Raw genomic sequence first — 108,991 nt, forward strand, 5'->3', positions numbered from 1 at the left:
AGAAACAGTGCTTGCCGTGGTGGCTGAACCGAGATCGGTCCAGTTGAGCAGATTGGCGCCGTAGGGGTCGTCTGCATTGCTCCCATTGGGGGTCATGGTGGCTAGGTATTGCTCGACGCCGAGCATGGCCTGACCATAAGTACCACTGGTATCTGTCGCGTTGTTCCCGGGCACTGCATTGGAAAGATCGCTGACTCCAGTGATGCGAAGCTGCGCGGCGATGTTGCTCAGATTATCCAGGTAAGTGGTCATCGTGAAACCAGCAATCGGATTGGAGCGCGCAACCGCGAACGTCGTCAGCGGGGTCACATTGGTCGAAACAGTACCACCTCCACCGACGTTGACTGCGGCTTGCAACGTGGTGTTGGTAGCAATGAAGTAGTTACTGGCATTGGCCGGCATGGCGAGGTTGGCGGAAGTCAGCGGCAACAGTGTGCGAGAGGTTCCGCCGAACATATAGGAGCCATTCGTTGCCTGGAGCAGCACTGGGCCGAAGACGCCATTGAGTAAGTTGAACGAGAAATTGCCTTGAGCGTCCGTGGTGGCGCAAGGTGCAACCGGAGTGTTGCTATAGATATATGCTGACGCCGTGGCTGGATCGATAGAGTAAGCAGACTCTCCCTTGACAAAGGCATAGGCGCAGACCGTGGCTCCCGCTACAGGCCCGCCAGAAGTGTCTGACGCGCTTTGCGGCCCCATGAGGACACGGCCGGTGACGATGGAACCTTCATATTGCGCGGTCGAACCGCCGCCGCAACCGGCGAGGGCGAGACTGGCCAGCAGGGCGGCGCCCAGGCTGATGCGGATGGGGGAAACTGGCATCGGAAATCTTTCAGGGAGGGGTTAGGCGAGTCGCGGCCGAAGCCTAGCGGCAGTTAGCTCAATGCACCACGCGGTCTTCGGCTTCGACGAACAGCTCGTCGAGAATCAGGGCATCGGGCTCTTCGTCCAGACGCCAGAAAATCAACAGCACGATGGTTTTGAGATGCTCCAGCGGTAGCGGCTGCATGCCGGTGGCCAGCGCGCGCTCGATGGTGAGTTCGCGCAGATGCGGCTTGAGCACCCCGGCGCTCTCGAGAAAGTTGAGATAGCCGATGGCTTCCAGCCCCAGGCAGTCGAGCTCTTGCTGCGCGTAAAGACGAATGGCGTGTGCGCTCTGCTCGTGCTGGGTCTTGAGGCCGCCTACGGCGCTGTCGAGCCCGCGAAGCCAGTCGATGGCTTCGTGGATTTCGTCGCTCTCGAACCCGGCCGCGCTGAGTTTGCGCGTGAGCTGCCCGAACTCGGGGCAGGCTTCCGGATGCCAGTAGGACTCGTAGAGATACATGAGAATATCGAACATGAGGCCATTCTATGCATGACGCGATGACGGATTGTTTCGCGGTTTTCTCCCGGCATCAGGCCGGGTCAGGAGCACGCGAAGGGTGGCCGGATTTCAGGCGCGGGCGATGCGCTGAAAGCGGCCGCCGGGCAGGCGCGCGACCTGGCCCTGCAGCTCAAGTTCGAGCAGGCGAGCGCCCAGCCGGTCGGCAGGCCAGCCGGTGCGCGCGCTGAGATCGTCGAAGCTGCGGATGTCGTAGCCGAGGGCGCGCAGGATGTCGCATTCGAGCGGGGCTTCCGTGGCGGGTGATGCGTCTTTCGTCGTGGTTTTCGCGGCGGGGCGCGCGTCCCAGGCAAATTCCTCCAGCACGTCTTGCGCGGTTTCGACGAGCTTGGCGCCCTCGCGGATGAGACGGTGGCAGCCATGCGCCAGGGGGTTGTGGATCGAGCCGGGCATGGCAAAGACTTCGCGCCCCTGCTCGCCAGCCAGCCGCGCGGTGATGAGCGAACCGGAGTGCGTGGCGGCCTCGACCACCAGCACCCCGCGAGACAGGCCGCTAATGAGACGGTTGCGGCGCGGAAAATTGCCCTTGGCGGGAGCGGTGCCCAGCGCAAACTCGGACAGCAGCAGCCCGCGAACGGCCACGAGATGCGCCAGTTCCTTGTGGCGTGGCGGATAGACGCGGTCGCAGCCGGTGCCGAGCACGGCGATGGTCGAACCGGCGTGCTCGCCCGTCGCGGACAGGGCGCCGCGATGCGCGGCAGCGTCGATGCCCAGGGCAAATCCCGACACGATGGTGACCCCGGCTTCGCTGAATGCCTGCGCAAACGCCTGGGCATCGCGCTCGCCCTGCGCGGTGGGGGTGCGTGCGCCCACCATGGCCAGCCGCCGTGGGGCGCCCAGCAGGGCGGTGTCGCCCAAGGCGTAAAGCAAGGGCGGCGGGTCGGTGATGTCGAGCAGGCTTTGCGGATAAGCCGGATCGTCCAGGGTGATGCAGGCCTGCCCCGGCTGGGCGGCCCATTGCAGGGTGCGGGCGATGAGGTCTTGGGTTTCGCGGTCGGGGTCGGCCAGCAGCGCCGAGGCGACGGCGGCGCTGACCACCCGAGTCAGCGCGGCGTGCGAGGTCTGGAAAATCAGCGATGGCGGCCCGAAGGCGCTGAGCAGTTGGCGCGCGGTGAGGGCGCCAACGCCCGGAGTCTGCATCAGCCGCAGCCAGTCGGCGAGGTCTTCAGGCGGCGTCATGCTCGACCGTGCCGAAGGCCGCTGCGGCGATCAGGGCTGGGTGAAGCGGTCGGCGACTTCAACCGGTTCGTCGGCCGACAGGATGAGCGCATAGGCCACATGCTTGAAGGTGCGAAACACCATCATCACGCCCACGCGGCGGTCGGGCAGTTCGATCTCGGGTTTGCCGGGCGCCGTCGAGTCTTTGACCATGCGGCTGTTGTGCCACAGCGCCAGCACGTCGCCGCGCTCCAGCCCGTCGTCGGCCCCGCGGTTGAGCGCGACCACGCTGTTCTTGGCCGCCATGCTCAGATCGCCGTAGATCGAAACAATGTCGCCGCTGATCGGCTTGGCCGGGGCGTGCGGGGTGTAGTTGAGGAATTCACGCGGCGGCGCGATGACCAGCCGGTCGCCCACGCCGACTTCACGCTCGATGCCATCGACCCGGAACACCGACACCGCATCCGGCCCGGAGGGCGGCTCAACCAAATTGGTCGTGCCGAGATATTCGGCCTGGTAGGCGATGATTTTTTTCGTGGCCGGGTCGACCAGCGGCTTGGCCGGACGATAGATCTGATAGCGCGTGGCTTTGCTCACATCACCGCGCACATAGACCTGCGTGCCGGGCGACGCCATGGTGTGCCCCTTGGGCAAGGCCACGATGCGCGGCGAGGCTTCGAGGGTGTCGGGCTCGACGATCAGCGGCTGGGTGAGGAAGGGGGCGATGAGTTCCGGCGAGATGGTGGGTATACCTTCAGGCGGCAGCGGGCTGGATTCGACCTGCGGATTGAGCTTCACCGTGGGAATGCCCTGGCTGTCACTGCCCATGCTGAGGCGGGCACGGCCGTTGGAAATGTCGAGAAACAGCACTTGTCCTGGAAAAATCCAGTGCGGGTTGCGGATCTGCTGCAGATTCATGCCCCACAGCTTGGGCCAGTCCCAGGGCTTGCGCAGGTACATGCCGGAAATTGCCCACAAGGTGTCACCGCGTTTGACGGTGTAGCGCGAGGGCGCGTTGGCCGCCAGCTCGGAAACCGGCACGCCGGTCTGCGCGGTGAGTTCAGCCTGGGCGCGCTGCGCCGGAGCCACCGGATAGTTGGGCAGACCATGCAGCGCGGGCGCGGCGGCCGATGGATTGGCGGCGCAAGCCCAGGGCGCCGCAGCGGCCAGCGCCAGCGCGGCAGCCAGAGCGCGGTAGCTCATACGAGGTGAAAAGAGGTTGAAAGGGTGGTGGAAAGCCTGTCTCAGCATGGCGCAAAGTCCCCAGATCGAAACGGTGGCCACATCCGGCGCGGTGTGGTCTTTTGTGAATCTGCCCCCCGTGGAAATTTGCGATTCCAGGGCCCATATCTCAAAATTGTTGAGCACATTGTGCACGCAACACCTTGATGCGGCAATCAAATCACCGTTTGGTCGGCGTTTGGACGGGGCGGCAGTTGCAAGAATGTTGCGGGCGCGCCCGACCGACGGCGCGTGCAGAGTCGGCCACCCCCGTTTTTGCAATGGATAAAGCCTTTTCCATCGCAAATAACTAAAATGCGAGCCATGGAACAACTGACCATTCTTCAATATCCCGATCCGCGTCTTTACACCGTGGCCAAGCCGGTTGCGGCGGTCGATGAGCGGGTGCGCGCCCTGGTGGCGGCGATGTTCGAGACCATGTACGCCTCCAATGGCGTCGGCCTGGCCGCGACGCAGGTCGATGTGCACGAGCGCATCATCGTCATGGACACCTCGGAAGAGCGCAATCAACCGCTGGCGCTCATCAACCCGGAAATCGTGCGGCACAGCGCGGAAGATAAGGAATGGGAAGAGGGATGCCTGTCCGTCCCTGGCATCTACGACAAAGTAACGCGGCCGGCCACGGTGCGGGTGCGCGCGCTGGACGCGCAGGGCCAGCCCTTCGAGATGGACGCCGACGGGCTGACCGCGGTGTGCATTCAGCATGAAATGGATCATCTGATGGGCAAGGTTTTTGTCGATTACCTCTCGCCGCTCAAACGCAACCGGATCAAGACCAAAATGCTCAAACGGCAGAGGCAGGCCGCTTGAGCCAGGCCATGCCCGCCTCCCCTTCGGCGCGCCGTTTGCGCGTGGCGTTTGCCGGCACGCCGGAGTTCGCTGTGGGGGCGTTGCGCGCCATTCTGAGCGCGGGCTACGCCGTGCCTCTGGTGCTGACCCAGCCCGACCGCCCCGCGGGCCGCGGCATGAAACTGCAATCCAGCCCGGTCAAGCAAGTTGCTTCGGCGGCGCAAATCGAGGTCATTCAACCCCAAGGTCTGCGACTGGACGGGCGCTATGCCGAACAGGCCGCGCAGGCACACGCGGCGTTGCGCGGCGCCCAGGCGGACGTGCTGGTCGTGGCGGCCTACGGGCTGATTCTGCCGACGTCGGTGCTGACGCTGCCGCGATTGGGCTGCTTGAACATTCACGGCTCGCTGCTGCCGAGGTGGCGTGGAGCGGCCCCGATCCAGCGGGCGATCGAGGCAGGCGATGCGCAAACGGGCATCACCCTGATGCAGATGGACGCGGGGCTCGACACGGGGAACATGCTGCTGGAGCAGGCCCTGCCGATTGACTCCACTGACACCGCGTCCACCCTGCACGACAAACTCGCCGCCTTGGGCGCGGCCCTGGTGGTTCAGGGACTGGATGCGCTGGAACGCGGCGAGCTGCGCCCGCGTCCGCAGCCCGAAGCCGGGGTGACGTACGCCGCGAAAATCAGCAAGGACGAATCGCTGTTGCAGTGGGATTTGTCGGCAGAACTGCTCGCCCGGAGGGTGCGGGCGTTCACGCCCTGGCCGGGGACGCAATTCACCTTGCCGGACGGCGGTGTCGTCAAGGTGGGTGCGGCCGAGGCATTGACGGCGCCGCTGCATGTCGGCCCGCCCGGCTTGGTGCGGCAGATGACGGCCGAAGGGCTGGATGTGGTTTGCGGCAGCGGCGTGCTGCGCATCACACGATTGCAAAAACCCGGCGGCACAATGCAGAGCGTGGCGCAATGGCTGCAGGGCGGGGCCGACCTCACGGGCTTGACGCTAAGTTAAGCCCCTTTGCGGCCTTGAACTTTTGATTCGCTGCACAATCTAGCGCTGTTGTATCCAAACGTATCGGAGCGAAGCATGTTCAATATCCTGAAAACCGCCATCCTGATGGCTGCGATCACCGCGTTGTTCGTGGTCATCGGCTCCATGCTGGGCGGACAGAAAGGCATGATTCTGGCGCTGCTGTTCGCGTTGGGCATGAACTTCTTCAGCTACTGGTTCAGCGACAAGATGGTGCTGAAGATGTACAACGCGCAGGAGGTCGACGCCAGCAGCGCGCCCCAGTTCTACGCCATGGTGCAGGAGCTTGCGCAGCGCGCCGGGCTGCCCATGCCGCGGGTCTATCTCATCCAGGAAGACGCGCCCAACGCCTTCGCCACCGGCCGCAACCCGGAGCACGCGGCGGTGGCGGCCACCACGGGCATCCTGCGGGTACTCAGCGCGCGTGAGTTGCGCGGGGTGATGGCGCATGAACTGGCGCATGTGAAGCACCGCGACATTCTGATTTCCACCATTTCCGCCACGATGGCCGGGGCCATTTCGGCGCTGGCGAACTTCGCGATGTTCTTCGGTGGACGAGACTCCGAAGGTCGGCCGGTGAATCCCATCGCCAGCATTGCCGTGGCCATTCTGGCCCCGCTGGCTGCGAGCCTGATCCAGATGGCGATTTCCCGCGCTCGCGAGTTCGAGGCCGATCGTGGCGGCGCCGAAATCTCGGGCGATCCGGCCGCGCTGGCCTCTGCTTTGCAGAAAATCGAGGCTTACGCGCGCGGCGTGCCGTTCCAGGCCGCCGAGGAGCATCCGGCCACGGCGCAGATGATGATTCTCAACCCCCTGCACGGCGGCGGCATCGCCAAGTTGTTCAGCACCCACCCGGCCACCGAAGAGCGCGTGGCCCGGCTGATGCAGATGGCGCAGGCCGGCACGGCTCAGGCCTGGCAAGGCTGAGCTGCGGCGTAGGTTAAAACAAAGCCCGGCTGGCCCCATGAGGCCAGCCGTGTCGATGATGACCCCGGCGATGCTGTAGAGAATCGACCCGAGCAGCGCCGCGCCGAAGCTGCGCACATGAAAGCCGTCGATCACGCCGGACGCAGCATAGAACATGGCGGCGTTGAGCACAAAGAAAAACAGCCCGAGGGTCAGAACGGTGATCGGCAGGGTGAGAATGAACAGAATAGGCCGCACCAGCGCATTGAGCAGACCGATGAACAGCGCCGCCCACATCGCCGCGCCAAAACCCGAGACCTGCACGCCGCTGTAGAGGTAGGCCACAGCCAGCAGGGCGCAGGCGGAAAGCAGCCACTTGAGCAAGAGTTTGAGCATGGTGGGTCTCCCGGGGTTCAGCGGCCTGCGGCCAGACGCTTGGCTAGTTCGGCTGCCAGTCCGGTGTAGCTGGCCGGTGTCATGGCGAGCAAGCGTTGGCGGTCGTCTTCGGGCAGGTTCAGCCCTTTGATGAATTCCCGCATGGAGTCTGCCGTGATGGCCTTGCCGCGGGTCAGTTCCTTGAGCTGCTCGTAAGGACTGGGCAGGCCGTGGCGGCGCATGACGGTCTGTACCGGTTCGGCCAGCACTTCCCACGCGTTGTCGAGATCTTCATTGAGGCGTTGAGGATGAACCAGCAGCTTGTCGAGCCCGCGCAGCAACGAGTCCCAGGCCAGCACGCTGTGGCCCAGCGCCACGCCCATATTGCGCAGCACGGTGGAATCGGTGAGGTCGCGCTGGAAGCGCGAGATCGGCAGCTTGTCGCTCAGGTGTCGCAGCAGCGCGTTGGCGATGCCCAGATTGCCCTCGGCGTTTTCGAAGTCGATGGGGTTGACTTTGTGCGGCATGGTGGACGAACCGATTTCGCCCGCCTTGGTCTTCTGCTTGAAGTAGCCCCAGGAGATATAGCCCCAGATGTCGCGGCTGAGGTCGATCAACAGGGTGTTGGCGCGGGCGACTGCGTCGAACAGTTCGGCCATCGCGTCGTGCGGCTCGATCTGGATGGTGTAGGGGTTGAAACTCAGCCCCAGCGACTCGACCACGCGGCGCGCAAAGGCCTCCCAGTCCACCTCGGGGTAGGCCGCCAGATGCGCGTTGTAGTTGCCCACCGCGCCGTTCATCTTGGCAGTCAGCGCGACCGACTCGATGGCCGCCATGGCGCGCTGCAGGCGGTGGGCGACGTTGGCAAATTCCTTGCCCAGGGTGGTGGGGCTGGCCGTCTGGCCGTGGGTGCGCGACAGCATGGGCTGTTCGGCCAGCTCGGCGGTGAGATCGAGCAGTCGCCGCAGCACGCGTTGCAGCAGCGGCATGACGACTTCACGCCGCGCGCCTGCCAGCATCAGCCCATGCGCGGTGTTGTTGATGTCTTCCGAGGTGCAGGCAAAGTGGAAGAACTCGGCGTGTCGGTGCACATCGGCCATCCCGGCCGTTTGCGCCTTGAGCCAGTACTCCACCGCCTTGACGTCGTGGTTGGTGGTGCGTTCGATGGCTTTGATTTCAGCCGCCTGCGCGCTGCCGAAGCGGGCAACCAAGTCGCCCAGCGCGTCGCGAGCCGCTTGCGGTAGGGCAGGAAACTCTGCAAGGCCCAGATCGGACAGACCGATGAACCAGGCCACTTCGACCTGCACGCGGCTGCGCATCAGTCCGGCCTCGGACAGATGCGCGCGCAGGGCGTCGACCTTGGCGGCATAGCGCCCGTCCAAGGGCGAGAGCGCGTCCAGTGTGGACAGCGCGGCGGATTGCGGTGTGGGGTTCGTGCTCATGCGGGCATTGTAGGAATTGCGGGCTGCAGCGGGCGGCGCCTGCGGCAGGGCGGGATCGAGGTCGGTTGATATACTCAATCGCCCATTGATTGCAGTGCCAAAACATGAAACTCATCGGCTCCCTGACTAGTCCTTACGTGCGCAAGGTGCGCATCATGCTGGCCGAAAAAAAAATCGAGGCCAAGTGGGAAGAAGAGAACGTCTGGTCGGACGCGACCCAGATCGGTCGCTCCAACCCGCTGGGCAAGGTGCCGTGCCTGGTGCTCGACGACGGCGAAGCGATTTTCGACTCGCGGGTGATCGTCGAATATCTCGATACCCTGACCCCCGTGGGCAAACTCATTCCTGCTGGCGGGCGCGAGCGCGCCGAAGTCCGTACTTGGGAGGCTCTGGCCGATGGGGTGATGGACGCCGCGGCCACGGCCAGGCTGGAACAGACTTGGCCCGGCCGCACCGAGGCGCAGCGCAGCCCGGCGTGGATTGCGCGGCAGATGGGCAAGGTCGATTCCGGCGTCAAGGCCATGTCGCACGGCCTGGGCGACAAGCCGTTTTGCAGCGGCAACCATCTCAGTCTGGCCGATATTGCCGTGGGGGCCGCTCTAGGCTACGTGGTGTTTCGCTTTCCTGAACTCGGCTGGCAGCAGCAGTACCCCAACCTCGCCAAGCTCTACGACAAGTTGATGCAACGTCCGTCGTTTCGCGATACGGCCCCGCCGCAGGGCTGACGCGGCGCGCGCCTATGACGGCTGCGCCGCCTGCAGCAGCCAGCGCAGTGCAAACTCTGCAGCCTGCAGACGCACGCTGTCCCGGTCGCCCTTGAACAGGGCGTGACGGGTTTCGCTTTGCACTGCGTCACCTTCTTTCCAGGCCAGCCCAAACCACACCGTGCCCACCGGTTTTTCTGCCGTGCCACCGCCTGGCCCGGCGATGCCGGTGATCGCCACGGCGATCTCCACCCCCGCGCGTTGCCGCGCGCCCAGCGCCATCGCGCTGGCGACCTCCGGGCTCACCGCACCGACTTGCGCAAACAGTTCGGGGTTCACGCCGAGCAGATCGGATTTGGCGGTATTGCTGTAGGTGACAAAACCCCGGTCGAACCAGTCGCTCGACCCGGCCACGCTGGTGACGGCCGCCGAGACCAGCCCGCCGGTGCAGGATTCGGCCGTGGCCAGCCGCCAGCCGCGCGCGCGACAGGCCGCGCCGACATCGGCTGCAAGGCGGCAAAGTGCGTCGAAGTCGGGCCGGGTCATGGACTCAAACCAGGGCGTAAAGCCGGATGCCCAGCGCCATGACCAGCAGCGTGAAAGCGGCGGCGATCAGGTCGTCGAGCATGATGCCCAAGCCGCCTTTCACATTTCGGTCGGCCCAGCCTACGGCCAGCCATTTACCGGCGTCGAAAGCGCGAAACAATAGAAAAGCGGCCAGTTGCTCAGCCCAGCCCGCCGGGGTGACGAGCAGCAGAATCAGCCAGAAGGCGATGATCTCGTCCCACACCACGGGCGAGGCGTCTTCCAGGCCCAGCGCACGCGAGGTATGGCCGCAGGCCCAGATGCCGACGACGGCGCCCACGCCGATGACCACAGCCCAGCTCAGCGGGCTCAGCCAGAGCGAAAGCAGTTCGTAGCTGGCCCAAGCGAACAGCGTGCCCGCAGTGCCCGGTGCGATGGGCGACAGGCCGCTGCCGAAACCCAGTGCGAGCACATGCAGGGGGTTGCGCCACATGAAGCGCCAGGAAGCGCCTTGTGCGGCGGCGGGAATGGGGGTGGTCATATCTGAGGAGTGCAAGCGTGCGTCAAGGCGTGCGGAAATGGTCGAAGCCCGCGTAGACATTGTCCAACACCTGTCCGCTCGCGTCGATCAGGCGCAGGCCCGGCTCGGCGTCGATGCGGCCGATGCGGGTGACGGCTGTGGCGGCTTGCGCCGCGGCGGCGGCAACGGCATTGCGCGCTGCGGGTGGAGCGGTGAACAGGAGTTCGTAATCGTCGCCGCCTGCGCGTTGGCACAGGCGGCGGCGCTGCAGGGGTTGGGCGGCAAGCGCTGCGCTGGCCGGGCAGGCGTCGGCATCGACGGTGGCGCCCACCCTGCTTGCGCGCAGGAGGTGGCCGAGGTCGGCAAGCAGGCCATCGGAAATATCGAGCGCGGCCTGCGCCACGCCCCGCAGCGCCAGACCGAGGGCAACGCGGGGTTCGGGGCGATCCATGCGCGCAAAAGTCGCGGCTTGCGTCTGCGCATCCAGCGTCCATTCGCCCAGGCGATGGCCCAGCGCCAGCCGGGCGTCGCCCACGGTGCCCGAGACCCAAAGATCGTCGCCTGGCCGCGCGCCACTGCGCAGCAGCGCCTGGCCGCGGGGCACGAGTCCGAGCACGGTGATGCAGAGGTTGCGGGGGCCGCGGGTGGTGTCGCCGCCGACCAGCTCGATGTCGTGGGCTTCGGCCAAGGCGAATAGGCCGCGCGCAAAGCCTTCGAGCCAGCGTGGATCGGCCTTGGGCAAGGCCAGCGCCAGGGTGAAGGCGTGCGGCCTTGCGCCCACGGCGGCCAGATCGGACAGGTTGACCGCCAGCGCCTTGTGTCCCAAAGCGGCTGGATCGGCCCCGGGTAGGAAATGCCGACCTTCCACCAGCATGTCGCTGGAAATGGCGATTTGTTCATTTGCGGCGGGCGCGGCGAGCAAGGCGCAATCGTCGCCCACACCTAGAACGGCGCGGCGCACGGGCCGGGTGAAGTAGCGGGCGATGAGATCGAACTCGCCGAGCGGTGCAGTCATGGAAAGGCTATGCGATCAGAGGTGGTATGCACGCCATGTTCGCATATCGGTGCGCGGGCAGGCTCCTACAATGCCTGCTTCCCGTGCGGCGACAAGATGCGAAACGTTCACGACGGCCGCGTGAGGAGGAGACTTCATGTCCAGCCCAGAAGACACCAAGGCCAAGCTGCGCCAAGCCGCGCTCGAATATCACGAATTTCCCCGCCCCGGCAAACTCGCCGTCGTCGCCACCAAGCAGTTGTCCAATCAGCGCGATCTGGCGCTGGCCTATTCGCCGGGTGTGGCGTCGGCCTGCGAAGAAATCCAGTCCAAGCCCGATGATGCGTTTCGCTACACCGGGCGTGGCAACTTGGTTGCGGTGATCACCAACGGCACCGCGGTGCTGGGGCTGGGCGACATCGGCCCGCTGGCAGCCAAGCCGGTGATGGAAGGCAAGGCGGTGCTGTTCAAGAAGTTCGCGGGCATCGATGTGTTCGACATCGAGGTGAACGAAAAAGACCCGGCTAAGCTGGTCGAAATCATCGCCGCGCTGGAGCCTACCTTCGGCGGCATCAACCTCGAAGACATCAAGGCCCCGGAGTGTTTCGAGGTCGAGCGCAAGCTGCGCACGCGCATGAACATTCCGGTGTTCCACGACGACCAGCACGGCACGGCCATCATCGTCGGCGCGGCCATTCTCAATGGCCTGAAGGTGGTGGGCAAGGACATCGCCCAGGTCAAGCTGGTGTGCTCCGGCGCGGGCGCTGCGGCGCTGGCCTGCCTGAGCCTGCTGGTCGATCTGGGGCTGCCGCGCAAAAACATCTGGGTCAGCGATCTGGCCGGCGTGGTGTACGCGGGCCGCACCGAGCTGATGGACGAGGACAAACGCCGCTTCGCGCAGGACACCCCGGCGCGCACCCTGGCCGAGATCATCGACGGTGCGGACGTGTTTCTCGGCCTGTCCGCAGGCGGCGTGCTCAAGCCCGAATACACCCTGCGGATGGCGGACAGGCCCATCATCCTGGCGCTGGCCAACCCCACGCCCGAAATCCTGCCGGAAGAGGCGCGCGCGGCGCGGCCTGATGCCATCATCGCCACGGGCCGGTCGGACTATCCGAACCAGGTCAACAACGTGCTGTGCTTCCCCTACATTTTCCGCGGTGCGCTCGACAGTGGCGCCACCACCATCACCGCCGAGATGGAAGTGGCCGCGGTGCGTGCCATCGCCGAGCTGGCGCAGGCTGAACAGAGCGACGTGGTGGCGGCCACTTATGTGGGTGAGCCGCTGCGTTTTGGCCCCGACTACCTGATTCCCAAACCCTTCGATCCGCGCCTGATGATCAAGATCGCCCCGGCAGTGGCCGAGGCGGCGGCGAAGAGTGGCGTGGCGCGCCGCCCCATCGCCGATCTGGACGCCTATCGCGACAGCCTGCAGCAGTTCGTCTATCAGTCCGGCGCGCTGATGCGCCCGATGTTCAGCATCGCCAAGAAGGCGGCGAAAAAGCGCATCGTCTATGCCGAGGGCGAGGACGAGCGCGTGCTGCGCGCCGTGCGCGTGGTGGTCGATGAGCACCTGGCCCGGCCCATTCTGGTGGGGCGTCCGGCGGTCATTGCCCAGCGCATCGAGCGTTTCGGTCTGCGGCTGGAACAAGAGCGCGATTACGACGTGGTCAACACCGACCACGACGAGCGCTACCGCGATTTCTGGCAGAGCTACCACCAACTTGCGGGCCGCAAGGGCGTGACCCCGGCGATGGCCAAGATCGAAATGCGTCGGCGCCTGACCCTCATCAGCTCCATGATGCTGCACAAGGGCGAGGCCGACGGCATGCTCTGCGGCACCTGGGGCAATACCCACATCCACCTGCACTACATCGACCAGGTCATCGGTCGTCGTCCCGGCGCCAAGGTGTATGCGGCGATGAACGTGCTGGTGCTGCCCGGTCGGCAGGTGGCGCTGGTCGATACCCATGTCAACATCGACCCCAGCGCCGATGAAATTGCCGAAATCACCTGCATGGCGGCGCAGGAATTGCGCCGCTTCGGTATCGTTCCCAAGGTGGCCTTGCTGTCGCATTCCAATTTTGGCTCCTCTCCTGCGCCCAGCGCGCTGAAAATGCGCGAGGCGCTTGCCCTGCTGCGCGAGCGCGAACCCGATCTGGAAGTCGATGGCGAAATGCAGGGCGACACTGCGGTCGACCCGGTCTTGCGCGCCAGCCTGATGGTCGATTCCGCCCTCAGTGGCGAAGCCAATCTGCTGGTGTTCCCCAATCTGGACGCGGCCAATATCTCCTACAACCTGCTCAAGGCCACCGCAGGCAACAACATCGCCATCGGACCCGTTTTGCTGGGGGCGGCCAAGCCGGTGCACATCCTCACCGCGTCCAGCACCGTGCGTCGCATCGTCAACATGACGGCGCTCACCGTCGCCGAGGCCAATCTTTGAGCGCCCCCAGGGCCGGGCACTCCCCACCCCAACCCTCCCCACAAGTGGGGAGGGAGTGATCTCGCCTCCCCCGCACCTCTTTGACCGTAAAACCTGCCTAAAAATTGGGCGAATCCTTGTGTTTCCGTGGCGATTTCGCTACGATTGCGCCTTAGCTGGTGTGCAGGGCCGAAGAATTTCATTATGGCCCAATACGCGAAACCGAACAGCATCAGCCAGTAATTTTCACGCAATTGCGTCCAATTTTCTCTAACGGTGCGGCTTTTGCCGCCGCAGCATGAATCGCCGGTGCATTCGTTCTACGCTGCAATCCCTGTTTTTTGCGGGGCTGCTGATTGCCACTTTGTCGCTTATGGCATCAGGCGGAACCAGCGTGTGGCCTGCAGCCCAGGCGCGCGAAACGTCGCAATCGTCGCAAACCTCGGCACTGCAGGACATTCCAGTCATTTCCGTGGCCGACCTGCCGGTGAAGGCGCGAGACATGTTGAGGCGCATTGAACAAGGCGGCCCGTTCGAGGGATACAAGGACGGCGTCATTTTTGGAAACTATGAGCGGCTTTTGCCCTCAAAACGTCGTGGTTATTACCGCGAATACACCGTCCCGACTCCAGGCGCCCGCAACCGAGGGGCGCGCCGCATTGTGTGCGGAGGGGCCAAGCACCATCCCGATGTTTGTTACTACACCCATGATCACTATGCCAGTTTCCGACGCATCGCCCAATGATGCCGATCCCGCCGTGCTGCTCAAATCGGTACGGCCGAATATCGTGCAGTCGATCCGGGCTTACCGTGTTGCGCAGTTGCAAGACGCAGCCGAGACGACCGGCCAGCATTTTCTCTATGCCAACCTCGCCGAGGCGACCACCAAACAGGAAGTGCTGGAGACGATTGCGCGCTCTTTCCTGTTTCCCAAGCATTTCGGCAAAAACCTCGATGCCCTGCACGATTGCCTGACCGACGTGGTGCACGGCGGCGGGCCGCAGCCCGGTTTCGTGGTCGTGCTCGAACAGCTACCGGCCACGCAGCGATTCGACAAGGAAGCGCGCGAAACGCTGCTCGACGTGTTCCGCGACGCGGCCGACTTCTGGGCGGAGCGTGGCATAGCCTTCAGGGTCTTCTATTCTTTTCTGTAACCCGCACTCCTGGCCGGGAGGAGATGCGGGGCGAAGCGGTACCGGAACCCAGAGTCAAGGCCGTCAAGGTCTGCACGCCGTGGGAAGGGGCTTGGGCGCAGCTTGTGGTTTGAGCCCTGCCTGATCTTTTCCTGCGGTGCTGGAGGTGGCGCAAGACACGTTTTGTCTTGCGCCATTTTTTATGGCGACGATGGAAGCGACTGAGCCAGCGCGATGTATTCGGCCGTGCTCACTTCCTCGGCGCGGCGCTGCAGATCGAAGTCGCCGGCATAGCCTTGGGTGTCGAGCCAGGGGCCCAGGCTGTGTCGCATCAATTTGCGGCGCTGGGAGAACGCGGCGGTCACCAGGGCGGAAAGCAGTTTGCGGTCGAGCCGCGGCAATTCTTGCACAGGCAGCGGGGTCATGCGAACCACCGCGGAATCGACCTTGGGCGGCGGATCGAAGGCTTCGGGCGGCACGTCGAGCAGATTGACCATGCGATAGCGCCACTGCAGCATGACCGAGAGTCGGCCGAAATCGCGACCACCCGGGGCGGCCACCATGCGGTCGATCACCTCTTTTTGCAGCATGAAGTGCTGATCGCGAACCTGCTCGGCCACATCCATGAGATGAAACAGCAGCGGCGTGGAAATGTTGTACGGCAGATTGCCAACCAGGCGCAGATCGGTGCCTAGGCTGGCGAAGTTGAAGTCGAGCGCGTCGGCCTCGATCAGTTCCACCTTGTCGGGCGCTTGCTTGCGCCAGCGCGCGGCGAGGTCGCGGTCGATTTCGACGGCGGCCAGGCGGGGAATGCGCTGCAAGAGCGCGAGCGTCAAGGCGCCCAGACCGGGGCCGATTTCCACCAAGCGCTCGCCAGCCTGCGGGTTGATGCAGTCGACGATGCCCTGGATGATCTGTTGGTCGATGAGGAAATGCTGGCCGAAGCGCTTGCGCGCCACATGCGTGGTCTGCGCCGCCCCGCGCGGCCGGGCGGGCGGGTGCTTCATGCTGCCGACCCGCCCCCCGTGGGGGTCAAGGAAACTTGGGGCGGCCCGGCGTTTTCTTGAGAGCCCAGGCCAACGCGCCGATCAGTCATTTTCCGGAATGTGCACATAGGTGCGGGCGCGCACGTCGCGCACCAGCTCATCAAAGTCTTCTGCGGCCTTTTGGCGTTGCAGCACTTCGCGCGCCAGCGCTCGCTTTTGCGACGCTTCGAGCGGTCGCACCGCGCGGTCAACCAGTTGCAGCAGCACGACCTTGTTGCCCATGACGATGGGCGCAGACACGTCGCCCGGATTAAGGCGCTGCAACGCGGCGTCGAGCACGGGGTCGAGCTGCCCGGGCAAGACCCAGCCCAGCGCGCCGCCCTTGGCCGCCGTCGCGGGGTCTTGCGAAAGTTCGCGGGCCTTTTCGCTGAACTGCACCTTGCCGTTTTGCACCGCCTGCGCGATGGAGTCCAGCTCGGCCTTGGCGCGAATGCGCTGCGCATCGGTGCCGGCGCTCAGCACGATTTCGCGCACCTCGCTTTGCATGGCCGTGGTGGGCGCGGCCGTCTCGCCGCTGACCTGCAGCAGCTTCAGGATGTGAAACCCGGCCGCGCTGCGGATGACGGGGCTGATCTGCCCGGGCTGCAGGTTGCGCACGGTGTCGACGAATAGCGTGGGCAGACGGTTGGCCGGGCGCATGCCCAGATCGCCGCCGCGTTTGGCGCCTTCGCCCTGAGAGTCTTGGGTGGCGAGCTGGGCGAAGTCGGCGCCCGCTTTCAGCTTGGCGTCGATGGCGTCGATTTTCTGCTTGACGGCGGCGACTTGCGCCTCGGTGGCGTTTTGCGCCACCGGCAAAAAGATCTGCGCGATGTCATAGGCGGCCTGCGGGCTGGCGGCGGCAGCGTCTTGTTTGGATAGGAACTCGTCGATTTCACTTTCGGAAACCGTCGGGAGTTGCGCCATGCTGCGCTCGCGCAATCGGCTGATGAGAATTTCGCGCTTGAGCTGATCGCGGTAAGTGGTCCAGCCCATGCCCTCTTTCTCGATGGCGCTGCGCAGTTCGGGCACGGTCAGCTTGTTGTTGCTCGCCACCTGGGCGATGGCGCGGTCGAGCGTGTCCTGGTTGACGCCCATGCCGATTTGCTCGGCATATTGCGCCAGCGCCACTTCGTCGATCATCTGGTTGAGCACCTGGCTGCGCAACTGCGCTGCAGACGGCAGTGTGGCGCCAGCGGCCTGCGCCTGCTGGCGCGTGGCTTCGACTCGCAGTTGCAGGTCGTAATCGGTGATCACCTGGTTGCCCACGATGGCAGCAATGCCATCGCTGGTGCGCGCACTGCTGAAGGTGGAGGGCAGCGCGGGCGGCGCTGCCATCGGTGGGACGGTGGCCGCAGCCGGTGCTGGCACCGACAGACCGCCCGCAGCGCCGGGAGGCAGCCGCAAACCCTGCGCCTGCGCACAGACGGCCAGAGAGGCCAGCATCATTGCCAGCAGGGCGCGTGGCGGAAGAGTCTTATTCATAGTTGGCAAAACGGCTCGGGGGCACGTTGGATTGCTTGAGGATCTGATAGCCGGGGATATTCTGCTTGAGCGCCGACAGCGGATTGTTGCCCAGCCGGGAAAAGCCGACGAGTTCGAGCTGGAAAAGGATGCGGGTATAAGCCGTGGCCTGGGTGAGCGAGTTGCGTTGCAGCACGATGCGGCCGATCCAGCAGCCGCCGTCGTATTCGAACCCCAGCAGGCCGTCGTTGAAGCGCTTGTCGAGAATGCTGTAGTTGGCCTGTCCCACCGAATACCAGCGCGGGCTGAGCTGCCATTGCCACGCCGTGTTGATGTAGCGCAGCGGAATCTGGCCCGATGCGGCGCTTTGGTACAGGTAGCTGGTGCTGATGGTTTTATACGGCCCGGGTGACCAGCGCGCGCCCGCGGAGATCTGCTGGCTTTGCTTGAGCCGCATGTTGTATTGCAGTGCGGCCTCCGCACTCCAGTGTGTGCTGAGGTTGGCGCTGGCCAGCGCGAAGGTGTCGTTCAGCCCGGCAGGAATGGTATTGCCGCTGAGCACGACACGCTGCGGCGCGAACAACACCCGTTGCGCCAGGGTGAGTCGCCCGAGTTCGACGCCGGTCTGCGGGTCGAGAAGACGCGAGGTGACGCCGCCGGTGAGGTTGTTGGCGTCGGCGATGCGATCAACGCCAGAAAACACGTTGTCGGTGTAGATGGTCGACAGGTTCAGGTCGAGGTCGGCGCTGTCGAAGTTCGGCAGGTTCTGCTGGTTGCGATAAGGCGTATAGACGTAGTAGAGCCTCGGCTCCAGGGTCTGCGTGAGCGCGTGTCCGAACAGCGAGGTGGGGCGCTCGAATACCAGGCCGCTGTCGAGGCTGAAGGTCGGCACCGAGCGGTCGGCGGTGGTGGCGCCTCCGGTCATGGCGGTGTCGGTGACGTAGCGGGTGAAGTTGAACGACAGCTTGGGCGTGATAAAGCCGCCGGGACGCACCACCGGATAGCTGATCTGCGGGTTGAGGTAGAACCGGTCGCCCGAAATCGCGGTGGGGTTGGTAAAGCGGGTCAGCGCCGAGTCGAACTGCCAGCTCAGGCCGCTGTAGTTCGCGCTTTGCAGATGGGTGTAGAGCTGGGGCTGCTGGTTGTAGGGCACGCCGATCGGAGCCGCGGTGTTTTGCAGCGTCTGCCAGCGGTTGACGCTGAGCTGCAGATAGCCCAGCGGCAGACCGTAGGTGAGGCTGCCTTGTTGCGGCAGGGTGCGATTGGAGCCGATGACCGGGTTGACGCCGCCGAAGTCTTGCCACCAGTTGTCGTCGGACACCTGCTGGTAGTTCACCGCGTAGCTCAGGCCGTGGCCGAGGCCGCCGTTCTGCTGCACATAACCGGCCCAGCGACTGTTGCCGCTGTCGCTGCTGTCGGAAGGCAGCAGGTCGAACTGGCTGCGGCCCGAAAACGTCGGCTCCAGCCAGCGCGTGGCCAAGCTGCCCATGAAGCCGCGACGCAGAATGACCCGCGGCGTGAGCGTGGCGTCGTAATTGGGCGCGATGTTCCAGTAGTAGGGCACGGCGAGGTCGACGCCATTGCGGCTGTCCACGCCCAGCGTGGGCGGCAGCCAGCCCGACTTGCGCGCATCGCTCAGTGGAAAGCTGGCGTAGGGCAGCGGCAGGATGGTGGCGCCCTTGAACACCACGCGGGCGTCGCGCGCCACGCCGGTGTTGTCGGCCAGGTTCAGGTCGAGATGCGTGGCCTGCACGAACCAGTCCACCGGGCTGGCGGTGCAGGTGGTGTAGGTGGCGTTGTCGGCTTTGAGGTGGTCGCGACCGAGAAAGTCGATGTTGTCGGCGTGGCCGTGCCCCTGGGTGACGCGAAAGTAATAGTCGGCGTCGGGCATCTGGCCGCGATAGGTGTCGAGCTGCATGCGCAGCGCCGGGCCGGTGAACAAATTGCCGTCGCGCAGCACCCGCACGTTGCCGTTGGCCACGGCCTCGTTCTCGACAAAGTAGTAGCGCAGGCGGTCGGTCTTGATCACGATGCTGTGCTTGCGCAGTTGCACGTCGCCGGTGGCGTGGACATAGATATTGTTCTGTCCGGTAATTTTGTCAGCGATGACGAACAGCGGCTCGAAGGCCTCGGCCTGCGCAGGCAGGCGCTGCAGCAAATCCAGGCTGGGCGTGAGCTGCAGCGGGGCGGAGGCAGGTGTTGCCTCCTGCGCCTGCGCCGTGACATCCCAGCCCAGTGCGAGCGCCAGCATCAGCAGAGTGAGGCGCGGAAGGCGGCGGGACGGCGGGGGAAAAGGCACGGGGATCAGGTGGGAGGCGGGCTTATATCGGCGAACCGCGGCGGATCGCCCGGCCAGTCGATCGATTCGGGCCGCGCAACGGTGCCTAAAATGCCAGCGGATTATAGGGAGTGCCCCCAGACCTGCCGCGTTCGCGTCAGCCCCCGAGGGGAATGAGAAAACTTGGGGCGCCCCTGCGTTTTCTCATGAGGCCATTCTCCCTGTCTTGTCTGTCCCATTCCATGCCCGCCACCGACCCCGACACCCGCGCCCAGGCCCTGCAACATTGGTTGCAGGACATCGCCCCGGCGCACCAGTTAGAGCTTGAGAGTCTGCAGCCCGCTTCCAGCGACGCCAGCTTCCGCCGCTACTTCCGTGTTCAGGCGGCGGGCGGTTCGCGGATCGTGATGGACGCACCGCCGCCGATGGAAAACGTGCGGCCCTTCGTGCGCATCGCCCAACTGCTGGCCGAAGGCGGCGTGCAGGCGCCGCAGGTGCTGGAGCAAGACGTGGCGCAGGGTTTTTTGTTGCTCACCGATCTGGGGCAGACCACCTATCTGCAGGCTATCAATGCCCAGCCTGATCGCGCCGACGGCCTGATGCGCGACGCGCTCGGCGCGCTGGTCTCGCTGCAGCGCATCGACGGCGCGGGCGTCGTGCCGGTTTACGACGCCGCCCTGCTGCAGCGCGAGCTCGATCTGTTCCCGCAGTGGTTCGTGCAGCGTCACCACGGCCATGCGCTCAGCGACGCGCAACGCGCTGCGCTGCAGGGCCTATTCGCCGCACTGATCGCCAACAACCTGGCGCAACCGCAGGTGTTGGTGCACCGGGACTGGCACAGCCGCAATCTGATGGTCACGCCCGAGCGCAACCCCGGCGTGCTCGACTTTCAGGATGCAGTGATCGGCCCCATCACCTACGACCTGGTCTCGCTGCTGCGCGACGCCTATATCGCCTGGCCCGAAGAGCAGCAGCTCGACTGGGCCATCCGTTACTGGGAGCGCGCTCGCAAAGCGGGGCTGCCGGTGGCGGCCGACGCCGCCGACTTCTACCGCGACCTCGACTGGATGGGCCTGCAGCGCGCGCTCAAGGTACTGGGCATCTTCGCCCGGCTGTATCACCGCGACGGCAAGGCGCAGTATCTCGGCGACCTGCCGGTAGTGCTGAAACACACCCGGCTGGTGGCGGCGCGCTACGGCGCCTTCAAGCCGCTGCTGCAGTTGCTCGACCAGATCGAGCGGCGCAGCCCACTGGTGGGCTACACCTTCTGAACGTGAACAGTCTGCCCAAGCGCGCCATGATTCTTGCTGCCGGACGCGGGCAGCGCATGCGGCCCCTCACCGACGCTTATCCCAAGCCCCTGCTGGCTGTGGGGGGCAAGCCGCTGATCGTCTGGCAGATCGAACGATTGGCCGCGGGCGGCTGGCGCGACCTCGTCATCAACACCGGCTGGCTGGGGGCGCAGATTCCCGCTGCGCTGGGCGACGGCAGCGCCTGGGGCGTGCGCCTGCGCTACTCGCCCGAGCCCGCGCAGGCTTATGAGACCGGCGGCGGCATCGCCACCGCCCTGCCCCTGCTCGGCGCCGCGCCCTTCCTCGTGGTCAGCGCCGACATCTACACCCCATTCGATTACGCGAGTCTGCACGCGGCGGCCGAAACCCTCGCAGCCGATCCGCAGCGCACCGCGGCGCATCTCGTTCTCACCCCCAACCCCGAGCACAACCGCAGCGGCGACATGGCGCTGGACGCGCAGGGCCGCATCCGGCGCGAGGGCGCGCGGCTGAACTACGGCAATATCGGCGTGTTTCATCCCGCGCTGTTCGCGGGGCAGCCCCGGGCGCAGTCCTGGAAGCTGTTTCCCTGGCTCTATGGCGCAGCCGATGCCGGGCGGGTGAGCGGCGAAGTGTTCAGCGGCCCCTGGCACAACGTCGGCACGCCCGAACAATTGGCCGCGCTGGATGCGCAATTGCGCGGCGCAGGCTAGGCTTGCATCCATTGCCTTTTTCGAACACGCTCATGCCCGATTCCAATCTGCTCGTCCGCTGCGCCACCCGCCGCGCTGAAGTGGTGCGCCAGCTCGCCGCCGCTGGCGGCGGCGTGGCCCTGCTGCCCACCGCACCCGAGGCGATGCGCAACCGCGACGCCGACTATCCCTACCGGCACGACAGCTATTTCTACTACCTCACCGGCTTCACCGAACCGCACAGCCTGCTGGCGCTGCAGGTGACCGCTTCGGGCAGCAGCCGCAGCGTGCTGTTCTGCCGCGACAAAGACGTGGAGCGCGAAATCTGGGACGGCTTCCGTTGGGGCCCGGAAGCCGCGCGCGAGGCCTTCGGCTTCGACGCGGCCCTGTCCATCAACAGCCTTGAGACCGAGCTGCCCAAGCTGCTCGCCGACCAGCCCGCGGTGTGGTGGCCCTTCGCCGTGCACGCGGGGCTGGAGACCCAGGTGGAACGCTGGCTGGCGGCCGTGCGCGCCCAGGCCCGTGCCGGGGTGACCGCGCCGCGCACCCAGCACGATCTGTGCGCCATCCTCGACGACATGCGGCTGTTCAAAGATCCGTATGAACTGGACGTGATCCGCCGCGCCTCAACCATCTCCGCGCAAGGTCACATTCGCGCCATGCAGGCCAGCCGTCGCGGCCTGCTGCAACCGCCGTCGCAAGGGCTGCGCGAATATCACCTCGAAGCCGAACTGCTCCACACCTTTCGTCAGGGCGGATCGCAAGCCCCGGCCTATGGCTCCATCGTCGCCGCGGGCGCCAATGCCTGCGTGCTGCACTACCGCGCCAGCGACGCTCCGGTGCGCGCGGGCGACCTGGTGCTGATCGACGCCGCCTGCGAGCTCGACGGCTACGCCAGCGACATCACCCGCACCTTCCCCGCCGACGGCCGCTTCACCGGCCCGCAGCGCGCGCTGTACGACGTGGTGCTCGCCGCGCAATCGGCCGCGATTGAGGCCAGCGTCGAAGGCGCCCGCTTCACCGACCCGCACGACGCCGCCTTGCGCATTCTGGCGCAGGGTCTGCTCGATCATGGCCTGATTGCGCGCAACGCCGCGCCCGATGTGGACGCCGTCATCGCCACCGGCGCTTACAAGCGCTTCTACATGCACCGCACCAGCCACTGGATGGGCATGGACGTGCACGACTGCGGCGACTACGCCGAGCCGGGGCAAGCGATCGAAATCCAGCCCGACGGCAGCCGCAAACGCCCCGCGCGCATCCTGCGCGAAGCCATGGTGCTCACCATCGAGCCGGGTCTATACGTGCGCGCGGCCGACGACCTGCCCGCCGAATTCCACGGCATCGGCATCCGCATCGAAGACGATATCGCCGTGCGCGCTGACGGCCAGCCCTGCGAGGTGCTCACCGCCGCCGCCCCTAAAACCGTGGCCGACATCGAGGCCGTGATGCGGGGTTGAGCGCCCGGGCAAGCGGCCTGTGATGCGTTCGAGAGGTCTCGGCGGCGCTGCAGCAGAATCCACATGGCCATCTTGGCCACGCGCAACCGCTCGCGGCGCATCGACAACAAATCCAGGGCGTGAACGGCGGGTTTCGCCTCGCGGATTATTGAGCTATCCGCAGCGCTTGGGCATCACCCAAATCACACCACCCGATGCCCCAGCGCGGGCAGGCTTTCGCGGTGTCTGGCGATGCGGTCGTGATCCAGGGTGGCGGTGACCACGGCCTCGCCTTCAGCCTGCATCGCCAGCACGTCGCCCCAAGGGTCGATGACCATGCTGTGGCCCCAGGTGCGGCGGCCGTTTTCATGCGCGCCGCCCTGCGCGCTGCCCACGACGTAAGCGAGGTTTTCGATGGCGCGGGCGCGCAGCAGCACTTCCCAATGCTTTTCGCCGGTGGTGTGGGTGAATGCGGCGGGCAGCAGGTAGGCATCGCACGCGGACGGCTGCGACAGCGCCCGAAACAGCTCGGGAAAGCGCAGGTCGTAGCAGATGGTCAGACCCATGCGCCAGCCTTCGCAGTCGAACGCCACGGGTTGGGCGCCGGGGGTGATGCTGTCGGCTTCGGCGTAGCGCTCAGTGCCGCGCTGGAAGGCGAACAGGTGCATTTTGTCGTAGCGCGCGGCCAGTTCGCCCGCGGGGTTGAACACCAGGGTGGAGTTGAGTACGCGGTTGGGGTCGGGGCTTTCCAGCGGCAGGGTGCCGCCGACGACCCACAGGCCGAGGCGGCGGGCGGTGCTGGCAAGAAAGTCTTGAATCGGGCCGCTGCCGGGTTTTTCGCGCACGCGCACTTTGTCGGCGTCGGTCTGGCCCATGAGGCAGAAATATTCGGGCAGCACGGCCAGCCGCGCGCCTTGGGCCGCGGCCTGTTCGAGCAGGCTTTGGGCGCGTTGCAGATTGGCGGCAACGGAGGTGCCGGAAACCATTTGAAGGGCGGCGATTTTCATGGCGGCATGCAGTGAATCGGTGGATGGCCCCAGCTTACGTCAGGGCGTGGCGGGCGTGGCGTCTGCGGGTTTGGGGGCGTTCAGCGAGGCTTCGGTGACGATGGGGGTGAGCCAGGTGCCGGTGATGTCGTACACATGGGTGAAGGCGCGCGCCAGGGGTTCGCGGGCGATGTATTGCGCCAGGAAAGTGCCCAGACCGATGACGGGGTTGATCAGGGCATAGGCCAGCGAGGCCGCGCCAGCGTTGATGTTGGGCACGACGACCACGCGTAGATTCTGCGTTTCGGCGGCCAGGTTGGTGCTGCCTTCGATGCGCACCGAAGCGGCCACACCGCTCATGCGGAAGTCGCGGGTGGTGGCGATGCCGCTGGCCACGTTCACGTCGGCGTCGACCTTGTCGAAGGCGAAGCCGGACGAGAACAGGTCGCGGAAATCGAGGGTGAAGCGGCGCGGCAGGCTTTGCAGGCTGAGCACGCCCAGCAGCTTGGCGATGCCGGGGTCGGCCTTGAGAAATTGGCCCTGCCCGAGCTGCAGATTGAACTGCCCGTCCAGGCTGGGAAAGTCCAGACTCAGCGGCGAGCCCAGCCAGGCCAGGTTACCGCTGATGTCGCCCTTGCCGCCTTTGAGCAGGCCCGGTTTGCCCAGGGTGGCGAGCAGGCTGCCGGCGTCAAGGATGTCGAGCTTGAACTGCATGGTCGTGCGCCGCGCGGGCGAGGCGGAATCGGCGCTGCCGGGCACAGTGAGTTGCGAGCCCACGGTGGCCCAGGCGCCGCTGCCGGTGAGCACGCCGCCGGGCGCGGAGAGCTGGAAGTGGGTGAGCTGCCACACCTTGCTGTCATCGACCCGGCCGCGGTTGACGGCCTGTACTTCGAGACGGGTGAAGTGATGGCCGTGCAGATCGACGTTGTCGGCCACGATGTCCAGCGCGGGAATGCTCTTGGGTTGTTCGTCGAGCAGGTTTTCCACGTCGGAGTCGCTCGACTTGGGGAGTTCCAGCCGCGCCAGCCGGGCGCTCAGGGTGCCGGGGTTGTTGCCGCTGCCGATCTGCCAGCCGATATAGCCCGACATCTGGCGCGAATTCACATTGGCCTGCAGCAGATCGCCGCTGCGGTTGCCGCCGACCACGACCTGATTGATCACGCGGTGCATCAGCGTGAGGCGGCCGATGTCCAGCGCCGCGGTGGTGGGCAGCAGCCCGATCAGCCCGCGGTCACTGTTGCCGCGAAACACCACGGGCGTCTGCGCCGAGGTGTCGGGCAGCAGGGGTTTGATTGCGGCTTCCCAGGCATCGAGATCGAGCAGCGGCAGTTGCACATTGGCCTGCACGCCGGAGCTGGGTTGCGGCAACGCGGCCTGCGGGCCGATGGCCAGTGCGCCGCTGAGCACGCGAAAATCTTCTGCCGACGCGCTGGAGCCCGCTGCCGCGGGCAGCGGATCTTCCAGCGCGTAGCGGGCGCGGGCGATGCCGCCCAGGTCGATCTGCACCGTATTGCGGCGGGCGCCATTAGTGGCGGCGGGCAGCGGGGTGCGGGTGTAAAGCAGCGACTCGGGCGCGTCCGCAGGCTTGCCCAGCGGCGGCGGCAGGTTGATGGCGACGCCCACCAGATTGCTGCGCAGTTCCAGCGTGGGTTCCGGTGAGGTGCCGGGCTGCGCGGCTCCGGGCGGACTGGCGCTGCGACGCGGCTGGGTGATGCGCAGGGTATAGGTGGACTGGCCCTGCAACACTTTGCCCAGCGTCTGCATCCACTGCGGCTGGGCGGCGCGCAGCCCGGCGCTGCTGAAGCCGCCGCTGGCCAGCAACTGCAGCGGCTCGCCCGGTTGCTGGCCGCCGCTGAGTTGAACCGCGCCGCCCAGCACATCCGGAGCCCTGAGCGCCACACGGAAGCCGTCGTGGGTGAAATCGACCGTGCCGCGCACCTGGTTGAAGCGGGGCAGATCGCGGCTCCACAGCACGTCCACGCCTTGCAGCGTGGCCTGCCCCTTGACGGTGGCGGCCTCCATGTCGCCGAGCGGGAGCTTGAGGGCGATGTCCAGCGCCATCGGCCCTTGCGCCTGGACGTGGTCGAACACGCCGCCGAGTTGCCGGTTGACCGGGCTGTCGAGCAGGTAGCGCAGCGCATCGCTGGCGGGCGCCTGCGCCTTGCCGCTGATGCTCAGCACGCCGCGGTTGAAACTGGGCAGGCTGCCATTGACCGCGCTGAGCCGCGCGCCATACGCCTGCGCCGAGGCGTTGCGCACGCCGAGGCTGTGCGAGGTGATGAGCAGCTGGCCGTTGACCTGGGTGAGTTCCGGCCACTGCGCGTTGGCGTGCACCGTAGCGGCGCTGGCGGTCTGCCCCGGCGGCAACAGGCTGCGCGGCGCGTAGTTGAGCACGCCGTCCTCGATCTGCGCGCTCACCTCGAAGGTGCCGCCAAACGAGCCATCCTTGGCCGGGACGTCGAAGGGGAAGTCTTCGAGCGGGCCCTTGACCGCAAACTCCACGTTCTGCGCCCTGCCCGCGGCGATGGCGCTGCGCAGGTAGTCGCGGGTGTGCAGGGGAATGTCGATGGGCAGATAGCGCCACACCGCGCGGGCGTCGGCGCGGCTGAGCTGCCCCTGCAGGTCGATGCTGCCCATGCCTTTGGCCGCGCCGCGCCAGCTCAGCGTGGCCTGGCCCGCCGCGTCGGCGTTGGCGAAATCCATGCGCTGGGCGTTGACCAGCCACTGCCCGGTTTTGTCGCGCTTCCAGTCGAGGTCGGCGCGCAGGGTGTCGAAGCCCAGCCGGGCCGGGGCGTAGATCAGCGGCAGATCGAGCGCGCCGCCGCGGCTGAGCTGGATTTGCGCTTTGCCGCCTTGCTGCGTCGCGGTGAGCGTGCCCGAGAGTCCGCTGACGCCGGGCAGATCGGCCGGGAGTTGCAGCGCCTTTGCGGCCGCCTTGCCCCGGTCGATCAGCGGGCGGGGGTTGGCCGGGGGCGTGAGCTCTCCGCTGCCTGCCGGGCTGTTCCAGCGCAGGTCGGCAAACTGGGTTTGCAGTTGATAGCTCGGCGGCAGGCCGGTGGGTGCCACGCCCTTGGGCCAGCTCGCCTGCGCGGTGAACGCGGCGACCCGGCCCTGCGGCTGCAGGGCGGCCAGCCGCGCGTGCCACAGCGCGGGCAGCGGCAGGCGCTGTGCCAGGGCCGAGAGCGTACCCAGGTCGAGCGCGCCAGTCTGCAGCCGCGCCTGCGTCGCGCCGCCCTTGGGCTGCTGCCACTGCCAGTCGATGGTGACGGGCGCCAGGCTTTGGCCTTGCGCGGTGCGGAACTGCAAGTTCTGCAAACTGGCGTTTTCGCCACCGGGCAGCGGCGCCCAGGTCATGCGGGTGGATAAGGTGTCGAGCGCGAAGGGGGGTAATGAGGCAGGCAAGGCGGGCGGTAAGGGGCCGGGGGTCTTGCTGGGGGCGAGCTGCAGGGCGACGCCGCGCAGCGCCAGATCGGCGGTGAAGGCGGTGGGCGCGGCTTTGTCGAGCTGCGCCCAGGCGCGCACGGAGCCGCGTCCGGTCTGTGTGGTGGCGGGCAGGGTCAGCGGCAACTGGGGCTGCAGCGCGGCGAGATCGACATTGGATGCCTCGCCGTACAGCGTGCCCTTCCAGCGCGAAAAATCGGCGGTATGGCGCAGAAAGAACGGTTGGCGGAAGCTGGCGCGCAGATCGATGGGGCCGCCGAAGCCGGTCGGCGGCGTGGCGGTGAGCGCGGCGCGGTGGGTGAGCAGGGTGTTGCGCAACAGCAGGTTGACCTGGGTGAGCGGCAGCGGCGGGGCGTGCTGCGCGGCGTTTTCCCAGGTAAGACTGCTATCGAGAATCAGGATTTCGTCTTGCCCGAACAGCCAGTCGGCGAACTGCTGCGCGGCGTCGCTTTGGCCGCTGCTGTTCAGCGCGATGCGTATGCCGCCGATCTCCAGATGGTTGGCGTCGGGCCGGGTGACGGTGAGGTCGGCGCCGCGGATCACCAGTTGATCGAAGGTGGGGGTGAGGCGGGTCAGGCTTTTCCACGAGGGCGTGGCTTCAACGGCGGCGAACTGCAGCGCGGGCTGGCCCTGCGGGCCGTCGATACGCACATCGTGCAGGGCGAACTGCGGCATCAGCCCGTGCCATTGCGTCTGGATCGCGCCGATATGCACCGGCAGCCCCAGCGCCTGGCTGCTGACCTGCTCGACCCAGGGACGGAACTGTTGTGCATTCGGCAGCACGGCGTAGCGCAAGGTCAGCAAGCCCGCGCCGAGCACGAAATACACCGTGAGCACGAGCAGAACAGCCGCCTCAAAGATGCGGGTGGCGGCGCGCAGCGAAAGATGGAGCAGAGACAAGGCAGATGCGCTGGGAGAAAAAGCGAAGTAGGAGCGAAACGTCGGAATCGATGGTAGTCAAACGCCATGGCGCTCCCTGCCGGAATGACCGGGATTTGCGCCGCGTCTTCGATTCCTGCGCTGGGGCGTCAGACACTGGTGAGGCCCGGTGCAGCCTTGTCTGCGCTGGCCTATGCTCCGCCCTCATCGCAGTTGCAGGATGGCCCCAATGGAGTTGTCGCAGTTTTCACGTTTTTATCGTCGTCATGTCGGCCGGTTCGACGAGGTGCTGGCCTGCTGGCCGCAGGGCATTCCCGCGCGGGGCGAGATCGACGCCGCCATCGCCGCCTTGCACCAAGCCGGCGCGCCGCTTCCTGCGGTGCTGCGACGGGTGCGCAATGCGCTGATGCTGCGACTGATCGAATCCGATCTGGCGGGCGCGCCGCTGGAGGCCATCTGCATCGGCATCAGCGATCTGGCCGAAAGCGTGGTGGCGGCCGGGTTGCGGGCGGCGCATGCCGAGCTGCAGCCGCGTTTTGGCGCGCCGCGCACCGAGACCGGCGAGGCGGCGCAGTTTCTCGTGGTCGGCATGGGCAAGCTGGGCGGGCGCGAGCTCAATGTGTCGTCCGACATCGATCTGGTGTTCGTGTACGACGAAGACGGTCAGACCGATGGCGCCGTGCCTCTGAGCAACCGCGAATACTTCGGCCGCGTGGTGCGCGCCTTCGTGCCCTTGCTGTCGGACGTGACGGGCGACGGCTTCGTCTTCCGCGTCGATACCCGGCTGCGGCCCAACGGCGATAGCGGCCCGCCGGTGGTTAGCCTGGCCATGCTGGAGGAATATTTTCTGGTGCAGGGGCGCGAGTGGGAGCGGTTTGCCTGGCTCAAGTCGCGCGTGGTTTCGCCGCTCGACACGCCTCAGGCACAGCGCGCCGCGCAGGGGCTGGCGGCAGTGGTCGAGCCCTTCGTCTGGCGGCGCTATCTCGACTTCGGCATGCTTGAAGCCCTGCGCGCGCTGCACCGGCAGATTCGCGCCGAGGCCACCAAACGCGCCGCCGCCCGGCCCGACAAAGCCAACGATGTCAAGCTGGGCCGGGGCGGTATTCGCGAAATCGAATTCACGGTGCAACTGCTGCAGGTGGTACGCGGCGGGCGCATGCCGCAGATTCGCGAAAGCGCCACCCTGCCCGCACTGCAATTGCTCGTTGCCCATGACCTGCTGCAGGCTGAAGCGGCCGAGCGGCTGGCGTCGAGCTACCGCTTTTTGCGCCGCCTGGAACATCGCATTCAATACCTCGACGACGCGCAGACCCACAGCATGCCGTCTGAAGACGCCGACCTGCACGCCCTGGCCTGGTCGATGGGCTTCGTCGATGACGACGCCAGCCAGCGCGCTGGCTGCCCCAAGGGCTGCAAGCTGTTGCGCGAACTCGACAAGGTGCGCGAATTCGTCGCCAGCGAGTTCGACGCCTTGCTGCATAACGGTCCGCAATGCACCGGCTGCAGCAAGCCGCCAGAAAGCATGGACGCGGTGCGGCATCGGCTGGCCAAGGCCGGCTTGGCACACGACGCCATCGTCGCGCGGCTCAAGGCGCTTGAAACCTCGCCGCGCTACAGCGCTTTGAGCGACACCGGGCGGCTGCGGCTGCTGCGCGTGCTCGACCGGGTGATCGGCATGGCCGCCGAGCGCGCCACCGCCGAAGTGTGCCTGACCCGCGTCATCGACCTGCTCGAAGCCATCGGGCGGCGCGAAACCTATCTGGCGTTTTTCGCCGAGCAGCCCGCCGCGCTGGCGCGGCTGTGCAATGTGCTCGAAACCTCGGCCTGGGCAGCCGATTACATCAAGCGCCACCCCGCCGTGGTGGACGAACTCATCACCCCACCGAGCGAGCGCTTCAACGCCGCGGACTATCGGCTCGGCTTGCTGCGACACCACGCGCAACTGGCGGAGCGCGGGCGCTGGGATGCCGGCGAGGGCATGGACTTGCTGCGGCAAGGCTTTCACGCCGAAATGTTCCGCACCCTGTCGCGCGATCTGGCCGGGTTGATCAAGGTCGAGCAGGTGGCCGACGAACTCTCCGCTCTGGCCGATGCCACCGTGCAACTGGCGCTGGAATGGTGCTGGAAGGAACTGCCGCAGCGCCACCGCGAACAGCCCGCCTTCGCCGCGATCGCCTACGGCAAACTCGGCGGCAAGGAGCTGGGCTACGGCAGCGATCTCGACATCGTCTTTCTCTACGACGACAGCGCGGACGGGGCGCAAGAAATCTACGCCGCCTTCGCCCGCAAGCTGGTGTGGTGGCTCACCGCGCACACCGCCGCAGGCCGTCTGTTCGAAATCGACACCCGGTTGCGCCCCAACGGCAACGCCGGGCTGCTGGTCACTAGCGTCGAGGCCTTCGACGCCTACCAGCGCGGACGCGGCAGCAACACCGCGTGGACCTGGGAACATCAGGCGCTCACCCGGGCGCGCTGCTGCGCGGGCGATCTGGCCATCGGCGCGCGCTTCGAGGCCATCCGCACCGCCGTGCTCACCACCCGGCGCGATGCGGACGCGCTGCGCACTGAAATCCTCGCCATGCGGCAGAAAGTGGCCGACGGCCACCCCAACCCCAGCGGCCTGTTCGACGTCAAGCACGACGCAGGCGGCATGGTCGATGTCGAATTCGCCGTGCAGTATCTGGTGCTGGCATACGCCGCCGACTACCCGCAGCTCACCGCCGATCTCGGCAACATCGCCCTGCTCGGCATGGCCGAGGCGCTGGGCCTGCTGCCCGCCGGGGTCGGCCGACCCGCCGCCGACGCCTACCGCGAACTCCGCCGCATCCAGCACCGCGAACGCTTGGCCGGGGCCGACGCCGCCCGCGTGGCCGCAGACACGCTGCAGGCCCAGCGCGCCGCGGTGCAGGCGCTCACCAACGCCGTGTTCGGCGCGCAGCGGGTGGCGCAAGAGGCCGAGGCGTAGGCGAGTTCGGTTTGCGCCCCGGTCTTTCTGTTCAGGGTAGCTGAACAGAAAGACAGAATTTATCAATTTTCCTTACCTAAAGCCGCCCTTAGGATTACTCCTGCCGTCGGCTTATGCAGGGCGGTCCTCTTGTTGCGGCGGCCTGAGCAAGGTTTCGCAGGCTGCCGCTCCCCTTCGATCTGTTGCAGCAGACTTCCGTGCGAAAGCCCCAAGCCGATGAACTGGATTGATGTTGCCGTTCTGGCCCTGCCAGCCTTGCCCCTGCTGTCCGCTGCTCTGATTCCCTTGTTAACCGGGGGGCATCCACGTCGCGCGGCGCGCTGGAGCATCGGGTTCACCACCTTTACGCTGCTGGTGGCGCTGGCGCTATTGGTGCAGCATTTGCGCGGCGCGGAGGGGCAGTCGCTGTTTGTCGGCGTGCAGAGTATCGGACTGCTGCTCGATCCGCTGAGTCTGGCCATGTCGGTGCTGGTGGCGGGCATCAGCCTGATCGTGCATGTGTATTCGCTGAATTACATGGCCGATGAGCCCGGTTATGTGCGCTTTTTCTCCCTGCTCGATCTGATGACGGCGACCATCCTGCTGATGGTCAGCGCAGGCGATCTGATCACTCTGCTGGTGGCTTGGTTTGCCGTTGGCCAACTGCTTTATTTCCTGTTGGGGCACAACACCCAGCGCGAGGTCACCGGGCGCTACGCCTTCTGGACGTTCATCACCTACCGTTTGGGCGACCTACCTTTGGTGGGCGCTGCGTTGTTGCTGGTCAAAGCCTATGGGGCGTGGGATCTGCCCACGCTGTTCGCGCGCGTCGCCGCCGATCCGCATCTGCAACTGGGCGGCGTGGCCGTGGTGCCGGTGGCCGCTCTGCTGGTGGCCCTGGCGGCTTTTGCGCGCTCGGCCCAGTTTCCGCTGCACATCTGGCTGCCCTACACCATGGACGGCCCCACGCCTGTGTCGGCGTTGATGCACGCGGGCATCGTCAATGCGGGCGGCTTTCTGTTCAACCGCTTCGCGCCGCTGCTGATCCACGCGCCGGACGTGTTGCACCTGGCTTTCGTCGTCGGCCTGGTCACGGCCTTGCTAGGCTCGGCGCTGATGCTCACGCAAAACGACATCAAGAAGTCGTTGGGCTACTCCACCATGGGCCAGATGGGCTTCATGATCATGGAGTGCGGCCTGGGGGCGTTTTCACTGGCGGTGTATCACCTCATTGCGCACGGTCTGTTCAAGGCCACGCTGTTTCTCGGCTCGGGCAATGTCATTGGCGACACCCGGCGCGACGACGGCGTGCCCGCCGATGACATCTACACCTTCGTGGTCGAACGGCGCCCGCTGCGTGCGGTGAAGGTACCCTGGCTGCTGGCCGCGACGATCACGGTGCTGGTGCCCGCTGTGGTGCTCGGGCTGTCGCACTGGCTGGTGGCCGCCGACTTCTTCCACAAACAGGGCGCAATCGTGCTGCTGTTCTTTGGCTGGGTCACGGGGGCGCAGGTGTTTTTCTCCATCCACAAGCTGCCCAGCGAAAACCCGTGGCGTTCGCTGACCCTGATTTTTTTGTCTTTCCTCATCGTGGTCGTGGGCTACACCCTGATCGCCCACGCGTTTGAGACCTTCCTTTATCCCGATCCGGTGTTGCGCGACGCCACCTATGCCGCGGCGGGCATCAACCTGCTGGCTTTCGATCTGATGATCATTTTCTTCACTCTGGTGCTGGTCGGCGCCTGGCTGGTGACGTTTTATGCGCAATCGCTCGATCTGGAAGGGCGGCAGGGCACGCTGTGGAACGCCATTTATCTCAATCTCTACGCCCTGTTTTCGCGTGAGTTCTACATCTCCGACATCTACACCCAGATGTCGAGTGCCACGGTCGCGGCGTCCAAGCGGGTGAACGTCTGGCTGCGCTGGGTTTGAGGGGGAAGCGATGATCGAACTGCTGATCTGTGCCGTTTTGCTGCTGCCGCTGCTGCCTTTCAGCCTGGCGGTGAATGCTGCGCTCCAGGCGTTGCCCAACTGGCTGCGCGCGCTGCTGCTCATTGCCCTGCCGGTGGCGGGGGCGGTGGTGCTCGGCGGCGTGCCTGTGCCGACCGGTGCGTTGGCCCGCGTGATCCAGGTGGCCGCGGCGCTCACCGCGCTGTTCTATGCCTGGCGACTGCTGTCGGTGCGCGAACTGTTCGTTTGGGCGCGGCTGCAGGCCACTTCGGCCTGGGCGCTGATCTGGCTGGCCTGGCTGTTCGGGATGTCGGGTGAGCGCTTGATCGCTGTAGCGCTGGCACTGAGCCTGCCGGCTGCTGTGCTCACCCTGCTGGCCTGTGCGCTGCAACGTCGTCTGGGCGGCGCTTATCTGGGCCTGCGCGGGCGGCTCGGTGCGATCTACCCCCGCCTCACCGGGGCGCTGGTGGTGGCGCTGGTGGCGGCGCTGGCCGCGCCGCCGTTCCCGGGGTTTTTCGCCCTGCTGGCCGTGCTGCACCAGGTGTCGGCCGTTAGCGTGTTCACCGTGCTTGCAGTCTGGATTTTGTGGAGTTGGGCGGCTTCGCTGCTGTGGCAGCACAGTTTGTTCGGCGAGCCCTGGCCGCAGCCAGTCGGCACAGTCGATCTGTCGACAACGATGGCCGCCGTGTGGGTTTTGCTAGCGCTGGCGGCAATTTCTCTGGGTCTGATCGGGGGTTGGGTATGGTCGATGCACTGAATCTGGCAAAGCGCCTGCGGGTGCGCTCGACCGCCTACGTGGCGGGCGAACCGGTGCCTTATTTCTGGCCGATGCGCACCTTCATCCACCACAATCCGCTGTACGGGCTGGAGCACTTGCCGTTCGAGCAGGCGGCGCGCCGCGGCGCGGAGTTGTTTCACGCGCGCATGTTCCTGCCCCGCAGCAACTATCAGCACTGGCAGCGTGAGGGCAAGGTGCAAGCGCAGACGCTGGCCCAGGAAATCGAACGGCGCGCGCAGCAACTGCCCTCCGTGACGGGGATCGACTGGCCGCAATGGCTGCATGCCATGATGCAGGCCGAGCATGACCGTGATTTTGTCGTTCCCGGCGCGCTAACGGCCGATGTGCACGCGGCCCTGCACGCGCAGACCGCGCCCCAGCAGACGGTCGATGTCGCCACGCTACTGCCCGCCCTGAAGCAGCGTCTGCACGCGCATACCCTGCCCGAGTCGGTCGATGCTTTGTGGGGCACCCGCCTGGCCGACGAGCTCGACGAACTGGTGATCAAGAGCTGTCTGGACTTTTTCGACGAAGACCAGTCGTCCTGGCGCATGCCAGGGCGCGAGCGCGGGCTGTTTGCGGCCTGGAGCGAAGTCACCCGGCGCAATGCCCGCATGTTTCTTCGGGGGCTGAACGTTCGGCGCATTCTCGACCGCGTCGAAGATGCCGAAAGCGCCGTGGTGCATGTCATGGAGCAAATGGGTGTCGACACCGAGGACTGGTCGGCCTATTTCACCCGCGAGCTCACCCGCCTGCACGGCTGGACCGGCTTCGTGCGCTGGCGGGCCTCGGCCAAGCATTACTACTGGGCGCAGCGCTACCCGGCCGACATCGTCGATCTGCTGGCCATTCGGCTGATCGTGGGGCTCGCCTTGTTGCAAGAGAGCGCGCGCCATCGCGGCACGCCGCTGCAGCGCGGGCATCTCGACGCCTTGCTGCAAGAGCGCAGTGCCGAATGTCTGCTGCGCGAAGCGCTGCACAGCGGCGCGGTGCTGCCCGACTGGGCGCAGCGCATCGACGACACGCTGGCGCGTGGCCACTGCGCCCGCTGCGACGACCTGCTGCAGCGCTACTGGCCGCTGTGGCAGCGCAAACTCGCGCAGGAGCAGGCCGACGCGTTGCGCGCGCTGGCCGTTGCCGCCAAAGCCACGCCCGCGCTCGAAGCGCTCGACCCCAGCGGGGTGCAAGGGCTGCTGCAGGGCTTGCAGGAATTTGGCGAGCAGGAGGGCATGGTCTGGACTCTGGCGATGGAGGCGCAGTCCATCGACCATCTGCTGGCTCGGGTGCAGGTGCCCCAAGACCTGCCTGCCGGCAAGCGTCCGTTTGCCCAGGCCTGGTTTTGCATCGACGTGCGCTCTGAACCCATTCGCCGCCATTTGGAGCGCGTGGGCGACTATCAGACCTTCGGCATCGCCGGATTTTTCGGCGTGCCCGTGGGTTTTCTAGGATATGGCAAAGGCAGCGAAAGCCACTTCTGCCCGGCGGTGGTCACGCCCAAGAATCTGGTGCTCGAACTGCCCGCGGCCCTCGACCCCAACGACGAAGACTTTGTCAGCACGCTGGGGCATGTGCTGCACGACCTCAAAAGCTCGGTGCTCTCGCCCTACGTCACCGTCGAGGCGGTGGGCATGTTGTTCGGTCTCGATCTGTTCGGCAAGACTCTGGCGCCGCTGGGCTACAGCCGCTGGCGCAGCCGCATCGACGCCGAAAAGCCCGTCACCCGCCTGCTGGTCGACAAGCTCACCCGCGAGCAGGCCGATTCCATCATCCGCACCCTGCAGCGGGCCATGATCGTCAAGGCGCTGCATGCCGAGTTGCACATCGACCGCGAACGGGTCGATGACGCCATGATCCGCGAACTGCGCGAAACCGCGCTGCGCCACCGCAGCGGACCCACGCGTCTGCGCGAGTCGTTCGGCGTGTCGGACAAGCAAGAGGCCGAATTCATCGACAAGTTGCGCGAGGTGTACCGCGTCGATCCCGACTTTGCCGGCTACCAACTGGTGCGGCTTGGACGAATTGGCTACTCGCTCGACGAGCAGGTCAACTATGTGCATACCGCGCTGACCATGATCGGTTTGACCCAGACCTTCTCACGCTTCGTGCTCATCGTCGGCCACCAGGGTCAAACCGAGAACAACCCCTACGAGTCGGCGCTGGATTGCGGCGCCTGCGGCGGCGGCAGCGGTCTGGTCAACGCCCGGGTGCTGTCCCAGATGGCCAACAAGACGGCGGTGCGCGAGCGCCTTGCGACCATGGGCATCACCATCCCGGAAGACACCTGGTTCCTGCCGGCCGTGCACACCACCACCACCGATTCCATCGAACTGCTCGACCTCGACCTGCTGCCCCCGCGGCTGCTCGTCTATCTGGAGCGCTTGCGCAACGGCCTGCGGGCGGCTTCGCGCCTGGCCGCAGCCGAGCGCATGCCCAAGTTGATGTCCAGCCCGCGTGAACTCGATCCGGCCCATGCTTACCGCTTGGCACACCGTCTGGCGGTCGATTGGTCGCAGACGCGGCCCGAGTGGGGGCTGTCGAAGAACGTCTACGGCATCATCGGTCGCCGCAGTCTGACCGAGACCGCCGATCTGGAAGGGCGGCCCTTTCTGCAGTCCTACGACTGGCGCTGTGACCCCAAGGGGCGTCTGCTCGAGAACATTCTCGCGGCGCCCGTCGTGGTGGGCGAGTGGATCAACCTGGAGCATTTTTTCTCCACCGTCGATAACGCCCACATGGGCAGTGGCAGCAAGGCCTATCACAACGTCGCTGGACGCTTCGGGGTGATGACCGGCAATCTGAGCGACCTGCGCACCGGCCTGCCGATGCAAACGGTGATGCGCGAAGGACGCCCCTACCACGAGCCGATGCGGCTGATCGCCTTAATTGAAGCTCCGCTCGACTTTGCCGGGCGGGCGCTGCAAAGCGTGGTCAAGGTCAAGAGCTTGGTGCTCGGCGGCTGGATCCGCGCCATCGTCATCGACCCCACTCAGGGCTACAAACCTTTCGTCTACAACAACGGGCAATGGGAGGAGCGCGCACCGCTCGTTGCCCAGACTCAGGAGGATCTCGTCGTATGAACGCCATCAAGCTGTATCCGCTGAAAAAGCTGGAAATCATCCTCGAAGGAGCGCACAAGGAATTCGCCACCGACCTGCTCGACCGCGCCGGAGTGAAGGGTTACACCATCGTCGGCAACCTGTCGGGCAAAGGCAGCCACGGCATGTACGAAGGCCACCTCATGTTCAATGAGGACGATGCGCTGATCATGATCATCGCTGCGGTGCCCGAGGAACTCGTGGGCCCGCTGCTCGAAGGCTTCCAGCCCTTTTTCGAGGCGCACTCCGGCGTGGTGTTCGTGCACGACATTCAGGTCGGGCGCCCCATCAAATTCCGCAACTGATCGGCGCCGAGATGGATCGGATGATTTAGTTTTCCTGAACGAAAGTGTTGTCGATATAAATTGATTCTTATGAGAGCGGGGCGGTATTCTTCAATCCGCTTTCAAGGATATGCGGTTTGTGCAGAGATCTTCTGACCTCTCACGGCTGCTTGGAATTCCAAGCAGCGCAACGCAAGACGGGTCGTCCCGACTTGTTCTGTGTTGCGGTATCAAAGAGACTTTTTGTTGGCCGCCCGTACCTGTTGGCCAGAACATTGAAATTTTTGTCACGTTTCATCGCTAAGGAGTGATCGATATGGCAGTTAAGACCTATCAGGCCGGCGTTAAGGAGTACCGGCAAACCTATTGGATGCCGGAGTACACCCCTCTGGACACCGATCTACTGGCCTGCTTCAAGATCACCCCGCAAGCGGGCGTCGATCGTGAAGAGGCTGCAGCCGCTGTGGCGGCCGAGTCGTCCACCGGCACCTGGACCACGGTGTGGACCGATCTGCTGACCGACATGGACTACTACAAGGGCCGCGCCTATCGCATCGAAGACGTGCCCGGCGACGACACCTGCTTCTACGCCTTCATCGCCTATCCGATCGACCTGTTCGAAGAAGGCTCGGTGGTCAACGTGTTCACCTCGCTGGTGGGCAACGTGTTCGGCTTCAAGGCCATCCGCGCCCTGCGCCTGGAAGACATCCGCTTCCCGATCGCCTACGTCAAGACCTGCAACGGCCCGCCCAACGGCATCCAGGTCGAGCGCGACGTGATCAACAAATACGGCCGTCCGCTGCTGGGCTGCACCATCAAGCCCAAACTGGGTCTGTCGGGCAAGAACTACGGCCGCGCCGTGTACGAATGCTTGCGCGGCGGTCTCGATTTCACCAAGGACGACGAGAACATCAACTCGCAGCCCTTCATGCGCTGGAAGCAGCGTTTCGACTTCGTGCAGGAAGCCACGCTCAAGGCCGAGCAGGAAACCGGCGAGCGCAAGGGCCACTACCTGAACGTGACCGCCCCGACCCCGGACGAAATGTTCAAGCGTGCGGAGTACGCCAAGGAAATCGGCGCGCCCATCATCATGCACGACTACATCACCGGCGGCTTCTGCGCCAACACCGGCCTGGCGCAATGGTGCCGCGACAACGGCATGCTGCTGCACATCCACCGCGCCATGCACGCCGTGCTTGACCGCAACCCGCACCACGGCATCCACTTCCGCGTGCTGACCAAGATCCTGCGTCTGTCGGGTGGCGACCACCTGCACACCGGCACCGTGGTGGGTAAGCTCGAAGGCGACCGTGCCTCCACTCTGGGCTGGATCGACCTGCTGCGCGAATCGTATGTGCCGGAAGACCGCAGCCGCGGCATCTTTTTCGATCAAGACTGGGGCTCCATGCCCGGCGCCTTCGCCGTGGCCTCCGGTGGCATTCACGTGTGGCACATGCCCGCGCTGGTGACCATCTTCGGCGATGATTCCGTGCTGCAGTTCGGCGGCGGCACCCTCGGCCACCCCTGGGGCAACGCGGCCGGCGCCGCAGCCAACCGCGTGGCGCTCGAAGCCTGCGTGCAAGCCCGCAATGAAGGTCGTCAGGTTGAAAAGGAAGGCCGCGAGATTCTCACCGCAGCCGCCCAGCATTCGCCCGAACTGAAAATCGCCATGGAAACCTGGAAAGAAATCAAGTTCGAGTTCGACACCGTCGACAAGCTGGACGTCACCAACAAGTGACCGATCCCGGTGCGGTGGCCGCTGAGGCCGCCGCTGCCTGACACCGTTTGCTCTCAAAGGAATTCATCATGGCCACTGTGCAAGCCTACAAAGCCACCAAGAAGTACGAAACCTTCTCTTATCTGCCGCAAATGACGCCCGAACAGGTGCGTCGCCAGATTGCCTACACCATCGCCCAAGGCTGGAACCCCGCGGTGGAGCACACCGAAAAGGGCACCTCAGCTCGCGTGAGCTTCTGGTACATGTGGAAGCTGCCGCTGTTCGGCGAGCAGTCCGTAGATGCGGTGCTGGCTGAACTTGAGGCCTGCCACCGCGAATTTCCTGACCACATGGTGCGTTTTGTCGCTTATGACAACTACGCCCAGAGCCAGGGTCTCGCGTTCGTGGTCTACCGCTGATCGCGGATCTGGCCTGATGGCATGGATGCCGTCGCGCCGGTTTTCCGGGGCCGCGTGCCTCGGGTCCAAGCTCCGAGTTTTCTGAATTCACGACTTCTCTGCTTCGAGGTCCACCATGACATATCCTGCCGAACGCCATGCGCAGGCGACCCTTTCGGGTCGCGAGCTGGCACTCAAGCGGCGCCAGGCCATGGCGCTGCATGGCAAGGCCGGTTCGGCCAAGCCTGCTGGCGCCCCTGCGCGCCAAAGGCCGGAGATGGCTGCCGCATCTTCTGCTGCTTCTTCGCAGTCGCGGCCCGCCTCCGCCGTATCGGCAGCCCCTGTCGTGCGTGCGGCCGCCTTTGCTTCCGCCTCTGCGCCCACCGCGTCCTTGAATCCGCCGCAGGCGCAGCTCAGTCCAGCGCGTGCGCGCCGCCAGGCGCTGTCGCAGCAGGGCAAGGCAGCGGTCAAACTGGCTGGAAGCGGCGGCCCGAGCGCGCATCTGCGCCCCTCGGTCGCTGCGATCTCTCGTGAGGCTTCTTCTCGTGATGCATCCGCGAGTTGCGGCTGCGCCACCGAGCAGTCCTGTGGTTGCGGTTGCGCCGATGCGGCTGCGGCGCCATCCACCCAGAGCGCGATGTTCGCACCCGCTGCCGAGGTGTCAAACGCTGTTCGCGCGGTGCCGATGGCGGGAGGTCGCGCCCTGGCGCAGGCCCGCCGTGCCGCGCTGGCGCAGGATGGCAAGGCCGGTCTGCGTCGTGTGGCGCAGGCCACCAAGATTGCGGCGTCGCTTCCGGGGCAGGATTGGCAGGTCGCCATGAGCAAGGGGGCGACCGCTCGCCAAGTGGCGATGCAGCGCCGTCATGTGCAGTCGCTCGTCGGCCGCGCGGGCGCCTGCGCCTCTGCCGAGTCCTCGCGCCCCAGTGGTCGCATGAAGGCTCGCAACACGCAGGCTCCCGTGCCGATGAAGGTTGAGGAAGGTCACACCCTTTCGGGCCAACGCGTGACGGGCACTCAAGTCGAACGCAGCCAGCGCGTCAGCGGCAACGAGCCGGGCTCCTGCCGCGCCATCACCGGAACCGAATACATCGGCTCCGAGCAGTTCGACACCTTGTGCAAGACCCGCCCCGCTCCCAACTCGTCGAAGGTGGGTGTGAGCACCACGCTGCGCGAACAGCGTGTCACCGGGACCGAAGTGGGCCGGTCCTCCAAAATGACCGGCGACGAGCCGGGTTCTTGCCGCGCCATCACCGGTACCGACTATTTGAGCGCAGAGCGCTACCAAGAATTCTGCGACACCCGTCCTCAACCCGGCGCTCAAAAGGTCGGCCGCGGCACCACCGAAATGGGTCAGCGCTTCACCGGCACTTTGGTGGATCGCCCGGTGAAAGTCACCGGCGGCGAGCAAGGCTCGGATCGCACCGTCACCGGCACCAGTTACAGCATGGCCAGTGCGGATACCGCGCCGAACAAGGTCGAGATTTCCACCACGGCGCAAGGCAAGGCCGTGACGGGAACGGGTCTGGGTGCGCGCAAAGGCATGACGGGCGATGAGGCCGGCGCCTGCCGCCCGGTGACGGGCACGCAATATCTGTCGAGCGAGCAATTCGTGCAGGTCTGCGGCACCGAAGCCCCGGCGCAGCCGCGCAAGGTCAGCGTGATGTCCAGCCGAGAAGGTCAGAGTGTGACCGGCACCGATGTGGGGCGCAGTTCGCAAGTGACCGGCAGCGAAGCGGGTTCCGCTCGCGCCATCACGGGCAATCAGTATTTCAATGCCAAAGACTTCGGCGGCGCTTCCACTGCGGCTCCGGCCAAGGTCAGTACGATGCAGACGCTCAGTGGCCGGTCGGTGACCGGTTCAGAGGTCGCGCCCAGCCCAAAATTGTCCGGTGATGAGTCATACGGGTGCCAACCCGTCACCGGCGTCGACTATATCGGCACCCAACAACTGGCCGCAGTGTGCGAAACCGCACCGGCCATCGCGCCCGTCGCGAAAGTGGCGGTCGACCAGACCTGGAAGGGTCAGAAGGTCACAGGAAGCCATGCGGGCCGTAGTCAGCGCGTCACCGGCAACGAGGCCGGCGCCTGTGCGCCCATCAGCGGCAACAGCTATTTCGGCCAGGGGCAGTATGCAGAGTTCTGCGCGGCGCCTGCGCTGCAGCAACAGCGCAACCTGCAACGTGACAGCACCACGGTTTCGCTGCGCGCCATTACCGGAGACCGGCCTGGTGCCGGAGGTTCGGTGATGACCGGTGACGAACGTGGCGCCTGCGAGCCGGTGACCGGCACGCCTTATCTGGGCATGGACACCATGCCGGGCCAATGCGCCACCAGTGGCCGTTTCGTCTCGCGCGCTCGACCGGTCGAGGAGCCTGTGCGCGATCCGGCTCCTGCGGGCTTCAGCATTCTGACCCGCGGGCATGCCTCGCTGGGACGTGAACGCGATCAAGCCGTGACCGGTAACGGTATGGGCTCGGAGCGCATCTCCGGCTCGATCAACAAGGCCGAAGGTCTGATTACCGGCACCCCCGAGTTCCGCAAGCAGGATGTGCAGCGACTGCAAGCCCAGCAGCAGGTGCAGAAAGACGCCCTGCTGCAACGTGCGGCGCAGCGCCTGAGTGGCGAGGGCAGTCAGCAAGGCACCAAAGTTTCGGGTGACGTGTGGCTCGACAAATCGCGCGTAACCGGCACTGAAGGCACGTCGAGCTTGATGCGCAATCTGTCGATGCGCGGCCAGCCCCGTGGTGCGGGCGCCAATGCCACCACGTTCCGCGAGGTGGAGCGACCCGAGGTGCCCGCGTCGCGTGTGACCGGCTCGTCAGGCAACACCGAGCGCGGTGCTCCGGTGACCGTTTCCGGCGGCGCGCGCGGCTGAGGCGAGGGCAAGTTCGATGAACACGCTCAAGCGCAGAACGGCTCTCCAGGCCAGTGGCGCCTACCTGCCGACGCAGGAGGTCTCCGCGCCGCATTTGCACGCCGTCCGCCCCGCGTTGCATGCAGACGAGCATGCGATCGACAACCCGGCCTGTGTCATCGGCCCCGGGCAGCGCTGCGAACATGCCTTGGTCGATTCCGAGCTCAACTGCCGCTTGTCCGACTATGAGCGCATCGTGCGCGGCCGCTTCAGCGGCATTGTCGACGTGCTCAAGGAAATCTCCGCGCTGCAGCACGAGCGAGACTTCGCCGAGCGCGCGCAGCGGCTGGCGCAGGAACGGCTGGGCTATGCCTTGCCGCAACAATTGCTCGACGATGCCTGGGTGTCAGGCCTGGACATGAAGGCGCTGCATACGCACTGCATTTTCCAGAGTTTCAAGGTCTGCGTGGATCGCACCGATGCCGATCAGTCGCTGTGGCTGAACCGCATGGCGCTCACGCCCGAGTTTCTCGCCGCCTGCGGTTATCACACCGTGGACGTCACTCCCTGCGCCGACGGTCGCCTGCAAGGTTTGCTGCCTTTCGTCTTTCGCATGGCGCCCAACCGCAACGTCTATCTCAAGGCGTATGCGGGGGCGATGTTCGATGTCGAAGCCGATATGGTCGATTGGGGTCATCGCGAGATCGAGCGCCTGAGCGGCGGAATTCCTGGTGGCGAATCGCAGAACTATCTGAAGATCGCGGTGTACCACTTCAGCAGTTCGCACTCGCATGAACAGGGCTGCGCCTTTCATGCCAGCAATGACAAGCAGGCGGTGGAGTCGGCCAAGCAGCGTCTGGACGAATTGCGCATCGCCATCGAACGTACCTATGGCGTGGGCGCCGCGCCGGACATTCTGCTCGTCGGCCTCGACACGGATGTGGATGCGCTGCGCATTCACCTGCCGGATGCCGACGGCGATGTGAATCCCTACCGTTACGTCGATACGGCAGAGCTGTACCGCGAAACCGTGGGGCTGACGGCACAAGCCGCTCGGGCTCACATTGCGCAGCGGGTGGACGAAGCGCAGAACATGGACGGTTGGGCGCAGGGGCGCGGCGTGATGATCCCGGGCATGCGGCAGCTGGTACTGGCGCTGGCTGAGGCCAATCTGTCGCAGATCGAGTATGTGATCCATCACCATCAGGGCCGCTACACCGTGCTGGGCCACGACGAAGAGTTCATCTGCGCCGGCGAAGCCACGCAGTATGTGCAGATGCGCAATAAGTACTACTTCGCCCACCTCGATACGGTCGAGGAAGGCGCGGCCGATGTCGATGTCGGCATCAAGATTTTTACCGGCCTGAACGTGCGGCATGGCCTGAGCGTGCCCGTGTTGGTGCATTTTTACTATTCGTCGCGCGTGCCCGGCTCGCGCGAACGCGCGCTCAACCGCGCAAAACAAGTCAAGGCGGCCATCGAAGCGAGGTATCCGGCGCTGGTTGCGCGGGAACTGCTGACCTGCCGCATGGCGCTGTCCGACCGTTTCGACACCGAACGCTGCGTGTTCGTTGACGAGGCGGAGGCGGACTCAGGACATTGAGGGAAGACAGATGCGCATCATGCGAGTGGAAAAGACGCTGGTATCGACGAATCGGATCGATTCGTTCGGTCATCGTCCGCTGCTCGTCGTCCAGGAAAAAGCGGGTGGCACACGCAGCGTGGCGGTCGATGCAGTGGGCTGTGTACCGGGAGATTGGGTGATCTGTGTGGGTTCTTCTGCTGCGCGGGATGCAGCAGGCGCCAAGGATTTCCCGTCCGATCTGACCATCGTCGGCATCATCGACCATTGGACTGCGGAGGGCTGATGGAAATCTGGCGCGTCAAGGACGAACTGGTTTGTACCCGGCGTGCGCCGGGGCTGAAGTCCGCTTCGTTGCGCGTTTTGCAGGGACAGACAGGCAATATTCAGGTGGCCACCGATCCGGTGGGTGCGCCGGTGGGCAAATGGGTGTTTACCACCCTGGGCAGTGCAGCAAGGCTGGCCATGCCCGACCCGACCGTCACCACGGATCTGACCATCTGCGGAATTATCGAGGGCTGGGAGGAGTGAACCCGTCAACGGGTTTTCCGTGCAGTCGTGTGAGCAAGAGGGCACCTCGGGCACCGGGCTCGGTGCTTATGGGTGGGAAGTCGACTTTTAGACAAGGAGTGACAAATGGCTGAACGGATGGGCATTGCCCTGGGAATGATCGAAACACGCGGCCTGGTGCCGGCGATTGAAGCAGCGGATGCCATGTGCAAGGCGGCGGACGTGCGCCTCATTGGCCGCCAGTTCGTGGGAGGCGGCTACGTCACCGTGCTGGTGCGTGGCGAAACCGGTGCGGTGAACGCGGCGGTGCGTGCGGGCGCCGATGCCTGCGAGCGCGTGGGTGACGGCCTGGTGGCTGCGCACATCATCGCCCGCGTGCATGGCGAAGTCGAGGGCATTCTGCCCGAAGCGCCGTCGGCCTGAGCTGGCGGCAGGCATTGGTAATTGCAAACCTTTGAGGAGCGAGAAATGGCGAACGTGAATGGAATTGCCCTGGGCATGATCGAAACGCGCGGACTGGTGCCGGCGATCGAAGCGGCTGATGCCATGTGCAAGGCAGCGGAAGTGCGACTGATCGGTCGCCAGTTCGTGGGCGGCGGCTACGTCACCGTACTGGTGCGCGGCGAAACCGGCGCGGTCAACGCGGCGGTGCGCGCGGGTGCCGATGCCTGCGAGCGCGTGGGTGACGGCCTGGTGGCTGCGCACATCATCGCCCGCGTGCACAGCGAAGTCGAAGGTATTCTGCCTTCCACGCCGAGCGCCTGATCGGCGCTGATTGGCGCTGATTGGCGCTGATTGGCGCTGATTGGCGCTGATTGGCGTTCAGCATGAATGCGCCGACCCCGCCCGCATGGTTGCGCCCAGCGGCGGATGAGGTGAAACCTGATGGAGATTTGGAAATGGCAAGTGTGACGGGTATTGCCCTTGGCATGATCGAAACGCGTGGTCTGGTGCCCGCGATCGAAGCGGCCGACGCGATGTGCAAGGCAGCGGAAGTGCGACTGATCGGTCGCCAGTTCGTAGGGGGGGGCTACGTCACCGTACTGGTGCGTGGCGAAACCGGTGCGGTGAACGCGGCGGTGCGTGCAGGCGCCGATGCGTGCGAGCGCGTGGGCGACGGCCTGGTGGCTGCCCACATCATCGCCCGCGTGCACAACGAGGTGGAAGGCATACTGCCGACCAGCCCGGATGCAGAGGGCGGTGGCCGTGACGCGGAAATCACCTCCACCCGCAGTTAAATACGCAGCCAAGCACGCAGGTTTATATGCCGGTAGATTCCCGCACCCTGGGTTGGTTGACGCGCGCACTCGGTCATGAAATGACCGCAGTGCAGCAGTACCTTGCCCAAAGCGTGCTGGCCCGGCTGTGGGGCGATGCGGCCTTGGCCGCTGAGCTGCGGCGCGAGGCGCTCGAAGAACTCGATCACGCCAGCGCGCTGATGGAACAACTCATTCTGCACGGCATCGCGCCTTGCGCGGGCAATTTGCCGCCCGCCCGTCTGGGGCGCAGTCCGGCCGAGTTGCAGGGGCATGACGCGCAGTTGGAGACCTCGGCGGTGCATTTGTATGCAGACGCCTTGCGTCATGCGCAGCGGGTGCGCGATGGCGAGTCGGCTGCCTTGTTTGCGCGCCTGCTCAACGAAGAATCGCAACATCTGCAGCGGGTGCAGCATACCGAAGGAGCCTCACATGGATGAACAAACCGCATCGTGGCGCGAGCAGGGCAAACCGCCGATGCTGTTCAAGCGCTTCGCCTTCGGCAGTTACGCCCAGACGCGCGCCTTTCTCGATGCGCTGGCGGCCTTGTCCGAAGAAACCGGGCAGCATCCGCAGAACATCAACTTCGGCACGACCTACGTCAACATCACCCTCGATGCGGCCGACGGCGCCACGCTGGGCGAGGCCGAGCGCGCCTTTGCCGCCCGGGTGGATGCCTTGGCGGGAAGTTCGGGCTGAGTCATGGCAGCCGCCCAAGTGCTGGCCGTCATCAACCAGAAGGGCGGCGCTGGCAAGACCACGCTGGCCATGAATCTGGCTGCTGGGCTGGCCCGGCGCGGGCCGACGGTGGTGGTGGACCTCGATCCGCAAGGCTCTGCGCTGCAATGGGGTGGCGCAGGCGCGCAGCCCTACCCGGCCACGGTCAAACAGATCTCGGGCCGCTGGGACGGCGCCGGGCTTCGGCAGACTTACAAGGCCTATCAGCACATCGTGCTCGATTGTCCGCCCTCGCTCGACAGTCATGCCTCCAGCCAGGCGCTGCGGTCCGCCGATGTCGCGCTCATCCCCGTACTGCCCTCGCCGGTGGATCTTTGGGCCAGCCTGCGCCTGCCGCAAGAGGTGGAAGCCGCGCGCACGCAAAACCCGGGGCTGCGTGCCTTTCTGGTACTCAACCAGATCGAGCAACGCAGCGCCCTTTCGGCCGCCATGCAGGATGCGCTGGCCGAGTTCGGCCTGCCCGTGCTGCAGGCCGCCATGCGCCGCCGCGCCATCTATCGCGCCTCGGCGCTTGACGGCCTGTCGGTTTACCAGATGGGCGCCCGCGGCCAGGGCGCCGCGGACGAAATCGACGCCATACTCAAGGAGGTTTACCCATCATGAGCAGCATCAAGGAAAAGTTGACCCAAAGCGTGCGTCAGGCACGCTCCACCCAACCCGCCAAGACAGCCGGCGCCCCGGCTCGCGCCGCAACGCCCGCCACTAAGGCGGCGAGCAGGGCCGCGCCCGCCGTCAAGGCAGCCGCAGTCGCCAAGCCTGCGCCGCGCACGGTCGCCAAGGCGTCGGCAATGCCCCTGGCGGCAGAGCCTGCCTCGTCGGCCTCTACGCTGTTCCCGCAGCGCGTCTGGCCCGATTGATTGCCCGATTGTGTTTTTCGCGCCGGTCGGCCCCGAGCCGTTCCGCGCTTTGTCGAGAGAGATTGCCATGCGTCACGAAGACTACGTTCGCACTTATGCCCCCCGTCAGGATGCACGTCCTGCGCGAGCCGGTTCCGTCATGCCTGCCGCCCATCGCCCAGCGGCCGATCTGAGCGCAGCGCCTGCGAGCGGGTTAGACGCCTACCGTGTCGCCCGCGAGCCCTATTACCGTGCGCTGAGCGACGAAGTCGAGCTATACGAGGCGGCTTATTCCGTGCGCCTGCCGGTCATGCTCAAGGGCCCCACGGGCTGCGGCAAAACCCGCTTCGTCGAATACATGGCCTGGAAGCTGGGCAAGCCCTTGATTACCGTAGCCTGCAACGAAGACATGACCGCCTCCGACCTGGTGGGCCGCTATCTGCTCGATGCCAACGGCACCCGCTGGCAAGACGGCCCGCTGGCCATGGCCGCTCGCTTGGGCGCCATCTGCTATCTCGACGAAGTGGTCGAGGCGCGGCAAGACACCACGGTCGCCATTCACCCGCTCACCGATGCGCGGCGCATTCTGCCGCTGGAGAAGAAGGGCGAGATCATCGAGGCGCATCCCGATTTCCAGGTGGTCATCTCCTACAACCCCGGCTATCAGAGCCTGATGAAGGACCTCAAGCAATCCACCAAGCAGCGTTTTGCCGCGCTCGATTTCCACTACCCCGAGCACGAAGTCGAAGCCGAGATCGTGGCGCATGAATCCGGTGTGGGTCTGGAGGTGGCCAAGAATCTGGTGCACATCGCCGAACGCTCGCGTAATCTCAAGGGGCACGGGCTCGACGAAGGCATCTCCACCCGCATGCTCATCTACGCCGGCTCGCTGATCGCGCAGGGTGTGGCGCCGCTGGGAGCCTGCCGCATGGCGCTGGTTCGCCCGATCACCGATGACCCGGACATGCGCGATGCGCTGGACGCCGCGGTGACCACCTATTTCTGACCTTCGCTAGCGCTGCGGCCCCCAGTCGCCACGGGCGGCAGGCCGCGCGCAGTGAGTCCATCATGGCCATTCACCTCGAAGAATTCCAGGAACTCGTCGACGAGCTGCCGAGCGGTGCGCAGGACGTCCTGCGCGCGTCTTGGAACGAGGCTGCGCGCGCCTTCTCCTCGCGCGGCCTAGACAACTTCCTCAAGGGAGCTGCCGCGCTGCACCAGCTTGGCCGCGGTGAAGAGCTGGTGATCACCTACCTGCAGTCCATGCCCGAACTGGCCCGCGCCATCGGTGAGGACGTGCTGCCCGATCTGGTCAATTTTCTGTTGGCCATGGCTTCCAAGACCTCTGGCCAGGTGTTGGCGCTGATTGCTGCCACTGCGCCCCTGGCCGGTCAGCGGTTGGGCGACGAAGAGTTGTTTCGGCAGTTTCTCAGCGTGCTGTCGCTGATGCTGGCACAGGCGCCGCGAGGCTTGCGGCCCATGCTCGAAAACCTGGAGCGTTTGCTGTCGCAGCTCACCCTGGGCGGGCTGCGGCGCTGGGCCCAGTGGGGCGCGCAGGCCTACAAGGCTGATTTTGACGGGCAGGTCGCCTACTTTTCGCTGCAAAGCCCCGATGCGCTTTCGATGTTGCAGCAAGAGCGCAAAGGCACGCTGTTCGTGGACGTGCAGCGTCGGCTCAACATCTACCTGCGGGCGATGTGGGGACGCGACTTTTTCATGCGCCCGACCGCGGGCGACTACGAAAACCGCGAAGGTCTCAAGCCCTTCATCGAGCGCTACGTCATTCACATCGCCGATGCCTACGACGACTATCGCCCTCTCGGCCCCGACACGCCGTCAGAGCAGATCGTCAGCGCGCTGGACGTCTATCGCGCTGCGGCCAACCACTGCGCCGCGCATCTGGTGTTCACCACCGAGCCGCTGTCCATGCAGGCCCTGTCGCCGCTGCAGATCGGCCTGATCGAAGTCATCGAAGACGCACGGGTCGAGGCGCTGGCTATTGCTCAGTTTCCCAATATGCGTGAGGCGTGGCTGGCCCTGCAGCCGCCTGCCGACTACAGCGAGCCCAAGACCGTGGGCGATCTGCTCAACCGACTCGCGCGCGCGCTGTTGGAGGAGCACAGCGCCGATCCGCATCCTTGGGTACAACAGGGCGTGGCCCATTTTCGCGCCCAGCCCGACTTGCTGGATGCGAAATTCAGCTGGAACGTAGGCATCGACCTCTCACACCCCTTGGCGGCGCTGGATCTGCCGGAATACAACCGCCGCACCGATGGTCTGCGCGCGCTTTATCGCGACGACAACCGCGCCATCTGGGAACTGGAGGAGTACGACGAAGCACAGGCGTTGCAGGCCACCTGGGAGACGCAGCAGCAGGTGCGGCGCAAGGTCAGCGTCATGGAGATGGTCAACGAGGTCGATAACGAATTCGCCGGTGACGACGCGCAGGAGGTCTGGATTCTGCCCACCGAGTTCTATCTCGACCAGGAAGGCGTGACCATCAACTCGCTCGAAGGCCGCCCGCCGATTTCCGAGCCCTTTCACTATCCCGAGTGGGACTATCAGATCCAGCTCGACCGCCCAAGCTGGGCCACCGTGCTCGAGCGTCATCCGCCGGTGGGCGACCTGGCGGTGATCGACGCCATTCTGGCCGAGCACAAACCGGTGGTGTCGCGTCTGAAATTTCTCATCGAGTCGATGATTCCGCAGGGCCTGCAGCGCATCCGGCGCCAGGAAGACGGCGACGACATCGACATCGATGCCGCCGTGCGCGCCATGACCGATGTGCGCATGGGCGTTCAGCCCGACCCGCGCATCATGGTGCGGCTCAAGCGGGCGCAGCGCGATCTGGCCGTGATGGTGCTGCTCGACATGTCCGAATCGTCGAACGACAAGGTGCGCGGCCACGACTATTCCGTGCTCGATCTCACCCGCGCCGCCACCGTGCTGCTGGCCGAAGCGCTGCAACGCATCGGCGACCCGTTCGCCATCCACGGCTTCTGCTCCGACGGGCGGCACGATGTGCACTACTACCGCTTCAAGGATTTCGACCAGCCCTATGGCGATCTCGCCCGTGCGCGGCTGGCCGGCATGAAGGGCAGCTACTCCACCCGCATGGGCGCGGCGCTGCGCCATGCCGGACACTATCTGGAGCAGCAGCCCAAGCGCAAGAAAATCTGCTTCGTCGTCACCGACGGCGAGCCTGCCGACAACGATGTGCGCGACCCGCAATACCTGCGGCACGATACCAAGCGCGCAGTCGAACAACTGCTGCAGCAGGGCGTCACGGTCTACGCGCTGTCGCTCGATCCGCACGCCGATCTGTACGTCTCGCGTATTTTCGGCGTCAAGAACTTCACGGTGATCGACAAGGTCGAACGCCTGCCCGAAAAGCTTCCTATGCTCTACATGAGCCTCACCCGTTGAAGGCGCGCCAGGCATGAAAATCTCCCTGCGCACTTTCGTCTTCATCGACGCCCTGCAGCCGCAGTTGGCGTCCTATCTGGCCACTTCGTCGCAAGGCTTCTTGCCCGTGGCCGGCGATGCCTGTCTTTGGGTGGAGGTGGGGCCGGGCATGGCGGTGCACAGCCTGTCGGATGCGGCGCTGAAAAAAACCAACGTGCGCATGGGCGAGCAGGTGGTCGAGCGCTCTTTCGGCTCGATGGAGCTGCACTACCGCAACCAAAGCGAGGTGCTGGCTGCCGGCGGCGTGATCCTGCAGCAGCTCGGGGTGCGCGAGGACAGCCGGCTGCGCTGCAAGGTGGCATGGAACGAGATCATCCGCGCCATCACCCCCGACCACGCCACCCTCATCAACCGCCAGTTTCGCAAGGGCTCGATGATCCTGCCGGGCAAGAGCATGTTCATCCTCGAAGTCGAGCCCGCAGGTTATATTGTCTACGCCGCCAACGAGGCGGAGAAGGCGGCCCAGGTCACCCTGGTCGATGTGCGGCCGTTCGGCACCTTCGGGCGGCTGACCATGATGGGCAACGAGGCCGAAGCCGCCGAAGCGCAGCGGGCGGCGATTGCCGCCATCGAGCGGCTGAACCAGTCCGCGACGCATCACTGAACGAGCCGCCTCCACATGGACATCGATTCCACCGCCAAGCGGCTGCTGTTTTCCACCGTCCGGGTCGACACCGTGCTCGACGACGGCAGCGAAGGCTCCGGCACCGCCTTCGTCGTGCGCCATGCGCATGCCCGCGGCGTGACGGACTTCGTCGTCACCAACCGCCATTTGGTGGAGGGCGTGCGGCGTGGCGGGCTGGTGTTCACGCAAAAGCGCCAGGGTCGGCCCGCGTTCGGCCAGCGCTTCCAGCTCAACATCGACGAGTTCCCCGCCGCCTGGCATCTACACCCCGACGCCGAGGTCGATCTGGCCCTGGTGCCGCTCGCGCCGCTGCAGCAGGCGGCTGAGCAGCAAGGCGTGGAGCTTTATTTCGAGCCGATCGACAGCCGACTCATTCCCGATGCCGCGACCTGGCAGCAGTTCGACGCCCTGGAAGACGTGCTGTTCGTCGGCTATCCCAGCGGCGTGTGGGATCAGGTCAACCTCATGCCCATCCTGCGCCGAGGGACCACGGCGACGCCCGCCGCACTCGACTTTGAAGGGCATCGGCAGTTTCTCATCGACGCCGCGGTCTATCCCGGCTCCAGCGGCAGCCCGGTGTTCATCGAACGCCGAGGCGGCCAGATTTCACGGCGCGAGGCCACGCGCGATCTGCTGTTCGCCGGGGTGGTTGCCGCGGTGTTTTTCCGTGAGGAAGCGCACCACATCGTGCCCGCCCCGGTGCCTGCCAACAACCGGGGCATGGCGCTGGGTTCTGAGATGATCGATCTGGGGTTGATCATCAAATCCGATAAAGTGTTCGAGCTCATCCACTCTTACCTTCAGCGCTGGGTGGCCTGAGCGGCGACCCCATCGGTCTCAACGACCGACGACCGCCCGACCGAAACGAGCTCAACATGCAAGAAAAACCGATTTATCCCGGCTATCACGCCGACGCGCACGGCATGACCCAGCTTGGCCGGGTGGTGCTTGACGCCTGGGTTTTCGGGCTGCTGCCCGAAGCCGAAGACTGCAAAGGCTGGGACCTGCAGCGCATGCAGGGGCTGATGCAGAAAGTGGAGGCCGAATGGGATCAGTACGGCAATCTGCCCAGCCGCCTGCCGCCGGAACTCGCCGAGCGTCACCGCGCCCTGTATGAGCGCGCCATGCAGCGCGCAAAGAGCAAGGGCTGGAACGCCGAGCTCGACGACGAAGACTGATCTCATGTGAGAGCAGTCGAAGCTCGCCTAAGATGACCGCTTCGCATCGCCGTCTCACTCCTCACTCATGTCTGCACTCGATTCGCTGGCTGCTTCCACTGTCGTTGTGGTCGATACGGCCGATCTGGATCTGCTGTCCCGCTGGAGCGCGCGGGATGCCACGACCAATCCCAGTCTGATTCGCAAGGCGGCCGCCGATCCGCGCTATGCGCGCCTCATCGCGGCCGCAGTGAGCGGTTCTGCCGACGTCAATGATCGTCTGGACGCGCTGCTCGTGGCGTTCGGGGTGCAAATTCTGCAGCGTCTGCCGGGCCGGGTGTCCACCGAGGTCGATGCGCGCCTGTCCCACGATACCGAAGGCACCTTGCGGCGCGCCCGCGCGCTGATGGCGCGATACGCGGCGCAGGGCGTGCCGCGCGAGCGCGTGCTGATCAAGATTGCCGCCACTTGGGAAGGCATTGTCGCGGCCCGCATGCTCGAAGCCGAAGGCATCCACTGCAACCTCACGCTGTTGTTCAGCTTCGCACAGGCGCAGGCTTGCGCCGCGGCGGGTGTGAAGTTGATTTCGCCTTTCGTGGGACGCATCACCGACTGGCATCGCCTTCAGGCTGGCGGGGCCTGGGACGCCGAGCAGCATCGCGGCGCCAACGACCCCGGCGTGCAGGCTGTCAGGCGCATCTGGTATGACTATAAGCAGCAAGGCGTGCCGACCGAGGTAATGGGCGCGAGTTTTCGTGACCTGGACCAGATCGCTGCCCTGGCAGGCTGTGACCTGCTCACCATTCCACCGGCTTTGCTCGATGCCCTGGCGGCCAGCGACCGCGCGATGCCGCGTCAACTCGACGCGGCGCAGGCAGGCCCGGCGATCGACCCCCTGCCGCCCGTGCTGATCCAGCAGAGCTTTGAGCAGGGCATGCGCGCCGACCGCATGGCCACCGAAAAGCTGCAAGAGGGCGTGCGCCTGTTCAGCGCAGACACTGAAGCGGTGCTGTCTCAACTGGCCGCGGCGTGAAGCGCGCAGTTCCTACGGTCGCTCTTTCGTGTCGTTGCGCTTTTACATTCCGCCCACTGAGGCCACGCTGGCGCCCGGCCTGTTGACCTTGCCCGCGGCGACGGCCAGGCATGTCAAGGTCTTGCGATTGAAGGAGGGCGAACCGGTCGCCGTGTTCGACGGCACCGGCGGCGAGTGGTCGGGCGAGGTCATCGACCCCCAAACCTTGCTGCTTCGCGCCCACCATGCGGTGGAGCGCGAAGCGGACGTGCGCGTCATGCTGGCCGTGGGCATGCCGGCCAACGAGCGCATGGATGCTTTGGTGGAAAAGGCGGTGGAACTGGGTGTCGCGGCCATTCAGCCCTTGATTACGCGGCGCAGCGTGCTACGTCTGCAGGGCGAGCGTGCGCAGCGGCGGGTGGCGCACTGGCAAGGCGTCGCCATTGCAGCGTGCGAGCAGTGCGGCCGCAATCGCGTTCCCGAGGTGGCACCGGTGGCGACAATGTCCGATTGGCTGCAGCACCTCGGCAACGACACCGCTCAGTTGCATCGCTGCGTGTTGAGCCCGTTGGCGACGCGTGCGCTTGAGCCCTTTGCCTCGGGCGAATCAGGATGGATGGTCTCCGGCCCCGAGGGCGGATTGGACGAAGACGAAATCGCCTTGCTGCAGCGATCGGGGTTTCAAGCCGTCAGCCTGGGGCCGCGCGTGTTGCGCGCCGATACCGCGCCGCTTGCTGCGCTGATGCGCGCCTGCGGCTGAGCGCAGCGACCGGCGCTGCGACTACGGCTCAGCGTTGGCCAAGTCCTTACCGGGTGCCAGAATGTCGGTGCCGAAGGTTTCCGCCAGAAACGATTCGCCATGCTCCAGAATGAAATAGCGGAATGCTTCCGCCCCCGGTGACAGCAGTTTGGCCAGACTGTTCACCGCGTACCAGCGTCGCAGCAAGGGCATGCCCTCGATCGACGGCACGGTCAGCAGGTTGTTGCGCAATTCCAGGTCGATGGTGTGCAGCGACAGGAAGCTGATGCCCATATTCGCCATGACCGCCTGCTTGATGGTTTCGTTGCTCTGCATTTCGGTGAACAGGGGCAGCTCCATCTGATGCTGGTGCAGATATTCCTCAAAAGTGGCACGCGTGCCCGAGCCGGGTTCGCGGATGATGAAGTTGAACTGCGTCAGCAGTGTGGCCGAGTGCGGCCCTCCGGTCGATAGCGGGTGCTGTGGCGGCGCGATGATGCCCATGGGGTGGGCGGCAAAGGGTTCGGCGCGCGTGGCGACGTCTCGCGGCGGTCGGCCCATGATGGCGAGATCCAGCTCGCTGTTCTGGAGATGACTCACCAATTGTTCACGGTTGCCCACCGAGAGCCGGACCTCCACATGGGGATACTCGGCGTGAAAGCGCGCCAGCAAGCGTGGCACGAAATACTGGGCCGTACTCACCATGCCAATGGTCAGTCGGCCGGCCTTGATGCCCCGCAGACGCGCCATGGCGTCCTCGGCGTCTTTGAGCGTTGCAAGAACCTTGCGGGCATAGACCACCAAATACTCTCCCGTCAAGGTCAGACTGACGGACTTGCCCTGACGCTCGAATAAGGGGAGCCCGACCTGCGACTCCAGCTCTCTGATTTGCATGGAGACAGCAGGCGGCGTGAGGTGCATTTCCTGGGCCGCCTTGCCAAAGTGCAGGTGGCGCGCAGCGGCGCTGAAGACGCGGAGCTGACGGATGGTCGCGTTTTTCATCAAAATTCCTGATCTGAACATCAACAAATCGTGAATTTACCTTAATTCGAGCCACCGCTTATATTCGGCCTAAGCGATAAAGATTAGGAATGAATTTTGTCATTCACCTTTTCGCCATGGTCATGGGTCGCACCGTTTGTGAACGGGCTCCGAAGTTCTACTTCAGGAGCTTTTGCCGCAGCCAATGAAGTCTGTTCATGCGAGTCTCCGTTTTGGGGCTGCGGGCTTTTTGAAGTGACTTGCGCTGATGGGCGTCTTGTTGACGTCTCAGTGATTTCTCAGGGGTTGGTCCGCCGACCGCAGGTTGCTTCAAAAAGTCATCGGGCCTCGAGCCAGCAGATTCACCCGCACGTCTGAAGTGCGGGGCAGGTCTGTTGTCCCTGGCCCATAACCATTGGGAGCTCCACCATGCAGTCAGGTCGCACCACCGTCTCAAAATTCCTCATCGAGCAATTGCACGGCACCGATGATCAGGCCGATCTCGCTGCCTTGCTCGTGGATGTGACCGCCGCGGTCAAGGCCATCTCCGCCATGACCTCCAAGGGGGCGCTCGGCGGCTTCCTCGGTGCGCTCGACACGCAGAACGTGCAGGGCGAAGTGCAGAAAAAACTCGACGTGCTCTCCAACGACGCCATGATCCAGGCGTGCGAGTGGGGTGGTCTGGTCGCCGGCATGGCGTCCGAAGAAATGGACGACCCGTACACCCTGCCGAAGGAATTCGAGCGCGGCCCCTACATGCTCATTTTCGATCCGCTCGACGGGTCGAGCAACACCGACGTCAACGTCTCGGTCGGCACCATTTTTTCGGTGCTGCGCCACACCAAGATCGGCGACCCCACCGTGGCCGACTACCTGCGCCCCGGCGTGGAGCAGGTCGCTGCGGGTTACGCCATCTACGGCCCGGCCACCATGCTGGTGCTGACCGTGGGCAAAGGCACGCACGGCTTTACCCTTGACCGCGAAATCGGCAACTTCATCCTCACCCATCCCAATCTGCAGATTCCCGCAGACACCAGCGAATTCGCCATCAACACCAGCAACGAGCGCTTCTGGGAGCCGCCGATTCAGCGCTATGTCGCCGAGTGCAAGGCCGGCAAGACCGGTCCGCGCGGGCGCGACTTCAACACCCGCTGGATCGCCTCGATGGTGGCCGACGTGCACCGCATTCTCATGCGCGGCGGCATTTTCATGTACCCCAAAGACACCAAAGACCCGAGCAAGCCGGGCCGTCTGCGCCTGATGTACGAAGCCAATCCGATCGGCATGATCATCGAGCAGGCGGGCGGTGCGGCTTCCACCGGGCGCGGGCGTATTCTTGAGGTGCAGCCAAGCTCGCTGCATCAGCGCGTGCCGGTGATGCTGGGCTCCAAGAACGAGATCGAGCGTCTGGAGCGCTATCACGCCGAATATGACCGGGGCGAAGACAAAGCCTTTGAGTCGCCGCTGTTCAAAGAGCGTTCGCTGTACCGCGACGAAGCCAGCCGTTGAGCGTTGCGGCCGCAGGGTCGGCTCGTTTCGGCAGCATCGAAGCGTAGGGCCCCGCCGCCATTGCTGCGCTTTGCGCCGGATCAAACCTAGCAGCGACCCGCATCAAGACGGGCGCTGCATGCATTGATTTCCTTGTCTTGAAAAGAGGCTCGCACCATGTCTGTCAAACATCCCATCATTGCCATCACCGGGTCGTCGGGCGCCGGCACCACCACGGTGATGCGCAGCTTTCAGCACATCTTCCGCCGCGAACAGCTCACCGCGCAAATCGTCGAGGGAGATTCCTTCCATAAGTTCAACCGCATGGAAATGCGCGAGGAGATGAAAAAGCAGGAAGCCGCGGGCAACCGTCACTTCAGCCATTTCGGCCCCGACGCTAACCTGCTGGGCGAACTGGAAACCGTGTTCAAGACCTACGGCGAGACCGGCGGCGGCAAGGTGCGCAAGTACATCCACGATGCGGGCGAGGCGGCCGAATTCGGCGTCGAGCCGGGCAACTTCACCGAGTGGAAGGACATCAAGCCGGGTTCCGATCTGATGTTCTACGAAGGTCTGCACGGCGGTTACGCCGCTGGCGAGATCAACGTGGCCAAGCAGGTGGACCTGCTGGTGGGCGTGGTGCCCATCATCAACCTGGAGTGGATTCAAAAGCTGCACCGCGACCAGATCCAGCGCGGCTACTCGCAAGAGGCGGTGATGGACACCATCCTGCGCCGCATGCCCGACTATGTGCATCACATCGCGCCGCAGTTCTCGCGCACCCATGTCAACTTCCAGCGCGTGCCCACGGTCGATACCTCCAACCCCTTCATCGCCAAAGACATTCCCACGCTCGACGAGAGCATGGTGGTCATCCGCTTCGCGAACCCCAAGGGCATCGATTTTCCCTACCTGCTGTCCATGCTCCACGACTCGTGGATGAGCCGCCCCAACACCCTGGTCGTGCCCGGCGGCAAGATGGGCATTGCCATGCAGCTCATCTTCACGCCGATGATTCTGCGTCTGATGGACCTCAAGCGTCGCGCAGGTTAACCGCGTTGTCCAAACCCGGAAGAATTTCAACATGACTACCGTTCAAATCGACACCCAACAACGCCGCCGTCTGGCCAACGCCATCCGCTTTCTCGCCATCGACGGCGTGCAGGCCGCCAACTCCGGCCACCCCGGCGCCCCCATGGGCATGGCCGACATCGCCGAAGTGCTGTGGCGCAATCACCTGCACCACAACCCGGCCAATCCGCACTGGGCCAACCGTGACCGCTTCGTGCTGTCCAATGGCCACGGCTCGATGCTGATCTACGCCCTGCTGCATCTCACCGGCTACGACCTGCCGATCGAGGAGCTCAAGCGCTTCCGCCAACTGCACAGCAAAACGCCGGGCCACCCCGAAGTGGGCTACACGCCGGGCGTGGAAACCACCACCGGCCCGCTGGGTCAGGGCATCGCCAACGGCGTGGGCATGGCGCTGGCCGAAAAAGTGCTGGCCGCGCAGTTCAACCAGCCCGGCCATGCCATCGTCGATCACCACACCTATGTGTTCCTCGGCGACGGCTGCCTGATGGAGGGCATCAGCCACGAGGTCTGCTCGCTGGCCGGCACCCTCAAGCTCAACAAGCTCATCGCCTACTACGACGACAACGGCATTTCCATCGACGGTCATGTCGAGCACTGGTTCTCCGACAACACCGCGCAGCGCTTCCAGGCCTATGGCTGGAACGTCATCGGCCCCATCGACGGCCATGACGCCGTTGCCGTCGAGAAGGCCACCGCCGAGGCCAAGACCAGCGACAAGCCCACCCTCGTCATTTGCCGCACCACCATCGGCTGGGGCTCGCCCAACAAGGCCGGCACGCACGATGTGCACGGCGCCGCGCTCGGCCAGGCCGAGGCCGACGCCACCCGCAAGGCCCTGGGCTGGGACTACGGCCCGTTTGAAATTCCCGCCGACATTTACCAGGCCTGGGACGCCAAATTCCACGGCGCCAAGCTCGAAGCCGACTGGAACGAGCGCTTCGCCGCCTATGAAAAGGCCCATCCCGCACTGGCCGCCGAATTCAAGCGCCGCATGGCCGGCGATCTGCCCGCCGATTGGGGCCAGACCGTGCAGACCCTGTACGCCAAGGCGCGCGAAGTCACTGCGGCGACCGCCACCCGCAAGTCCTCGCAGATCGCGCTTGAAACCCTGGTGCCCGCGCTGCCCGGTCTGTTCGGCGGTTCGGCCGACCTGACCGGCTCCAACCTCACCGCGGTCAAGGCCTCGCATTCCTTCGAGAAGGCCGCGCCCGGCACGGCTTTCAACTATCTGTCGTATGGCGTGCGCGAATTCGGCATGGTGGCCATGATGAACGGCATGGCGCTGCATGGCGGCTTCCTGCCCTACGGCGGCACCTTCCTGATGTTCTCCGACTACTCGCGCAACGGCGTGCGCATGAGCGCGCTGATGAAGCAGCGGGTCATCCACGTCTTCTCGCACGACTCCATCGGTCTGGGCGAGGACGGCCCGACGCACCAGCCGATCGAGCAGCCGTCCAGCCTGCGCCTCATCCCCAATCTGGATGTGTGGCGCCCGGCCGACGTGCTCGAAACCGCGGTGGCCTGGAAGCACGCCATCGAGCGCAAGCATGGCCCCAGCGCCCTGCTGCTGTCGCGGCAGAATCTCGTCTCCACCCCGCACCCGGAAGACGCCGAGCGCACCATTTCGCGCGGCGGCTATGTGCTGTCCGAAGCCCAGGGCGGCAAGCCGCAGATCGTGCTGATCGCCACCGGCTCCGAAGTGGAAATTGCGCTCAAGGCGCAAGGCATGCTGGCCGAACAGGGCGTCGCCGCGCGCGTGGTCTCCATGCCCTGCACCAACGCCTTCGACCGCCAGGATGCCGCCTACCGCAACGAGGTGCTGCCCGCAGGCTTGCCGCGCGTGGCCATCGAGGCGGGTCACCCGGACTTCTGGCACAAGTATGTCGGCCTGAACGGCGGCATCGTCGGTATCGCCACCTTTGGCGAATCCGCCCCCGCGCCGCAGCTCTATCAGCACTTCAAGGTGACCGCAGAGCATGCGGTCGCCGTGGCGAAGTCTGTGCTGCAAGCCGCTTGAGTCTGACCCGACACGCAACAGGATGACGCAAGCCATGTTCGATTTGGTGATGTTCGACCTCGACGGTACGCTGGTGGAAACCGCGCCCGAAATCGCCGACGCGGTCAACGACCTGCTGCGCGATCAGCAACTGCCCGAAGTCTCCGAGCATCTGATCCGCGCCTGGATCGGACATGGCACGCGCGAACTCATGCTGCACGCCTATGCGCACGCCACCGGCCTCGAAGAAGAGACGGTGCGGCGCACCGGCACGCTCGACATCCTGATGCCGCGCTTTGCCGAGTTCTATGCCGTGCGTACCGGGCAGCGCAGCCGCCTCTATCCCGATGTGCTCAGTACGCTCAAGGCCTTGCGCGCGGCGCAGGTACGCATCGCGCTGGTCACCAACAAAGAACAGCGCTTCGCCACCACGGTGCTCATGGTGCATGGCATCCGTCACTACTTCGACATGGTGGTGGCCGGCGATACGCTCGAAGCCAAGAAGCCCGATCCGCTGCCGGTGCGCTACTGCCTCGACGCCTTCAAGCTGCGGGCAAACCGCGCGCTGTTCGTCGGCGATTCCGAGATCGATGTCGCTACCGCGCGTGCCGCCGGCGTGGCGGTCTGGGCGGTGCCCTACGGCTACAACCACGGCAAGTCGATCGCCCTGGCCGAGCCCGATCGCATCATTCCCACCGTGGCCGCAGTCGCCGAGGCCGTGCGGGCGTCGGCCTTGCACGCTTCCGATTGAGGGCGCGCTCAAAACGCCGCCTGCACACGCCACCCCCCACTTTTTCTCAACCTTCATTCAGGAGATCTCATATGACCATTCGCATCGCCATCAATGGATTCGGCCGCATCGGCCGCATGGTGTTCCGCGCCGTGGCGCAGGAAGCCGAGTTCAAAGACTTGGAGATCGTCGCCATCAACGACCTGCTCGAGCCGGACTACCTGGCTTACATGCTGCAGTACGACTCGGTGCATGGCCGCTTCAACGGCACGGTGGGCGTGGAAGGCAACAACCTGGTGGTCAACGGCAAGAAAATCCGCCTCACCGCCGAGCGCGATCCCGCCAACCTGAAGTGGAACGAAGTAAATGCCGACGTGGTGGTCGAAGCCACCGGCTTCTTCCTCACCCTCGATACCTGCCAGAAGCACATCGACGCTGGCGCCAAGAAAGTGGTGCAATCCGCCCCCTCCAAGGACGACACGCCGATGTTCGTCTATGGCGTGAACCACGCCAAGTACGCTGGCGAGAAAATCGTCTCCGCCGCCTCCTGCACCACCAACTGCCTGGCCCCCGTGGCCAAGGTGCTCAATGACAGCTTCGGCATCAAGCGCGGCCTGATGAGCACGGTGCACGCCGCTACCGCCACGCAAAAGACCGTGGACGGCCCGTCGAGCAAAGACTGGCGCGGCGGCCGGGGCATCCTGGACAACATCATCCCGTCGAGCACCGGCGCGGCCAAGGCGGTGGGCAAGGTCATTCCCGAGCTAAACAAAAAGCTCACCGGCATGGCCTTCCGCGTGCCCACGCCCGATGTCTCTGTGGTCGACCTGACCGTCGAGCTGAACAAGGAAGCCAGCTACGCCGACATCTGCGCGGCGATGAAGGCCGCTTCCGAAGGCCCGCTCAAGGGCGTGCTCGGCTATACCGAAGACAAGGTGGTCTCCACCGACTATCGCGGCTGCTCCATGCCGTCGATCTTCGACGCCGAGGCCGGTATCGCCCTCGATTCCACCTTTGTCAAGGTCGTGTCCTGGTACGACAACGAGTACGGCTACACCTGCAACATGATGCGCTTCGTCAAGCACGTCGCCAGCAACTGATGCCGCCAGCCCCGCTGCCTTGACGACTCATCAAAACACCCGTCAGCGGGGTGCAAACGAGGAGAGACTGATGCAAATCCTGACCTTTGAAGAAGTGTGCAAGCGCGGCTTCGCCCAGGACAAGCGCGTATTCATTCGCGCCGATCTGAACGTGCCGTTCAACGACAAGGGCGAGATCACCGAAGACACCCGGGTGCGCGCTTCCGTGCCCGCAGTGAAAATGGCGCTCGACGCCGGTGCCGGGGTGATGATCACCTCGCACCTGGGCCGCCCGACCGAAGGTGAGTTCAAGCCCGAGGATTCGCTGGCCCCCGTGGCCAAGCGCCTGAGCGAGCTGCTCGGCCTGCCGGTCAAGCTGCAGGCCAACTGGGTGGACGGCGGCTTTGACGTGCGTCCTGGCGAAGTGGTCATGCTCGAAAACGCTCGCGTCAACAAGGGCGAGAAAAAGAACGACGACGCGCTGTCGCAAAAAATCGCCAAGCTCTGCGACATCTATGTGAACGACGCTTTCGGCACCGCCCACCGCGCTGAGGCGACCACCTATGGCATCGCCAAGTACGCGCCCATCGCTTGCGCGGGCCCCCTGCTGGCGGCCGAGATCGACGCCATCAGCCGCGCGCTGGAAAAACCTGCGCGCCCGCTGGTGGCCATCGTCGCAGGCTCCAAGGTCTCCACCAAGCTCACCATCCTGCAAGCCCTGGCCGACAAGGTCGATGGTCTGATCGTGGGCGGCGGCATCGCCAACACCTTCATGCTGGCCGAAGGTCTGCCCATCGGCAAAAGCCTGGCCGAGCCCGATCTGGTGGATGAGGCGAAGAAGGTCATCACCAAAATGAAGGAACGCGGCGCCGAAGTGCCCATTCCCGAAGATGTGGTGGTGGCCAAGCAGTTCAGCGCTACCGCCGAGGCCACCGTCAAAGAGGCCAAGGATGTGGCCGCTGACGACCTCATACTCGACATCGGCCCCAAGACTGCGGCCAAGCTGGCGGCCAAGCTCAAGACCGCGGGCACCATCGTCTGGAACGGCCCGGTGGGCGTGTTCGAGTTCGACGCCTTCGCCAACGGCACCAAGGTGCTGGCCGAGGCCATCGCCAGCAGCCCTGCCTTCTCCATCGCGGGCGGCGGCGATACCCTGGCGGCGATTGCCAAATATGGCATCACCGACCGCATCGGTTACATCTCCACCGGCGGCGGCGCCTTCCTGGAAGTGCTCGAAGGCAAACAGTTGCCCGCTTTCGAGATCCTGCAGCAGCGCGCCAAGCAGCCTTTGTCTTGAAGCCCATGCTTTGATCGTTTTGAACCTGTTCCCTATCTCTTGAGGAGTCCGTCATGGCCCTGATTTCCCTGCGTCAACTGCTCGACCATGCGGCCGAGCATTCCTACGGCGTTCCCGCCTTCAACGTCAACAACCTCGAACAGGTGCGCGCCATCATGGAAGCCGCCGACGAGACCAACTCGCCGGTCATCCTGCAGGCCTCCGCTGGCGCGCGCAAGTACGCTGGCGCGCCCTTTCTGCGCCACCTCATCGAGGCGGCGGTTGAAGAGTGGCCGCACATTCCCGTGGTCATGCACCAGGATCACGGCACCAGCCCCGGCGTCTGCCAGCGCTCCATCCAGCTGGGCTTCAGCTCGGTGATGATGGACGGCTCGTTGGGCACCGACGGCAAGACGCCGACTACCTACGAGTACAACGTCGATGTCACCCGTCGCGTGGTGGAAATGTCGCACGCCTGCGGCGTGTCGGTCGAAGGCGAACTCGGTTGCCTGGGCTCGCTCGAAACCGGCACCGCCGGTGAAGAAGACGGCATCGGCGCCGAAGGCACGCTTGACCACAGCCAGCTGCTGACCGACCCGGAAGAGGCCGCTGACTTCGTGAAAAAGACCCAGGTCGACGCCCTGGCCATTGCCATCGGCACCAGCCACGGCGCGTACAAGTTCACCCGTCCGCCCACCGGTGACATCCTCGCCATCGGCCGCATCAAGGAAATTCACGCCCGCATTCCCAACACCCACCTGGTGATGCACGGCTCTTCCTCGGTACCGCAAGAGTGGCTCAAAATCATCAACTCCTACGGCGGCGACATGGGCGAGACCTATGGCGTGCCGGTGGAAGAGATCGTCGAAGGCATCAAGCACGGTGTGCGCAAGGTCAACATCGACACCGATCTGCGCATGGCCTCCACGGGCGCCACCCGCAAGTTCCTCGCCGAACACCCGAAAGAGTTCGATCCGCGCAAATTCCTCATCGCTTCGACCAAGGCCATGAAAGAGATTTGCAAGGCGCGTTACGAAGCCTTCGGCACCGCGGGCAATGCGTCCAAGATCAAGCCCATCACGCTCGATGCCATGGTGGCGCTGTACGAAAAGGGCGCGCTCGATCCCAAGATCAACTGATGCCTAGGGCAGTTTCTGTCCGAGTTTGATGGGATCGACAACCCCGGCCTCAGCCGGGGTTGTCGTCTGTGCATTGCATTCCCCGACAACCAAGCAAAGGAGTTTTGTCATGGCCGCAACCGCCGATCCCTTGCAGCGCGGATTTCCCGCGCCCGACTTCCATCTGCCCGGCATCGATGGCCGCAACTACACCTTGGCCGAACTGCGTGGCCCCAAGGGGCTGCTGGTGATGTTCATCTGCAATCACTGCCCCTACGTGCAGGCCGTGGCCGACCGCATGGTGCGCGATGCCCGGGAGCTGCGCGCCCTGGGCGTGCATGCGGTGGCCATCAACAGCAACGACGTGAGCGCCTATCCCGAAGACTCCTTCGACAACATGAAGCTGTTCGCCGCGCAGCACGGCTTCGGTTTTCCCTATCTGTATGACGAAACGCAGGCCGTGGCCAAGGCCTACGGCGCAGTCTGCACGCCCGATTTTTTCGGCTTCAACGCCGATTTGAAGCTGCAGTATCGCGGCCAGCTCGACGCCTCGCGCAAGCAGGCCGCCCCCGCCGACGCCCGCCGCGATTTGTTCGAGGCCATGAAGCAGATCGCCGAAACCGGCATCGGCCCCGCGGAGCAATATCCCAGCATCGGCTGCTCCATCAAATGGAAAGGTGAGGCATGAATTCAACGCCCTTGCGCGCACTGATTTTCGACGTCGATGGCACCTTGGCCGAAACCGAGCGCGACGGTCACCGCATTGCTTTCAACCAGGCCTTCGCCGATGCCGGGCTGGATTGGCATTGGGACGTGCCGACCTACGGCCGCCTGCTCGCCATTACCGGCGGCAAAGAGCGCATGCTGGCTTATTGGCAGGAGATCGATCCGCAAGCCGCGGCTGCGCCCGAAGCGGCGGGGCTGATCGCCGAGCTCCACCGCCGCAAGACCGCGCACTATGTGCGACTGGTGGCGGAGGGCGGCATCGCCCTGCGTCCGGGCGTGCGTCGGCTGCTGGAGCAGGCGCGCAGCGCCGGGCTGCGTCTGGCCATCGCCACCACCACTACGCCCGACAATGTCGAAGCGCTGATTCACGCCACCCTGGGCGCAGGCGGCATGGACTGGTTCGAAGTGGTGGGCGCGGGTGACGCCGTGCCGCGCAAAAAACCCGATCCCGGCATCTACACCTGGGTGCTCGAACGCATGGCGCTGGTGCCGGAGCAATGCCTGGCGTTCGAAGACTCGACCAACGGCCTGCGCGCGGCGCACGGCGCCGGGCTGCGCACCGTGGTCACCACCGGCGCTTACACCCATCACGAAAACTTCGACGGCGCGCTGGCCTGGCTCGACGGTCTGGGCGAGGCGGGCGCTCCCGCTACGGGGCGCATCGGCAGCCAGCCTTGGTCCGGTGTGGTCGGGTTGAACGAGCTGCGGCAGTGGGTTGACTGAATCTGGGTTGAACCCAGATTGCCCATCAGTCTGTCCTTCGCTTCTATGCAGGCGCTGGCGGGCGCGAAGCGCTGCGCCAAACCCTCCCCACCCCAGCCCTCCCCACAAGTGGAGAGGGCGTCTTTTTGCACCTCCTCCACTTGTGGGGGAGGTCGGGAGGGGCATCCGGAGCGCCGCGTAGCGCTGTTCTCACCTCCTCCACTCGTGGGGGAGGCCGGGAGGGGGACGCACGGCCTGCCGCGCCATCATCCCGTGATCTGGTGAAATTCCGGCCCGGCAACAACGCCGTTGTTCAGCCGACCACGCTGAGCGACATCGGCGGCAACAAAATGCCTTGCGCATCCTGCGTGCCCAAGGCGCGGCGCAGATGCTCGACCTTGGGTGGCTGCGCTGCCGCCCCCGGTGCGGTGTATTGATCCAGCCGCGCGGTCTTGCTCACCCAGGTTCCCAGATTGACCCGCACCGCCTGTGCGCTGCGGTTGACGATCAGCACCCGCCCGCCCTCGGGGCCGATGAAGCTGGCGCCGGTGACCTGCTCAGGCGCACCGGGAAAGTCGAGCTTGACCAGATTGCTGGCCTGTTCCGCGGCCCGGCTCCACGCGGCGGCGAGCGGGCTGGGCGCGGGGCACAACAGGGCCATCGGCAAGACCGCCTGCTTCTCCGGCACCGTCACCTGATTGAGGTTGACCAGCAAGGCGGCAGAGGCGTCGAGCTGCGCGCGCCAGGCGGGTGCAGCGATCTTCACGCCGTGGCAGTTGACCTGCAGCGCGGGCAGCAGTTGCGCGGGCAGCACGCGCATTACATCATCCGGGCCTGCGGTGAAGCTGGGCGCGTTGTCGGTTACGGGCGCGGGCGCGGCCTGCGCGAAGGCAGCGGGCAGCAGCGCGGCAGCCGACAGGCTGAGTGCGGCCAGGGTGTGGCTCAGTCGGCCAGAGTAGGGGGAGCGAGGCGGAAAAAAGGGCATGACGTTTCGGTGAGAGAGGCTGCAAAAAAGGCCGCGAATAAGACAGCGAAGAAGACAGCGAAGAAGGCGGCGAAGCGTGTCGGACTTTGCTCAGAGCCGGGCAAGGCCGCAGAGTTCACAAGCCCGCAACTCGCGGTCTTGAGGAATGCACTCAAAGCGCCGGGTGCAGCACCAGCCTGCGGCCCTGCCGAGCGCTCGGCGGCGTGGGCCAGAGGGCGTCGAGCATGGACAGGGCGAGCACTTGCAGCGCCTCCCACGGTGCGCGCGGCAGGGAGTCAGGGCGCAGGCCCTTGACCGCCAGATCGCACTGCGCCGCGAGTTGCAGCAGCCGCTCCAGATCGGGTGTGCGCAGGCGCGGCAAGGCGCGTTCCAGCAGCTTTTCCTTCACGCCCCAGATGCGATTGGCGCGCAGTAGCGCGGGCAGCGCCTGCCCCGCGTCCAGCCCCTGACGGATGCGCAGCCAGGCGCGGATGTCGTCGGCCAGCGTCCAGTGCACCAGCACCGGGGCCACGCCTTCGGCCTGCAGGCCGTCGAGCATGCGGCGCAGCCGGGCGACATCGCCGCCCAGCACCGCTTCTCCGAGCTTGAACACGCTGTAGCGCGCCACGTTCAGCACCGCCTGCTCCACCGTGTCGGGATCGAGCGGGCCGGGCGGGCACAGCAGCGCGAGCTTTTCGATCTCCTGATGGGCGGCCAGCAGATTGCCTTCCACCCGCGCCACCAGAAAATCGGTGAGCGCCCTGCCCGCGTCGCCCGCGGGCAGGGTAAAGCCGTGGCGCTGCAGTCGGGCGGCGATCCACCGCGGCAGTTGCGCAAGCTCCACGCTGTCCACCCGCACCGCCACGCCGCCCTGGCTCAGGGCGCTGAACCAGGCCGACTTCTGGGTGGCCGCATCCAGACGGGGCAGGATGACCACCGCCATCACATCGGCTGAGAGATGGTCGGCCAGCGCTGCCAAGGCTTCGCCGCCGTCGCGTCCGGGTTTGCCGCCCGGGATGCGCAGTTCGATGAGCCGCCGACCGCCGAACAGGCTGATCTCGCGGCTACCTGCGAGCAGGTGGCTCCAGTCGAAGCCGCGTTCCACCGTGTGGCTTTCGCGTTCGTCGAAGCCCTGCTGCCGGGCGCGGGCGCGAATGGCGTCCACCGCCTCGTTCACCAGCAGGGTCTCGTCGCCATACACCACGTACAGCGCGCCGAGCTTGCTGGCGAGATGGGCGTCGAGCTGGTCGGCCGCGAGCTGCATCAATTCACCTTTACCGCGGCGAGCTGGAACATCAGACGGTTGATCAGTTCCTGGCGCATGCCGCGATAGAGCAGATCGGACTCGTTGGCCTTGGCCAGCGTGGCGCTGGAGTTGTAGCTCAGATTGCTGGTCTGGCTCAGGTCGGTCGGGGCGATCAGCACCTTGCCCTGCGGCGTGGTGAGCTCAAAGCGCACGGTGTAGCGCAACAGATATTGCGCCACCGTGCCATCGGCGTTGTAGGCCTGTGCGGTCTGCGTCTGCGATTCGCCCAGCAGGGTGAATACCGCCTGAGCGGACTGGGCGTCTGGCGCGATGCGGGTCGAAGTGGTCGCTGCGATCTGCCGCTTGAGTGCCACGACGAAGGCCGAGGTCTCCGAGCCCGCCACATACAGGGTGTTGAACGACAGATTGGTCGAGCCGCGCAGTTGAAAACCGCAGGCGCTCAAGGCCAGAAGCGGTGCGAAGATGAGGACGCTGCGACGCTTCATTCAGACCACCACATTGACCAGCCGACCCGGCACCACGATGACCTTCTTCGCGGCCTTGCCTTCGCTGAATTTGGCGAAGTCGGCGCTGGAGAGCGCGGCGGCTTCGATCGTGGCCTTGTCGGCACTGGCCGCGACTTGAATGGCACCACGCAACTTGCCGTTGACCTGCAGCATGAGCTCGATGGTGTCCTGCACCAGCGCGGCTTCGTCCACTTGCGGCCAGGGCGCGTCGAGCAGATCGCCGAACTCGGCGCCGTAGCCGAGTTCCTGCCACAAGGCGTGGGCGATGTGCGGCGTGGCGGGGTAGAGCACGCGCAGCAGAATGCCGAAGCCTTCGCGCAGCGCAACGGCCATGCCGTCGGCTGCGGCGTCCGCGCCTTCCAGCGCGTTGAGCAGTTTCATTGCTCCCGACACCACGGTGTTGTATTGCATGCGGCCGTAGTCGAAATTCACCTGCTGCAAGGTCTGGTGCACTTCGCGGCGCAGCTTGCGTGCGGCGTCACCCGCCTCGGCTGCGGGCGCGGCCAGGGTGCTGAGCTTCAGCCCGAAGGCCCACACTCGCCTGAGGAAGCGGTGCGCGCCTTCCACCGCGGCGTCGTTCCACTCCAGCGTGGCTTCGGGTGGGGCGGCGAACATGGTGAACAGGCGGGCGGTGTCGGCGCCGTAGCGGTCGATCAGGTCTTGCGGATCGACGCCGTTGTTCTTGCTCTTGCTCATGGTGCCCACGCCGCCGTAGTCCACCGCCGAGCCGTCGGCCTTGAGCTTGGCGCCAATGATCTTGCCCTGCGCGTCGAACACGTTCTCCACCTCGTGCGGCCAAAAGTATTCGATGCCGCCCTGCGGGGTTTTGCGCGAGTAGATGTGGTTGAGCACCATGCCCTGCGTGAGCAGACGGGTGAAGGGTTCGTCGGCCTTGATCAGCCCGAGGTCGCGCATCACCTTGGTCCAGAAGCGCGCATACAGCAGGTGAAGGATGGCGTGCTCGATGCCGCCGATGTACTGGTCCATCGGCATCCAGTAGTCGGTGCGGCCGTCCACCATGGCGTCGTGATTGTCGGCGCAGGTGTAGCGCATGAAGTACCAACTCGAATCGACGAAGGTGTCCATGGTGTCGGTTTCGCGCTTGGCCGGTTTGCCGCACTTCGGGCAGGCCACGTCGACAAAGGCGGCGCACTGGTGCAGCGGGTTGCCGCTGCCGTCGGGAATCAGGTCTTCGGGCAGGACGACCGGCAGGTCTTTTTCCGGCACCGGCACCGCGCCGCAGTGATCGCAGTGGATGATGGGAATCGGCGTGCCCCAGTAGCGCTGGCGGCTCACGCCCCAGTCGCGCAGCCGCCAGGTGGTGCGCTTCTCGCCTAGGCCTTTGGCGGCGAGCAGTTCGGCGACTTTGTCCACCGCGTCTTTGTAGGGCAGGCCGTCGAGCTCACCCGAGTTGACACACACCGCGCGCTGTTTGTCGCCATACCAATCGGCCCAGGCGTCCGTGCTGAAGGTCTCGCCCTCCACCGCGACGACTTGCTGAATGGGCAGGCCGTACTTTTTGGCGAAGGCAAAGTCGCGCTCGTCGTGCGCGGGCACGCCCATCACCGCGCCGTCGCCATAGCTCATCAGCACATAGTTGCCGACCCACACCGGCACTTGCGCGCCGGTCAGCGGGTGGGTGACGAACAGCCCGGTGGGCATGCCCTCTTTTTCTTTCAGGGCGAGTTCGGCTTCGGTGGTGCCGCCTTGCTGGCAGCGCTCGATGAAGGCGGCGAGTTCGGCGTTGCCCGCCGCGGCATGCGCGGCCAGCGGGTGCTCGGGCGCCACGGCGCAGAAGGTCACGCCCATGATGGTGTCCGCCCGGGTGGTGAACACATACAGGCGGCCGCCCTGAATCAGCGCGCCCGAGTCGTCGGCAATGGTGTGCGGGAAGGCGAAACGCACCCCGGCGCTCTTGCCGATCCAGTTCTCCTGCATCAGCCGCACCCTCTCGGGCCAGCCGGCGAGATAGTTCTTGTCTTCGGGATCGGCCACGGCGGCCAGCAGTTCTTCGGCGTAGTCGGTGATCTTGAGGTAGTAGCCGGGAATCTCGCGCTTTTCCACCACGGCGCCGCTGCGCCAGCCGCGGCCGTCGATCACCTGCTCGTTGGCCAGCACGGTCTGGTCCACCGGGTCCCAGTTCACCACTTGGGTGCGGCGCTCGGCGATGCCTTTTTCCAGCATCTTGAGGAACAGCCACTGGTTCCACTTGTAGTACTCGGGCGAGCAGGTCGCCACCTCGCGGCTCCAGTCGATCGCCAGACCCATGGCCTGCATCTGCCGCTTCATATAGGCGATGTTGTCATAGGTCCACTTCGCCGGGGGCACCTTGTTTTTCATCGCCGCGTTTTCGGCGGGCAGGCCGAAGGCGTCCCAGCCCATGGGCATGAGCACGTTGTGACCGTTCATCCGCAGATGGCGGGTGAGCATGTCGTTGATGGTGTAGTTGCGCACATGGCCCATGTGCAGCTTGCCCGAGGGGTAGGGCAGCATGGAGCAGGCGTAGAACTTTTCGCCCGGCTTGTCTTCGCGCACGCGGTAGGCGTCGGTGCTTTGCCAGTGGGCTTGCGCGGCGGCTTCCACCGCGCTGGCGTCATACTTCTCGTTCATCGTGAGGCTTGCAGGTTGAGGCCGCGCGGGCGCCCGGACAAGGATGGTTAAGCGGGCTGCGGCGTGAGGCTGCATGTTAGTGGTCGCGCAGCCGCTTGCGCCCGCACGCAAGCCGGTCTCCAATAAGGCCTTGCACCGACAGCCCATCATCATGTCCCAGACTTCTACTGATTCTCCGCTGCCTCGCATTGTCATCGTCGGAGGCGGTGCCGGCGGGCTGGAACTGGCCACCCGGCTGGGCGACACCCTGGGTCGCCGCCGTCAGGCCGACATTACGCTGATCGAACGCGGCCGCAGTCATCTCTGGAAACCGCTGCTGCACCAGGCGGCGGCCGGCACCCTGGGCATCGACGACAACGAGTTGAACTACCTCGCCCAATCCACCTGGCATCACTTCAAGTACCGGCTCGGCGCCATGGACGGGCTCGACCGCGCGCGTCGCGAAGTGCTGGTCGCGCCCACGTTAGATGAGACCGGGCGCGAAATCGTGCCGCGGCGGCGCATCGGCTACGACATTTTGGTGATCGCCGTGGGCAGCCAGAACAACGACTTCGGCACGCCCGGCGCGGCCGAGCATGCGATTGCGCTGGACACGCCCGAAGACTCCCGGCGTTTTCACCGGCGACTGGTGAATGCCTGCATCGCCGCCAACACCCAGGTCGAGCCGCTGCGCCCGGAGCAACTCAAGGTCGTGGCTATCGGCGCCGGGGCGACCGGGGTGGAGCTGGTGGCCGAGCTGCACAACTCCACGCGCGTGCTGGCCGCCTATGGCCTCGACCGCATCGACCCCGAGCGCGACGTGCGCCTGAGCCTGGTCGAGGCCGCGCCCCGCATCCTGCCCGCGTTGCCCGAGCGGCTGTCGGCCGCAGCCGCAGGCGAACTGGCCAAACTCGGCGTGCAGATGCATACCGGCAAGCGCGTGACCGAAGTCACCGCCACCGGCGTGCGCACCGCCGACGGCGACTTTCTGCCCGCCGAACTGGTGGTCTGGGCAGCGGGCGTCAAGGCCCCGGATTTCCTGCGCGACATCGACGGGCTCGAGACCAACCGCATCAACCAACTGGTCGTGCGCCCCACGCTACAGACCAGCCGCGACGACGCCATCTACGCGCTGGGCGACTGTGCCGCCTGCGTCTGGGAAGGCCATGCCGGCAACGTGCCGCCGCGCGCCCAGGCCGCGCACCAGCAGGCCAGCCTCATCGCCCGACAGATCACGCGGCAATTGCAGGGCAAGCCGCTGCTGGCCTTTCACTACCGCGACTTCGGCTCGCTGGTGTCGCTGGGCGAGCACAGCACCGTGGGCAATCTCATGGGTGGTCTATCGAAGGGCAGTATGTTCATCGAAGGCCATTTCGCCCGCTTCATCTATTGGCTGCTCTACCGCATGCACCTGCACGCCCTGCACGGTTTCTGGAAGACCGCCTTCCTCACCCTGGCGCGCATGATCTCTCGCACCACCGAGCCGCGCATCAAGCTGCATTGAGTTGAACCCGCATTGCTCAGCTGGCAACCCTTCGGGCCGGGGGTCTGGGCGGCGCACTGCCACGTTGCAGTCCGCTTGTGGTGCAATACACCACGGCGCGGCCTGCGCCTCGCATTGCCTCCGCCCAGACCCCCGGCGCGGGGGCATTAATAGCGTGAACAGGCCCTAGGCTGAATCACACGATGAGGAGACAACACATGCGACACAAATCGTGGTTTATGGCGATCGCCACGGTAGCCATGGTTTCAACAGCATGGGCAGACAACTGGATGCCCGTGCTCAAGAACACGCCGCTGCAGCGCTTCAGCCAAGCCGACATCAACCAGCTATCGGAAGAAGGTGCGGCATTTTTGAGCAGCGATGCCACACTTCTGGAATGGCGCAACCCCGAGAGCCGCGCGGGCGGCAGTTTCAAGTTGATCGCCTCGAACACGCAAGAAGGGCGGTTGTGCAAGACCTTTCGGGTGACGCTCTACACCCCGCGTGACCCGGCCAAGTCCGCCCGTTTGCGGGCCTGCCGCCAGCCCGCGGGCGAATGGCGCCTGGTTCCTTAGCAGCCCGTTGGCCAAGTGCTCTGGCGTATTTGAAGGACTCCCATGCGCAAACCTTCCACTCCCCATCCCGGCGCTCAAACCTCGCCGCGTTCCGCCTTTTATTGCCGCTGCGGTGGCGATGAGGCCTCGCAGGTGCAGCGACGACTTGAGCGGGCATTTTCGCGCCGCGATTTTTTGCAGAGCGCGCTGGTTTTGGCTGCAGGCGTTGGCGGGCTGAGCCCTGCCGCTTCTGCGCAGCCAGCGCCCTCTGGTTCGGCAACGGCAGTTGCAACGCCTATGGTTTTGCGCAATGTGCAGCTTTTCGATGGTCGGCGCACCCGCTTGCAGCCAGGCCTGCAAGTCGTGATCGAAGGCGCGCGGATTCGGGCCGTCGAGCCGCAGGGGCAAGGCGCACCGCAGGGTGCGCAGATCATCGACGGAGGCGGCCGGGTGCTCATGCCGGGGCTGATCGATGCGCATTGGCACAGCCTGATGGCGGCCATGTCCATGCAGCACTTGCTCATGGCCGATCCCGCGCTGATTCACTTGGCGGCTGGTTCTGAGGCGCAGCGCACCTTGCTGCGAGGTTTCACTACGGTGCGCGACGCAGGCGGGCCGGTGTTTGCGCTCAAGAGCGCCATCGACCAAGGACTGGTGCAGGGGCCGCGCATTTTTCCAAGTGGCGCCATGATTTCGCAGACCGCAGGGCACGGCGACTTCCGCTTTTTGCACGAGGTCGGGCCGGGCGCGGCCTGTAGCGCGGTAGGCCATGCCGAACACCTGGGCGCGTCGGCCATTGCCGACAGCGCCGACAGTGTGCGCAAGGCCACCCGCGAGCAATTGCTGCGCGGCGCTTCGCAGATCAAGCTCATGGCCGGAGGCGGCGCGTCGTCGCTCTACGATCCACTCGATTCGGTGCAGTTCACCTTGCCCGAACTGCGCGCGGCGGTGGAAGCCGCCGAGGATTGGGGCACTTACGTCATGGCCCACGTCTATCTGCCCAAGGGCATGCAGCGCAGCATTGAGGCTGGCATCAAGGTCATCGAGCACGGCCAGCTGACCGACGAGGCCACCGTGCGCCTGATGGCAGATAAAGGCATCTGGTGGTCTTTGCAGCCCTTCCTGCCGGAGGCCGCCCCGACGCCAATGGCCGATCCCGGCTCGCAGGCGAAGAGCGACGAGATCGCCACCGGAACGCGCCGGGCCTACGAACTGGCGATCAAACACAAGATGCAAACCGGCTGGGGCAGCGACATTCTGTTCGCGCCGGGAAAAACCCATTACCAAACCGTGCGGCTGGTCGCCCTGGAAAATTGGTATTCGCCCCTGGACGCGCTAAAACAGGCCACCTCGCAAAACGGCGAATTGCTGGCGCTTGCCGGTCAGCGCAATCCCTATCTCGGCGCCAAACTGGGGGTGATCGAACCCGGCGCCTGGGCCGATCTGCTGGTGGTCGATGGCGATGTGTCGCGCTCGCTCAAGCCCTTGCTCGAACCCGATCAGCATCTCAAGTGCATCATCAAGAACGGCCGGGTGGTGAAAAACACCTTGTAGGCGCAGGGCCACGTCTTTTGGATTGCCTTGCGCCGCGCCGAAGTGGAGGCGGTGTGGAGGACAATGCCCGTCCACACCACCGGGGGTAGCCCATGAGCATGAAAAAGACAGACCTTGAAAAGCACCTTGCCAAGAAACTCGACGGCAAGCTGAAGTCGGGCACGATCCCGCAGCGCTTCGGTCAGGGCGCCAAGGCCGTGGCCGCGAAAGCCGAGACCAAACCCAAGGAGAGTGCGCCCAAACTGGTGCAACTCACCTGCAAACTGCCCGCTGATCTGGCGCAGCGCCTGCGCGAGCAGGCTGTGACCGTCGAGGGCGGTGTGAATGCCATCTTGGCACAGGCCGCGAGGCAGTGGCTGGAATCGGCTGCGGGGGCCAGCCGGAAGGAATAAGGGTGGGGCGGCAGGGCGAGAGGCTACGATTTGAGCTTAGGCAGAACGGCTGAAAGCGATCAAGCTAGCCCCCAAGCTTGCTGTCGAAGGAGAAGGCAAGTGTTCTCGCACGTTATGGTCGGCGTCGCAAACTTTGACCGAGCAATGGCGTTTTACAAGCCGGTGCTCGATGCACTTGGCGTGCAATTCCGTTTCCAAGAGCCCGAGCGCCCTTGGGCTGGTTGGGAATCTTCGCCGGGTCCAAGGCCCTTGTTTTTGATCGGCCGTCCCGACAACCAGCAACCGCATCAGCCCGGCAATGGGCAAATGGTCGCGTTTCTCGCTCATTCCCGAGAGCAAGTCAATCAGGTTCACGCCTTGGCTCTCGCCAGCGGGGGTACATGCGAAGGCAAGCCTGGTCTGCAGCCTGAGTACCATGCCAACTACTACGGCGCGTATTTCCGTGATCCCGATGGCAACAAGCTATGCGTGGCTTGCCACCAGGCCGAATGAGCGGGCCACAAGAAAGAGCTTGGGGTCAGGTCTAGCGTCACAGCACAGGGCCACCCTGGTTTTCGCACCAAGAGCACGCCTAGGCAAAACAGCATCAACCCACGGCTTTCTTCAGCATCTCACCGACCTGCTGTGGATTGGCGCGCCCGCCGGTGGCTTTCATCACCTGGCCGACCAGGGCGTTGAGGGCTTTGTCCTTGCCGGCGCGGTATTCCTCGACGTTCTTCGGGTTGGCGGCGAGTACGGCGTCGACGGCGGCCTGCAGCGCTGCGCTGTCGTTGACCTGCGCCAAGCCGCGTGCGTCGATGATGGCGGCCACATCGCCGCCGTGCTCGCCCGTCCACAGCGCGGAGAAGACTTCCTTGGCGGTCTTGCTCGACAGGGTGCCGTCGTCGATTTTGCGGGTGAGCGCGGCGAGTTGCGCGGCGCTCACGGGGCTGGCGCCGATGTCGCGCTCGTCGCGGTTGAGCTGGGCGGCAAGTTCGCCCATGATCCAGTTGGCGGCCAGTTTGGGCGCGGCGCCCGCGGCGACGCAGGCCTCGAAGTAGGCGGCGTGGGCGCGGGTCTGGGTGATCTGCGCCGCGGCATCCAGGCTCAGGCCGTGGGATGCGACGAAGCGTGCGGCCATCTGGCCGGGAAGCTCGGGCATGTCGGCGCGCACCCGCTCGATCCACTCGGGCGAGATGACCAGCGGCGGCAGGTCGGGGTCGGGGAAGTAGCGGTAGTCGTGCGCGTCTTCCTTGGTGCGCATGGTGCGGGTCTCGCCCTTGTCGGGGTCGTAAAGCCGGGTTTCCTGCACCACCTTGCCGCCGTCTTCGATGAGTTCGATCTGGCGGCGCACCTCGAATTCGATGGCTTTTTCGAGGAAGCGAAAGCTGTTGAGGTTTTTGATTTCGCAGCGCGTGCCCAAGGGTTCGCCGGGGCGGCGCACCGAGACGTTGGCGTCGCAGCGGAATGAGCCTTCCTGCAGGTTGCCGTCGCAGATGTCCAGCCACATGACCAGCGCATGCAGGGCGCGGGCGTATTCGGCGGCTTCGCGGGCGCTGCGCATGTCGGGCTCGGTGACGACTTCGAGCAGCGGTGTGCCCGCGCGGTTGAGGTCGATGCCGCTGGCGGCGTTGCCCGCGCGGTCGAACAGCCCGGCTTCGTGCAGCGACTTGCCCGCGTCTTCTTCGAGGTGGGCGCGGGTGAGCTGCAGGCGGTGCGGTTTGCCGTCCACCAGAAACTCGACCACCCCGCCCTGCACCACGGGAATCTCGTACTGGCTGATCTGGTAGCCCTTGGGCAGGTCAGGGTAGAAGTAGTTCTTGCGCGCGAAGACGGAGCGCGGCGCGATGGTGGCGCCCAGAGCCAGACCGAGGCGGATGGCGCGTTCCACCGCAGCGCGGTTGGCCACCGGCAACACGCCGGGCAGCGCCAGATCGACGGCGCAGGCCTGAGTGTTGGGCGCGGCGCCGAACGCGGTGGACGCGGCGGAAAACATCTTGGACTGGGTGGAGAGCTGAACGTGGGTTTCCAGCCCGATGACCACTTCCCATTGCATGACAAGATTCCTTGATTAGTTTGAACGGCGAAACGCCGAAAGCAGCAGCGCGGCGCCGATGAACAGGGTGCCAAAACTGCGCTGCAGCCAGAGTTGATGCTGCTTTGATCGCAGGGCGCGCAGCACCCGCGCAGCCAGCAAGGTGTAGCCATTCATCACCACGATGTCGGTGATGAACAGCGACAGCCCGCACAGCAGATATTGCGGCAGTTGCGGCGCGGCGGGGTTGATGAACTGCGGCAGCACCGCCAGCATGAACACCAGCCCCTTGGGGTTGCTGGCGTTGATGAGAAAGCCGCGCAGCACGAGCTGGCCGCGCGTGGGCGGCGTGGTGTTTTTTGCGCTGCCGTCGGCATCGGCCAGCCCATGCGCCGGGGCGCGCCATTGCTGGATGCCCAGCCACAGCAAATAAGCCACGCCGAACCACTTGATCACGCTGAACGCGGTTTCGCTCGCGGCCAGCAGCGCGCCCAGCCCAGCGGCAACCACCACCAGAATGGCGGCGATGCCCAGTTGCAGGCCGAAGATGTTCCACACCCCCACACGCCAGCCGTGCCGCAGCCCCGTGGTCATGCACGAAATCGCGCCCGCGCCGGGCGAGAGGCTGATGAGCCAGCTTGCGGCGAAGAAGGTCAGCCAGGTGTGCAGATCCATCGGCGGGCTCAGAAGGGGCTGCGGCGATGCCAGTCGCTCACCTGCTGGAACTGATGCGCCACCTGCAGCAGACGCTCTTCAGCGAAGTGCGGGCCGATGAGTTGCAGGCCGACCGGGCGGCGCGCGTTGGCCCCCGTGCCGAAGCCCGCGGGCACGCTCATGCCCGGCAGCCCGGCCAGACTGGCCGAGAGGGTGTAGATGTCGGCCAGGTAGTTGGCCAGCGGGTCGGCCTTGTCGCCTCGGTTCCACGCCACCGTGGGCGACACCGGCCCGGCGATCACGTCGCACTGGGTGAAGGCGCGGGCGAAATCGTCGGCGATGAGGCGGCGGATTTTTTGCGCCTGCAGGTAGTAGGCATCGTAATAGCCGTGCGACAACACATAGGCGCCGATCATGATGCGGCGTTTGACCTCGGGGCCGAAGCCTTCGGCGCGGCTCTTGCCGTACATCTCGGCCAGGGCTTTGTATTGCGCCGTGCGATGGCCGAAGCGCACGGCGTCGAAGCGGCTCAGGTTGGAACTGGCCTCGGCGGGGGCGATGATGTAGTAGGCCGGGATGGACAGTTCAGTCAGCGGCAGCGAGACGTCCACCAAGGTGGCGCCCAGGCTCTCGATGGTCTTGAGGGCGTCGCGCACGGCGGATTCGACATCGGCGGCAAGGCCCGTGCCGAAGTATTCGCGCGGCAGGCCGATGCGCAGGCCTTTGAGCGGCTGCGCGGCGGTGGCGCCGGGTAGGGGTTGATCGAGCGCGGCGACATAGTCGGGTACGGCGCGCTGCACGCTGGTGGCGTCGCGCGGGTCGAAGCCGGTCATCGCGGTGAGCAGGGCGGCGCAGTCCCACGCGGTCTGCGCCATCGGGCCGGCCTGGTCGAGGCTGGAGGCGAAGGCGATCATGCCGTAGCGCGAGCACAGACCGTAGGTCGGCTTGATGCCGGTGATGCCGCACATCGCCGCAGGCTGGCGGATCGAGCCCGCCGCTGGAGCCGCCGGGAATGGCCGCCAAGTCCCAAGGATTGCGCACCGGGCCGTAAGCCGAGTTCTCGTTGGCCGAGCCCATGGCGAACTCATCCATATTGGTCTTGCCGACCGTGACCATCCCCGCGCCCGCAAAGTCGTCCGCGCCTGAGCCCAGACGGGCGACCACGGTGGCGTCGAACGGGCTGACATAACCGGCCAGCATGCGCGAACCGGCGGTGGCTGGGAGGGTGCGGGTGACGAACACGTCTTTGTGCGCCAGTGGCACACCCAGCAGCGGCCGGGTGTCGCCCGCGGCGCGGGCGGCGTCGGCGGCCTGCGCCGCCTGCAGCGCGCCTTCGGCATCGACGTGGAGGAAAGCGCCCAGATCGGCGTGGGCGGCGATGCGGTCGAGCGCCGCGCGGGTGAGCTCAGCGCTGGACACTTGCCGGGCGGCCAGCGCGGCGGACAGGGTGCGCAGGTCGGCCGTGGCGAAATCGGTCAGGGATGCGCTCATTCGACCACCCTCGGCACGAGGAACAGGCCGTCTTGTGCGTCGGGCGCGTTGCGCAGCGCGGCGTCTCGGATATTGCCCTCGGTCACGGCGTCTTCGCGCAGGCGCAGCGGCATGTCCTGCACGGCGGAGAGCGGGTGCGCCAGCGGCTCGACGCCGTCGGTGTCGACCGCACGCATTTGCTCGACCACGGCGAAAAACGCGTTGAGATCGGTCAGCAGGTGGTCGCGCTCGCTGGCGGTCAGATCCAGCCGGGCGAGTTGCGCCAGGCGGTCGATATCGGGAAGAGTGAGTGACATGGTGGGGCGGCGGCAATCAGGGACGCAAAACAGGGACGCAAAACATGCCGCCCGGCAAGCGGGCGGATTGGGGAGCTTCCCCTGCAGATGGGTGCGGAAAACGTCATTTTATGCGCATGCATGGGTTATGATGCTTCGATTTGGCGCACGGGATTTGACCGAAAAATCAAGCCCGTTTGTTGCTTATTTCACACACCTCCAGAAAGCCGGGCGCGCGGTTGGCGCCCCCATATTCCATGTTCCGAACATTCCGGCAGTATTTTTCGACGGATCTGGCCATCGACCTCGGCACCGCTAACACGCTCATTTATGTGCGCGGCAAGGGCATCGTGCTCGACGAGCCGTCGGTTGTCGCCATTCGCCACGAGGGCGGCCCCAGCGGCAAAAAAACCATTCAGGCCGTGGGCAAGGAAGCCAAGCAGATGCTGGGCAAGGTGCCGGGCAATATCGAGGCCATCCGCCCGATGAAAGACGGCGTGATCGCCGACTTCACCGTGACCGAGCAGATGCTCAAGCAGTTCATCAAGATGGCGCACGACACCCGGATGTTCCGGCCCAGTCCGCGCATCATCATTTGCGTGCCCTGCGGCAGCACCCAGGTCGAGCGCCGCGCCATTCGCGAGTCGGCGCTGGGCGCGGGCGCCAGCGAGGTGTACCTCATCGAAGAGCCGATGGCTGCGGCCATCGGCGCCGGGCTGCCGGTCAGCGAAGCCACCGGCTCGATGATTGTGGACATCGGCGGCGGCACCACGGAAGTCGGCGTCATTTCGCTGGGCGGCACGGTGTACAAGGGCAGTGTGCGCGTGGGCGGCGACAAGTTCGACGAGGCCATCATCAACTACATCCGCCGCAATTACGGCATGTTGATCGGCGAGCCCACGGCCGAAGCCATCAAGAAGGAAATCGGCTCGGCCTTCCCCGGCTCCGAGGTCAAGGAGATGGAAGTCAAGGGCCGAAACTTGAGCGAAGGCGTGCCGCGCAGCTTCACCATCAGTTCCAACGAAATTCTCGAAGCGCTGACCGATCCGCTCAACCAGATCGTCTCGGCGGTGAAAAACGCGCTCGAACAAACCCCGCCCGAACTCGGCGCCGACATCGCCGAGCGCGGCATGATGCTCACCGGCGGCGGTGCGCTGCTGCGCGACCTCGACCGCCTGCTGGCCGAAGAAACCGGCCTGCCGGTGCTGGTGGCCGAAGACCCGCTCACCTGCGTGGCCCGTGGCAGCGGCATGGCGCTGGAGCGCATGGATCGGCTGGGCACCATTTTCACGTCGGAGTAAGCGGCGTTTTTTGTGGTTGTTTTGCGGCGGTTTTTTGATCGGCGATCTTCTCTCGGCGCTCCGCAGTACTTCACTGATCGCGCTGCGCCCCCGAGCCGGGCCGTTTCGATTCGAGCCGCTTCGATTTGAGCCCTTTCCGCCCTGCGTTTGTTCTCGTTCCCATGGCCTACGGCACTCTTGAGCGTTCACCTCCGCCGTTTTTCCGGCAGGGGCCTTCTGCGCTCACGCGGCTGGTGCTGTTCTCCGCGCTGGCCATTTTGCTGATGGCGCTGGATGTGCGGTTCAAGGTCACGCCCATGCTGCGCCAGGGTCTGTCGGTGGCGATCTATCCCTTGCAGCGCATGGCGCAGGCGCCGGTGGACTGGTCGCGGCAACTGAGCGGCTATCTTGAAGCGCCGGCCAAGGCGCAAGCTGAAATCAGCCGACTGCAACGCGCCAATGTGGCCTTGTCGTTGCAGTCCCAGCTCGAAGCGCAGTTGCGGCTGGAAAACAACCGCCTGCGCGGTTTGCTCCAGTTGCAGCAGAGCCTGCCGCCGAAGTCGGTGGCGGCGCAGATCAGTGCGCAGGCCAGCGATCCGTTCAGCCGCACCGTGGTGATCGACCGCGGCCGCCTGCAGGGCGTCGAACTCGGCTCGCCGGTGATCGACGAAACCGGGCTGCTCGGCCAGGTCACGCGCGATTACCCGTGGAGCGCCGAAGTCACCCTCATCACCGACCGCGACGCCGTGGTGCCGGTGCAGAACCAGCGCACCGGCGAGCGCGGCGTGGTGTACGGCGAGCCGGGGCTGGGCCAGGGCGGCATGGAGCTGCGCTGGATGCCTGCTGCCGCCGATGTGCGCGTGGGCGATGTGCTGGTGACCAGCGGGGTGGACGGCATCTATCCGGCGGGCCTGCGCGTGGCGCGGGTGACGGCCGTCACCCGCCAGCGCGATACGGCGTTTGCCCGGGTGATGTGCGCGCCGCTTGCCGATGTCGAAGGCGGACGGCATGTGCTGGTGCTCCAGCCGCTCACGCCGCTGGTGGCGGGGCCATCGGTCAAGGCCACCGAGCCGCAGGTGCAAAAGTCGGGCAAGGCGGTGCCCAAGCCTGCTGCCGCCGCTTCACATTGATCTGACTGCTGTGTCTTTCCTGCCCCGCCGCCGTCGCTCCGATCAGGGCGCCATGCCTTCCGCACGAGCTCCTGCGGGCGGCGCGCGCGAGGTGTTGCTGCTGCCGGTCAACCCCTGGTTCATCGCGCTGAGTCTGCTGATGGCGCTGCTGATCGACTTTTTGCCGCTGGGCCGTCTGGCGTGGATGCCCGATATGGTCGCGCTCACCCTGGTGTTCTGGAATGTGCATCAGCCGCGCCGCGTGGGCATGGCCGTGGCGTTCGTGCTGGGGCTGGCGGTGGATGTGCAGCAGGGTTCGGTGCTGGGGCAGCATGCGCTGGTTTACACGGTGCTGAGCTATTTCGCCATCACGCTGCACCGCCGGCTGCTGTGGTTTCCGCCGCTGCAGCAGGCTTTGCATGTGCTGCCGCTGTTCGTGGCCACGCAGGTGCTATTGCTGCTGGTGGGCATGTGGGCCGGCGGCAGCTTTCCAGGCTGGGCATTTTTGCTGGCGCCGGTTGTGCAGGCGGCGCTTTGGCCCTTGTTGTCCTGGCTGCTGCTGGCGCCGCAGCGTCGCGCACCGGATTCCGACCGCAATCGGCCTTTGTGATGGCGACCGTGCTGAACCTTGCGCCCGCAACGGGCTCAATCTCTATTTACGCCTCTTTGCGATGACCGAGCTGCGCAACATCGAACGCGAGCTGTTCCGCTTTCGCCGCCGCCTGATTCTGGCCGCGGCCGTGGTTGTGCTGAGCTTTGCGCTGCTGATCGGTCGCTGGGTGTGGCTGCAGGTGGTGCGGCATCGGCAGTTTTCGACCCAGGCGCAGGACAACCGCATTGCGCTGGTGCCGATTCCGCCGCAGCGCGGGCTGATTCTCGACCGCAACGGCATCATCCTGGCCAACAACTACGCGGCTTACACGCTGGAAATCACGCCGTCGAAGGTGAAGGGCACATTGCAGGACACCATCGATGCGCTCAAGGCCATCGTGCCCATCACGCCGTTCGACGAGCGGCGCTTCAACAATCTGCTGGGGCAGTCGCGGCGCTTTCAGTCGCTGCCGATTCTCAACAAGCTCAGCGACGATGAGGTGGCGCGTTTCGTGGCGCAGCGCTTTCGTTTTCCCGGCGTGAATGTGCGGGCAAGGCTGTTTCGCAACTATCCGCTGGGCGCGCTGGGCTGCCATCTGCTGGGCTATATCGGCCGCATCAACCAGGCCGAGCAGCAGCGCATCGACGACAGTGACGACGCCAGCAACTACCTCGGTACCGACCATATCGGCAAGCTGGGCGTGGAGCAGGCTTACGAGACGCAGCTGCATGGCATCACCGGCTATGAGGAAGTCGAGGTCAACGCCGTGGGGCGGCCGGTGCGCAAGATCAAGACCGTGGCGGCCACGCCCGGACAGAATCTGGTGCTCGGAGTCGATATCCGCCTGCAAAAGCTCATCGAAGACCTCTACGGCAAGCGGCGCGGGGCTTGCGTGGCCATCGATCCGCGCAACGGTGAAGTGCTGAGCTTTGTCTCCATGCCCACCTTCGATCCCAATCTGTTCGTCGACGGCATCGATCAGGTCAACTGGGACGCGCTCAACACCTCGCCCGACCGGCCGCTGCTCAACCGCGTGTTGCGCGGCACCTTTCCGCCGGGCTCGACTTACAAGCCTTATCTGGCGACGGGCGCGCTGACCGACGGCATCCGCACCGCGCAGTGGAGCTTTCACGACCCCGGTTTTTTCATGTTCGCCGGACACCGTTTTCGCGATGACGTGCCAGGCGGGCATGGCATCGTCGATATGCACAAGGCCATACAGGTGTCGTGCGACGTGTATTTCTACATGGTCGCGCACGATTGGGGCGTGGACGGCATGGCCAAGTGGACGCAGCAGTTCGGCTTCGGTCAGGCCACCGGCATCGATCTCAAGGGCGAGGCCAAGGGCGTGCTGCCTTCGCGCGAGTGGAAGCGCAAGGCCTTTCGCAGCCCGGCGCAGCAGCGCTGGTATCCCGGCGACACCATCAGTCTGGGTATCGGCCAGGGCTACAACAGCTTCACCCCGCTGCAGATGGCCACGGCGCTGTCCACGCTGGCCAATCAGGGCACGCGCTACGAGCCGCGCGTGGTGCGTGCGATCGAAGACATGGGCACGCGCCGCTTCACGCCGGTGGTCGCGCCAGTGGCCCAGCGCATCGACCTCAATCCGGCGTACTGGCAGGTGGTGCACGGCGGCATGATGGCGGTGAATCAGACCGGCGGCACGGCGGCGGAAGCCTTCAAGGGCGCGCCTTACACCACGGCGGGCAAGACCGGCACCGCGCAGGTGTTCAGCGTGGGCCAGAACCAGACCTATGACGCCAAGGACATCGCCCATCATCTGCGCGACCATGCGCTGTACGTGGTTTACGCCCCGGCCGACAACCCGGTGATCGCCCTGGCGATGATTGTGGAAAACGCCGGATTTGGTGGGGTTGCGGCCGCGCCCATCGCGCGCAAGGCGCTCGACTATCACCTGCTCGGCCTCTACCCCACCGACGAGGAAATCGAGAAAATCAGCGGCGCCAAGCCGCAGCCGGTGCAGTTTGCCTATGCGGGCGAGCGTGAAGGCGTGCCGATCATTCCTGGCGCCAAGCCACCGCCTGTTCCGGCGACATCCGCCCCGGCGGGCGCTGCTTCTGGAACTGCTTCTGGAGTCGCCGCAATGGGGGCCGCAGGAGTTGCGGCGAAGCCCGCACCTGCACCGGCGGCAGCGTCCAGCGCGCGCGCCCAGCCCACCGCCTTCGATGCGGAGGCCGTGGGCAACTACCCGCGCACCGCCTGCACGGGCGGGCTGCGCGCGCCGCTGTTCACCCGCTTCGGCGCCCGGCCCGATGTGAGTGATGAATCGGAAGGGGTAAGGCTATGAGCGCAACCTTCGGCCGTCCGCCGCTCTGGCGGCGAGTGCGCCCCTATCTCACCGGCTTCGATGCGCCACTGGCCGCGGCGCTGCTGTGGCTGGTGGCCATCGGTTGCATCGTGCTGTTCTCCGCCCTGCAAGATGCGCATGTGCCGTTCGACGACCATCTGCGCAATCTGGCCATCGGTTTTCTGGTGCTGTTCGTCGCGGCGCAGGTGCCGCCGCAGCGGCTGATGCAGATCGCCGTGCCGGTCTACACCTTTGGCGTGGCGCTGCTCATCGCCACGGCCCTGTTCGGGCTGGTGCGCAAGGGTGCGCGCCGCTGGCTCGATCTGGGCGTCACCGTGGTACAGCCGTCCGAGGTGATGAAAATCGCCGTGCCGCTGATGCTGGCGTGGTATTTCCAGAAGCGCGAGGGCCAGATCCGGGTGAAGGATTTTTTCATCGCCACGGCTTTGTTGCTGCTGCCGGTGGCGCTCATCGCCAAGCAGCCCGACCTCGGCACCGCGCTGCTGGTGCTGCTCACCGGGGCCTTCGTCATCTTCTTCGCCGGGCTGTCGTGGCGGGTCATCGCGTTGCTGTTTGCGCTCGCCGCCGCCAGCGCGCCGGTGATGTGGCACTTCATGCACGACTATCAACGGCAACGGCTGATGATGTTGCTCGACCCGCAGAGCGATCCGCTGGGCAAGGGCTTCAACATCATCCAGAGCATGATCGCCATCGGCTCCGGCGGAGTGTTCGGCCAGGGCTACCTGCACGGCACCCAGGCGCATCTGAACTTCGTGCCCGAGTCGCATACCGACTTCGTGTTCTCGGTGCTGGCCGAGGAGTGGGGGCTGGCCGGCAATCTCATGCTGCTGGCCGCCTATACCTTCTTTATCGTGCGGGGGCTGATGATCGCCGCCAACGCCCCCACGCTGTTCTCGCGCCTGCTGGCCGCGTCGGTCACGCTGATTTTTTTCATCTACGCCTTCGTCAACATGGGCATGGTGTCGGGCATCCTGCCGGTGGTCGGCGTGCCGCTTCCCTTTGTCAGCTATGGCGGCACCGCGCTCATCACCCTCATGCTCGGCGCGGGCATGCTGTTTTCCATCGCCAAATCCAAGCGGCTGGTGCAGAGCTGAACACTCGGTAGTTGGAGATTCGCGCGGGATCATCCATAAATTCGATATCCGTCAGCCAAAGAAATCCCTGTTTTTGCTGCGCTGCTTCTGCGCATAATCGGCACTCCAATCATCATTACAACTGGAGGGGTCGAATGAAAATCGCTCGAAGGGGTTTGCCCAAGGGGTGGATAGGGGCATGGCTGTTCGCGCTCGCTGCGGTGACGAGCGCCGCGCAGGCGGCTGTGCTGCCGGGCGCGCTAGTGACGCCGCCCTGGCTGCATGACCACGCGAAGCAGGTGCAGATCGTCGATATCCGCGACAGCCTGGGCTCGCTCACCAACGATCCCAAGTACGCCACGGTCAATGGGCAGAAGGTGCTCGAAGAGGTGGGTGGGCATATTCCGGACGCGCTGTCAGTCAACTTCTGGGGCCTGCGACAAAAGCATGTGATCGACGGCAAGACGATCGACTTCATGTTGCCCACAGCCAAGGAGTTTGAGGAAACCATGCAGGCCGTGCAATTGGAGCCGGGAAAACCCATTGTGATCGTGCCTACTGGCGACGACGCCACCTCGCTGCAGGAGGCGGCGTTCTTCGCCTGGGAACTGCAGGTGTTTGGCGTGCCGCAGGAGCAGATTGCGATTCTCAACGGCGGCATGCACGCCTGGACTTCGGCCGGTTATGACGTGGATACCGACGCCATCGCTCCTATGAGTTCCAGCAAGTGGAAGGCCCAGGCGCCGAACCCGGCGCTGCTGGCGACGACTGCCGAAGTGCAGGCGGCGCAGCGTGCGCATGGTCTGCTGCTGGACGCGCGCCCGTTGGCTCAGATCGCGGGCCTCGAGCGCACGCCCGTGGTGCCGGCTGCCGGAAGACTGGCCGGCGCCTCTCCCCTGCCCGCCGAGCTGTTTTATCGCAACGCGGATGATGGCTCCTGGCGGTTTCTCTCTGCGCACGTCTACCGCAAGGTGCTGGCTGGTGGCGGCGTGCAGCGCGTCGCTCCGGGCATCGTGTACTGCAACACCGGGCAGTACGCGGCTGGCGCCTGGTTCGTGATCGACCGCATCATGGGGCGCAAGGGTCTGCGCGAATATCCCGGCGGCATGAACGAGTGGGAACAGCGCGGTCTGCCCGTGGTCAGTTTCTGAGCGCCCGTTTGCGTAGGGCCGGCCGCGTGCCGGGCGGCCCTGCGCAAAGTGCGTCGGCAAGTGGCGACCAACAGCCGGTGACGGGGGATACACCCTGATGCAAATGCCGTCGTCAACGCGTGATAAAAAGCATTAAAAACATTCAATCCATACCGAGGAGACAAACATGATTCATACCCCCCTTCACCGCCAGCTGATGCGCCCTGCGCGCCATCTGACTCTGGCTTTTGCCCTGCTGGGCGCCGGTCTGATGCAGGCCCAGGCGGCCAATCCGTCGATGCTGAACGACTTCAAGTTCGACGCGCCGACCTACATTCACAAGCTGCCGTTCGCCAAATACGACGTGGTGTTGCAGGTGAGCGAAGATGAACCCGCCCGCTGGGATCTGGTGCTCAACAATGCGCAGAACATTCTCGACGCCGTGGGCCAGGAAAATGCGCGCGTAGTCGTGGTGGCCTATGGCCCGGGGCTGAAGATGCTGTTCAAGAACAGCCCGGAGGCCAAGCGCATTTCCTCGTTGAACGATGAAGGCATCGAATTCGACGCTTGCCACAACACCATGGAAGGCATGGCGAAAAAACTCGGCCACCTGCCGGTACTGGTGCCGCAAGCGGTCATCGTGCCCGCCGGGGTGTTGCGCATCATGCAGCTCGAACACGCGGGGTTTGAATACATCAAACCCTGACGTGACGGGCTGATTGTTTTCGCGGCTTTGGCAGGTCTGTAGGGCCGATCTGCACGATTCAAGTAACCCCTTGCGCGGGCTGCGCTGCGGCATTGACGGTCTCTTGCAGGCGGGTCGGCTCGACTTGTGCGAAAGCGATCAAGCCCTGCAGCGCGGCCACATAGGCCAGCAGTGCCTCACGACCCGTAGTCGTTAGCGAGTAGACGGTTTGCGGGCGTGGTCCGTCGCTGGTTTTGTGAGATTGCACATAGTCTGCGGCGAGCAGCTTTTTCAAGTGGGCATCGAGGTTTCCGTCAGACACCCCGATCAGGCGCTTGAGGTCGGAGAACGTGGCTTGTCCCGCACCAGCCAGATAGGCCGCGATCTGCGTGCGCAGCGGCTGGTGCAGCAAGGGATCAAGGGCGTCGATGCTCACGGCGCGGGCGGATTCAGTGCGTCCATCTGGAGGTGCAGCACGGCGGCATCTTTTCCGTCCTTGCCGGGGATGTGCATCTGGAATTGGGTCTTGAGCATCTGGTCCCAGGGCATCCAGTGCTGGCCGTCCAGGCTGGCGTATTGCCGGTAGCCATAAATGCCGCGCTTTAGCACGATGTGCAGGGTGGATTCGGCGCCCCGGGTGAAGGCGCTGCCGTCCACCACGGTGCGGATGGGCAGCGGCGTCCCGGCGGGGAAGTACAGCACATAGGCGTCGCCGCTGGGTAGCGGCTGCCCCAAGGTAACCACGGGTAGCTTGGACGTTTCGGCCGCCGTGGGAGCGGGGCCGGGGGGCAGGCTGCTGCAGGCCGCCAGCGAGGCGCAGGCGAGCAGTAGAGGCAAGAGCAGGTTTCGCATCAAAAACTCCAGTTGGGGTTGAAAGAGGGCGGATCAGGACGGGTCGTGTGCGGTCATATTCACCACCAGCCCGATTTGCAACTGCGGGCCGATGCCCGGTTGCAGCGTGGCGCGCATCCAGGGAATGAGCAGGGCCGTTGGATAGCCTTCGTGCTGCCAAGGACCTGCGGGGTAGCGCCATTGCCCCGTCGGCCGACCGTGTTCGACCAGCACTTCCACCGGGCGTTTGAGTACCAGGGGCAGCACCGAACTGGCGCTGGGAGAAAAGGCATCGCCCGACACCTCGACGTGCACCGGTATGGACAGCCCGGCAGGCAGCAGCACGGTCTGCCGCGTCAGCGGATTGCGGGCATATTCCTGCAAAGTCTGCAGCGGAGCGGCGGCGGGCTGCTGCGCGTCGGCCAGACGCTGTGCCAGCAGCGGCGGGACAAGCACCACGCCCAGCCAGAGCAGCAGCTTGGCGCCGCGCAGCCAAAACGGTGTCGACCTTGCATGCCTTTGGCCCTGCAGCAGGGCGAGTAGCGGCATTCCGAGACCGAAGGCGGCTGCGGCCAGGTACTGCAAGGACTGTGCATCCAGACGAAACAGCACCGAGCAGACCCCGAGGGCGATGAGCAGGCCGCCGACCCACTCGACCGTCTGCTCCGAAAACAGGCCATGCACATACAGACCCAGGCCGACGAGCACCAGCCAAAGGGGGAAGACGAGGTAGGCGCCGCCAAAGAAAAAGGTGGCGAAGGTGCCCAGCACGCCGGCCGACAGCAGCAGCCACCACACCTTGAGCACCTGGCGATGGATGAACGACCAGAGCTCGTCGCGCGCCAGCTTGGCTCGCCGGGTGAGCTGCCAGTCCAGCAGGCTGACCGCACCGAGCAGCAGGGACATCAGTCCCAGCCAGGCCATGGCGCGCGTTGCGGGGTCGGGGATCTGATCGGCGGTCAACAGGTGGTTGCTGACCAGGGCCAGACCGCCAAAGCTCGTCCCCCACAGAATCAGGCTATGAGACTCCAGGCGCAGGCTGCGCTGCCCGGCGCCCAGCATGGCGTGGATGCTGTCGAGCTGCTGTGAGGCGATGGATGGCATGCGATCTCCCTGAATCACTCTGTTTCGCAGAGCTTATTACTCTGCGAAACAGAGTGTCAAGCGGAGATTCGCCGAAGTCAGGCATTTTTCAGGCCTGTGAGCGCGTCGTCGAAGGCGTTGATCAGCGCATCTGCATCGGCCTGGGTGTGCGCCGGGCTGGCCAGCAGCATGTTGTGAAAGGGGGTCAGCAGCACGCCGCGGTTGAGCAGCGCCAACTGCAGCGCGGGCTCCAGCGCGTCGTCGAAGGCGGCGCGGGCCTCGCTGCCGTTGCGCGGGCGTTGAGGGGCGAACTGCACTTCGCAGCGTGCGCCGATGCGCGTTACCGTCCACCGAAAACCGTGGTTCTCGATCAAGCGCTCCAGCCCGTCGGCCACACGGTTGGCAATGGCGAACATATGAGCGTAGGCGGCCTCGGTCATCACTTCGGCCAACATGGTGCGCATCAGTCGCAGGGTGAGCAGCCCCGCTGACAGGGTGCTGCCGATGCCGGAATGGCCCGGCGGCGATGCGGTCTTGACGGCTTGCATGCGCGCGCCGACTTGCGTTGTGAAGCCATAGGCCGCACCCGGCGTGCCTCCGGCGATGGGCTTGCCCAAGACGAGCACATCGGGCCGCAGATCGTTCGCCCGGCAGTAACCGCCGGGGCCGCAGGAGATGGTGTGCGTCTCGTCCATCACCAGCAGCGCGCCGTGCTCGCGGGTGAGCGCGCGCACGGCTTCGAGAAAATCGGGCTCGGGCAAGACCATGCCGATATTGGTGAGCACCGGCTCGGTGAGCACGCAGGCGACGTCGCCAGCGGCCAGCGCGGCCCGCAGGCCGTCGAGGTCGTTGAACTCGACCACGCGGGTGAAGGCCGCCAGATCGTGCACTTGTCCGAGCAGGCTCGGCCGGGTGTGGGCGGCCCCCTGCGCGTCGAGATCGACGAACACATCATCGACCGTGCCGTGATAGCAGCCGTTGAACACCACGATGTGCTGGCGCCCGGTGAGTGCGCGCGCCCAGCGCAGCACGAAGCGGTTGGCATCGCTGGCCGTGGCGGTGAACTGCCACATCGGCAGGCCGAAGCGCTGCTCCAGCAGGTCAGCGACTTCAAGCGCGACTGTGGACGGCAACATGGTGGTGGCACCAAACGCGCCGTGTTCCGCCAGGGTGCGGGCGATGGCTGCGGGGCTGTGGCCGAACATGGCGCCAGTGTCGCCCAGACAAAAGTCGATGATGGCGTGGCCGTCCACATCGAACAATCGGGCGCCCTGCGCCTTGTCCACATAGAGCGGCACGGGCGAAGGCGCATCGGCCATCCAGTGCAGGGGCACGCCGAACAGAAAGTGGCGCTGCGCCTGCTGGTGCAGCGCGACGCAGCGCGGATGTGCGGCCAAGAAGCGGGCGGCCTCGATCGCGTGAAAGCGGGCAATGCGGTCGGCGGGAAGGCTTGTGGGGCTCATGACGGTGGGCGCTGGAAAATGTGCAATTGAGGGCGCGATGGAAAGCGGCCGACGCGCAGTATCGCCAAGCCTGCGAGCGTCTGGCAAGCCCCGAAATGGCCCCGCGCGCGGTGGGCGAAGTGGTTCTATCGTTCCTGAAAAAATGTCGATATGGTTCAGACCGCTTGCAGGGCTTCATTGGCGTGGACTGAACTTCGCAGTCCGTTCACTTATTCGAAAAATATGGTTCAACACGCTTTTGCCTATCTGTCGCAGCAACGGTTTCTCGGCGCAGCAGCCAGCGCCGAGAATGCGCCGACGCCCCGCTTCGGCGTGGCCGGCGTGGCCTGGGACGGGGCGGTGACCAACCGCCCCGGCGCCCGATTCGGCCCGAACGCCATCCGCAAGGCCAGCCAGATGCTGTGCGATGCCACGCACCCGTTTTTCGATCTTTCGCCTACCGCAGATCTGTGCGATCACGGCGATCTGTATCTGCCCAACACCAGCCTGGAGACCATGCGCGCCGCGCTCGAAGCCCAGGCGCGAACACTCTTGGCGCATCAGCACATGGTGTGGCTGGGTGGCGATCATTCCATCACCTTGTCTTTGCTGCGGGCTTTGCGTGCGGTGCATGGCCAGCCGCTGGCGGTGCTGCATTTCGATGCGCATTGCGACACCTGGACCGACCACTTCGGTGAGCCATCGGGGCACGGTACCTGGGTTTACGAGGCGGTGCAGGAAGGGCTGGTGGTGCCGCAGAGCTTCGTGCAGGTGGGCATACGCTCGGCCGCCGAGCGCGAGGCGCGTGAATACGTCAACGCCATCGGTGGCCGGGTGATCACCGCGCGCGAGCTGCGCGGCCTGGAGAGTCCGTCGCAGCTTGCACCGATCACCGCCGACATCCGCGCCAGGCTGGCCGCGAGCAACGCCCCGGTGTATGTCACGCTCGACATCGACTGTCTCGACCCCGCCTTCGCCCCCGGCACCGGCACGCCCGAGCCCGGCGGCTTGAGCAGCGCGCAAGTGCTGTCGCTGCTTGAAGAGTTGTGCGCCATGCAGCTGCCCTTTGTCGGCATGGACTGCGTGGAGGTGTCGCCGCCCTACGACCACGCCGAACTCACCTCCAACATCGCGGCGTTGTGCGTCTGGACTTATCTGTGCGCGCGGCTCGCTTCTGAAAAAACTGTCTCCCCCTGACCCGGAAGGATCCCGCGCATGATGCGGCTGGAACAACAGGCGCAGCGCCTGATCGAGAACTCGTACTACGTTGACTCCGCGCAGGCCGCGCCGCGCCACGCGCCCCTGCAGGGCGAGGTGCAGACGGATGTATGCATCGTCGGCGGGGGTCTGGCCGGGCTGTCGGCCGCGCTGGAACTGCGCAAGCGCGGCATGCAGGTGGTGCTGCTCGAAGGGCGACACATCGGCTGGGGCGCTTCGGGCCGCAACGGCGGCCAGGCGCTGGCGGGCTATGCCAGCGAGATGGAGCCGTTCGAGCGCCAGCTCGGCGCCAAGAGCGCGCATTTCGCTTGGGAAATGTCGCTCGACGCCATTCGCCTGCTGCGAGAACGCATCGCCCAATACGCCATCGACTGCGACTGGACGCCCGGCGCGATGAGCGTAGCAGTCACGCCCAAGAAAGCCCGCGCGCTGCATGCCTGGGCCGAACATATGCAGCGCGAATACGGCTACACCCATCTGCAGAGCTTCGACGCGCAGCAGACCCGCAGCCTCATCGCCAGCAAACGCTATTGCGCCGCAGTGCTGGACGATTTCGGCGGCCACCTGCACCCGCTCAACTACACCTTGGGACTCGGCCGCGCCGCTCTCAACGCCGGGGTGGTGCTACACGAGCAATCGCCCGTCATCAGCGTCAAACCCGCGGCGCAGGCCGGTGGCGGCAAGGCCCTGGTGCAAACCTCGCAGGGTAGCGTGCGAGCGCGCCATGTGCTGCTTGCGGGCAATGTTCAGCTTGGCGATGTGGCGCCGCGGCTGTCCCGGCGCATCATGCCCGTGGGCACCTACATCATCGCCACCGAAGCGCTCGGCGCGCAGCGAGCGAAGTCTCTGGTGCGCAACCGCGCCTGCGTGTGCGACACCCAGTTCGTGCTCGATTACTACCGCCTCACCGGTGACGACCGTCTGCTGTTCGGCGGCCGGGTGAGCTATTCCACCGCCACCCCGCGCGATCTGGCGGCCACCATGCGCCGCAGCATGCTGGCGGTATATCCGCAACTCAGCGACGTGAAGATCACCCACGCCTGGGGCGGCTTTGTCGACATCACCATGAACCGCGCGCCCGATTTCGGCCGCATCGCGCCCGACGTGCTGTATCTGCAGGGCTTCTCGGGCCACGGTCTGGCGCTCACCGGCATGGCGGGGCAGCTGGCCGCCGAGGCCATCGCCGGACAGGCCGAGCGCTTCGACCTGTTCACCCGCCTGCGCCACAAACCCTTCCCCGGCGGCGACCTGCTGCGCACCCCCGCGCTGGTGCTGGGCATGCTGTGGTACCGGCTGCGCGATCTGGTTTGAAGAAGGCTTAACCGCTCTGCGGCGTTGGAGTGTGATTCCCCAAACTCAAGGCAAAACACCTTCGCCCTGCTGGCGATTTCTGCGGGTACACCCTCGTTGTTTGGCGAAGTTTTTCACCGCTATATAACGTGCGCTCACACGGGTTACACGAGGTTTCAATTCATCCCGGTTCCTACTCTATCTCTTTTCCAGTCGCCTCCCTATAGTCGTCCAAATTCGCAAAAAACGTCATTTCAGTTCGTTGACACCACAGGAGACAGGCATGAACAAGGAAGACTCGAATGAGCAGGTTCAGATGGATCGTCGCACGCTGATCAAGGCGGGCGGCGCTGCGGGTTTGGCCGCTTTGCTGGGCACGCAGGTGCCGAGCTGGGGCGCTAGTGAGACGCCGGTGAAAATCGGGCTGATTGATCCCATCACCAGCACCTTTGCAGCGCTCGGGCAGAGCGAAATCAAGGGCGCCAAATTCGCTGAAGCCGAGATCAACAAGGCGGGCGGCGTGATGGGCCGTCCTCTGCAGATCTTCGTGGAAGACAGCGCGGGCAACCCCGGCACTGCGGTGGACAAGGCCTCGCGTCTGCTGAGCCAGAACAAGGTGGACTTCCTCATGGGCACGGTCAACTCCGCGGCCTCGCTGGCCGTGTCGCAGTTTGCCAATCGCCACGACAAGCTCTTCGTCTGTACCGGCGGCCACGTCGATAGCCTGACCGGCAAGGAGTGCAAGACCACGACCTTCCGCACCTGCTCGACCACCTGGATGCTGACGGCCGGTGACTTCGAGACGCTCTACAAGAAATTCGGCAAGAAGTGGTACTTCCTGACCACTGACTACGCCTTTGGTCAGTCTGAGCAGGCCGACTACACCACACAGCTCAAGAAGGCGGGAGGCTCCGTGGTGGGCGGTGCGCTGGTGCCCGTGGGGGCGACCGATTTTTCGTCCTATCTGATCGACGTGAAAGCCAAGTCGCCCGACGTGCTGTGCCTGCTGCTGGCCGGTAACGATCAGGTCAACTGCATGAAGCAGATCGCGCAATTCGGCATCAACAAAGACATCGCCGTGGGCGGCGCTTTGTTCGAGCTGGAGCAGGCGCAGGCATTGCCCGAGGCGGCTCGCTACGGCTGGTGGACCATGGAGTGGTACTGGAACCAGCCGAACACCCCGCATGTGGCGGATTTCGTCAAGCGTTACGCCGCAGCCAATAAAGGGGAATACCCGACGGCGCGCGCATGGTTTGGTTTTGCCACCACGCATGCCATACGGCTGGCGGTGGAAAAGGCCAAGTCGCTCGAAACGGCCAAGGTGGTCAAGGCGATGGAGGGGCTGGTTCTGCCCCCGGAGATCGCGCTTCAGCCCGGCAATGTGTTCTACCGTCCGCAGGATCACCAACTGATGCTGGGCATGTTCCCGGGGCACGTGATCCAGACCGGCAAGTACCCGAACCTGTTCGACGTTTCGGGCATCGTGCCGGGCGAGAAGATCGCGCTGCCGCCTTCAGAAACCGGCTGCGTGCTTCCGCGCGCCTGAAGCGCCACTGCGCGTGCCTGCGGCCCCGCCACTGCGCGGGTCCGCAGCCTGTCCATCTGCTGCTGCGGAGGCATTGCCTTGAATCTCGTCCTTATCTTCAATACGTTCAACGGCCTGATCACCGGAGCGTTCTATGCGCTGCTGGCGCTCGGCCTGGCGCTCATACTCGGGCTGAACAACACCATCAATTTCGCCCAGGGCGCGTTCATGGCGCTGGCGGCCTACTTTGCCTACACCCTGGAGCCGAGCCTGGGCTTCTGGGGGGCGCTGGCCGTGGCGCCGCTGCTCGCCGGAGTGCTGGGTCTGGTGGTCGAGGTGTTTCTCATTCGCCGCCTGTACAAACGCGATCCGCTGTATTCGCTTTTGCTAACCTTCGGTCTGGCGCTGATCATGCAGGACGTGATCCGCACCGTCTGGGGCGCCAACGGGGTGCCGCTGTCCATCCCGGAATCGCTGGGACATCCCCTCAGTCAGACCTACTTCTTTCTCACCGGCTACCGCCTCTTTGTTGTCGCGGTTGCCCTGGTGGGCACTGCCGTGCTGTTCGCCGTGCTGCGCTACACCCGACTGGGCATCCGCATTCGCGCCGGCAATGCCGATCTCGAAACCGTATCGGCGCTTGGTGTGAACATTTACCTGCTGCGCACCGCGAACTTTGTCATCGGCATCGTGTTTGCGGGCGTGGCGGGCATTCTGGCTGCGGGTCAGCTCGGGCTGGAGCCGACGATGGGAGACGGCCTGCTGATGCCGGCCTTTGTCGCCATCGTGGTCGGGGGCGTGGGTTCCTTGCTGGGTTCTCTGCTGGGCGGTCTGCTCATCGGGGTGGCCTCGGGCATCACCACGGCCTACTTTCCCGCCGCGAGTGAGGCGGTGATTTACCTCATCATGGGGCTGATGCTCGTGGTGCGACCGCGCGGACTCATGGGACAGGAGGGATTGTTCGAATGAGTACGCCTGCCTATACCGCTCCACCTCCCCGATCTGCCATGCAAACATCCAACCTCAAACAGCATCTCGGCACCGGCATTCTGGCGCTGGTGCTGCTCACCGCCCCGGCCTGGCTGCATTATGTCGGCGGCTACAACGACATCGCCTCGCGCGTGCTGATCTACGGCCTGGCCGCCATGGGGCTGAATCTGCTGCTCGGGCATACCGGCGGCCTGTCGTTCGGGCATGCCGCCTATTTCGGGCTGGGCAGCTACGGCGTCGGCTTGATGCTCAAGTACATGACGCACAACGTGCTGTTGGCGCTGCTCGGGGGTACTTTGCTGGGGGGCGTTGTGGCCGCCGTGCTCGCGCCCATCGCCGTGCGTCGTCGCGGCATCTACTTCGCCATGATCACCATTGCCATCGGACAGATGTTTTATTTCATCGCCATTCGCTGGCAGGCGGTGACCGGGGGCTATGACGGGCTGACCGGCTTTTCCCGGCACACCCTGCATCTGTTTGGGTTCGACTGGACGATGGGCTCTCTGGGCTTTTATTACCTCGTCGTGGCCTGCTTCGCGCTGGGCGCCCTGGTGCTGTGGATCGTGCTGAACTCTCCGCTGGGGCACACCTTTGTGGCCATCCGCGAAAACCAGAAGCGGCTGACCTTTCTCGGCCTGCCGGTACAGCGCTATGCGGCGATTTCCTTCGCGCTGTCTGGCCTGATCGTGGCGCTGGCCGGTGGCCTCAACGCCTTGCTCGACAACTTCACCTCGCCCAACACTTTGAACTACACCTTTTCAGGCGACTTGGTGGTGATTGCGGTGCTGGGCGGAATGCGCAACTTCTGGGGGCCGCTGGTCGGGGCGGCCATCTTCGTGCTGGTGCGGGATTACGCCAGCTCGGTGACAGACAACTGGATGTCCGTCATCGGCCTGATCTTCGTGCTGTCGGTACTGTTTTTCCCGCTGGGTGTGATGGGGTTTTTACAGCGCAAGGGGAAGCCATCATGAGCTTGCTGCAGCTGCACAACGTCTCGCGCCGCTTTGGCGCACTCAAGGCGCTGACTGACATTTCCATCGAGGTGCAGCCCGGAGAGTTGCGCGCGGTCATTGGCCCCAACGGCGCGGGAAAGACCACGCTATTCAACCTGATCAGCGGGTTTTTCCCGCCGAGTGAAGGGCAGATCACCTTTGACGGCAGGCCCATTCAGACGGTCAATCCCGGTGAGCTGGTCAAGCGCGGCATCATCCGCACTTTCCAGATCACCGAGATCTTCCGCTCGCTCACGGTGTATGAAAACCTGCGCATTGCCGTTGAGGTGGCACAGGGCGTGAACCTGCGTCCCTGGATGGGTCGCGCCCTGCGTAAACGCATCGACGATCAGGTGGATGAGTTGATGCATCTGGTGAAGATCAGCGGCAAAGCGGACCGGGTCACGGGCGAGATGTCGCACGGCGACCAAAGGGTGGTCGAGGTGGGCATTGCGTTGGCCCGCCGTCCCAAGCTGCTCCTGCTCGATGAGCCCACCGCCGGGATGGGAGATGAAGAGACGCACCACATGACCGCGCTGATCCGTGATCTGAACAAAAACCAGGGCATCGCCACCCTGTTCGTGGAGCATGACATGGAAATCGTGTTCGGCATCGCCGATCGCATCACCGTGCTCGACAACGGTACGCTGCTCGCCGAGGGCACGGCCGATGAAATTGCCAACAACGCACGGGTGCAGGCGGCTTATCTGGGTCAAGCGGCCTGACCGCCCTGACCCAAGCCGACATCTCCACAGGACTCTCCGCTTATGACCGCCGTTCTCGAACTCGACAACATTCATACCTACTACGACAAAAGCCATATTCTCAAAGGCGTGTCGATGACCGTGGGCGAAGGCGAACTCGTCGCGCTGCTGGGCCGCAATGGCGCTGGCAAGACCACGACGATGCGCTCGGTCATGGGGCTGACGCCGCCGCGCCAGGGCAAGATCAAATTCTTCGGCAAGGACATGACCGGCGCCTCGCCGCACCGCATTGCGGGCCTGGGCGTGGGTTATGTGCCCGAGGGACGCAAGATCTTCGGGCACCTCACGGTGCACGAAAACCTGCTGGTGGTGCACGAAACGCCGGGGCGCTGGAATATCGATGGCGTGTACCAACTCTTTCCACGTCTGCATGAACGCCGAACCAGCAAAGGCGGGCGCCTTTCAGGCGGCGAGCAGGAGATGCTGTCCATTGCGCGCGCGCTGCTGCTCAACCCCAAGTTACTCATCCTTGATGAACCTTCGCAGGGTTTGGCGCCGGTGATCGTGCAGGAGGTGATGCGCACGGTGGGACGCATGAAGGACGAAGGAATTTCCGTGTTGCTGGTTGAGCAGAACGCTTTTCTCGCGCTGCAACTGGCTGATCGCGCCTACGTGCTTTCTGAAGGCGAGATTGTCTTTTCGGGTGATGCGGCCGCCTTGCGCGACGACAAGACCCGGATGGAGCAACTGGCGGGCGTGGCCCACGCTGCTTGATTGCGGCTTCAGTCGGGAAGCTGGCTGCGGATGAGCATGCACAACTTCTGCGCCCAGGGCGGTACGCGCTCGGTGGGCACATAGGCATAGCCGAGAATCAGCCCGCGGCGCTGCGGTGCGCCGAGGTAATAGCGCGATAGCGGCCGCACCGTCATGCCCTGCGCATCGGCGGCGCGGGCGATGGCCTCGTCGTCCACACCCGGCGTGTTGAACAGCAAACAGAGGTGCAAGCCGGACTCCTGGCCGGAGATCTGCACCCGGTCGCCCAAGCAGCGCTGAATGCGCCGCGCCAATTCGTCGCGCCGTGCCTGATAGGCCACGCGCAAACGACGTATGAGCGTGTTGAGATGGCCTTCGGTGATGAAGTCGGTCAGCGCCGCCTGCAGCATGAGCTGACCCGGGCGGTATAGATCGTAGAGCCCGGTGTTGAAGGCGGGCAGCAGATCGGTCGGCACCACCAGATAGCCCAGACGGATGCCGGGGTACATCACCTTGGAGAAGGTGCCTGAATAGAGCACCTGGGCATGTTCGTCCAGCCCCTGCAGGCTGGCGAAGGGCCGGCCGCCGAAGCGGAATTCACTGTCGTAATCGTCCTCAAAAATCCAGCAGCGCTGTTGCGCGGCGAACTGCAGCAGGGCGCGGCGGCGCTGCAGGCTCATCACATGGCCGAGCGGATATTGATGCGATGGCGTGACGTAGATCAGCCGTGGACTGCCCTGCTGCCAGTCGGCGGCTGACGGCGCCATGCCCTCCAAGTCCACCGCGATCGGCTTGAGCTTGAGCCCAGCGGCCTGCAACGCCCGGCGCGCGCCCCAGTAGCACGGGTCTTCCACCCAGGCCTCGTCGCCGTGATCGGTGAGCAGGCGCGCGGCCAGATCGAGCGATTGCTGCGTGCCCGAGGTAATGAGTACCTGCTCGGGCGTCACCCGCACCGAGCGCGACAGGCTGAGGTACTGCGCAATGGCCACGCGCAGCGGCATATAGCCGCCTTCCTGGCCGTAATCGAGCAGGTCGCGGTCGAGGCTGCGCCAATACTTGGCCTGCAGTTTTTGCCAGAGCTGAATGGGGAATTCGGCAAACTCGATTTCGCCGGGCGCGAACGGCTGCACCTCAAAGTCCGCCGATCCCGACTGCGCGGTGAGCAGATTGCCGCGCTGCGAGAGCTCGCGTGGCGAGCCGCTATTCGCACTGGCGGCCTGCGCCAGCTTGCGCCCGCGTACCGCCGAGCTGAGCGGGCCGAGTTCCGGCAGGGTCTCGGAGACGAAAGTACCGCTGCCCTGGCGCGCGGTGAGGTAGCCTTCCGCCGTGAGCTGGTTGATGGCCGACATCACCGTATTGCGCGAGAGATTCAGGTCGCGCGCCAGATCGCGGGTGGATGGCAGTTGCACCCCAGCGGTGATGCGCCCCGCCAGAATGGCGCCGCGCAGCGAGAGATACAGGCGCCGATTTAGCGGCGGGGCTGCCGCCGCGTCGCCTTCGGCGCGCTGAAGTTCGGTGAGCAGGAGTTCGGACAGGGCAAGGGGTCGCATGGGTAGGCGCGGCACATAAAAACTGGCTCCATGACAAAAGCAAGGAGTGGCACTTCCGAGAGTACCAGTTGGCAGGTAAATTGAGCTTATCGAATCGCGCTAAGTCATGGAAAACCCTAGTATTTTTTGTTTTTTTGGCCCATTCAGAATGGTGCCTGGCCTTATTGCATTGCACCAAATCAGGGCGAGAACTGAGCGGCTGCCTCAGGCTCTGCCTCTTGTTGCAATGCACTAAAACAGGGAACATGCCTGCGTGCTTCTACCCTTGTTTTTTTGGTCTTTGATCCGGTTTTGATGATGTCCAACCTCACCTTCTTGCCTCGCGTTGCGGTCACCACCGATCTGAAATCGATCGGCGGGCACCCCACGTATGCGGTGACGCAAAAATATGTTGACCCGCTGCTGCCGCTGTCGGGCGTGTTGCCTTGGCTGCTGCCTTCGATGGGCGCCGAGTTGCCGCTGGATGCGGTGCTGGGGGATGTGGACGGGCTGGTGTTCACCGGCTCGCCGTCGAATATCGAGCCGCACCACTATGGCCAGGCGCTGAGCAACCCTGAGTCGCCCGCAGACCCGGCGCGCGACGCCACGACCCTGCCGCTGATCCGCGCCGCCCTTGCGCGCGGCATTCCGGTGCTCGGCATCTGCCGCGGGTTTCAGGAAATCAATGTCGCGCTCGGCGGCAGCCTGTTGCAGGAGGTGCACAACACCGAAGGCTTTGATGATCATCGTGAAGACGACACGCTGGATGTCGCCGGGCAGTACGGCCCCGCGCACCGCGTGCAGGCTGTACCCGGCGGCATGCTCGCCAGCATCGTCGGCACGGATTCCTGGGAGGTCAACAGCCTGCATGGCCAAGGCATCCAGACTCTCGCGCCCGATCTGCTGGCGCAGGCGCATGCGCCCGACGGTCTGGTCGAGGCGTACACCTATCAACCCGCTCGCCGCACCGACGCTGGCTTTGTGCTGGCGGTGCAGTGGCATCCCGAATGGCAGGCCGCGCAAAACCCCGTGTCGCGCGCGATCTATGCCGCTTTCGGCAACGCCTGTCGGCAGTTCGCCGCGCGCAAGCGCGGCGACTCGCTGGCGCGCGCTGCCTGAGCAAACCGCGCCTGCACCTTTGGCGTTCAAAGTGCAGGCGATGGATGGAACCATCCTTGAAACGCAAACTGGAATCACATCATGAGTAGCGACAACCGCAAGCAGTGGACCTTCAACGATCTTGAAGGCTGGCTCAACGCCCAACGCATTACCGAAATCGAATGCCTCGTGCCCGACCTGACCGGGGTGGCGCGCGGCAAGATCCTGCCGCGCAGCAAGTTCACCGAAGACCGCGGCATGCGTCTGCCGGAAAGCATCATCGGCCTCACCGTCACCGGCAACTGGCCCGAGGATGAACGCCTCGAAACCCTGATCGCCGATACCGACCGCGATATGAATCTGGTGCCCGATCCGAGCACCGCGCGCGTCGTGCCCTGGGCCACCGACCCCACCGCGCAGGTCATTCACGACTGCTATTTCAAGGATGGCGAGCCGGTGGACTACGCCCCGCGCACCGTGCTGAAAAACATGCTCAAGCTCTACGCCGACAAGGGCTGGGCCCCGGTGGTGGCGCCCGAGCTGGAGTTTTATCTGGTGGCCAAGAACAACGATCCCGACCAGCCGCTGCGTCCGCCCATCGGCCGCTCGGGCCGCGCCGAAACCTCGCGCCAGCACTACAGCATTGACGCGGTCAACGAGTTCGATCCGCTGTTCGAAGACATCTACGACTACTGCGAGGCGATGGACCTCGACGTGGACACGCTGATTCACGAAGTCGGCGCCGGACAGATGGAAATCAACTTTCTGCATGGCGATCCGCTCGATCTGGCCGACAAGGTGTTCTTTTTCAAACGCACCCTGCGCGAAGCGGCGCTGCGCCACAATATGTTCGCCACCTTCATGGCCAAGCCCATGGCGGGCGAACCCGGCAGCGCCATGCATGTGCACCAGAGCATCGTCGACCGCAAAACGGGGCAGAACATTTTCAGCAACGCCGACGGCAGCGAGTCCGAGCTGTTCCTGCACTACATCGGCGGCTTGCAGAAATACATTCCGCACGTCATGGCGCTGTTCGCCCCGTATGTGAACTCGTATCGCCGCCTGGTCGCCAATACCGCGGCGCCGACCAATGTGGAATGGGGCGCGGACAACCGCACCGTGGGCATCCGCGTGCCGTTCTCCAATGCCGAAAACCGCCGCATGGAAAACCGTGTGATCGGCGCCGACGCCAACCCTTACGTCGCGCTGGCCGCCAGCCTGGCCTGCGGCTATCTGGGCATGGTCAACAAAATCAGCCCGCTGCCCGAAATGAAGACCAACGCCTACGCGGCGCCCAACGCCATTCCGCTGCCGCAAAGCCTGTCGGAATCGGTGCGTGCGCTCGACGATGTGCCCGAGCTCGAGGCCATTCTGGGCAAGCGCTTTTGCGGCATCTACAAGGCGGTGAAGATGAGCGAGTATGCCGAGTTCATGAAGGTCATCAGCCCCTGGGAGCGCGAGCACCTGCTGTTGCACGTCTGAACGGTACCGCACCCTCAACAAAACATCGTCCTGAAACGGAGACTCCCATGAAACCCAATGATCTGCCCCAGTTCGACACCGCCGCGCTGCGCGCCAAGGACGCCGCGCATCACCTGCATCCCTTCACCGACACCAAGAGCCTGAACGCCGCGGGCAGCCGCGTCATCGTGCGCGGCGAGGGCGTGCGCATCTGGGACTCGGAAGGCAACGAAATCATCGACGGTATGTCCGGCCTTTGGTGCGTCAACCTCGGCTACGGGCGGCAGGATCTGGTGGACGCCGCCACCCACCAGATGCAAACCCTGCCGTTCTACAACGCCTTTTTCAAGACCACCACGGCCCCGGCAACCGAGCTTGCGGCGCTGCTGCCGCAGGTGGCGCCGCCCGGTTTCAACCATGTGTTCTTCACCAACTCCGGCTCCGAAGGCAACGACACCATCATCCGCCTGGTGCGCCGTTATTGGGACCTGATGGGCCAGCCGCAGCGCAAGACGATCATCAGCCGCCACAACGCCTATCACGGCAGCACGCTGGGCGGCGCCTCGCTGGGCGGCATGAGCGGCATGCACGAACAGGGCGACCTGCCACTGCCGGGCATCACCCACATCGACCAGCCCTACCAGTTGCAGCACGGCAAACCGGGCGAGAGCGCGCACGACTTCGGCTTGCGCGCCGCAAGCTGGCTGGAGGCCAAGATTCTCGAGCTGGGCGCCGACAAGGTGGCCGCCTTCATCGGCGAGCCGGTGCAGGGCGCGGGCGGCGTCATCATTCCCCCGGCCAGCTACTGGCCCGAGATTCAGCGCATCTGCGACAAGTACGGCCTGTTGTTGATCTCCGATGAAGTCATCTGCGGCTTCGGTCGCCTGGGGCACTGGTTCGGCTGCCAACACCCGCACATCAACTCCAAACCCGACCTCATCACCTTCGCCAAGGGCGTGACTTCGGGCTACCTGCCGCTGGGCGGGGTGCTGGTGGGCGACCGTGTGGCCAAGGTGCTGATCGAGCAGGGCGGCGACTTCAACCACGGTTTCACCTACTCCGGCCATCCGACCTGCTGCGCCGTCGCCATCGCCAACGTCAACGCGCTGCGCAACGAGGGCGTGGTCGAGCGCGTGGCCACAGACACCGCGCCTTACCTGAAGGCGCAATTCGCCACCCTGGCCGATCATCCCCTGGTAGGCGATGTCGATTCGCTCGGCATGGTGGCCGGGCTGGTGCTCTACAAGGACAAGGCCAGCCGTACATTGTTCGACGCCGATCTGGGCGTGGGCTACCTCTGCCGCGACCACTGCTTCAAGAACGGCGTGGTGATGCGCGCCGTGGAAGAGCGCATGATCATCGCCCCGCCGCTGGTGATGACGCATGCCGAAATCGACGAGATGATCCGGCGCATTCGCCGTAGCCTGGACGACACGCTGGCTGGTCTGCGTGCGCAGGGCTTGGTATAAATCGCCATTTCCGTTTCGGTCGGTCACGGCATACTGGTACGGGAATTGCAAAGCCTCACCCTGCTGCACCTGTTGTTTTCAATTGGCTTCACACACACTTGAGAGGTTTTTCATGTCACAAAAACTGCATACGAAGTCAGTCCGTCGCAAGCTGCTGGCGGCATGCCTGGCGGGCGCCGCGGCGCTAACTCTCGGCGCTGCCGCCCCGGCGCAAGCCGCCGGCGTGCTCAATATCTACAACTGGTCCGACTACATCGCACCGACCACGGTGCCGGGTTTCGAGAAGGACACCGGCATCAGGGTGCGCTACGACACCTTCGACTCCAACGAAACCCTGTTCGCCAAAATGGTGGCGGGAGATACCGGCTACGACATCGTGGTGCCGTCGTCGAACTGGGCGGCCATCGACATCAAGGGCGGCCTGCTGCATCCGCTGGACAAAGCCAAGATCCCCAACTACAAAAACCTCGATCCGGGCCTGATGAAGCAGCTCGCCGCGGTTGACCCCGGCAACAAATACCTCATTCCCTGGATGTGGGGCTACACCACGGTAGGCATCAACGTCAACCAGGTGAAAAAGGCGCTGGGCAACACCCCCATGCCGGCCAATCCCTGGTCCTTGATTTTTGATCCGACCTACGCTGACAAGATCAAGTCCTGCGGCATCTCCATGCTCGACTCGGGCGGCGACATCATGGAGGCTGCGTTCAACTATCTCGGCATTCCGCAAGACACCCAGAGCCCGGCCGACTTCGAGAAGGCCTACGCCATGGTGCAGAAGGTGCGCAAGGACGTGAGCATCTTCTCTTCCTCGGGCTACATCAACGACCTGGCTGGCGGCTCCATCTGCATGTCGCTGGGTTGGTCGGGTGACATGGGCATTGCCGCGGCGCGCGCCAAGGCGGCAAAAAATAAGCAGGACATCGAAGTGTTCCCGCCCACGCATGGCGCCGTGATCTTCATCGACACCATGGCCATTCCCGCCGATGCCAAGAACCTCGACAACGCCTACAAGTGGATGAACTACGTGCTCGAACCCAAGGTGGCCGCGGCCGACACCAACACGGTGACCTACGCCAACCCGGTGCCGTCGTCGCTGCCCTATGTCGATGCCAAGATCAAGGATAACGACTTCGTGTTCCTCAAGCCTGATATGGTGGCCAAGCTGATTCCGCCCAAGGTTTACACCCCGGAGCAGCGTCGTCTCGTGACCCGTCTGTATACCAAGTTCAAGACCGGCCTGTGATCTGACCCCTGTTGCCGCGCTCTGCGTTTTTTGTTGGCAGGGGCGCGGCATCCCCCACACCTCAACCTTGTTCGACCGATGATGGAGTTCGCGTTGTGACGCCCCCTTCCCCGAGTGCAAAACCCTTCCTGCGCATCGACGGCATCACCCGTCGCTTCGATGAGGTCGTCGCGGTCAATGACATTCATCTCGACATCCAGCAGGGCGAAATTTTTGCCCTGCTCGGATCGAGTGGCTGCGGCAAGTCCACCTTGCTGCGCATGCTCGGGGGCTTCGAGACGCCGACCTCCGGCCACATCTATCTGGAGGGCGAGGACATCACCGATCTGCCGCCCTATGAGCGGCCGATCAACATGATGTTCCAGTCTTACGCGCTGTTTCCGCACTTGACCGTGTTCGACAACATCGCCTTCGGTCTGAAACGCGACGGCATGCCCAAGGCGGACATCGCTACCCGCGTGGAGCAGATGCTCGACCTGGTGCAGCTCAAGCCCTTCGGCAAGCGCAAGCCGCACCAGCTCTCCGGCGGCCAGCAACAGCGCGTGGCTTTGGCGCGCAGCCTGGCCAAACGCCCCAAGCTGCTTTTGCTCGACGAGCCGCTGGCCGCACTCGACAAAAAGTTGCGCGAGCGTACCCAGCTCGAACTCGTCAACATTCTGCGCAAGGTCGGCGTGACCTGCGTGATGGTCACGCACGATCAGGAAGAGGCCATGACCATGGCCGACCGCATCGCGGTGATGAAGGATGGCGAGTTTCTTCAACTCGGCACCCCCATCGAGATTTACGAACACCCGCAAACCCGCTTCATTGCCGATTTCATCGGCAACGTCAATATGTTCGACGGCAGGCTGGTGACCGACGAGCCCGACCATTGCGAAGTGCAGACCGATGATGCGTTGTTCTACATCGGCCACGGCATCAGCGGCACGCTCAACATGGAGCTTGGCATCGCCTTGCGTCCGGAAAAAATGACTCTGACCGAGGGGCACCAGAATCACCCGAACAACGCCTTTCAGGGCACGGTGTCCGGGCGCTCGTACATGGGTAGTTACACCGCCTACGAGCTGCTGCTGCCGAGCAAGCGGCGCGTTCGCGTCACCGTGTCCAACGCCGATCGCCATGCCGATCCGTTTGATGTGGGGGCCGCAGTTACCGCGCATTGGGCGGATAACGCGCCTGTGGTCATCGTGGACTGAGGCACAGCGCCAACGCATCATGCCAACAAACAGCGACACCTCCACCCCGCGCAAAGTGCGCAAGCCCTTCAACTGGGGCCGCAAGATCGTGATCGGCATTCCGCAGATCTGGCTGTTGGCCTTTCTGCTCGCGCCGTTCTTTATCCTGCTCAAGATCAGCGTGTCGGAAACCGACGCGCTGGGCATTGGCTTCGACCCGCTCGTCACCTATGTGAACGATGCGCTGCAGGTCAACATCCACTTCTCGCCTTACCTGGCGCTGGTGCGCGACAGCCTCTACATCATCACCTATCTGTCATCGCTGTGGTACGCCTTGATGACCACAGTGCTGTGTCTGGTGATCGGCTATCCCTTTTCCTACTTCATCGCCCGGGCCAAGCCCACGGTTCGGCCCGCCCTGCTGATGCTGGTCATGCTGCCGTTCTGGACCTCGTTTCTCATCCGCATCTACGCCTGGAAGAACCTGCTCGACGTCAACGGCCTGGTCAACCAGTTCCTGATGTGGGCAGGCATCATCCACACCCCGCTGCGCATGATGTTCACCGAGTTTTCGTTCATGGTGGGCATGGTGTATGGCTACATCCCCTTCATGATTCTGCCGCTCTACGCCACGCTGGTGAAAATGGATCACCGGCTGGTCGAGGCGGCGGCGGATCTGGGCTCCACGCCGCTGAAGACCTTCTGGCTGGTCACCGTGCCGCTGTCCAAGTCGGGCATCATCGCCGGCAGCCTGCTGGTGTTCATTCCGGCGGTGGGCGAATACGTCATTCCCGAGCTGCTCGCGGGCCCGTCCACGCTCAACATCGGCCGGGTGATGTGGAATGAGTTCTTCCTCAACCTCGACTGGCAGCGCGCCTCCGCAGTGGCCATTGTGATGATCGTGCTCATCCTGCTGCCGATTGCGGTGTTCAACAAGTACCAGACCAAGAGCCTGGAGGGCATGCGATGAAAAAGACCGCCGTGCTGCCCCTGACTTGGATGATCCTGGTCTATCTGTTCCTTTACCTGCCCATCGTGGTGCTGGTGGTGTATTCGTTCAACGATTCGCGCATGGTCACCATTTGGGGCGGCTGGACCTTCAAGTGGTACGGCGCGGTGGTGCATGACCATGAAGTCATCAGCGGCTTGATTCTGTCGCTCAAGGTGGCGCTGGCGACGGCCACTACTTCGGTGCTGCTGGGCACATTGGCGGCATTTGCCTTGGTGCGCTATCGCCACTTCGCGGGCAAAAGCCTGCTCAACTTCATGATCAACATCCCGCTGGTCATGCCCACCGTGGTCATTGCGCTGGCGCTGCTGCTGTTTTTCGTGACGGTGCAGAAGGCCATGGGGTTTCCGCAGAAGGGGTTTTTCACCATCTTCATCGGCCATACCGTCATGGCCATTTCCTATGCCGCGGTGGTCATCCAGTCGCGTCTGAAGGAAATGGACCGGTCGATCGAGGAAGCCGCCATGGATCTGGGCGCGCGCCCTTTCCAGGTGTTCATGCTGGTCACCCTACCGTCCATTTCGCAGGCCCTGGTGTCGGCCTGGCTGCTGGCGTTCTCGCTGTCGCTCGATGAAGTGGTGATCTCCGCCTTCCTCTCCGGCCCCGGCAGCACCACCTTGCCAGTGGTGATTTTCTCGCGCGCCCGTCTCGGTCTGAGCCCGACCATCAATGTGGTCGGGGCGATCACGGTCTATCTGGTCATCATTGCCGTGGCGGTGAGTAGCCTGCTCATGGCGCGGCGTGAACGCCTGCGCGCAAAACAGGCCGCACAGGCCTTGCGGATGGATGCCGAGCCGCAGCAAACAAAGGAATTCGGCGTCGGATTCATGACCGCCGAGGGGCGATGAGCCGTCGCCAGAGGAGCGGTTTTTTTGAGCAAGAGAAGCACCCTGTCAACATCTAAAAACACCTGGAGGACACACTGATGAACAAGTTCAAACTCACCGTGCTGGCGGCCAGCCTGGGGCTCGCCCCACTGGCACATGCCGACACCAACGCCGACATCCTGAACGAGCTGCAAGCGCTCAAGGCCAAGGTGCAGCAACTCGAAGCGCAGGTCAAGGCGCAGCAAACCCAGATCACCGACAACCAGAAGGCGACAGATGAAGCCTCAAAGGTGGCCAACCACGCGGATGTGCAGGTCTCGGGCATCAAGGAGCAAACCGAGTCGTCGGGCTTCAAGGGGCTGAAGATCAGCGGCATGATCGCCCCGGCCTATGTCTACAACCAGGATCAGCAGGCCAGTTCCTTCGTATTCCTGAATCGGTCCAATGCGTCGGCAGGAGGCGGCACCATCTACAACTACGACAACTCGTATTTCGGCGGCGCATACCTCCAGTTCCAGAAGGAAACCGCGGGCGGCGTGGGCTGGAACCTCACCCTGGCTCCCGATCGGGGCGCCGGCGTCAACATGAATGGCAACTCCATCATTCATGAAGCTTCGGTGTCGATTCCGCTGAACAACGAGACCAAGCTCATCGCCGGCCAGATCCCCGACTGGGAAGGCTATGAATACACCTGGGACAACCAGACCAAACCCATCACCCATAACCTGCTATTCGACTTCACCGAGCTGACCGCCTACACCGGCGTCGGGCTCGACCAGACCGTGGGCAACTGGGAGTGGAAGAGCATGATCGCCAATATGAACTCGCCGCGTTATTACTACGGCGGCTTCGGCGGGCCCGGCCGCGTCACGCCGAGCTGGTCGATGACCAAGTCGATGACCGCCACCACCATCGCCCGGCTGCTGCACAAGGGCTGGCTGCGCTCGGTGTACGACCGGGCGCCGGCGCCGCTCTGGGCCGATCCGCGCGGCGTGCATGCGGCCATCACCATCGACGACCTGCTGCGCATGCGCTCCGGCCTGGCGCTGCCGGTGCTGCAAGCCGACGGCACCGTCACGCTGGGGTTCGAGAACTCCATGGTCTACCAGGATGCCGGCGACGCCTTCGCGGCAGGCCAGGCGACCCCGTCGGCTGCCGCGCGCGACCAGCTCAAGGC

The 108,991-nt window shown here is 64.9% G+C and carries 97 protein-coding genes and 2 pseudogenes; 71 read left to right on the forward strand and 28 right to left on the reverse strand.

What is annotated here, in order from left to right; translation table 11 throughout:
• The 4 genes from ABT24_RS04010 to ABT24_RS04025 all read right to left on the reverse strand — a co-directional run.
• Positions 1-822, reverse strand: an 822-nt coding sequence (locus ABT24_RS04010; protein ID WP_286737361.1) for a flagellin family protein, incomplete at its 3' end; no start/stop codon positions are given.
• A 58-nt stretch (positions 823-880) separates the two neighbouring features.
• A complete protein-coding gene (locus ABT24_RS04015) occupies positions 881-1,339 on the reverse strand; it encodes a Smg family protein (RefSeq protein WP_013104248.1) in 459 nt (152 codons plus the stop codon).
• A gap of 93 nt (positions 1,340-1,432) precedes the next feature.
• On the reverse strand, positions 1,433-2,560 hold the full coding sequence (gene dprA, locus ABT24_RS04020) for a DNA-processing protein DprA (protein ID WP_276729335.1): 1,128 nt from the start codon (positions 2,558-2,560) through the stop codon (positions 1,433-1,435).
• A 30-nt stretch (positions 2,561-2,590) separates the two neighbouring features.
• Positions 2,591-3,742, reverse strand: a complete 1,152-nt coding sequence (locus tag ABT24_RS04025) for a LysM peptidoglycan-binding domain-containing protein (protein WP_013121902.1) — start codon at positions 3,740-3,742, stop codon at positions 2,591-2,593.
• Between the two features lie 342 nt (positions 3,743-4,084).
• Between ABT24_RS04025 and def the strand changes: the two genes are divergently transcribed.
• The 3 genes from def (at position 4,085) to htpX (ending at position 6,531) form a co-directional block, all read left to right on the forward strand.
• Entirely contained in the window at positions 4,085-4,591 is a 507-nt protein-coding gene (gene def, locus ABT24_RS04030; protein ID WP_232054255.1) for a peptide deformylase, read from the forward strand.
• A 35-nt stretch (positions 4,592-4,626) separates the two neighbouring features.
• The gene (gene fmt / locus ABT24_RS04035; protein WP_276729421.1) at positions 4,627-5,586 is read left to right on the forward strand and encodes a methionyl-tRNA formyltransferase; all 960 of its coding nucleotides are present in this window, start codon (positions 4,627-4,629) and stop codon (positions 5,584-5,586) included.
• A gap of 75 nt (positions 5,587-5,661) precedes the next feature.
• Positions 5,662-6,531: a zinc metalloprotease HtpX gene (gene htpX / locus ABT24_RS04040; protein ID WP_013121905.1), complete on the forward strand. Its 870-nt coding sequence runs from the start codon at positions 5,662-5,664 to the stop codon at positions 6,529-6,531.
• Positions 6,532-6,576: 45 nt separating this feature from the next.
• On the opposite strand, the pseudogene ABT24_RS04045 reads toward htpX, so the two are convergent.
• Both ABT24_RS04045 and purB read right to left on the reverse strand, forming a co-directional pair.
• Positions 6,577-6,906, reverse strand: a pseudogene (locus ABT24_RS04045) (phage holin family protein); the annotation flags it as partial.
• Positions 6,907-6,923: 17 nt separating this feature from the next.
• Positions 6,924-8,327: an adenylosuccinate lyase gene (gene purB / locus ABT24_RS04050; protein ID WP_276729327.1), complete on the reverse strand. Its 1,404-nt coding sequence runs from the start codon at positions 8,325-8,327 to the stop codon at positions 6,924-6,926.
• Positions 8,328-8,431: 104 nt separating this feature from the next.
• Between purB and ABT24_RS04055 the strand changes: the two genes are divergently transcribed.
• Entirely contained in the window at positions 8,432-9,052 is a 621-nt protein-coding gene (locus ABT24_RS04055) for a glutathione S-transferase N-terminal domain-containing protein (RefSeq protein WP_276729325.1), read from the forward strand.
• A 12-nt stretch (positions 9,053-9,064) separates the two neighbouring features.
• Here the strand turns inward: ABT24_RS04055 and ABT24_RS04060 are convergent, their stop codons facing one another.
• From ABT24_RS04060 to thiL, 3 genes are read right to left on the reverse strand one after another with little or no spacing between them, the layout of a single operon-like run.
• The gene (locus ABT24_RS04060; RefSeq protein WP_276729323.1) at positions 9,065-9,577 is read right to left on the reverse strand and encodes a CinA family protein; all 513 of its coding nucleotides are present in this window, start codon (positions 9,575-9,577) and stop codon (positions 9,065-9,067) included.
• Between the two features lie 4 nt (positions 9,578-9,581).
• The gene (locus tag ABT24_RS04065) at positions 9,582-10,097 is read right to left on the reverse strand and encodes a phosphatidylglycerophosphatase A family protein (RefSeq protein WP_276729321.1); all 516 of its coding nucleotides are present in this window, start codon (positions 10,095-10,097) and stop codon (positions 9,582-9,584) included.
• 22 nt (positions 10,098-10,119) lie between these two features.
• Entirely contained in the window at positions 10,120-11,091 is a 972-nt protein-coding gene (gene thiL / locus ABT24_RS04070; protein WP_276729318.1) for a thiamine-phosphate kinase, read from the reverse strand.
• A 136-nt stretch (positions 11,092-11,227) separates the two neighbouring features.
• On the opposite strand from thiL, the gene ABT24_RS04075 reads away from it, so the two are divergent.
• From ABT24_RS04075 to ABT24_RS04085, 3 genes are all read left to right on the forward strand, one after another.
• Entirely contained in the window at positions 11,228-13,516 is a 2,289-nt protein-coding gene (locus ABT24_RS04075) for an NADP-dependent malic enzyme (RefSeq protein ID WP_276729315.1), read from the forward strand.
• Positions 13,517-13,793: 277 nt separating this feature from the next.
• Entirely contained in the window at positions 13,794-14,240 is a 447-nt protein-coding gene (locus ABT24_RS04080) for a guanyl-specific ribonuclease (protein ID WP_276729313.1), read from the forward strand.
• Positions 14,203-14,649, forward strand: coding sequence for a barstar family protein (locus ABT24_RS04085; protein ID WP_013121914.1), 447 nt, complete (start codon positions 14,203-14,205; stop codon positions 14,647-14,649). Before ABT24_RS04080 ends, ABT24_RS04085 begins: the two co-directional genes overlap by 38 nt.
• A gap of 179 nt (positions 14,650-14,828) precedes the next feature.
• On the opposite strand, the gene rsmA is transcribed toward ABT24_RS04085, so the two are convergent.
• The 3 genes from rsmA to ABT24_RS04100 form a co-directional block, all read right to left on the reverse strand.
• On the reverse strand, positions 14,829-15,635 hold the full coding sequence (gene rsmA, locus ABT24_RS04090) for a 16S rRNA (adenine(1518)-N(6)/adenine(1519)-N(6))-dimethyltransferase RsmA (protein WP_276706869.1): 807 nt from the start codon (positions 15,633-15,635) through the stop codon (positions 14,829-14,831).
• A gap of 81 nt (positions 15,636-15,716) precedes the next feature.
• The gene (locus tag ABT24_RS04095; protein WP_276729311.1) at positions 15,717-17,135 is read right to left on the reverse strand and encodes a peptidylprolyl isomerase; all 1,419 of its coding nucleotides are present in this window, start codon (positions 17,133-17,135) and stop codon (positions 15,717-15,719) included.
• Positions 17,128-19,413 carry an LPS-assembly protein LptD gene (locus tag ABT24_RS04100; RefSeq protein WP_276729308.1) on the reverse strand — a complete coding sequence of 762 codons (2,286 nt, stop codon included), beginning with the start codon at positions 19,411-19,413 and terminating at the stop codon, positions 17,128-17,130. The genes ABT24_RS04095 and ABT24_RS04100 overlap by 8 nt, the downstream gene beginning before the upstream one ends.
• 221 nt (positions 19,414-19,634) lie before the next feature.
• Here ABT24_RS04100 and ABT24_RS04105 point away from each other — a divergent pair, with 221 nt between their 5' ends.
• From ABT24_RS04105 to ABT24_RS04115, 3 genes are read left to right on the forward strand one after another with little or no spacing between them, the layout of a single operon-like run.
• Complete coding sequence (locus ABT24_RS04105; RefSeq protein WP_276729306.1) at positions 19,635-20,663, forward strand: aminoglycoside phosphotransferase family protein; 1,029 nt, start codon at positions 19,635-19,637, stop codon at positions 20,661-20,663.
• A 26-nt stretch (positions 20,664-20,689) separates the two neighbouring features.
• Positions 20,690-21,376 (forward strand): N-acetylmuramate alpha-1-phosphate uridylyltransferase MurU, encoded by a 687-nt coding sequence (gene murU, locus ABT24_RS04110; protein WP_276729419.1) that lies wholly within the window; start codon positions 20,690-20,692, stop codon positions 21,374-21,376.
• Between the two features lie 32 nt (positions 21,377-21,408).
• A complete protein-coding gene (locus ABT24_RS04115; RefSeq protein ID WP_276729304.1) occupies positions 21,409-22,815 on the forward strand; it encodes an aminopeptidase P N-terminal domain-containing protein in 1,407 nt (468 codons plus the stop codon).
• A 182-nt stretch (positions 22,816-22,997) separates the two neighbouring features.
• On the opposite strand, the gene ABT24_RS04120 is transcribed toward ABT24_RS04115, so the two are convergent.
• Positions 22,998-23,801 carry a carbon-nitrogen hydrolase family protein gene (locus tag ABT24_RS04120; RefSeq protein WP_276729302.1) on the reverse strand — a complete coding sequence of 268 codons (804 nt, stop codon included), beginning with the start codon at positions 23,799-23,801 and terminating at the stop codon, positions 22,998-23,000.
• Between the two features lie 39 nt (positions 23,802-23,840).
• Positions 23,841-28,121, reverse strand: coding sequence for a YhdP family phospholipid transporter (locus tag ABT24_RS04125; protein ID WP_276729300.1), 4,281 nt, complete (start codon positions 28,119-28,121; stop codon positions 23,841-23,843).
• Between the two features lie 208 nt (positions 28,122-28,329).
• On the opposite strand from ABT24_RS04125, the gene glnE reads away from it, so the two are divergent.
• The 25 genes from glnE (at position 28,330) to ABT24_RS04250 (ending at position 54,061) form a co-directional block, all read left to right on the forward strand.
• Positions 28,330-31,065: a bifunctional [glutamate--ammonia ligase]-adenylyl-L-tyrosine phosphorylase/[glutamate--ammonia-ligase] adenylyltransferase gene (gene glnE, locus ABT24_RS04130; protein ID WP_276729298.1), complete on the forward strand. Its 2,736-nt coding sequence runs from the start codon at positions 28,330-28,332 to the stop codon at positions 31,063-31,065.
• Positions 31,066-31,281: 216 nt separating this feature from the next.
• On the forward strand, positions 31,282-32,976 hold the full coding sequence (locus ABT24_RS04135; RefSeq protein WP_276729296.1) for a proton-conducting transporter transmembrane domain-containing protein: 1,695 nt from the start codon (positions 31,282-31,284) through the stop codon (positions 32,974-32,976).
• 10 nt (positions 32,977-32,986) lie between these two features.
• A complete protein-coding gene (locus ABT24_RS04140; RefSeq protein WP_276729295.1) occupies positions 32,987-33,751 on the forward strand; it encodes a hypothetical protein in 765 nt (254 codons plus the stop codon).
• A complete protein-coding gene (locus ABT24_RS04145; RefSeq protein ID WP_276729293.1) occupies positions 33,736-36,849 on the forward strand; it encodes a DUF2309 domain-containing protein in 3,114 nt (1,037 codons plus the stop codon). The genes ABT24_RS04140 and ABT24_RS04145 overlap by 16 nt, the downstream gene beginning before the upstream one ends.
• Entirely contained in the window at positions 36,846-37,172 is a 327-nt protein-coding gene (locus ABT24_RS04150; RefSeq protein WP_013104276.1) for a P-II family nitrogen regulator, read from the forward strand. The genes ABT24_RS04145 and ABT24_RS04150 overlap by 4 nt, the downstream gene beginning before the upstream one ends.
• Positions 37,173-37,467: 295 nt before the next feature.
• Entirely contained in the window at positions 37,468-38,889 is a 1,422-nt protein-coding gene (locus ABT24_RS04155) for a form I ribulose bisphosphate carboxylase large subunit (protein WP_013104278.1), read from the forward strand.
• A gap of 68 nt (positions 38,890-38,957) precedes the next feature.
• Positions 38,958-39,287 (forward strand): ribulose bisphosphate carboxylase small subunit, encoded by a 330-nt coding sequence (locus ABT24_RS04160; RefSeq protein WP_013104279.1) that lies wholly within the window; start codon positions 38,958-38,960, stop codon positions 39,285-39,287.
• 115 nt (positions 39,288-39,402) lie between these two features.
• On the forward strand, positions 39,403-42,141 hold the full coding sequence (locus ABT24_RS04165) for an alpha-carboxysome scaffolding protein CsoS2 (protein ID WP_276729291.1): 2,739 nt from the start codon (positions 39,403-39,405) through the stop codon (positions 42,139-42,141).
• Positions 42,142-42,157: 16 nt separating this feature from the next.
• Complete coding sequence (locus ABT24_RS04170) at positions 42,158-43,723, forward strand: carboxysome shell carbonic anhydrase (RefSeq protein WP_276729289.1); 1,566 nt, start codon at positions 42,158-42,160, stop codon at positions 43,721-43,723.
• A gap of 10 nt (positions 43,724-43,733) precedes the next feature.
• Positions 43,734-43,988 carry an alpha-carboxysome shell vertex protein CsoS4 gene (gene csoS4 / locus ABT24_RS04175; protein ID WP_013104282.1) on the forward strand — a complete coding sequence of 85 codons (255 nt, stop codon included), beginning with the start codon at positions 43,734-43,736 and terminating at the stop codon, positions 43,986-43,988.
• Positions 43,988-44,233, forward strand: a complete 246-nt coding sequence (locus tag ABT24_RS04180; RefSeq protein WP_276707390.1) for a carboxysome peptide B — start codon at positions 43,988-43,990, stop codon at positions 44,231-44,233. Before csoS4 ends, ABT24_RS04180 begins: the two co-directional genes overlap by 1 nt.
• Positions 44,234-44,338: 105 nt before the next feature.
• On the forward strand, positions 44,339-44,635 hold the full coding sequence (gene csoS1 / locus ABT24_RS04185; protein ID WP_013104284.1) for an alpha-carboxysome major shell protein CsoS1: 297 nt from the start codon (positions 44,339-44,341) through the stop codon (positions 44,633-44,635).
• A 45-nt stretch (positions 44,636-44,680) separates the two neighbouring features.
• Positions 44,681-44,977, forward strand: coding sequence for an alpha-carboxysome major shell protein CsoS1 (gene csoS1, locus ABT24_RS04190; RefSeq protein ID WP_013104285.1), 297 nt, complete (start codon positions 44,681-44,683; stop codon positions 44,975-44,977).
• A gap of 134 nt (positions 44,978-45,111) precedes the next feature.
• Entirely contained in the window at positions 45,112-45,450 is a 339-nt protein-coding gene (csoS1, locus tag ABT24_RS04195; RefSeq protein ID WP_013121931.1) for an alpha-carboxysome major shell protein CsoS1, read from the forward strand.
• Positions 45,451-45,476: 26 nt separating this feature from the next.
• On the forward strand, positions 45,477-45,908 hold the full coding sequence (locus ABT24_RS04200; protein WP_276729287.1) for a ferritin-like domain-containing protein: 432 nt from the start codon (positions 45,477-45,479) through the stop codon (positions 45,906-45,908).
• The gene (locus ABT24_RS04205) at positions 45,901-46,167 is read left to right on the forward strand and encodes a 4a-hydroxytetrahydrobiopterin dehydratase (RefSeq protein ID WP_013121933.1); all 267 of its coding nucleotides are present in this window, start codon (positions 45,901-45,903) and stop codon (positions 46,165-46,167) included. The genes ABT24_RS04200 and ABT24_RS04205 overlap by 8 nt, the downstream gene beginning before the upstream one ends.
• 3 nt (positions 46,168-46,170) lie before the next feature.
• Entirely contained in the window at positions 46,171-46,809 is a 639-nt protein-coding gene (parA, locus tag ABT24_RS04210) for a ParA family partition ATPase (protein WP_013104289.1), read from the forward strand.
• Complete coding sequence (locus ABT24_RS04215) at positions 46,806-47,063, forward strand: hypothetical protein (protein WP_276729286.1); 258 nt, start codon at positions 46,806-46,808, stop codon at positions 47,061-47,063. The genes parA and ABT24_RS04215 overlap by 4 nt, the downstream gene beginning before the upstream one ends.
• Before the next feature lie 67 nt (positions 47,064-47,130).
• Positions 47,131-48,048 carry a CbbQ/NirQ/NorQ/GpvN family protein gene (locus tag ABT24_RS04220; RefSeq protein ID WP_013104291.1) on the forward strand — a complete coding sequence of 306 codons (918 nt, stop codon included), beginning with the start codon at positions 47,131-47,133 and terminating at the stop codon, positions 48,046-48,048.
• A 62-nt stretch (positions 48,049-48,110) separates the two neighbouring features.
• Positions 48,111-50,468 (forward strand): nitric oxide reductase activation protein NorD, encoded by a 2,358-nt coding sequence (locus ABT24_RS04225; protein WP_276729284.1) that lies wholly within the window; start codon positions 48,111-48,113, stop codon positions 50,466-50,468.
• A gap of 13 nt (positions 50,469-50,481) precedes the next feature.
• Positions 50,482-51,111: a hypothetical protein gene (locus tag ABT24_RS04230; protein WP_276729281.1), complete on the forward strand. Its 630-nt coding sequence runs from the start codon at positions 50,482-50,484 to the stop codon at positions 51,109-51,111.
• Between the two features lie 15 nt (positions 51,112-51,126).
• Positions 51,127-51,951 carry a S1 family peptidase gene (locus tag ABT24_RS04235; protein WP_013121936.1) on the forward strand — a complete coding sequence of 275 codons (825 nt, stop codon included), beginning with the start codon at positions 51,127-51,129 and terminating at the stop codon, positions 51,949-51,951.
• Positions 51,952-52,007: 56 nt separating this feature from the next.
• Positions 52,008-52,310, forward strand: coding sequence for a hypothetical protein (locus ABT24_RS04240; RefSeq protein ID WP_276729280.1), 303 nt, complete (start codon positions 52,008-52,010; stop codon positions 52,308-52,310).
• Positions 52,311-52,377: 67 nt separating this feature from the next.
• Positions 52,378-53,322 carry a transaldolase family protein gene (locus tag ABT24_RS04245; protein WP_276729278.1) on the forward strand — a complete coding sequence of 315 codons (945 nt, stop codon included), beginning with the start codon at positions 52,378-52,380 and terminating at the stop codon, positions 53,320-53,322.
• A 28-nt stretch (positions 53,323-53,350) separates the two neighbouring features.
• Positions 53,351-54,061, forward strand: a complete 711-nt coding sequence (locus ABT24_RS04250; RefSeq protein ID WP_276729276.1) for a 16S rRNA (uracil(1498)-N(3))-methyltransferase — start codon at positions 53,351-53,353, stop codon at positions 54,059-54,061.
• 21 nt (positions 54,062-54,082) lie between these two features.
• On the opposite strand, the gene ABT24_RS04255 is transcribed toward ABT24_RS04250, so the two are convergent.
• Positions 54,083-55,042 carry a LysR family transcriptional regulator gene (locus ABT24_RS04255; protein WP_013104298.1) on the reverse strand — a complete coding sequence of 320 codons (960 nt, stop codon included), beginning with the start codon at positions 55,040-55,042 and terminating at the stop codon, positions 54,083-54,085.
• A gap of 408 nt (positions 55,043-55,450) precedes the next feature.
• On the opposite strand from ABT24_RS04255, the gene ABT24_RS04260 reads away from it, so the two are divergent.
• The 9 genes from ABT24_RS04260 to ABT24_RS04300 all read left to right on the forward strand — a co-directional run bounded on the left by ABT24_RS04260 (position 55,451) and on the right by ABT24_RS04300 (position 65,252).
• Positions 55,451-56,530: a class 1 fructose-bisphosphatase gene (locus ABT24_RS04260; protein ID WP_013104299.1), complete on the forward strand. Its 1,080-nt coding sequence runs from the start codon at positions 55,451-55,453 to the stop codon at positions 56,528-56,530.
• Positions 56,531-56,686: 156 nt separating this feature from the next.
• Positions 56,687-57,562: a phosphoribulokinase gene (locus ABT24_RS04265; protein ID WP_276729275.1), complete on the forward strand. Its 876-nt coding sequence runs from the start codon at positions 56,687-56,689 to the stop codon at positions 57,560-57,562.
• A gap of 31 nt (positions 57,563-57,593) precedes the next feature.
• Positions 57,594-59,621, forward strand: coding sequence for a transketolase (tkt, locus tag ABT24_RS04270; RefSeq protein ID WP_276729273.1), 2,028 nt, complete (start codon positions 57,594-57,596; stop codon positions 59,619-59,621).
• A 34-nt stretch (positions 59,622-59,655) separates the two neighbouring features.
• Positions 59,656-60,351, forward strand: coding sequence for a phosphoglycolate phosphatase (gene gph / locus ABT24_RS04275; protein ID WP_141130553.1), 696 nt, complete (start codon positions 59,656-59,658; stop codon positions 60,349-60,351).
• A 71-nt stretch (positions 60,352-60,422) separates the two neighbouring features.
• A complete protein-coding gene (gene gap / locus ABT24_RS04280; protein WP_156053945.1) occupies positions 60,423-61,430 on the forward strand; it encodes a type I glyceraldehyde-3-phosphate dehydrogenase in 1,008 nt (335 codons plus the stop codon).
• A 70-nt stretch (positions 61,431-61,500) separates the two neighbouring features.
• Positions 61,501-62,706 carry a phosphoglycerate kinase gene (locus ABT24_RS04285; protein WP_276729270.1) on the forward strand — a complete coding sequence of 402 codons (1,206 nt, stop codon included), beginning with the start codon at positions 61,501-61,503 and terminating at the stop codon, positions 62,704-62,706.
• 53 nt (positions 62,707-62,759) lie between these two features.
• On the forward strand, positions 62,760-63,824 hold the full coding sequence (gene fba / locus ABT24_RS04290) for a class II fructose-bisphosphate aldolase (protein ID WP_013104305.1): 1,065 nt from the start codon (positions 62,760-62,762) through the stop codon (positions 63,822-63,824).
• Positions 63,825-63,933: 109 nt separating this feature from the next.
• A complete protein-coding gene (locus ABT24_RS04295; protein ID WP_276729266.1) occupies positions 63,934-64,491 on the forward strand; it encodes a thioredoxin family protein in 558 nt (185 codons plus the stop codon).
• Positions 64,488-65,252, forward strand: coding sequence for an HAD family hydrolase (locus ABT24_RS04300; protein ID WP_276729263.1), 765 nt, complete (start codon positions 64,488-64,490; stop codon positions 65,250-65,252). Before ABT24_RS04295 ends, ABT24_RS04300 begins: the two co-directional genes overlap by 4 nt.
• Before the next feature lie 292 nt (positions 65,253-65,544).
• Here ABT24_RS04300 and ABT24_RS04305 read toward each other — a convergent pair whose 3' ends face one another.
• The 4 genes from ABT24_RS04305 to leuS form a co-directional block, all read right to left on the reverse strand.
• A complete protein-coding gene (locus ABT24_RS04305) occupies positions 65,545-66,216 on the reverse strand; it encodes a hypothetical protein (RefSeq protein ID WP_276729260.1) in 672 nt (223 codons plus the stop codon).
• A 151-nt stretch (positions 66,217-66,367) separates the two neighbouring features.
• On the reverse strand, positions 66,368-67,459 hold the full coding sequence (gene holA / locus ABT24_RS04310) for a DNA polymerase III subunit delta (RefSeq protein ID WP_156053949.1): 1,092 nt from the start codon (positions 67,457-67,459) through the stop codon (positions 66,368-66,370).
• Positions 67,459-67,947, reverse strand: a complete 489-nt coding sequence (locus ABT24_RS04315; protein WP_276729257.1) for an LPS-assembly lipoprotein LptE — start codon at positions 67,945-67,947, stop codon at positions 67,459-67,461. The genes holA and ABT24_RS04315 overlap by 1 nt, the downstream gene beginning before the upstream one ends.
• Entirely contained in the window at positions 67,948-70,578 is a 2,631-nt protein-coding gene (gene leuS / locus ABT24_RS04320) for a leucine--tRNA ligase (RefSeq protein ID WP_276729254.1), read from the reverse strand.
• A 151-nt stretch (positions 70,579-70,729) separates the two neighbouring features.
• Between leuS and ABT24_RS04325 the strand changes: the two genes are divergently transcribed.
• The 5 genes from ABT24_RS04325 (at position 70,730) to ABT24_RS04345 (ending at position 75,032) form a co-directional block, all read left to right on the forward strand.
• Positions 70,730-72,061, forward strand: coding sequence for an NAD(P)/FAD-dependent oxidoreductase (locus tag ABT24_RS04325; RefSeq protein ID WP_276729251.1), 1,332 nt, complete (start codon positions 70,730-70,732; stop codon positions 72,059-72,061).
• 197 nt (positions 72,062-72,258) lie between these two features.
• Positions 72,259-72,615: an RT0821/Lpp0805 family surface protein gene (locus ABT24_RS04330; protein WP_276729249.1), complete on the forward strand. Its 357-nt coding sequence runs from the start codon at positions 72,259-72,261 to the stop codon at positions 72,613-72,615.
• 276 nt (positions 72,616-72,891) lie between these two features.
• The gene (locus tag ABT24_RS04335) at positions 72,892-74,148 is read left to right on the forward strand and encodes a metal-dependent hydrolase family protein (protein WP_276729247.1); all 1,257 of its coding nucleotides are present in this window, start codon (positions 72,892-72,894) and stop codon (positions 74,146-74,148) included.
• Between the two features lie 98 nt (positions 74,149-74,246).
• Positions 74,247-74,540 (forward strand): hypothetical protein, encoded by a 294-nt coding sequence (locus ABT24_RS04340; RefSeq protein ID WP_276729245.1) that lies wholly within the window; start codon positions 74,247-74,249, stop codon positions 74,538-74,540.
• A 99-nt stretch (positions 74,541-74,639) separates the two neighbouring features.
• Positions 74,640-75,032: a VOC family protein gene (locus ABT24_RS04345; RefSeq protein WP_276729242.1), complete on the forward strand. Its 393-nt coding sequence runs from the start codon at positions 74,640-74,642 to the stop codon at positions 75,030-75,032.
• A 94-nt stretch (positions 75,033-75,126) separates the two neighbouring features.
• Here ABT24_RS04345 and gatB read toward each other — a convergent pair whose 3' ends face one another.
• The 4 genes and pseudogenes from gatB to gatC all read right to left on the reverse strand — a co-directional run bounded on the left by gatB (position 75,127) and on the right by gatC (position 78,995).
• Entirely contained in the window at positions 75,127-76,575 is a 1,449-nt protein-coding gene (gene gatB / locus ABT24_RS04350; RefSeq protein ID WP_276729240.1) for an Asp-tRNA(Asn)/Glu-tRNA(Gln) amidotransferase subunit GatB, read from the reverse strand.
• A gap of 15 nt (positions 76,576-76,590) precedes the next feature.
• Positions 76,591-77,229 carry a LysE family transporter gene (locus ABT24_RS04355; RefSeq protein ID WP_276729238.1) on the reverse strand — a complete coding sequence of 213 codons (639 nt, stop codon included), beginning with the start codon at positions 77,227-77,229 and terminating at the stop codon, positions 76,591-76,593.
• A gap of 8 nt (positions 77,230-77,237) precedes the next feature.
• Positions 77,238-78,699, reverse strand: a pseudogene (locus tag ABT24_RS04360) (amidase family protein).
• Positions 78,696-78,995 (reverse strand): Asp-tRNA(Asn)/Glu-tRNA(Gln) amidotransferase subunit GatC, encoded by a 300-nt coding sequence (gene gatC, locus ABT24_RS04365; protein ID WP_276729233.1) that lies wholly within the window; start codon positions 78,993-78,995, stop codon positions 78,696-78,698. The pseudogene ABT24_RS04360 and the gene gatC overlap by 4 nt, the downstream one beginning before the upstream one ends.
• A gap of 236 nt (positions 78,996-79,231) precedes the next feature.
• On the opposite strand from gatC, the gene ABT24_RS04370 reads away from it, so the two are divergent.
• The 7 genes from ABT24_RS04370 (at position 79,232) to ABT24_RS04400 (ending at position 87,193) form a co-directional block, all read left to right on the forward strand.
• Entirely contained in the window at positions 79,232-80,275 is a 1,044-nt protein-coding gene (locus tag ABT24_RS04370) for a rod shape-determining protein (RefSeq protein WP_013104321.1), read from the forward strand.
• Between the two features lie 161 nt (positions 80,276-80,436).
• Positions 80,437-81,384: a rod shape-determining protein MreC gene (gene mreC, locus ABT24_RS04375; protein ID WP_013121960.1), complete on the forward strand. Its 948-nt coding sequence runs from the start codon at positions 80,437-80,439 to the stop codon at positions 81,382-81,384.
• A gap of 52 nt (positions 81,385-81,436) precedes the next feature.
• A complete protein-coding gene (gene mreD, locus ABT24_RS04380; protein ID WP_013104323.1) occupies positions 81,437-81,973 on the forward strand; it encodes a rod shape-determining protein MreD in 537 nt (178 codons plus the stop codon).
• A gap of 61 nt (positions 81,974-82,034) precedes the next feature.
• Positions 82,035-84,263, forward strand: coding sequence for a penicillin-binding protein 2 (gene mrdA / locus ABT24_RS04385; protein ID WP_276729231.1), 2,229 nt, complete (start codon positions 82,035-82,037; stop codon positions 84,261-84,263).
• A complete protein-coding gene (gene rodA / locus ABT24_RS04390; protein ID WP_276729229.1) occupies positions 84,260-85,378 on the forward strand; it encodes a rod shape-determining protein RodA in 1,119 nt (372 codons plus the stop codon). The genes mrdA and rodA overlap by 4 nt, the downstream gene beginning before the upstream one ends.
• A 134-nt stretch (positions 85,379-85,512) precedes the next feature.
• A complete protein-coding gene (locus ABT24_RS04395; RefSeq protein ID WP_276729227.1) occupies positions 85,513-86,508 on the forward strand; it encodes a sulfurtransferase in 996 nt (331 codons plus the stop codon).
• A 166-nt stretch (positions 86,509-86,674) separates the two neighbouring features.
• Positions 86,675-87,193, forward strand: coding sequence for a DsrE family protein (locus ABT24_RS04400; RefSeq protein WP_013104327.1), 519 nt, complete (start codon positions 86,675-86,677; stop codon positions 87,191-87,193).
• 58 nt (positions 87,194-87,251) lie between these two features.
• Here ABT24_RS04400 and ABT24_RS04405 read toward each other — a convergent pair whose 3' ends face one another.
• The 4 genes from ABT24_RS04405 to ABT24_RS04420 form a co-directional block, all read right to left on the reverse strand.
• Positions 87,252-87,608, reverse strand: coding sequence for a transcriptional regulator (locus ABT24_RS04405; RefSeq protein WP_276729225.1), 357 nt, complete (start codon positions 87,606-87,608; stop codon positions 87,252-87,254).
• On the reverse strand, positions 87,605-88,024 hold the full coding sequence (locus tag ABT24_RS04410; RefSeq protein ID WP_276729222.1) for a hypothetical protein: 420 nt from the start codon (positions 88,022-88,024) through the stop codon (positions 87,605-87,607). The genes ABT24_RS04405 and ABT24_RS04410 overlap by 4 nt, the downstream gene beginning before the upstream one ends.
• Positions 88,025-88,057: 33 nt before the next feature.
• On the reverse strand, positions 88,058-89,107 hold the full coding sequence (locus tag ABT24_RS04415) for an MFS transporter permease (protein WP_276729219.1): 1,050 nt from the start codon (positions 89,105-89,107) through the stop codon (positions 88,058-88,060).
• 77 nt (positions 89,108-89,184) lie between these two features.
• Positions 89,185-90,549 (reverse strand): aspartate aminotransferase family protein, encoded by a 1,365-nt coding sequence (locus ABT24_RS04420; protein WP_276729217.1) that lies wholly within the window; start codon positions 90,547-90,549, stop codon positions 89,185-89,187.
• A 222-nt stretch (positions 90,550-90,771) separates the two neighbouring features.
• Between ABT24_RS04420 and speB the strand changes: the two genes are divergently transcribed.
• The 7 genes from speB (at position 90,772) to ABT24_RS04455 (ending at position 98,021) form a co-directional block, all read left to right on the forward strand.
• Entirely contained in the window at positions 90,772-91,725 is a 954-nt protein-coding gene (gene speB, locus ABT24_RS04425; protein ID WP_286737368.1) for an agmatinase, read from the forward strand.
• A gap of 18 nt (positions 91,726-91,743) precedes the next feature.
• On the forward strand, positions 91,744-93,057 hold the full coding sequence (locus ABT24_RS04430; protein ID WP_276729215.1) for an NAD(P)/FAD-dependent oxidoreductase: 1,314 nt from the start codon (positions 91,744-91,746) through the stop codon (positions 93,055-93,057).
• Between the two features lie 262 nt (positions 93,058-93,319).
• The gene (locus tag ABT24_RS04435) at positions 93,320-94,582 is read left to right on the forward strand and encodes an ABC transporter substrate-binding protein (protein WP_276707469.1); all 1,263 of its coding nucleotides are present in this window, start codon (positions 93,320-93,322) and stop codon (positions 94,580-94,582) included.
• Between the two features lie 78 nt (positions 94,583-94,660).
• Positions 94,661-95,530: a branched-chain amino acid ABC transporter permease gene (locus tag ABT24_RS04440; protein WP_013121971.1), complete on the forward strand. Its 870-nt coding sequence runs from the start codon at positions 94,661-94,663 to the stop codon at positions 95,528-95,530.
• Complete coding sequence (locus ABT24_RS04445; RefSeq protein ID WP_276729214.1) at positions 95,527-96,522, forward strand: branched-chain amino acid ABC transporter permease; 996 nt, start codon at positions 95,527-95,529, stop codon at positions 96,520-96,522. Before ABT24_RS04440 ends, ABT24_RS04445 begins: the two co-directional genes overlap by 4 nt.
• The gene (locus ABT24_RS04450) at positions 96,519-97,268 is read left to right on the forward strand and encodes an ABC transporter ATP-binding protein (protein WP_013104337.1); all 750 of its coding nucleotides are present in this window, start codon (positions 96,519-96,521) and stop codon (positions 97,266-97,268) included. Before ABT24_RS04445 ends, ABT24_RS04450 begins: the two co-directional genes overlap by 4 nt.
• 42 nt (positions 97,269-97,310) lie before the next feature.
• On the forward strand, positions 97,311-98,021 hold the full coding sequence (locus ABT24_RS04455) for an ABC transporter ATP-binding protein (protein ID WP_013104338.1): 711 nt from the start codon (positions 97,311-97,313) through the stop codon (positions 98,019-98,021).
• Positions 98,022-98,029: 8 nt separating this feature from the next.
• Here ABT24_RS04455 and pdxR read toward each other — a convergent pair whose 3' ends face one another.
• Positions 98,030-99,550 (reverse strand): MocR-like pyridoxine biosynthesis transcription factor PdxR, encoded by a 1,521-nt coding sequence (gene pdxR, locus ABT24_RS04460; RefSeq protein WP_276729213.1) that lies wholly within the window; start codon positions 99,548-99,550, stop codon positions 98,030-98,032.
• Positions 99,551-99,847: 297 nt separating this feature from the next.
• On the opposite strand from pdxR, the gene ABT24_RS04465 reads away from it, so the two are divergent.
• From ABT24_RS04465 to ABT24_RS04500, 8 genes are all read left to right on the forward strand, one after another.
• A complete protein-coding gene (locus ABT24_RS04465) occupies positions 99,848-100,648 on the forward strand; it encodes a gamma-glutamyl-gamma-aminobutyrate hydrolase family protein (protein WP_276729211.1) in 801 nt (266 codons plus the stop codon).
• An 81-nt stretch (positions 100,649-100,729) separates the two neighbouring features.
• Entirely contained in the window at positions 100,730-102,109 is a 1,380-nt protein-coding gene (locus ABT24_RS04470) for a glutamine synthetase family protein (RefSeq protein ID WP_013104341.1), read from the forward strand.
• Between the two features lie 47 nt (positions 102,110-102,156).
• A complete protein-coding gene (locus ABT24_RS04475) occupies positions 102,157-103,557 on the forward strand; it encodes an aspartate aminotransferase family protein (RefSeq protein WP_276729208.1) in 1,401 nt (466 codons plus the stop codon).
• Positions 103,558-103,669: 112 nt separating this feature from the next.
• On the forward strand, positions 103,670-104,803 hold the full coding sequence (locus tag ABT24_RS04480) for an extracellular solute-binding protein (protein WP_276729206.1): 1,134 nt from the start codon (positions 103,670-103,672) through the stop codon (positions 104,801-104,803).
• A gap of 95 nt (positions 104,804-104,898) precedes the next feature.
• Positions 104,899-105,999, forward strand: a complete 1,101-nt coding sequence (locus tag ABT24_RS04485; protein ID WP_276729203.1) for an ABC transporter ATP-binding protein — start codon at positions 104,899-104,901, stop codon at positions 105,997-105,999.
• A gap of 19 nt (positions 106,000-106,018) precedes the next feature.
• Positions 106,019-106,948, forward strand: a complete 930-nt coding sequence (locus tag ABT24_RS04490) for an ABC transporter permease subunit (protein ID WP_013121977.1) — start codon at positions 106,019-106,021, stop codon at positions 106,946-106,948.
• Positions 106,945-107,835 (forward strand): ABC transporter permease, encoded by an 891-nt coding sequence (locus ABT24_RS04495; RefSeq protein ID WP_276729201.1) that lies wholly within the window; start codon positions 106,945-106,947, stop codon positions 107,833-107,835. Before ABT24_RS04490 ends, ABT24_RS04495 begins: the two co-directional genes overlap by 4 nt.
• A gap of 77 nt (positions 107,836-107,912) precedes the next feature.
• Positions 107,913-108,991 (forward strand): DUF3138 family protein (locus ABT24_RS04500; protein ID WP_286737371.1); only part of this gene is annotated, 1,079 nt, incomplete at its 3' end.

This window comes from Thiomonas sp. SCN 64-16, from assembly GCF_001725585.1.
GTDB lineage: Bacteria > Pseudomonadota > Gammaproteobacteria > Burkholderiales > Burkholderiaceae_C > Thiomonas > Thiomonas arsenitoxydans.

Bases quoted from the DNA above. Each gene is read 5' to 3' on its own strand.
- ABT24_RS04410 (WP_276729222.1), bottom strand. From the start codon at position 88,024: ATGCGAAACCTGCTCTTGCCTCTACTGCTCGCCTGCGCCTCGCTGGCG.
- dprA (WP_276729335.1), bottom strand. From the start codon at position 2,560: ATGACGCCGCCTGAAGACCTCGCCGACTGGCTGCGGCTGATGCAGACT.
- mrdA (WP_276729231.1), top strand. From the start codon at position 82,035: ATGACCGAGCTGCGCAACATCGAACGCGAGCTGTTCCGCTTTCGCCGC.
- ABT24_RS04355 (WP_276729238.1), bottom strand. From the start codon at position 77,229: ATGGATCTGCACACCTGGCTGACCTTCTTCGCCGCAAGCTGGCTCATC.
- parA (WP_013104289.1), top strand. From the start codon at position 46,171: ATGGCAGCCGCCCAAGTGCTGGCCGTCATCAACCAGAAGGGCGGCGCT.
- pdxR (WP_276729213.1), bottom strand. From the start codon at position 99,550: ATGCGACCCCTTGCCCTGTCCGAACTCCTGCTCACCGAACTTCAGCGC.
- ABT24_RS04105 (WP_276729306.1), top strand. From the start codon at position 19,635: ATGCCCGCCACCGACCCCGACACCCGCGCCCAGGCCCTGCAACATTGG.
- ABT24_RS04120 (WP_276729302.1), bottom strand. From the start codon at position 23,801: ATGAAAATCGCCGCCCTTCAAATGGTTTCCGGCACCTCCGTTGCCGCC.
- ABT24_RS04080 (WP_276729313.1), top strand. From the start codon at position 13,794: ATGAATCGCCGGTGCATTCGTTCTACGCTGCAATCCCTGTTTTTTGCG.
- csoS1 (WP_013104285.1), top strand. From the start codon at position 44,681: ATGGCGAACGTGAATGGAATTGCCCTGGGCATGATCGAAACGCGCGGA.
- ABT24_RS04495 (WP_276729201.1), top strand. From the start codon at position 106,945: ATGAAAAAGACCGCCGTGCTGCCCCTGACTTGGATGATCCTGGTCTAT.
- ABT24_RS04135 (WP_276729296.1), top strand. From the start codon at position 31,282: ATGAACTGGATTGATGTTGCCGTTCTGGCCCTGCCAGCCTTGCCCCTG.
- ABT24_RS04470 (WP_013104341.1), top strand. From the start codon at position 100,730: ATGAGTAGCGACAACCGCAAGCAGTGGACCTTCAACGATCTTGAAGGC.
- ABT24_RS04115 (WP_276729304.1), top strand. From the start codon at position 21,409: ATGCCCGATTCCAATCTGCTCGTCCGCTGCGCCACCCGCCGCGCTGAA.
- ABT24_RS04025 (WP_013121902.1), bottom strand. From the start codon at position 3,742: ATGAGCTACCGCGCTCTGGCTGCCGCGCTGGCGCTGGCCGCTGCGGCG.
- csoS1 (WP_013121931.1), top strand. From the start codon at position 45,112: ATGGCAAGTGTGACGGGTATTGCCCTTGGCATGATCGAAACGCGTGGT.
- def (WP_232054255.1), top strand. From the start codon at position 4,085: ATGGAACAACTGACCATTCTTCAATATCCCGATCCGCGTCTTTACACC.
- csoS1 (WP_013104284.1), top strand. From the start codon at position 44,339: ATGGCTGAACGGATGGGCATTGCCCTGGGAATGATCGAAACACGCGGC.
- ABT24_RS04435 (WP_276707469.1), top strand. From the start codon at position 93,320: ATGAACAAGGAAGACTCGAATGAGCAGGTTCAGATGGATCGTCGCACG.
- fba (WP_013104305.1), top strand. From the start codon at position 62,760: ATGGCCCTGATTTCCCTGCGTCAACTGCTCGACCATGCGGCCGAGCAT.
- ABT24_RS04095 (WP_276729311.1), bottom strand. From the start codon at position 17,135: ATGAATAAGACTCTTCCGCCACGCGCCCTGCTGGCAATGATGCTGGCC.
- rodA (WP_276729229.1), top strand. From the start codon at position 84,260: ATGAGCGCAACCTTCGGCCGTCCGCCGCTCTGGCGGCGAGTGCGCCCC.
- ABT24_RS04215 (WP_276729286.1), top strand. From the start codon at position 46,806: ATGAGCAGCATCAAGGAAAAGTTGACCCAAAGCGTGCGTCAGGCACGC.
- ABT24_RS04260 (WP_013104299.1), top strand. From the start codon at position 55,451: ATGCAGTCAGGTCGCACCACCGTCTCAAAATTCCTCATCGAGCAATTG.
- ABT24_RS04265 (WP_276729275.1), top strand. From the start codon at position 56,687: ATGTCTGTCAAACATCCCATCATTGCCATCACCGGGTCGTCGGGCGCC.
- gatC (WP_276729233.1), bottom strand. From the start codon at position 78,995: ATGTCACTCACTCTTCCCGATATCGACCGCCTGGCGCAACTCGCCCGG.
- ABT24_RS04150 (WP_013104276.1), top strand. From the start codon at position 36,846: ATGAACGCCATCAAGCTGTATCCGCTGAAAAAGCTGGAAATCATCCTC.
- ABT24_RS04430 (WP_276729215.1), top strand. From the start codon at position 91,744: ATGATGCGGCTGGAACAACAGGCGCAGCGCCTGATCGAGAACTCGTAC.
- mreD (WP_013104323.1), top strand. From the start codon at position 81,437: ATGCCTTCCGCACGAGCTCCTGCGGGCGGCGCGCGCGAGGTGTTGCTG.
- ABT24_RS04145 (WP_276729293.1), top strand. From the start codon at position 33,736: ATGGTCGATGCACTGAATCTGGCAAAGCGCCTGCGGGTGCGCTCGACC.
- ABT24_RS04295 (WP_276729266.1), top strand. From the start codon at position 63,934: ATGGCCGCAACCGCCGATCCCTTGCAGCGCGGATTTCCCGCGCCCGAC.
- ABT24_RS04285 (WP_276729270.1), top strand. From the start codon at position 61,501: ATGCAAATCCTGACCTTTGAAGAAGTGTGCAAGCGCGGCTTCGCCCAG.
- thiL (WP_276729318.1), bottom strand. From the start codon at position 11,091: ATGACTGCACCGCTCGGCGAGTTCGATCTCATCGCCCGCTACTTCACC.
- purB (WP_276729327.1), bottom strand. From the start codon at position 8,327: ATGAGCACGAACCCCACACCGCAATCCGCCGCGCTGTCCACACTGGAC.
- gph (WP_141130553.1), top strand. From the start codon at position 59,656: ATGTTCGATTTGGTGATGTTCGACCTCGACGGTACGCTGGTGGAAACC.
- ABT24_RS04155 (WP_013104278.1), top strand. From the start codon at position 37,468: ATGGCAGTTAAGACCTATCAGGCCGGCGTTAAGGAGTACCGGCAAACC.
- ABT24_RS04060 (WP_276729323.1), bottom strand. From the start codon at position 9,577: ATGACCCGGCCCGACTTCGACGCACTTTGCCGCCTTGCAGCCGATGTC.
- ABT24_RS04330 (WP_276729249.1), top strand. From the start codon at position 72,259: ATGCGACACAAATCGTGGTTTATGGCGATCGCCACGGTAGCCATGGTT.
- ABT24_RS04490 (WP_013121977.1), top strand. From the start codon at position 106,019: ATGCCAACAAACAGCGACACCTCCACCCCGCGCAAAGTGCGCAAGCCC.
- ABT24_RS04445 (WP_276729214.1), top strand. From the start codon at position 95,527: ATGAGTACGCCTGCCTATACCGCTCCACCTCCCCGATCTGCCATGCAA.
- csoS4 (WP_013104282.1), top strand. From the start codon at position 43,734: ATGCGCATCATGCGAGTGGAAAAGACGCTGGTATCGACGAATCGGATC.
- gap (WP_156053945.1), top strand. From the start codon at position 60,423: ATGACCATTCGCATCGCCATCAATGGATTCGGCCGCATCGGCCGCATG.
- ABT24_RS04240 (WP_276729280.1), top strand. From the start codon at position 52,008: ATGCAAGAAAAACCGATTTATCCCGGCTATCACGCCGACGCGCACGGC.
- ABT24_RS04400 (WP_013104327.1), top strand. From the start codon at position 86,675: ATGATTCATACCCCCCTTCACCGCCAGCTGATGCGCCCTGCGCGCCAT.
- ABT24_RS04315 (WP_276729257.1), bottom strand. From the start codon at position 67,947: ATGAAGCGTCGCAGCGTCCTCATCTTCGCACCGCTTCTGGCCTTGAGC.
- ABT24_RS04475 (WP_276729208.1), top strand. From the start codon at position 102,157: ATGAAACCCAATGATCTGCCCCAGTTCGACACCGCCGCGCTGCGCGCC.
- glnE (WP_276729298.1), top strand. From the start codon at position 28,330: ATGGAGTTGTCGCAGTTTTCACGTTTTTATCGTCGTCATGTCGGCCGG.
- ABT24_RS04420 (WP_276729217.1), bottom strand. From the start codon at position 90,549: ATGAGCCCCACAAGCCTTCCCGCCGACCGCATTGCCCGCTTTCACGCG.
- ABT24_RS04450 (WP_013104337.1), top strand. From the start codon at position 96,519: ATGAGCTTGCTGCAGCTGCACAACGTCTCGCGCCGCTTTGGCGCACTC.
- ABT24_RS04160 (WP_013104279.1), top strand. From the start codon at position 38,958: ATGGCCACTGTGCAAGCCTACAAAGCCACCAAGAAGTACGAAACCTTC.
- ABT24_RS04055 (WP_276729325.1), top strand. From the start codon at position 8,432: ATGAAACTCATCGGCTCCCTGACTAGTCCTTACGTGCGCAAGGTGCGC.
- murU (WP_276729419.1), top strand. From the start codon at position 20,690: ATGATTCTTGCTGCCGGACGCGGGCAGCGCATGCGGCCCCTCACCGAC.
- ABT24_RS04305 (WP_276729260.1), bottom strand. From the start codon at position 66,216: ATGCCCTTTTTTCCGCCTCGCTCCCCCTACTCTGGCCGACTGAGCCAC.
- htpX (WP_013121905.1), top strand. From the start codon at position 5,662: ATGTTCAATATCCTGAAAACCGCCATCCTGATGGCTGCGATCACCGCG.
- ABT24_RS04415 (WP_276729219.1), bottom strand. From the start codon at position 89,107: ATGCCATCCATCGCCTCACAGCAGCTCGACAGCATCCACGCCATGCTG.
- ABT24_RS04465 (WP_276729211.1), top strand. From the start codon at position 99,848: ATGTCCAACCTCACCTTCTTGCCTCGCGTTGCGGTCACCACCGATCTG.
- ABT24_RS04370 (WP_013104321.1), top strand. From the start codon at position 79,232: ATGTTCCGAACATTCCGGCAGTATTTTTCGACGGATCTGGCCATCGAC.
- ABT24_RS04015 (WP_013104248.1), bottom strand. From the start codon at position 1,339: ATGTTCGATATTCTCATGTATCTCTACGAGTCCTACTGGCATCCGGAA.
- rsmA (WP_276706869.1), bottom strand. From the start codon at position 15,635: ATGAAGCACCCGCCCGCCCGGCCGCGCGGGGCGGCGCAGACCACGCAT.
- ABT24_RS04205 (WP_013121933.1), top strand. From the start codon at position 45,901: ATGGATGAACAAACCGCATCGTGGCGCGAGCAGGGCAAACCGCCGATG.
- ABT24_RS04255 (WP_013104298.1), bottom strand. From the start codon at position 55,042: ATGAAAAACGCGACCATCCGTCAGCTCCGCGTCTTCAGCGCCGCTGCG.
- ABT24_RS04235 (WP_013121936.1), top strand. From the start codon at position 51,127: ATGGACATCGATTCCACCGCCAAGCGGCTGCTGTTTTCCACCGTCCGG.
- ABT24_RS04075 (WP_276729315.1), top strand. From the start codon at position 11,228: ATGTCCAGCCCAGAAGACACCAAGGCCAAGCTGCGCCAAGCCGCGCTC.
- ABT24_RS04225 (WP_276729284.1), top strand. From the start codon at position 48,111: ATGGCCATTCACCTCGAAGAATTCCAGGAACTCGTCGACGAGCTGCCG.
- ABT24_RS04335 (WP_276729247.1), top strand. From the start codon at position 72,892: ATGGTTTTGCGCAATGTGCAGCTTTTCGATGGTCGGCGCACCCGCTTG.
- ABT24_RS04200 (WP_276729287.1), top strand. From the start codon at position 45,477: ATGCCGGTAGATTCCCGCACCCTGGGTTGGTTGACGCGCGCACTCGGT.
- ABT24_RS04170 (WP_276729289.1), top strand. From the start codon at position 42,158: ATGAACACGCTCAAGCGCAGAACGGCTCTCCAGGCCAGTGGCGCCTAC.
- gatB (WP_276729240.1), bottom strand. From the start codon at position 76,575: ATGCAATGGGAAGTGGTCATCGGGCTGGAAACCCACGTTCAGCTCTCC.
- ABT24_RS04230 (WP_276729281.1), top strand. From the start codon at position 50,482: ATGAAAATCTCCCTGCGCACTTTCGTCTTCATCGACGCCCTGCAGCCG.
- ABT24_RS04395 (WP_276729227.1), top strand. From the start codon at position 85,513: ATGAAAATCGCTCGAAGGGGTTTGCCCAAGGGGTGGATAGGGGCATGG.
- mreC (WP_013121960.1), top strand. From the start codon at position 80,437: ATGGCCTACGGCACTCTTGAGCGTTCACCTCCGCCGTTTTTCCGGCAG.
- ABT24_RS04245 (WP_276729278.1), top strand. From the start codon at position 52,378: ATGTCTGCACTCGATTCGCTGGCTGCTTCCACTGTCGTTGTGGTCGAT.
- ABT24_RS04180 (WP_276707390.1), top strand. From the start codon at position 43,988: ATGGAAATCTGGCGCGTCAAGGACGAACTGGTTTGTACCCGGCGTGCG.
- ABT24_RS04300 (WP_276729263.1), top strand. From the start codon at position 64,488: ATGAATTCAACGCCCTTGCGCGCACTGATTTTCGACGTCGATGGCACC.
- ABT24_RS04165 (WP_276729291.1), top strand. From the start codon at position 39,403: ATGACATATCCTGCCGAACGCCATGCGCAGGCGACCCTTTCGGGTCGC.
- tkt (WP_276729273.1), top strand. From the start codon at position 57,594: ATGACTACCGTTCAAATCGACACCCAACAACGCCGCCGTCTGGCCAAC.
- ABT24_RS04065 (WP_276729321.1), bottom strand. From the start codon at position 10,097: ATGACCACCCCCATTCCCGCCGCCGCACAAGGCGCTTCCTGGCGCTTC.
- ABT24_RS04140 (WP_276729295.1), top strand. From the start codon at position 32,987: ATGATCGAACTGCTGATCTGTGCCGTTTTGCTGCTGCCGCTGCTGCCT.
- ABT24_RS04220 (WP_013104291.1), top strand. From the start codon at position 47,131: ATGCGTCACGAAGACTACGTTCGCACTTATGCCCCCCGTCAGGATGCA.
- ABT24_RS04325 (WP_276729251.1), top strand. From the start codon at position 70,730: ATGTCCCAGACTTCTACTGATTCTCCGCTGCCTCGCATTGTCATCGTC.
- ABT24_RS04480 (WP_276729206.1), top strand. From the start codon at position 103,670: ATGTCACAAAAACTGCATACGAAGTCAGTCCGTCGCAAGCTGCTGGCG.
- ABT24_RS04340 (WP_276729245.1), top strand. From the start codon at position 74,247: ATGAAAAAGACAGACCTTGAAAAGCACCTTGCCAAGAAACTCGACGGC.
- leuS (WP_276729254.1), bottom strand. From the start codon at position 70,578: ATGAACGAGAAGTATGACGCCAGCGCGGTGGAAGCCGCCGCGCAAGCC.
- ABT24_RS04455 (WP_013104338.1), top strand. From the start codon at position 97,311: ATGACCGCCGTTCTCGAACTCGACAACATTCATACCTACTACGACAAA.
- ABT24_RS04085 (WP_013121914.1), top strand. From the start codon at position 14,203: ATGATCACTATGCCAGTTTCCGACGCATCGCCCAATGATGCCGATCCC.
- speB (WP_286737368.1), top strand. From the start codon at position 90,772: ATGGTTCAACACGCTTTTGCCTATCTGTCGCAGCAACGGTTTCTCGGC.
- holA (WP_156053949.1), bottom strand. From the start codon at position 67,459: ATGCAGCTCGCGGCCGACCAGCTCGACGCCCATCTCGCCAGCAAGCTC.